At 60.5% G+C, this 112,961-nt stretch carries 104 protein-coding genes, 10 tRNA genes and 1 pseudogene (1 of these 115 running past the window's edge); 85 read left to right on the top strand and 30 right to left on the bottom strand.

From position 1 onward, the window contains the following. On the bottom strand, positions 1-209 hold the 5' portion of the coding sequence (locus K5E37_RS17385) for a BrnA antitoxin family protein (protein ID WP_085607883.1). 121 nt of this gene lie to the left of the window's left edge; only the first 209 of its 330 coding nucleotides appear in the window; the start codon lies at positions 207-209; its stop codon lies off the left edge, out of view. 3 nt (positions 210-212) lie between these two features. Then, positions 213-497, bottom strand: coding sequence for a BrnT family toxin (locus K5E37_RS17380; RefSeq protein WP_221534630.1), 285 nt, complete (start codon positions 495-497; stop codon positions 213-215). 255 nt (positions 498-752) lie between these two features. Here K5E37_RS17380 and K5E37_RS17375 point away from each other — a divergent pair, with 255 nt between their 5' ends. Continuing rightward, positions 753-2,273 carry a nucleobase:cation symporter-2 family protein gene (locus K5E37_RS17375; RefSeq protein WP_007956419.1) on the top strand — a complete coding sequence of 507 codons (1,521 nt, stop codon included), beginning with the start codon at positions 753-755 and terminating at the stop codon, positions 2,271-2,273. Positions 2,274-2,395: 122 nt separating this feature from the next. Here the strand turns inward: K5E37_RS17375 and K5E37_RS17370 are convergent. Beyond that, a tRNA-Asn gene (locus K5E37_RS17370) sits at positions 2,396-2,471 on the bottom strand. A 228-nt stretch (positions 2,472-2,699) separates the two neighbouring features. Here K5E37_RS17370 and K5E37_RS17365 point away from each other — a divergent pair. Continuing rightward, complete coding sequence (locus K5E37_RS17365) at positions 2,700-2,930, top strand: hypothetical protein (RefSeq protein ID WP_011333336.1); 231 nt, start codon at positions 2,700-2,702, stop codon at positions 2,928-2,930. Here the strand turns inward: K5E37_RS17365 and K5E37_RS17360 are convergent. Both K5E37_RS17360 and K5E37_RS17355 read right to left on the bottom strand, forming a co-directional pair. Continuing rightward, positions 2,927-3,127, bottom strand: a complete 201-nt coding sequence (locus tag K5E37_RS17360) for a hypothetical protein (RefSeq protein ID WP_007956421.1) — start codon at positions 3,125-3,127, stop codon at positions 2,927-2,929. The genes K5E37_RS17365 and K5E37_RS17360 overlap by 4 nt on opposite strands. Positions 3,128-3,239: 112 nt before the next feature. Next, on the bottom strand, positions 3,240-4,436 hold the full coding sequence (locus K5E37_RS17355; RefSeq protein WP_221534629.1) for an amino acid aminotransferase: 1,197 nt from the start codon (positions 4,434-4,436) through the stop codon (positions 3,240-3,242). A gap of 336 nt (positions 4,437-4,772) precedes the next feature. Here K5E37_RS17355 and uvrB point away from each other — a divergent pair, with 336 nt between their 5' ends. Further along, positions 4,773-6,788, top strand: coding sequence for an excinuclease ABC subunit UvrB (gene uvrB, locus K5E37_RS17350; protein ID WP_085607880.1), 2,016 nt, complete (start codon positions 4,773-4,775; stop codon positions 6,786-6,788). Between the two features lie 60 nt (positions 6,789-6,848). Here uvrB and K5E37_RS17345 read toward each other — a convergent pair whose 3' ends face one another. Together K5E37_RS17345 and K5E37_RS17340 are read right to left on the bottom strand one after the other, a co-directional pair. Further along, positions 6,849-8,339 carry an MDR family MFS transporter gene (locus tag K5E37_RS17345; RefSeq protein ID WP_221534645.1) on the bottom strand — a complete coding sequence of 497 codons (1,491 nt, stop codon included), beginning with the start codon at positions 8,337-8,339 and terminating at the stop codon, positions 6,849-6,851. A 49-nt stretch (positions 8,340-8,388) separates the two neighbouring features. Further along, entirely contained in the window at positions 8,389-9,438 is a 1,050-nt protein-coding gene (locus K5E37_RS17340) for an HlyD family secretion protein (RefSeq protein ID WP_085607876.1), read from the bottom strand. 230 nt (positions 9,439-9,668) lie between these two features. On the opposite strand from K5E37_RS17340, the gene gltX reads away from it, so the two are divergent. The 10 genes from gltX (at position 9,669) to K5E37_RS17290 (ending at position 15,521) form a co-directional block, all read left to right on the top strand. Next, on the top strand, positions 9,669-11,150 hold the full coding sequence (gene gltX / locus K5E37_RS17335; RefSeq protein WP_007956429.1) for a glutamate--tRNA ligase: 1,482 nt from the start codon (positions 9,669-9,671) through the stop codon (positions 11,148-11,150). Positions 11,151-11,352: 202 nt separating this feature from the next. Beyond that, positions 11,353-11,428, top strand: a tRNA-Ala gene (locus K5E37_RS17330). A gap of 79 nt (positions 11,429-11,507) precedes the next feature. Then, positions 11,508-11,583, top strand: a tRNA-Glu gene (locus tag K5E37_RS17325). A gap of 53 nt (positions 11,584-11,636) precedes the next feature. Continuing rightward, positions 11,637-11,712 (top strand) — tRNA-Ala (locus K5E37_RS17320). 78 nt (positions 11,713-11,790) lie between these two features. Then, positions 11,791-11,866, top strand: a tRNA-Glu gene (locus K5E37_RS17315). 183 nt (positions 11,867-12,049) lie between these two features. Next, positions 12,050-12,589: a TetR/AcrR family transcriptional regulator gene (locus K5E37_RS17310; protein ID WP_007956432.1), complete on the top strand. Its 540-nt coding sequence runs from the start codon at positions 12,050-12,052 to the stop codon at positions 12,587-12,589. Between the two features lie 30 nt (positions 12,590-12,619). Then, positions 12,620-13,453, top strand: coding sequence for an alpha/beta fold hydrolase (locus tag K5E37_RS17305; RefSeq protein ID WP_085607874.1), 834 nt, complete (start codon positions 12,620-12,622; stop codon positions 13,451-13,453). Between the two features lie 47 nt (positions 13,454-13,500). Beyond that, on the top strand, positions 13,501-13,962 hold the full coding sequence (locus K5E37_RS17300) for a thioesterase family protein (protein ID WP_011333342.1): 462 nt from the start codon (positions 13,501-13,503) through the stop codon (positions 13,960-13,962). A gap of 35 nt (positions 13,963-13,997) precedes the next feature. Further along, positions 13,998-14,957, top strand: coding sequence for a tRNA-dihydrouridine synthase (locus K5E37_RS17295; protein ID WP_221534627.1), 960 nt, complete (start codon positions 13,998-14,000; stop codon positions 14,955-14,957). Positions 14,958-15,077: 120 nt separating this feature from the next. Beyond that, on the top strand, positions 15,078-15,521 hold the full coding sequence (locus K5E37_RS17290) for an Hsp20 family protein (protein ID WP_221534625.1): 444 nt from the start codon (positions 15,078-15,080) through the stop codon (positions 15,519-15,521). A 46-nt stretch (positions 15,522-15,567) separates the two neighbouring features. Here K5E37_RS17290 and K5E37_RS17285 read toward each other — a convergent pair whose 3' ends face one another. Further along, entirely contained in the window at positions 15,568-18,846 is a 3,279-nt protein-coding gene (locus tag K5E37_RS17285; RefSeq protein ID WP_127797479.1) for a bifunctional diguanylate cyclase/phosphodiesterase, read from the bottom strand. Positions 18,847-18,914: 68 nt separating this feature from the next. Beyond that, positions 18,915-19,805 carry a LysR family transcriptional regulator gene (locus K5E37_RS17280; RefSeq protein WP_007956444.1) on the bottom strand — a complete coding sequence of 297 codons (891 nt, stop codon included), beginning with the start codon at positions 19,803-19,805 and terminating at the stop codon, positions 18,915-18,917. Positions 19,806-19,945: 140 nt separating this feature from the next. On the opposite strand from K5E37_RS17280, the gene leuC reads away from it, so the two are divergent. From leuC to K5E37_RS17165, 23 genes are all read left to right on the top strand, one after another. Next, positions 19,946-21,364 (top strand): 3-isopropylmalate dehydratase large subunit, encoded by a 1,419-nt coding sequence (leuC, locus tag K5E37_RS17275; RefSeq protein ID WP_007956445.1) that lies wholly within the window; start codon positions 19,946-19,948, stop codon positions 21,362-21,364. Positions 21,365-21,375: 11 nt separating this feature from the next. Then, positions 21,376-22,020, top strand: a complete 645-nt coding sequence (leuD, locus tag K5E37_RS17270; RefSeq protein WP_007956446.1) for a 3-isopropylmalate dehydratase small subunit — start codon at positions 21,376-21,378, stop codon at positions 22,018-22,020. A gap of 127 nt (positions 22,021-22,147) precedes the next feature. Beyond that, on the top strand, positions 22,148-22,912 hold the full coding sequence (locus tag K5E37_RS17265) for a class I SAM-dependent methyltransferase (RefSeq protein WP_221534623.1): 765 nt from the start codon (positions 22,148-22,150) through the stop codon (positions 22,910-22,912). 69 nt (positions 22,913-22,981) lie between these two features. Beyond that, positions 22,982-24,064, top strand: coding sequence for a 3-isopropylmalate dehydrogenase (gene leuB / locus K5E37_RS17260; RefSeq protein WP_085607868.1), 1,083 nt, complete (start codon positions 22,982-22,984; stop codon positions 24,062-24,064). Between the two features lie 66 nt (positions 24,065-24,130). Continuing rightward, positions 24,131-25,243 (top strand): aspartate-semialdehyde dehydrogenase, encoded by a 1,113-nt coding sequence (gene asd, locus K5E37_RS17255; protein WP_085607866.1) that lies wholly within the window; start codon positions 24,131-24,133, stop codon positions 25,241-25,243. 193 nt (positions 25,244-25,436) lie between these two features. Next, entirely contained in the window at positions 25,437-26,447 is a 1,011-nt protein-coding gene (locus K5E37_RS17250) for an aspartate-semialdehyde dehydrogenase (protein WP_221534621.1), read from the top strand. Positions 26,448-26,656: 209 nt separating this feature from the next. Further along, positions 26,657-29,317, top strand: a complete 2,661-nt coding sequence (locus K5E37_RS17245) for a FimV/HubP family polar landmark protein (protein WP_221534619.1) — start codon at positions 26,657-26,659, stop codon at positions 29,315-29,317. Positions 29,318-29,467: 150 nt separating this feature from the next. After that, entirely contained in the window at positions 29,468-30,292 is an 825-nt protein-coding gene (truA, locus tag K5E37_RS17240) for a tRNA pseudouridine(38-40) synthase TruA (protein ID WP_192564970.1), read from the top strand. 64 nt (positions 30,293-30,356) lie between these two features. Then, on the top strand, positions 30,357-30,971 hold the full coding sequence (locus tag K5E37_RS17235; RefSeq protein WP_221534617.1) for a phosphoribosylanthranilate isomerase: 615 nt from the start codon (positions 30,357-30,359) through the stop codon (positions 30,969-30,971). A gap of 192 nt (positions 30,972-31,163) precedes the next feature. Further along, positions 31,164-32,084 carry an acetyl-CoA carboxylase, carboxyltransferase subunit beta gene (gene accD, locus K5E37_RS17230; protein WP_007956457.1) on the top strand — a complete coding sequence of 307 codons (921 nt, stop codon included), beginning with the start codon at positions 31,164-31,166 and terminating at the stop codon, positions 32,082-32,084. Continuing rightward, positions 32,081-33,388 carry a bifunctional tetrahydrofolate synthase/dihydrofolate synthase gene (gene folC / locus K5E37_RS17225; protein ID WP_221534615.1) on the top strand — a complete coding sequence of 436 codons (1,308 nt, stop codon included), beginning with the start codon at positions 32,081-32,083 and terminating at the stop codon, positions 33,386-33,388. The genes accD and folC overlap by 4 nt, the downstream gene beginning before the upstream one ends. Further along, on the top strand, positions 33,372-34,040 hold the full coding sequence (locus K5E37_RS17220; protein WP_221534614.1) for an SPOR domain-containing protein: 669 nt from the start codon (positions 33,372-33,374) through the stop codon (positions 34,038-34,040). The genes folC and K5E37_RS17220 overlap by 17 nt, the downstream gene beginning before the upstream one ends. A 98-nt stretch (positions 34,041-34,138) precedes the next feature. Further along, a complete protein-coding gene (locus K5E37_RS17215) occupies positions 34,139-34,699 on the top strand; it encodes a CvpA family protein (protein WP_007956464.1) in 561 nt (186 codons plus the stop codon). Positions 34,700-34,740: 41 nt separating this feature from the next. Beyond that, on the top strand, positions 34,741-36,246 hold the full coding sequence (gene purF, locus K5E37_RS17210) for an amidophosphoribosyltransferase (RefSeq protein WP_007956466.1): 1,506 nt from the start codon (positions 34,741-34,743) through the stop codon (positions 36,244-36,246). 80 nt (positions 36,247-36,326) lie between these two features. Further along, complete coding sequence (locus K5E37_RS17205; protein ID WP_179692061.1) at positions 36,327-37,538, top strand: O-succinylhomoserine sulfhydrylase; 1,212 nt, start codon at positions 36,327-36,329, stop codon at positions 37,536-37,538. Continuing rightward, a complete protein-coding gene (locus tag K5E37_RS17200) occupies positions 37,535-38,311 on the top strand; it encodes an SDR family oxidoreductase (RefSeq protein ID WP_007956470.1) in 777 nt (258 codons plus the stop codon). Before K5E37_RS17205 ends, K5E37_RS17200 begins: the two co-directional genes overlap by 4 nt. A 90-nt stretch (positions 38,312-38,401) precedes the next feature. After that, positions 38,402-38,477: transfer RNA gene (locus K5E37_RS17195), tRNA-Val, on the top strand. Positions 38,478-38,532: 55 nt separating this feature from the next. After that, a tRNA-Asp gene (locus K5E37_RS17190) sits at positions 38,533-38,609 on the top strand. A 93-nt stretch (positions 38,610-38,702) separates the two neighbouring features. Beyond that, positions 38,703-38,779 (top strand) — tRNA-Asp (locus K5E37_RS17185). A 422-nt stretch (positions 38,780-39,201) separates the two neighbouring features. Next, positions 39,202-42,033 (top strand): xanthine dehydrogenase family protein molybdopterin-binding subunit, encoded by a 2,832-nt coding sequence (locus K5E37_RS17180; protein WP_221534612.1) that lies wholly within the window; start codon positions 39,202-39,204, stop codon positions 42,031-42,033. Further along, complete coding sequence (locus K5E37_RS17175) at positions 42,026-42,565, top strand: (2Fe-2S)-binding protein (protein WP_085607852.1); 540 nt, start codon at positions 42,026-42,028, stop codon at positions 42,563-42,565. The genes K5E37_RS17180 and K5E37_RS17175 overlap by 8 nt, the downstream gene beginning before the upstream one ends. A gap of 2 nt (positions 42,566-42,567) precedes the next feature. Then, complete coding sequence (locus tag K5E37_RS17170; protein WP_085607850.1) at positions 42,568-43,803, top strand: cytochrome c; 1,236 nt, start codon at positions 42,568-42,570, stop codon at positions 43,801-43,803. A 2-nt stretch (positions 43,804-43,805) separates the two neighbouring features. Then, a complete protein-coding gene (locus tag K5E37_RS17165; protein ID WP_221534610.1) occupies positions 43,806-44,777 on the top strand; it encodes an XdhC family protein in 972 nt (323 codons plus the stop codon). Positions 44,778-44,829: 52 nt separating this feature from the next. Here K5E37_RS17165 and K5E37_RS17160 read toward each other — a convergent pair whose 3' ends face one another. Continuing rightward, positions 44,830-46,113, bottom strand: a complete 1,284-nt coding sequence (locus K5E37_RS17160; protein ID WP_221534608.1) for an FAD-binding oxidoreductase — start codon at positions 46,111-46,113, stop codon at positions 44,830-44,832. Positions 46,114-46,297: 184 nt separating this feature from the next. On the opposite strand from K5E37_RS17160, the gene K5E37_RS17155 reads away from it, so the two are divergent. The 3 genes from K5E37_RS17155 to K5E37_RS17145 all read left to right on the top strand — a co-directional run bounded on the left by K5E37_RS17155 (position 46,298) and on the right by K5E37_RS17145 (position 47,776). Continuing rightward, a tRNA-Val gene (locus tag K5E37_RS17155) sits at positions 46,298-46,374 on the top strand. A gap of 143 nt (positions 46,375-46,517) precedes the next feature. Next, on the top strand, positions 46,518-46,979 hold the full coding sequence (locus K5E37_RS17150) for an N-acetyltransferase (protein ID WP_221534606.1): 462 nt from the start codon (positions 46,518-46,520) through the stop codon (positions 46,977-46,979). Between the two features lie 341 nt (positions 46,980-47,320). Next, the gene (locus tag K5E37_RS17145) at positions 47,321-47,776 is read left to right on the top strand and encodes a DUF2214 family protein (protein WP_085607842.1); all 456 of its coding nucleotides are present in this window, start codon (positions 47,321-47,323) and stop codon (positions 47,774-47,776) included. Between the two features lie 207 nt (positions 47,777-47,983). Here K5E37_RS17145 and csrA read toward each other — a convergent pair whose 3' ends face one another. After that, entirely contained in the window at positions 47,984-48,178 is a 195-nt protein-coding gene (gene csrA, locus K5E37_RS17140; protein ID WP_003179932.1) for a carbon storage regulator CsrA, read from the bottom strand. Positions 48,179-48,429: 251 nt separating this feature from the next. Here csrA and K5E37_RS17135 point away from each other — a divergent pair, with 251 nt between their 5' ends. Together K5E37_RS17135 and K5E37_RS17130 are read left to right on the top strand one after the other, a co-directional pair. Continuing rightward, on the top strand, positions 48,430-48,795 hold the full coding sequence (locus K5E37_RS17135; protein WP_007955999.1) for an SPOR domain-containing protein: 366 nt from the start codon (positions 48,430-48,432) through the stop codon (positions 48,793-48,795). A gap of 86 nt (positions 48,796-48,881) precedes the next feature. Next, positions 48,882-49,784, top strand: coding sequence for a siderophore-interacting protein (locus K5E37_RS17130; protein ID WP_221534604.1), 903 nt, complete (start codon positions 48,882-48,884; stop codon positions 49,782-49,784). Positions 49,785-49,838: 54 nt separating this feature from the next. Here K5E37_RS17130 and K5E37_RS17125 read toward each other — a convergent pair whose 3' ends face one another. The 3 genes from K5E37_RS17125 to K5E37_RS17115 all read right to left on the bottom strand — a co-directional run bounded on the left by K5E37_RS17125 (position 49,839) and on the right by K5E37_RS17115 (position 52,077). After that, a complete protein-coding gene (locus K5E37_RS17125) occupies positions 49,839-50,528 on the bottom strand; it encodes an endonuclease (protein WP_007956001.1) in 690 nt (229 codons plus the stop codon). A 4-nt stretch (positions 50,529-50,532) separates the two neighbouring features. Further along, positions 50,533-50,802 carry a DUF1654 domain-containing protein gene (locus K5E37_RS17120; protein ID WP_371857356.1) on the bottom strand — a complete coding sequence of 90 codons (270 nt, stop codon included), beginning with the start codon at positions 50,800-50,802 and terminating at the stop codon, positions 50,533-50,535. 186 nt (positions 50,803-50,988) lie between these two features. After that, positions 50,989-52,077: an asparaginase gene (locus K5E37_RS17115; protein WP_007956004.1), complete on the bottom strand. Its 1,089-nt coding sequence runs from the start codon at positions 52,075-52,077 to the stop codon at positions 50,989-50,991. Between the two features lie 349 nt (positions 52,078-52,426). Here K5E37_RS17115 and K5E37_RS17110 point away from each other — a divergent pair, with 349 nt between their 5' ends. From K5E37_RS17110 to K5E37_RS17075, 8 genes are all read left to right on the top strand, one after another. Next, positions 52,427-52,876 carry a hypothetical protein gene (locus tag K5E37_RS17110; protein WP_085607839.1) on the top strand — a complete coding sequence of 150 codons (450 nt, stop codon included), beginning with the start codon at positions 52,427-52,429 and terminating at the stop codon, positions 52,874-52,876. Between the two features lie 197 nt (positions 52,877-53,073). Beyond that, positions 53,074-54,030, top strand: coding sequence for a sugar ABC transporter substrate-binding protein (locus tag K5E37_RS17105; RefSeq protein ID WP_085607837.1), 957 nt, complete (start codon positions 53,074-53,076; stop codon positions 54,028-54,030). A 55-nt stretch (positions 54,031-54,085) separates the two neighbouring features. Then, complete coding sequence (locus K5E37_RS17100) at positions 54,086-55,639, top strand: sugar ABC transporter ATP-binding protein (protein ID WP_085607835.1); 1,554 nt, start codon at positions 54,086-54,088, stop codon at positions 55,637-55,639. After that, the gene (locus tag K5E37_RS17095) at positions 55,636-56,613 is read left to right on the top strand and encodes an ABC transporter permease (protein WP_007956013.1); all 978 of its coding nucleotides are present in this window, start codon (positions 55,636-55,638) and stop codon (positions 56,611-56,613) included. Before K5E37_RS17100 ends, K5E37_RS17095 begins: the two co-directional genes overlap by 4 nt. Before the next feature lie 3 nt (positions 56,614-56,616). Then, on the top strand, positions 56,617-57,636 hold the full coding sequence (locus K5E37_RS17090; protein WP_007956014.1) for a LacI family DNA-binding transcriptional regulator: 1,020 nt from the start codon (positions 56,617-56,619) through the stop codon (positions 57,634-57,636). A 23-nt stretch (positions 57,637-57,659) separates the two neighbouring features. Continuing rightward, a complete protein-coding gene (rbsK, locus tag K5E37_RS17085) occupies positions 57,660-58,577 on the top strand; it encodes a ribokinase (protein WP_221534602.1) in 918 nt (305 codons plus the stop codon). After that, positions 58,574-58,978 carry a D-ribose pyranase gene (gene rbsD / locus K5E37_RS17080; protein ID WP_007956017.1) on the top strand — a complete coding sequence of 135 codons (405 nt, stop codon included), beginning with the start codon at positions 58,574-58,576 and terminating at the stop codon, positions 58,976-58,978. Before rbsK ends, rbsD begins: the two co-directional genes overlap by 4 nt. Positions 58,979-59,022: 44 nt before the next feature. Beyond that, positions 59,023-60,051, top strand: a complete 1,029-nt coding sequence (locus K5E37_RS17075) for a nucleoside hydrolase (protein WP_085612793.1) — start codon at positions 59,023-59,025, stop codon at positions 60,049-60,051. 33 nt (positions 60,052-60,084) lie between these two features. On the opposite strand, the gene K5E37_RS17070 is transcribed toward K5E37_RS17075, so the two are convergent. Beyond that, the gene (locus K5E37_RS17070; protein WP_007956023.1) at positions 60,085-60,297 is read right to left on the bottom strand and encodes a hypothetical protein; all 213 of its coding nucleotides are present in this window, start codon (positions 60,295-60,297) and stop codon (positions 60,085-60,087) included. 130 nt (positions 60,298-60,427) lie between these two features. On the opposite strand from K5E37_RS17070, the gene K5E37_RS17065 reads away from it, so the two are divergent. Beyond that, positions 60,428-60,733, top strand: coding sequence for a hypothetical protein (locus K5E37_RS17065; RefSeq protein WP_007956024.1), 306 nt, complete (start codon positions 60,428-60,430; stop codon positions 60,731-60,733). A gap of 167 nt (positions 60,734-60,900) precedes the next feature. After that, positions 60,901-61,218 (top strand): I78 family peptidase inhibitor, encoded by a 318-nt coding sequence (locus tag K5E37_RS17060; RefSeq protein ID WP_007956025.1) that lies wholly within the window; start codon positions 60,901-60,903, stop codon positions 61,216-61,218. Positions 61,219-61,289: 71 nt separating this feature from the next. Here the strand turns inward: K5E37_RS17060 and K5E37_RS17055 are convergent, their stop codons facing one another. Then, the gene (locus tag K5E37_RS17055) at positions 61,290-61,502 is read right to left on the bottom strand and encodes a cold-shock protein (RefSeq protein ID WP_007956027.1); all 213 of its coding nucleotides are present in this window, start codon (positions 61,500-61,502) and stop codon (positions 61,290-61,292) included. A 290-nt stretch (positions 61,503-61,792) separates the two neighbouring features. Then, positions 61,793-62,095, bottom strand: a complete 303-nt coding sequence (locus tag K5E37_RS17050) for a hypothetical protein (RefSeq protein WP_085607829.1) — start codon at positions 62,093-62,095, stop codon at positions 61,793-61,795. A 372-nt stretch (positions 62,096-62,467) separates the two neighbouring features. Between K5E37_RS17050 and thrS the strand changes: the two genes are divergently transcribed. The 9 genes from thrS to K5E37_RS17005 all read left to right on the top strand — a co-directional run bounded on the left by thrS (position 62,468) and on the right by K5E37_RS17005 (position 69,923). Continuing rightward, positions 62,468-64,390: a threonine--tRNA ligase gene (gene thrS / locus K5E37_RS17045; RefSeq protein WP_007956031.1), complete on the top strand. Its 1,923-nt coding sequence runs from the start codon at positions 62,468-62,470 to the stop codon at positions 64,388-64,390. Continuing rightward, positions 64,390-64,941, top strand: coding sequence for a translation initiation factor IF-3 (gene infC / locus K5E37_RS17040; RefSeq protein ID WP_170929410.1), 552 nt, complete (start codon positions 64,390-64,392; stop codon positions 64,939-64,941). Before thrS ends, infC begins: the two co-directional genes overlap by 1 nt. A 60-nt stretch (positions 64,942-65,001) precedes the next feature. Further along, positions 65,002-65,196, top strand: coding sequence for a 50S ribosomal protein L35 (rpmI, locus tag K5E37_RS17035; protein WP_002553160.1), 195 nt, complete (start codon positions 65,002-65,004; stop codon positions 65,194-65,196). 30 nt (positions 65,197-65,226) lie between these two features. Then, a complete protein-coding gene (gene rplT, locus K5E37_RS17030; protein ID WP_007913489.1) occupies positions 65,227-65,583 on the top strand; it encodes a 50S ribosomal protein L20 in 357 nt (118 codons plus the stop codon). A 109-nt stretch (positions 65,584-65,692) separates the two neighbouring features. Beyond that, entirely contained in the window at positions 65,693-66,709 is a 1,017-nt protein-coding gene (gene pheS / locus K5E37_RS17025) for a phenylalanine--tRNA ligase subunit alpha (RefSeq protein WP_011333387.1), read from the top strand. 26 nt (positions 66,710-66,735) lie between these two features. Next, positions 66,736-69,114 carry a phenylalanine--tRNA ligase subunit beta gene (gene pheT / locus K5E37_RS17020; RefSeq protein ID WP_085607825.1) on the top strand — a complete coding sequence of 793 codons (2,379 nt, stop codon included), beginning with the start codon at positions 66,736-66,738 and terminating at the stop codon, positions 69,112-69,114. Positions 69,115-69,117: 3 nt separating this feature from the next. Then, positions 69,118-69,420 carry an integration host factor subunit alpha gene (gene ihfA / locus K5E37_RS17015; RefSeq protein WP_002553164.1) on the top strand — a complete coding sequence of 101 codons (303 nt, stop codon included), beginning with the start codon at positions 69,118-69,120 and terminating at the stop codon, positions 69,418-69,420. Further along, complete coding sequence (locus K5E37_RS17010) at positions 69,401-69,757, top strand: MerR family transcriptional regulator (protein ID WP_003179985.1); 357 nt, start codon at positions 69,401-69,403, stop codon at positions 69,755-69,757. Before ihfA ends, K5E37_RS17010 begins: the two co-directional genes overlap by 20 nt. An 89-nt stretch (positions 69,758-69,846) precedes the next feature. Next, a tRNA-Pro gene (locus K5E37_RS17005) sits at positions 69,847-69,923 on the top strand. Between the two features lie 144 nt (positions 69,924-70,067). Here K5E37_RS17005 and K5E37_RS17000 read toward each other — a convergent pair. After that, on the bottom strand, positions 70,068-71,189 hold the full coding sequence (locus tag K5E37_RS17000; RefSeq protein ID WP_221534600.1) for a Gfo/Idh/MocA family protein: 1,122 nt from the start codon (positions 71,187-71,189) through the stop codon (positions 70,068-70,070). Positions 71,190-71,308: 119 nt separating this feature from the next. Then, positions 71,309-72,229, bottom strand: a complete 921-nt coding sequence (locus K5E37_RS16995; protein ID WP_085607793.1) for a MurR/RpiR family transcriptional regulator — start codon at positions 72,227-72,229, stop codon at positions 71,309-71,311. 308 nt (positions 72,230-72,537) lie between these two features. Here K5E37_RS16995 and iolC point away from each other — a divergent pair, with 308 nt between their 5' ends. From iolC to K5E37_RS16940, 11 genes are all read left to right on the top strand, one after another. Next, positions 72,538-74,475, top strand: coding sequence for a bifunctional 5-dehydro-2-deoxygluconokinase/5-dehydro-2-deoxyphosphogluconate aldolase (iolC, locus tag K5E37_RS16990; protein WP_221534597.1), 1,938 nt, complete (start codon positions 72,538-72,540; stop codon positions 74,473-74,475). A 43-nt stretch (positions 74,476-74,518) separates the two neighbouring features. After that, a complete protein-coding gene (gene iolE / locus K5E37_RS16985) occupies positions 74,519-75,412 on the top strand; it encodes a myo-inosose-2 dehydratase (RefSeq protein ID WP_221534595.1) in 894 nt (297 codons plus the stop codon). After that, positions 75,409-76,218 carry a 5-deoxy-glucuronate isomerase gene (iolB, locus tag K5E37_RS16980; RefSeq protein WP_221534592.1) on the top strand — a complete coding sequence of 270 codons (810 nt, stop codon included), beginning with the start codon at positions 75,409-75,411 and terminating at the stop codon, positions 76,216-76,218. The genes iolE and iolB overlap by 4 nt, the downstream gene beginning before the upstream one ends. 30 nt (positions 76,219-76,248) lie before the next feature. Further along, positions 76,249-77,751, top strand: coding sequence for a CoA-acylating methylmalonate-semialdehyde dehydrogenase (locus K5E37_RS16975; RefSeq protein WP_221534590.1), 1,503 nt, complete (start codon positions 76,249-76,251; stop codon positions 77,749-77,751). Between the two features lie 25 nt (positions 77,752-77,776). Continuing rightward, positions 77,777-78,598, top strand: a complete 822-nt coding sequence (locus K5E37_RS16970) for a TIM barrel protein (RefSeq protein ID WP_221534588.1) — start codon at positions 77,777-77,779, stop codon at positions 78,596-78,598. A 45-nt stretch (positions 78,599-78,643) separates the two neighbouring features. Then, a complete protein-coding gene (gene iolD / locus K5E37_RS16965; RefSeq protein ID WP_221534586.1) occupies positions 78,644-80,575 on the top strand; it encodes a 3D-(3,5/4)-trihydroxycyclohexane-1,2-dione acylhydrolase (decyclizing) in 1,932 nt (643 codons plus the stop codon). Between the two features lie 35 nt (positions 80,576-80,610). After that, on the top strand, positions 80,611-81,636 hold the full coding sequence (locus tag K5E37_RS16960; RefSeq protein WP_085607781.1) for a Gfo/Idh/MocA family protein: 1,026 nt from the start codon (positions 80,611-80,613) through the stop codon (positions 81,634-81,636). A gap of 66 nt (positions 81,637-81,702) precedes the next feature. Continuing rightward, positions 81,703-82,752: a Gfo/Idh/MocA family protein gene (locus K5E37_RS16955; protein WP_221534585.1), complete on the top strand. Its 1,050-nt coding sequence runs from the start codon at positions 81,703-81,705 to the stop codon at positions 82,750-82,752. A 160-nt stretch (positions 82,753-82,912) separates the two neighbouring features. After that, entirely contained in the window at positions 82,913-83,839 is a 927-nt protein-coding gene (locus tag K5E37_RS16950) for a sugar ABC transporter substrate-binding protein (protein WP_085732515.1), read from the top strand. Positions 83,840-83,909: 70 nt separating this feature from the next. Next, entirely contained in the window at positions 83,910-85,475 is a 1,566-nt protein-coding gene (locus K5E37_RS16945; protein ID WP_221534584.1) for a sugar ABC transporter ATP-binding protein, read from the top strand. A 57-nt stretch (positions 85,476-85,532) separates the two neighbouring features. After that, entirely contained in the window at positions 85,533-86,555 is a 1,023-nt protein-coding gene (locus tag K5E37_RS16940) for an ABC transporter permease (protein WP_007956055.1), read from the top strand. 105 nt (positions 86,556-86,660) lie between these two features. Here the strand turns inward: K5E37_RS16940 and K5E37_RS16935 are convergent, their stop codons facing one another. Further along, the gene (locus tag K5E37_RS16935; RefSeq protein ID WP_085607776.1) at positions 86,661-86,918 is read right to left on the bottom strand and encodes a hypothetical protein; all 258 of its coding nucleotides are present in this window, start codon (positions 86,916-86,918) and stop codon (positions 86,661-86,663) included. A 225-nt stretch (positions 86,919-87,143) separates the two neighbouring features. On the opposite strand from K5E37_RS16935, the gene K5E37_RS16930 reads away from it, so the two are divergent. Further along, positions 87,144-87,473, top strand: coding sequence for a hypothetical protein (locus K5E37_RS16930; RefSeq protein WP_007956060.1), 330 nt, complete (start codon positions 87,144-87,146; stop codon positions 87,471-87,473). 57 nt (positions 87,474-87,530) lie between these two features. On the opposite strand, the gene K5E37_RS16925 is transcribed toward K5E37_RS16930, so the two are convergent. The 4 genes from K5E37_RS16925 to K5E37_RS16910 all read right to left on the bottom strand — a co-directional run bounded on the left by K5E37_RS16925 (position 87,531) and on the right by K5E37_RS16910 (position 91,444). Then, on the bottom strand, positions 87,531-87,944 hold the full coding sequence (locus tag K5E37_RS16925; protein WP_007956062.1) for a VOC family protein: 414 nt from the start codon (positions 87,942-87,944) through the stop codon (positions 87,531-87,533). 159 nt (positions 87,945-88,103) lie between these two features. Further along, positions 88,104-89,048 carry an alpha/beta hydrolase gene (locus K5E37_RS16920; protein WP_221534583.1) on the bottom strand — a complete coding sequence of 315 codons (945 nt, stop codon included), beginning with the start codon at positions 89,046-89,048 and terminating at the stop codon, positions 88,104-88,106. A 112-nt stretch (positions 89,049-89,160) separates the two neighbouring features. Further along, the gene (locus K5E37_RS16915; RefSeq protein ID WP_221534581.1) at positions 89,161-90,159 is read right to left on the bottom strand and encodes an NAD(P)H-quinone oxidoreductase; all 999 of its coding nucleotides are present in this window, start codon (positions 90,157-90,159) and stop codon (positions 89,161-89,163) included. A 64-nt stretch (positions 90,160-90,223) separates the two neighbouring features. Then, entirely contained in the window at positions 90,224-91,444 is a 1,221-nt protein-coding gene (locus K5E37_RS16910; protein WP_221534579.1) for a YbfB/YjiJ family MFS transporter, read from the bottom strand. A gap of 112 nt (positions 91,445-91,556) precedes the next feature. Here K5E37_RS16910 and K5E37_RS16905 point away from each other — a divergent pair, with 112 nt between their 5' ends. Next, positions 91,557-92,432: a LysR family transcriptional regulator gene (locus tag K5E37_RS16905; protein ID WP_221534577.1), complete on the top strand. Its 876-nt coding sequence runs from the start codon at positions 91,557-91,559 to the stop codon at positions 92,430-92,432. A gap of 327 nt (positions 92,433-92,759) precedes the next feature. After that, entirely contained in the window at positions 92,760-93,521 is a 762-nt protein-coding gene (locus K5E37_RS29455; protein ID WP_260404282.1) for a hypothetical protein, read from the top strand. Between the two features lie 50 nt (positions 93,522-93,571). Here K5E37_RS29455 and K5E37_RS16895 read toward each other — a convergent pair whose 3' ends face one another. Continuing rightward, positions 93,572-94,294, bottom strand: a complete 723-nt coding sequence (locus K5E37_RS16895; RefSeq protein WP_085607760.1) for a pirin family protein — start codon at positions 94,292-94,294, stop codon at positions 93,572-93,574. Positions 94,295-94,505: 211 nt separating this feature from the next. On the opposite strand from K5E37_RS16895, the gene K5E37_RS16890 reads away from it, so the two are divergent. Together K5E37_RS16890 and K5E37_RS16885 are read left to right on the top strand one after the other, a co-directional pair. Continuing rightward, positions 94,506-95,456 carry a GlxA family transcriptional regulator gene (locus tag K5E37_RS16890; RefSeq protein ID WP_085607758.1) on the top strand — a complete coding sequence of 317 codons (951 nt, stop codon included), beginning with the start codon at positions 94,506-94,508 and terminating at the stop codon, positions 95,454-95,456. 90 nt (positions 95,457-95,546) lie between these two features. Continuing rightward, positions 95,547-97,019 (top strand): winged helix-turn-helix domain-containing protein, encoded by a 1,473-nt coding sequence (locus K5E37_RS16885; RefSeq protein WP_085607756.1) that lies wholly within the window; start codon positions 95,547-95,549, stop codon positions 97,017-97,019. Here K5E37_RS16885 and K5E37_RS16880 read toward each other — a convergent pair. Beyond that, positions 96,981-99,767, bottom strand: coding sequence for a winged helix-turn-helix domain-containing protein (locus K5E37_RS16880; RefSeq protein WP_221534575.1), 2,787 nt, complete (start codon positions 99,765-99,767; stop codon positions 96,981-96,983). The two genes, K5E37_RS16885 and K5E37_RS16880, sit on opposite strands and share 39 nt — an antisense overlap. A 333-nt stretch (positions 99,768-100,100) precedes the next feature. Here K5E37_RS16880 and K5E37_RS16875 point away from each other — a divergent pair, with 333 nt between their 5' ends. Continuing rightward, a complete protein-coding gene (locus K5E37_RS16875) occupies positions 100,101-100,670 on the top strand; it encodes a flavodoxin family protein (RefSeq protein ID WP_221534573.1) in 570 nt (189 codons plus the stop codon). 7 nt (positions 100,671-100,677) lie between these two features. On the opposite strand, the gene K5E37_RS16870 is transcribed toward K5E37_RS16875, so the two are convergent. Beyond that, the gene (locus tag K5E37_RS16870; RefSeq protein ID WP_007956080.1) at positions 100,678-101,079 is read right to left on the bottom strand and encodes a helix-turn-helix domain-containing protein; all 402 of its coding nucleotides are present in this window, start codon (positions 101,077-101,079) and stop codon (positions 100,678-100,680) included. Positions 101,080-101,326: 247 nt separating this feature from the next. Between K5E37_RS16870 and K5E37_RS16865 the strand changes: the two genes are divergently transcribed. The 7 genes from K5E37_RS16865 (at position 101,327) to ycaC (ending at position 108,827) form a co-directional block, all read left to right on the top strand. Further along, complete coding sequence (locus K5E37_RS16865; protein ID WP_221534571.1) at positions 101,327-102,310, top strand: MBL fold metallo-hydrolase; 984 nt, start codon at positions 101,327-101,329, stop codon at positions 102,308-102,310. Between the two features lie 45 nt (positions 102,311-102,355). Then, positions 102,356-103,279: a LysR family transcriptional regulator gene (locus K5E37_RS16860; RefSeq protein ID WP_221534569.1), complete on the top strand. Its 924-nt coding sequence runs from the start codon at positions 102,356-102,358 to the stop codon at positions 103,277-103,279. Between the two features lie 115 nt (positions 103,280-103,394). After that, positions 103,395-105,125 carry a hypothetical protein gene (locus tag K5E37_RS16855; RefSeq protein ID WP_221534567.1) on the top strand — a complete coding sequence of 577 codons (1,731 nt, stop codon included), beginning with the start codon at positions 103,395-103,397 and terminating at the stop codon, positions 105,123-105,125. Positions 105,126-105,211: 86 nt separating this feature from the next. Beyond that, positions 105,212-105,628: a DoxX family protein gene (locus tag K5E37_RS16850; RefSeq protein ID WP_007956088.1), complete on the top strand. Its 417-nt coding sequence runs from the start codon at positions 105,212-105,214 to the stop codon at positions 105,626-105,628. Then, the gene (locus K5E37_RS16845) at positions 105,621-106,247 is read left to right on the top strand and encodes an antibiotic biosynthesis monooxygenase (protein ID WP_221534565.1); all 627 of its coding nucleotides are present in this window, start codon (positions 105,621-105,623) and stop codon (positions 106,245-106,247) included. The genes K5E37_RS16850 and K5E37_RS16845 overlap by 8 nt, the downstream gene beginning before the upstream one ends. Positions 106,248-106,292: 45 nt before the next feature. Further along, a complete protein-coding gene (locus K5E37_RS16840) occupies positions 106,293-108,131 on the top strand; it encodes an amidohydrolase (protein ID WP_221534563.1) in 1,839 nt (612 codons plus the stop codon). A 69-nt stretch (positions 108,132-108,200) separates the two neighbouring features. Next, positions 108,201-108,827: an isochorismate family cysteine hydrolase YcaC gene (gene ycaC / locus K5E37_RS16835; protein WP_064595127.1), complete on the top strand. Its 627-nt coding sequence runs from the start codon at positions 108,201-108,203 to the stop codon at positions 108,825-108,827. 56 nt (positions 108,828-108,883) lie between these two features. Here ycaC and K5E37_RS16830 read toward each other — a convergent pair whose 3' ends face one another. Together K5E37_RS16830 and K5E37_RS16825 are read right to left on the bottom strand one after the other, a co-directional pair. After that, positions 108,884-110,311, bottom strand: coding sequence for a mechanosensitive ion channel family protein (locus K5E37_RS16830; protein ID WP_221534561.1), 1,428 nt, complete (start codon positions 110,309-110,311; stop codon positions 108,884-108,886). A gap of 63 nt (positions 110,312-110,374) precedes the next feature. After that, on the bottom strand, positions 110,375-111,391 hold the full coding sequence (locus K5E37_RS16825) for an alpha/beta hydrolase (protein ID WP_221534559.1): 1,017 nt from the start codon (positions 111,389-111,391) through the stop codon (positions 110,375-110,377). A 162-nt stretch (positions 111,392-111,553) separates the two neighbouring features. On the opposite strand from K5E37_RS16825, the gene K5E37_RS16820 reads away from it, so the two are divergent. After that, the gene (locus K5E37_RS16820) at positions 111,554-112,453 is read left to right on the top strand and encodes a LysR family transcriptional regulator (protein ID WP_085607732.1); all 900 of its coding nucleotides are present in this window, start codon (positions 111,554-111,556) and stop codon (positions 112,451-112,453) included. Positions 112,454-112,580: 127 nt separating this feature from the next. Here the strand turns inward: K5E37_RS16820 and K5E37_RS29450 are convergent. Next, positions 112,581-112,961 (bottom strand): annotated as a pseudogene (locus tag K5E37_RS29450) (hypothetical protein); the annotation flags it as partial.

Below are 112,961 nucleotides of genomic sequence, written 5' to 3'. Positions count from 1 at the left end.
TCGAGTTCCTCGGTTGCACCACGGCTGTTAAGCAATGCGTGGCGCAGGGTGTTGTTGATTACCGTCTGATAGCCAAACCCTTCCTCTTCGGCGACCGTACGTGCCGCTTCGATGACCGCATCATCAAGCATGATGGTGATGCGCGTTTTACCCTTGTTGGACGCCAATGCGCCGCGTTTTCCCTGAGAAAAGTCGTATTCGTCTTTCATGGGTCAAACCTCCAGAAAATATTCGCGACGTTCACTCGGTGTAGCGATACGTGCGGAAATGATTCGAACCAAATTCGGCTCCCGATAGCTGTACACGACGACCAGCAAACGTCCCTTGCCGTCGTTGCCGAGAGTGATCCAGCGTTGTTCGTCATGGTCGTTATCCTCAATCGTCAATGCTCGCTCATCGTGGAAGACCGGTTCGGCCTCGGCGAGGCTGATCCCTCTGTGCTTGAGTTTGTTGGCAGCATTCTTGCTTTTGTCGAACTGAATCTTGAATGACTTCATTATGCATACTTTATATGTATAAAAAAGGGTGCGGCCGCGCCGTCGGTCGCCATGAACACTTCAGCCTAGGCGGATAAAACGTGGACTCGATTGGGGATGTGTTGCCGGATTTGTGGGGGATGAAAGCAGCGGGATAGAAGGTTGGGTGGCTAGCTAACCATTATGTGACTGATAAGTTGTATACAAGTCTATGGACATTTGTCGTGACTCTTGCATACAGTGTGCGCATAACAAAAACCAGGGAACTCCCCCACCATGAAAACGCCCCATGTTTCACACCAACGGCCCGAGGACGAGAATCTCGGGGTCGGCGCGAATATGGCTTACGGCCTGCAACACGTTCTGACCATGTATGGCGGTATCGTCGCGGTGCCACTGATCATCGGTCAGGCCGCCGGGCTTTCGCCGGCGGACATCGGTCTGTTGATTGCTGCTTCATTGTTTGCGGGGGGGCTGGCCACGTTGCTGCAAACCCTGGGTTTACCGTTTTTCGGCTGTCAGTTGCCGCTGGTACAGGGCGTGTCGTTCTCCGGCGTTGCTACGATGGTGGCGATTGTCAGCAGTGGCGGGGAGGGCGGCTTCCAGTCGGTGCTCGGCGCGGTGATTGCGGCGTCGCTGATCGGCTTGCTGATCACGCCGGTGTTCTCGCGAATCACCAAGTTCTTCCCGCCACTGGTCACCGGCATTGTGATCACCACCATCGGCCTGACGCTGATGCCGGTGGCCGCACGCTGGGCCATGGGCGGCAACAGCCACGCGCCTGACTTCGGCAGCATGCAGAACATCGGTCTGGCGGCGGTCACGCTGGTGCTGGTACTTCTGTTGAGCAAGGTCGGCAGTTCCACCATCTCGCGTCTGTCGATCCTGTTGGCCATGGTGATCGGCACGGTGTTGGCGGTGTTCCTCGGCATGGCAGATTTCTCCAATGTCACCCAGGGCCCGATGTTCGGCTTCCCGACGCCGTTCCATTTCGGCATGCCGACCTTCCACTTCGCTGCGATCCTGTCGATGTGCATCGTGGTCATGGTGACCCTGGTGGAAACCTCGGCGGACATTCTGGCGGTCGGTGAAATCATCGGCACCAAGGTCGACTCCAAGCGTCTGGGCAATGGCCTGCGGGCGGACATGCTGTCGAGCATGTTTGCGCCGATCTTCGGCTCGTTCACCCAAAGCGCTTTCGCCCAGAACGTCGGGCTGGTGGCGGTGACCGGGATCAAGAGCCGCTATGTGGTGGCGACCGGCGGTATCTTCCTGGTGATCCTCGGCCTGCTGCCGTTCATGGGTCGGGTCATCGCAGCCGTGCCGACCTCGGTACTTGGCGGCGCCGGTATCGTGCTGTTCGGCACAGTGGCAGCGAGTGGTATTCGTACGCTGTCCAAGGTCGACTACCGCAACAACGTCAACCTGATCATCGTCGCCACCTCGATCGGCTTCGGCATGATCCCGATTGCCGCGCCGAACTTCTACGATCACTTCCCGAGCTGGTTCGCGACCATTTTCCATTCGGGCATCAGTTCGTCGGCGATCATGGCGATCCTGCTGAACCTGGCGTTCAACCACTTTACGGCGGGTAACTCGGATCAGCAGTCGGTGTTTGCGGCGGCAGAAGAGCGGACCCTGCGTTATCGCGATCTGGCCGCGCTGCGTGAAGGCGACTACTTCAGCGACGGCAAGCTGCACGACTGCGACGGCAACGAAGTGCCGGTGATCGATCCGGATGCGGATCACGGTCACGGCGCACCGAAGGCACATGCCAAGAGCAGCGAGCACGTCTGAGCGCTGTAGTTGAATGAAAAGGGCCGATCAGTTGCGAAACTGATCGGCCCTTTTCTATGGCGCCGCTTTTTTCAGCGACCACAAAAAAGCCCCTGAATCTTTCGATTCAGGGGCTCTGTATTTGGCTCCACAACCTGGACTCGAACCAGGGACCCAGTGATTAACAGTCACTTGCTCTACCAACTGAGCTATTGCGGAATTGGTGCGTATGTTACTGATTTAAAAAGACTAGTCAAGCGCCAGTTGTAAATTTGTTGGAAAAGTCAGGACGGGCGGCGATCTATCGGCGATTGGCGGTTACCAGAACCGTAGCAGAGGTCTACCATGGCCGCCCGGAAGTGGTCACACGCGCTGCCGGCCATTCGCCGAAAAGGTACGCGCCATGAATAACCCCATCCTCACCCGTCGTCCTGTCGAGGTGTTCGCATGAGCACCGCACAAATCAGCCTGCCCAAAGGCGTCGGCCCACACGCTGAAAAACTTTTCGACGCGATCACTCAGGCCGCCACGGCTGAAGAGTTGAACCGCGCAGGCGGAAAGGCCGAGGGTTTTGTCCTCGGTCTGGAAAGCACCAAGGCCATCAAGAGCCAGATCGCCGAATCGCTCTACGTCGTTTATGACGATGCGGCGACTCAGCGTGCAGCGGAACTGGCTTAACCGCCGAACGTGAAGGTGCCGAGCATCAGTTTGGCGTACAGCATCGTTGCGCCCAGTTGCACCAGCCACAGCGCCAGCCCGCCGAGAAACACCCCGGCCGCGACTTGCAGCACCAGATTATTTCCGCGCTTGGCCGGGGCGCGGGGGATGAAGTCATCCAGATCGTCGCGGTCGGCGCGCAGGTCATCGTTTTTCATGTCGTCTCTCTGAAATATCGTTTGGGTGCAGTCTAGAGGGTGTAGCGGCTTTTCTTCAGACAAATAAAAAACGGGAAGCCCGAAGGCTTCCCGTTTTCAGTGCGGCGCCGGATCAGATTACCTGAACGATGGCGTCTGTCACGGCTTCGATGTTGCTCTGGTTCAGCGCAGCGACGCAGATGCGGCCGGTGTCCAGGGCGTAGATGCCGAACTCGTTGCGCAGGCGGTGAACCTGTTCGGTGGTCAGGCCTGAGTAGGAGAACATGCCGCGCTGACGGCCGACGAAGCTGAAGTCACGCTGCGGGGCTTTTTTCGCCAGCAGAGCAACCATCTGCTCGCGCATGCCACGAATGCGCAGGCGCATTTCAGCCAGTTCGTCTTCCCACTGGGCGCGCAGCTCCGGGCTGTTCAGCACGGCGGCGACGACGCTTGCACCGTGGGTCGGCGGGTTGGAGTAGTTGGTGCGGATCACGCGTTTGACTTGCGACAGGACGCGGGCGCTTTCTTCTTTCGATTCGCTGACGATCGACAGGGCGCCGACGCGCTCGCCGTACAGCGAGAACGACTTGGAGAACGAGCTCGACACGAAGAAGGTCAGGCCGGATTCAGCGAACAGGCGCACGGCAGCGGCGTCTTCGGCGATACCGTCACCGAAACCCTGGTAAGCCATGTCGAGGAACGGCACGTGACCTTTGGCCTTGACCGTTTCCAGCACGTTGTTCCAGTCCGCCGGGCTCAGGTCGACGCCGGTCGGGTTGTGGCAGCAGGCGTGCAGCACGATGATCGAGCCGTTCGGCAGGGCGTTCAGGTCTTCCAGCAGGCCGGCGCGGTTCACGTCGTGGGTGGCGGCGTCGTAGTAACGGTAGTTCTGCACCGGGAAACCGGCGGTTTCGAACAGCGCGCGGTGGTTTTCCCAGCTCGGGTCGCTGATCGCCACAACGGCATTGGGCAGCAGTTGCTTGAGGAAGTCGGCACCGATTTTCAGTGCGCCGGTCCCGCCGACGGCCTGAGTGGTGACTACGCGGCCAGCGGCCAGCAGTGGCGAATCGTTGCCGAACAGCAGTTTTTGCACGGCCTGGTCGTAGGCCGCGATGCCGTCGATTGGCAGGTAGCCGCGCGAGGCGTGCTGAGCGGCGCGAATGGTTTCGGCTTCGATGACGGCGCGCAGGAGTGGAATTCGCCCCTCTTCGTTGCAGTACACACCCACCCCGAGGTTGACCTTATTGGTCCGGGTATCGGCGTTGAATGCTTCGTTGAGGCCCAGGATTGGATCGCGGGGTGCCATTTCGACAGCGGAGAACAGGCTCATTTTTGCGGCAGCTCTAATGGAGAGTGGAGGGACGTGTGGCGCTCCAGCCGAATGCACTAGAGCGGTGCACAAACGGGGAGCTAGTATAGAGGCCATCATCGATCAATGGCGACAGGCGAATCGGCTTTTAAGGTAAGTTTTTCCGATTATTTCTCGACCGTTAGTCGAATGAACCTGTCCGAGACTTTACCGGATGTAGGACGTTTGCCTTGAAAGGCGAGGCAATCGGCTCCACATTCAGCACAATCTTCGTTTTTTCTTGCGCGACATTGGTCGTTTGCGGTCTTTCTCGTGGTGCTGCGGTTTACCCGCAGCGGCGCGATTCCAGAGGTGTTTATGTCTGAATTCCAGCTCGTCACCCGTTTCGACCCCGCCGGCGATCAACCCGAAGCCATTCGCCAGATGGTCGAAGGCATCGAAGCCGGTTTGTCGCACCAGACGCTGCTCGGGGTGACCGGGTCGGGCAAGACCTTCAGCATCGCCAACGTGATCGCCCAGGTGCAGCGTCCGACCCTGGTGCTGGCACCGAACAAGACCCTGGCCGCGCAGTTGTACGGCGAGTTCAAGTCGTTCTTCCCGAACAACGCTGTCGAGTACTTCGTTTCCTACTACGACTACTACCAGCCCGAAGCCTACGTGCCGTCGTCCGACACCTTCATCGAGAAGGATGCGTCGATCAACGACCACATCGAGCAGATGCGTCTGTCAGCGACCAAGGCATTGCTCGAGCGCAAGGACGCGATCATCGTCACCACGGTGTCGTGCATCTACGGTCTGGGCAGCCCGGAAACCTATCTGAAAATGGTCTTGCACGTTGATCGCGGCGACAAGCTCGACCAGCGTGCGCTGGTGCGGCGCCTGGCCGACCTGCAATACACCCGCAACGACATGGATTTCGCCCGTGCGACCTTCCGGGTGCGTGGCGATGTGATCGACATCTACCCGGCGGAATCCGACCTCGAAGCGATCCGTATCGAGCTGTTCGATGACGAAGTGGAGAGCATTTCCGCGTTCGACCCGCTGACCGGCGAAGTCATCCGCAAGCTGCCGCGCTTCACCTTCTACCCGAAGAGTCACTACGTGACGCCCCGGGAAACCTTGCTCGACGCCATCGAGGGGATCAAGGTCGAGTTGCAGGAGCGCCTCGAATACCTGCGCAACAACAACAAACTGGTCGAAGCCCAGCGTCTGGAGCAGCGCACCCGGTTCGACCTGGAGATGATCCTCGAGCTCGGCTACTGCAACGGCATCGAAAACTACTCGCGCTATCTGTCGGGCCGTCCGGCTGGCGCAGCGCCGCCGACGCTCTACGATTACCTGCCGGCCGACGCCTTGCTGGTGATCGATGAGTCTCACGTCAGCGTGCCGCAAGTCGGCGCGATGTATAAGGGCGACCGTTCGCGCAAGGAAACCCTCGTGGAATACGGCTTCCGCCTGCCGTCGGCGCTGGACAACCGGCCGATGCGCTTCGACGAGTGGGAAGGGGTGAGCCCACAGACGATTTTCGTCTCGGCCACGCCCGGCAACTACGAAGCCGAACACGCCGGGCGGGTGATCGAGCAGGTGGTGCGCCCGACCGGTCTGGTCGACCCGCAGGTTGAAGTGCGTCCGGCACTGACCCAGGTCGACGATCTATTGTCGGAAATCACCAAACGTGTGGCGGTGGAGGAGCGGGTGCTGGTCACCACGCTGACCAAGCGCATGGCCGAAGACTTGACCGATTACCTGGCCGATCACGGCGTGCGCGTGCGTTATCTGCACTCGGACATCGACACCGTCGAGCGGGTCGAGATCATCCGCGACCTGCGTTTGGGCACGTTCGATGTGCTGGTGGGGATCAACCTGCTGCGTGAAGGTCTGGACATGCCGGAAGTCTCGCTGGTGGCGATTCTCGACGCGGACAAGGAAGGCTTCCTGCGTTCCGAGCGTTCGCTGATCCAGACCATCGGCCGCGCGGCGCGTAACCTCAATGGCCGGGCGATTCTCTACGCGGATCGCATCACCGGGTCGATGGAGCGGGCGATTGGCGAAACCGAGCGCCGTCGAGACAAGCAGATCGCCTTCAACCTGGCCAACGGCATCACACCGAAGGGCGTGTTCAAGGACGTCGCCGACATCATGGAAGGCGCCACCGTGCCCGGTTCGCGCAGCAAGAAGCGCAAGGGCATGGCCAAGGCCGCCGAAGAGAACGCCAAGTACGAAGCCGAACTGCGCTCGCCGAGCGAGATCACCAAGCGCATCCGCCAACTGGAAGAGAAGATGTACCAGTTGGCCCGCGACCTGGAATTCGAAGCAGCAGCGCAGATGCGCGACGAAATCGCCAAGCTGCGTGAGCGGCTGTTGGCCGTTTAACAGATCGTTCCCACGCTCCGCGTGGGAATGCAGCCCTGGACGCTCTGCGTCCGCTCAAGGTTAATGCGCCTCGCCGGCCTTCAGTCCGGCAGGCAATTTCTTGGTCAGCAAAATCGCCAACATGCTGACCCCCAGCGCAATCCCGACAAAATGAAACGCATCGTTGTAGGCCATGATCAGCGCCTGCTGATGCACGATCTCGCTCAACTTGCCCAACGCCGCCGTGTCATTGCCGAACCGATCGGTCATCGACGCCAGGCGTTCGGCCACCTGCGGGTTGGTCGGCACCACAGCTTCGCGCAGGTAATCGAAGTAGGTTTTGGTGCGCGCATCCAGCAGCGTCGCGAGCAGGGCGATGCCGATGGCGCCGCCGAGGTTGCGCAAAATGTTGAACAGGCTCGACGCCGAGCCCGCGTCCTGCGGCAGGATGTACGCCGTGGCGATCAGCGAGATGGTCACCATGATCAGCGGCTGGCCCAGCGCCCGGATAATCTGGATCTGATTGAACTGCGGCCCGGCGAAATCAGGGTTGAGCACCCCGGATGAAAAACTCGCCAGCCCGAACAGGCCGAAACCGATCGTGCACAGCCATTTTGGCGAGACGAATTTCATCAGCTTCGGCACCAGCGGAATCAGGAACAGCTGCGGCACGCCCATCCACATGATCACTTCGCCGATCTGCAGGGCGTTGTAATTCTGGATCTGCGCCAGGTACAGCGGCAGCAGATAGATCGAACCGTACAGCCCGACGCCCATGCCGAGACTTGAAATACTCGACAGCCCGAAGTTGCGATTGCGCAGGATGCCGAGGTTGATCAGCGGATTGGGCTTGGAAATCTGCACGATCACGAAGGTGATCAGACTCAGCAGGGCGATGCTGCCCAGCGTCACGATCAGGCTCGATTCCAGCCAGTCCTTGCGATGGCCTTCCTCAAGAAAAACCTGCAGGCAACCGAGGCCGACGCCCAGCGTGAGAATGCCGGTGTAGTCAGTACTTTTCAGCAACTCCCAATGCGCTTCTTTCTTCTCCAGCCCGTACATCAGCCCGGCGATCATGATCAGCCCCGGCGGGATGTTGATATAGAAGATGTACTCCCAGCCCCAGTTTTCCGTGAGCCAGCCGCCGAGGGTCGGGCCGATGGACGGGGCAAAGGTGGCGGTCATGGCGAACATCGCCATGCCTTTGGCGCGGTGATGTTCGGGGAGTTTGATCAGGGTCAGGGTGAACGCCAGCGGGATCAGCGCACCGCCGGTAAAACCCTGCATGGCGCGAAACACGATCATGCTCTCCAGGCTCCAGGCCATCGAGCACAGCAGCGACGAAATCAGAAACCCCAGCGACACCCACACCGCGAGCCGCCGTGCCGACAGCAACTGCACCAGCCACGCGGTCAGCGGGATCATGATGATTTCCGCCACCAGATAAGAGGTGGAAATCCACGAGCCTTCTTCCAGGGTCGCCGACAGGGCGCCCTGAATATCCTTGAGCGACGAGTTGGTGATCTGGATGTCGAGCACCGCCATGAAGGCGCCGAGCATCACGCTCATCACCGCTATCCAGTCCCGCCGGGTCGGTTCGCCGACCGGGCGGATCAGTGAATCACCGGCCATTGTCCGGGGCGTCTTTGATATTCACGGTGGCGGTGACGGACATGCCCGGACGGATCTTGCCGTGCAGCGGGTTATCGGCCTTGAAGGTCAGCTTGACCGGAATCCGCTGCACGACCTTGGTGAAGTTGCCGGTGGCGTTGTCCGGCGGCAACAGGCTGAATTGCGCGCCGGAGGCGGCGAACAGGCTGTCGACCCGGGCTTCGATCGGCGTATCGCCATAGGCGTCGAAGAGCAGCTCGGCCTTCTGGCCCGGTTGCATGTGACCGATCTGGGTTTCCTTGAAGTTGGCCTGCACCCAGATGTCTTCGTCCGGAACGATCGACAAAAGATAGGCGCCGGCCTGTACCACTTGACCATTACGGGCGGCGCGCTGGCCGATCAAACCGCTGATCGGCGCGTGGATTTCGCTGCGGGTCAGGTTCAGTTCGGCCTGGGCGAGGTCGGCGCGGGCGTTGGCGATCTGCGCATCGAGGCGTTTGATTTCGGCGGTCAGCGCGTTGACCTGCTGGCGCTGACTCTGGGCATCGGCCTGGGCCTTGGCCACTTGCGAGCGGGCGATGTGGGCGTCGGCGGAGAGGGTAGTGACCCGTTCCTCGGAGACGTAGCCGGGTTTACGCAGGGTTTCTGCCCGCGACAAATCCACCTGCGAGCGGCCGAGCGTCGCCTGGGTAGTGGCGACCTGCGCGTCGCTGGCGGCGATCAGGCTGGCTTGCTGGGTCAGTTTGCTTTGGGCTTGCAGGCGTTCGGCTTCGCGAGTGGCGAGGGCGGCGTTGGCGCGATCGACGGCGAGGCGGAAGTCGTCGCCTTCGAGACGGATCAGCAACTGGCCTTTTTCCACGTGCTGGTTGTCCTGCACCAGGACTTCGTCGATGCGTGCGCTCAACTGGCTCGACACGCGGGTGATTTCACCCTGGACATAGGCGTTGTCGGTGCTTTCATAAAAGCGTCCCTTGAAAAACCAATGAGCAAAAAAGCCCCCGGCTATCAGCAGGACGAGCAGCAGGAAAATGAACAGGCGACGCTTGAGTTGGGCAGGCATGGGCAAACTGTAGTCGAGGAATTGTAAGGAAAGTTATCAGCAGGCGAATCTGGCATACAGCCGATGAACGGTAAATGCCGTCTGTTGATATTCGGCCATTCACCGCGGCCAACGGGCGTTACAGACGCAACCTTGGCTTAAATGCCCTGCCCGCTGGAGCGGGGCGGGTGTCGCCTGTTACCATTCGCCGCTTGATCGTTCTTTGCTTTTCATTCTTTTCGAGACATGCCATGACCACCGTCCGCACTCGCATCGCGCCATCGCCTACCGGGGATCCCCACGTAGGTACCGCTTACATCGCACTGTTCAACTACTGCTTTGCCAAGCAGCACGGCGGTGAGTTCATCCTGCGGATCGAAGACACCGATCAGTTGCGTTCGACCCGCGAGTCCGAACAGCAGATCTTCGACGCCCTGCGCTGGCTGGGCATCGACTGGAGCGAAGGCCCGGACGTCGGCGGCCCGCACGGCCCGTACCGTCAGAGCGAGCGCGGCGACATCTACCAGAAGTACTGCCAGCAACTGGTCGACATGGGCCACGCCTTCCCGTGCTTCTGCACCGCCGAAGAGCTGGACCAGATGCGCGCCGAGCAAATGGCCCGCGGCGAAACCCCGCGTTACGACGGCCGTGCACTGCTGCTGTCCAAGGAAGAAGTCGCCCGTCGACTGGCTGCCGGCGAGCCGCACGTGATCCGCATGAAAGTGCCGAGCGAAGGCGTCTGCGTGGTGCCGGACATGCTGCGTGGCGACGTCGAGATCCCGTGGGATCGCATGGACATGCAAGTGCTGATGAAGACCGACGGCCTGCCGACGTACTTCCTGGCCAACGTGGTCGACGATCACCTGATGGGCATCACCCACGTGCTGCGCGGCGAAGAATGGTTGCCGTCGGCGCCGAAACTGATCCTGCTTTATGAGTACTTCGGCTGGGAACAACCGGAGCTGTGCTACATGCCGCTGCTGCGTAACCCGGACAAGAGCAAGCTGTCCAAGCGCAAGAACCCGACTTCGGTGACGTTTTACGAGCGCATGGGTTTCATGCCTGAGGCGATGCTCAACTATCTGGGCCGGATGGGTTGGTCGATGCCGGACGAGCGCGAGAAGTTCTCGCTGCAGGAAATGGTCGACAACTTCGACCTCAAGCGCGTGTCGCTGGGCGGGCCGATTTTCGATATCGAGAAACTGTCGTGGCTCAACGGCCAGTGGCTGCGTGATTTGCCGGTGGAAGAGTTCGCCGCTCGCGTACAGAAGTGGGCGTTCAATTCCGAATACATGATGAAGATCGCGCCGCACGTTCAGGGCCGCGTTGAGACTTTCAGTCAGGTCGCACCGTTGGCCGGGTTCTTCTTCGCCGGTGGCGTGAATCCGGATGCCAAGCTGTTCGAATCGAAAAAGCTCTCGGGCGATCAGGTTCGTCAGTTGATGCAACTGATCCTGTGGAAGCTGGAAAGTCTGCGTCAGTGGGAGAAGGACAGCATCACCGCGACGATTCAGGCGGTGGTCGAATCCCTCGAGCTGAAGCTGCGTGATGCGATGCCGCTGATGTTTGCCGCGATCACCGGGCAGGCGAGTTCGGTGTCGGTGCTCGATGCGATGGAAATCCTCGGGCCGGACCTGACCCGTTTCCGTCTGCGCCAGGCGATTGACCTGCTGGGCGGCGTGTCGAAGAAAGAAAACAAAGAGTGGGAAAAGCTGTTGGGCGCCATCGCCTGATTGCGTTTGACTCTGCAGGACGCGCCGAAGGTCAGGATCTTTTGATCCTGTCCTTCGGTGTTTTCCCCCGAATTTACGGGGGGAGGGCGGTAAGTGATTGTAATGCCGACAAAAAATTTTGAATTTTTTCAAAAATAAGTTTGACAGCCTTTCGATACGCCCTTAAGATTCGCCCCGTCCTCAGCGATGACATCAACGATGAGGGGCTATAGCTCAGCTGGGAGAGCGCTTGCATGGCATGCAAGAGGTCGACGGTTCGATCCCGTCTAGCTCCACCAATTTACACTTCGAAGCCTGGCCACACTGGCTTCGAAGCGATCAACACTCAGCGTTGATCAGTTGTATAGAAGGGTTTGCGTCCCCTTCGTCTAGTGGCCTAGGACACCGCCCTTTCACGGCGGTAACAGGGGTTCGAGTCCCCTAGGGGACGCCAGTTTTACAGAAGCGATGTTGCAAGATGTCGCTCCGCCGAGAGGCGAAAAATCCGGGGCTATAGCTCAGCTGGGAGAGCGCCTGCATGGCATGCAGGAGGTCAGCGGTTCGATCCCGCTTAGCTCCACCAATTTACAGTTCAAGGTCTGGCCACACCGGCCTTGAATCGATCAGTACTCAGCACTGATCAGTTGTATAGAAGGTTTGTGTCCCCTTCGTCTAGTGGCCTAGGACACCGCCCTTTCACGGCGGTAACAGGGGTTCGAGTCCCCTAGGGGACGCCACGATTACCCGCTCTGCGGGATTTTATAAGGGTCATTCAATTATTGAATGGCCCTTTTGTTTGTCTGGCGTTTGGCCAAATCCTCTTTTTCCTTAACACTGTGCTTCAGACCAGCGGTCACGCGTGTGACTTGCGGAATATTATTATGAGAATAATATTGCTATCGTAATATTCGGAGGCGACGATGAACGACAAGAAAGCTCAAACCCGCGAACGCATTCTCAAGGCCGCCAGTGCTGCACTGATCCAGCGCGGTCCGGCTGAACCGAGCGTGGGCGAAGTGATGGGGGCGGCCGGCCTGACCGTCGGCGGCTTCTATGCCCACTTCGAAAGCAAGGACGCCATGATGCTTGAGGCGTTCAAGCAATTGCTCGGTCGCCGTCGCGACCTGATTGCCGACATGGACAGCGAGCTGACCGGTGAAGAGCGCCGCGCCCTGGTGGCTGCGTTCTATCTGTCGCGCAAGCATCGCGATTCCAGCGATTCGGCCTGCCCGATTCCGGCCTCCATCGGCGAGCTTGGGCGGTTGCCGGAAGAATTCCGCATAGCGCTGAACGAGCACCTGGAACTGATGATTGCGCAGTTGGCTTCAAGCCCTGAAGACATCGATAAAGCGTTGGCCGACGTGGCCCTGATGGTAGGTGGTCTGGCGCTCTCAAGGGCGTTGGGACCTGGTGATTTATCCGATCGATTGCTGCGCGCCGCCAAGTCGGCGGTGCGTTGACCTGAAGGCTACAAGCCCGGGGAGAGAGCGATGAGCACGTTGAAGTGGGTTCGCGGCGTTAATGGCACCTTGGGCTGGTTCGCACCGAAACTGGTGGCGAGCAAAATGCGGTTGGCGTTCATGACGCCGCGCGCGAATAAACCGAGGGACTGGGAATTGCCGCTGCTGGCGAAATCCGAACGCATCACCTTGCGCTTCGGTCTTTCGGCCCTGCGCTGGGGGCAAGGCCCGACTGTTTTGCTGATGCACGGCTGGGAAGGGCGGCCCACCCAGTTTGCCGCGTTGATCACCGCGCTGGTTGAAGCGGGTTACACCGTTGTCGCGCTTGATGGCCCGGCCCACGGTCGCTCTCCGGGGCGTGAAGCCAATGTGGTGCTGTTCGCCCGGGCGATGCTTGAAGCTGCTGCCGAATTGCCTCCGTTGCAGGCTGTCATCGGTCACTCCATGGGCGGCGCCAGCGCCATGCTGGCTGTGCAATTAGGATTGCGCACCGAAACCCTCGTGAGCATTGCCGCTCCGGCGCGGATTCTCGGGGTGTTGCGCGGGTTTGCCCGTTATGTCGGCATGCCGCCCAGAGCTCGCTCGGCGTTCATTCGGCAAGTCGAGCAGGACGTCGGGATGCGCGCCGCCACCCTTGATGTCGCGCACTATCAACTGGATATGCCAGGCCTGATCGTGCATGCCGAGGACGACACCTTCGTTTCGGTCAAGGAATCCCAACTGATCCACGAATCCTGGTTCGACAGTCGCCTGTTGCGTCTGGAAGCCGGCGGTCACCAGCGCGTACTGGCCGACCCTCGGGTGATTGATGGCGTGTTATCACTGCTGGCCGGGCGCAGCCTTCAGGCGCGGCAATCGGCGTAGTCATCCGTTACACTGCCCCGGTTGAATCATTTGACCGGGAGTAGGGCATGGGCTGGGATCGGGCAACGCCGTTTACCATTGATCTGCAAGTGGGCGCCGAGGACATCGACGGGCTGGGCCACGCGAACAACGCGGTCTACGTGACCTGGCTCGAGCGCTGCGCCTGGCGCCACTCGCAGCGCCTGGGTCTGGATCTGGTCGAGTATCGGCGTCTGGATCGGGCAATGGCCGTTGTGCGCCACGAAATCGATTACCTGGCCGCCGCCTACGAAGGCGACGAGCTGCAATTGGCGACGTGGATCGTTGATTGGGATCAGCGTCTGAAAATGACCCGTCACTTCCAGTTGATTCGCCCCAGCGACAACGCCACGCTGCTGCGCGCCCAGACCACCTTCGTCTGCATCGAACTGTCCACCGGCAGGCCCAAGCGCATGCCCGCCGAGTTCATCGAAGGCTACGGCCCGGCCATACAGACGGCGGACATGGGTTTAACCCGCGAAACCCAGTAAACTGCCGCACGTTTTTCCTTGAGTGTGTGTTTCCCATGCAAATTGCTCTGGCGCCGATGGAAGGGTTGGTCGACGACATCCTGCGCGATGTCCTGACCCGTGTCGGCGGTATTGACTGGTGCGTGACCGAGTTCATTCGGGTCAACGATCAGTTGCTGACCCCGGCCTATTTCCACAAGTTCGGCCCTGAACTGCTCAACGGTACGCGCACCGCTTCCGGCGTGCCACTGCGCGTGCAGTTGCTGGGTTCCGACCCGGTGTGCCTGGCGGAAAACGCTGCGCTGGCCTGCGAGCTCGGTTCTGAAGTCATCGACCTGAACTTCGGCTGCCCGGCCAAGACCGTCAACAAATCCCGTGGCGGCGCGGTGCTGCTCAAGGAGCCGGAGCTGCTCAATCAGATTGTCGAACACGTGCGTCGCGCCGTACCTGCACACATTCCGGTCACCGCCAAGATGCGCCTGGGTTTCGACAGCCCGGACGGCTCGCTGGTCTGCGCCACGGCGCTGGCCGAGGGCGGTGCCGAGCACATCGTGGTTCACGCCCGGACCAAGGTCGACGGCTACAAGCCGCCGGCGCATTGGGAGTGGATTCCGCGCGTGCAGGACGTGGTCAAGGTGCCGGTGTTCGCCAACGGCGATATCTGGAGCGTCGAAGACTGGCGCCGCTGCCGGGAAATCAGCGGCGTCGAAGACATCATGCTCGGTCGTGGTCTGGTGTCGCGTCCGGATCTGGCCCGTCAGATCGCCGCCGCTCGTGCCGGCGAGGAAGTCGTCGAGATGACCTGGGCCGAACTGATGCCGCTGATCCAGGACTTCTGGCTGCAAGCCAAAGCGCAGATGACGCCGCGCCAATCGCCGGGCCGCTTAAAGCAATGGCTGGCCATGTTGACCCGCAATTATCCCGAGGCTGTCGAGCTGTTTACCGTGCTGCGCCGGGAGACCGAGCCGGATCAGGTCTCGCGTTTGCTGGGTTTGCCGGTCGCCGAAGCCGCCTGAAAAAATCTTCAAACGATCTCTTGAAAACAAAACGCAGGTCCCTATCTAAGGGTTACGCGATGCCGAATTCGGGTCGCGGAGACAAAAAACCTTGCTGATTGTTTTCAGGAGATTTGAACCATGAGTACCGCATTTTCCCTCGCTCCACTGTTCCGTTCCTCGGTAGGTTTCGACCGTTTCAACGACCTGTTCGAAGCCGCCCTGCGCAACGAGCCAGGCAGCACCTATCCGCCTTACAACGTTGAAAAACACGGTGACGATCAATACCGCATCGTCGTGGCGGCGGCCGGTTTCCAGGAAGAAGACCTGGACCTGCAAGTCGAGAAAGGCGTGCTGACCATCAGTGGCGGCAAGCGTGATGCCAACGAAGGCGTCACTTTCCTGCACCAGGGCATCGCCCAGCGTGCATTCAAGTTGTCGTTCCGCCTGGCCGATCACATCGAGATCAAGGCCGCTGGCCTGAGCAACGGTCTGTTGAGCATCGACCTGTTGCGCGTGATCCCGGAAGAGGCGAAAGCCAAGCGCATCCCGATCAATGGGGCGCAGAAGCCGGCTCTGCAATAAGCCGACCGAGAAGAAGGGCGCCGAAAGGCGCCCTTTTTTGTGCCTGTCATTCCAGCAATCCCTTCAGCCCCTCCAGCGGCAACGGCCGACTGTGCAGATAACCCTGATACAAATGGCAGCCCAACCCTTGCAGGAAGGCCAGCTGTTCCGGGGTTTCCACGCCTTCGGCGATCACTTCCAGTTCCAGACTGCGGGCCATGGCGACGATGGCGCGGATGATTTCGGCGTCGTTGGGGTCGGTGGTGGCGTCGCGGATGAACGATTGATCGATCTTCAGCGTATCCACCGGCAATCGTTTCAGATAGGTCAGCGATGAATAGCCGGTGCCAAAATCGTCCATGGCAAAACTCACGCCGAGTTTTTTCAGGCGACGCATTTTGCTGATGGTGTCTTCCAGGTTCTGAATGACGATGCCTTCGGTGATCTCCAGTTTCAGCAAGGAGCAGGGCAGGCCGTGGCTGCTCATGCTGCGCTCGATGCGCTCGACGAAGTCGTTCTGGCGGAACTGCCGGGGGCTGATGTTGACGCACAGACTGAAGGCCAGGGGATCGATCAGCTTTTCGGCAATCAATTGCTTGAAGGCTTCGCACGCTTCATCGAGGATCCAGGTGCCGACCTCCAGAATCAGCCCGCTGTCCTCCAGGACCTTGATGAATTCGGTGGGCGATTGCGCGCCGAGTTCCGGGTGATTCCAGCGCACCAGGGCTTCGGCGCCGATGATGCGGTTGTCCTGGGCGTCGATCTGCGGTTGGTAATGCACGTCGAATTCGCCCCGGGACAGCGCCAGGCGCAGGTCGGTCTCCATACGCAGACGTTCGCTGGCCGCTTTCTGCATGGTGTTGTGATACATCTGCGTGGTGTTGCGCCCGGAATCCTTGGCGCGGTACAGCGCGATGTCGGCGCGTTTGAGCAGGTCGGTCGGGGTCGAGCCGTGATCGGGAATCAGCGCCACGCCGATGCTCGGTGTCACTTGCAGGCGCTGGCCGTCAAGGAACATCGGCTCCGACAGCAACTCGCGAATGGTGTCGGCCAACTCGCGTACTTGCGCGCTGACTTCGTTGCGCGTCCCCTCCAGACCGCTGAGCAACACCACGAACTCATCGCCACCGAGCCGCGCAACCGTGTCTTCCATGCGCACGCTGGCCTCAAGCCGTGCGGTGATGATTTTCAGCACCGTGTCGCCGACCGGGTGACCCAGCGAGTCGTTGATGTGCTTGAAGTGATCCAGATCGAGAAACAGCAGCGCACCGCGCAAATTGTGGCGCTTGAGCAGGGCGATCTGCTGGCTCAGGCGGTCCATCAACAGTGCGCGGTTGGGCAGGTTGGTCAGCGGGTCGTGATAGGCCAGGTGGCGGATCTGCGCTTCGGCGTTCTTCAGCAGGCTGACGTCCCGTGCGGTCAGCAACAGGCACGCGGTTTCGTTGAGGGTGATCGGCTCGACCGAGACTTCCACCGTCAGGATCTCGCCGCGCTTGTTGCGCCCGAGCATTTCCTGATGATGTACGCGGCCCTTGATCTGTAGCTCGGCGAGCAGTGCCGAACGCTGTTTTTCTTCGGCCCAGATGCCGACCTGATACACGGTTTTGCCCACCACTTCGTCGGCGCGATAGCCGGTGAGGCGGCAGAAACCGTCGTTGACCTCCAGATAGCGCCCGGTGTCGCGCTCGGTGATGGTGATCGCGTCGGGGCTGGAGTGAAACGCCTTGGCGAATTTCTCTTCGCTGGCCTTGAGCGCCGCTTCCGAGCGCTGTTGCTGGGTAATGTCGCGCAGCGTGGTGACAATGCACGGCTGGTTGCCGACGCTGATCTGGCGGCTGGAAATCACGCAGGTCAGCGACTGACCGTCCTTGTGCTGGACGATGATCGCGACATTGCTCAGGCCCTGTTCGCGGATCACCCGTTCGATGCGTTGCAGGCTTTTCGCCGAGGCGTCCCATAGACCGATTTCTTCGGCGGTATGGCCGATCACATCGCTGGCGCTCCAGCCGAAGGTCTGGGAAAAACTGGAGTTGATCTCGATGAATTCCCCGGTTTCCTGGCGCGTCACGCAGATCGGGTCGGGACTGACCTGGAACAGCGTGGCGAATTTCTCTTCCGAAGCCACCAGCCGTTGTTCGCGTTCGACCTGATCGGTGATGTCCAGAAGAGTACCGGCCATCCGCAGCGGCACGCCGTTGTCGTCACGATAGAGGCGGGCGCGGCTTTCCAGATAACGCGAGCTGCCGTCCGGCAGTTGCACGCGGTAAGTCAGCTGATAATTGCCGGCCGGGCCTTCGCGCAGGCTGCGATAGGCATCGCGCATGCTGTCGCGCTCTTCGCCGGGGACGCCCTCGAAAAATTCTTCGAACGATTCATGGAACGGTTTCGGCTCCAGGCCGTGTAATTGCGCAGCGCGGGCCGAGCCGTAGAGCATGCCGCTGGGAATGTGCCAGTCCCAGGTGCCGAGCTGCGCCGAATCCAGCGCCAGGTCGAGGCGTTCCTGGCTGTCTTTCAGGGCATGTTCGGCGGCTTTGCGCTCGGTGGTGTCGAGGAAGGTGCTGAGCAGGTACGGCTGGCCTTCGAGTTCGACCTTTTGCGCACTGAGGATGCCGTCGTGGATCTGGCCGTTGCTGGCGCGGAACTGCACCTCCATGCTGATCAGTTCGCCCTTGGCCTTGGTCTTCTTGACCAGCTCCGCCCGTTGCTCGGGATGCACCCACAGGCCCAGTTCCAGGGTGGTGCGACCGATGGCGCTCTGCACCGGCCAGCCGAACAGACTTTCGAAATACTGGTTGGCCTCGCTGATCAGGCCGTCTTCCTGACGGGTCAGCAGCACCATGTTCGGGCACAGGTGAAACAGCGTGGCGAAACGTTTTTCGGAGCTGCTGAGGGCCTGTTCCCGTTGCCGCTGGTGGGTGATTTCGCGGATCACCCCGATCATTCGGGGCCGGCCGTGTTTGTCCGGCAGCAGGCTGCCGTTGATTTCCAGCCAGTGCAGGCTGCCGTCGGGCCAGCGGATGCGGTGGTGCATCGCCTGTTCCAGCGGCGCGCCGGCAATCACCGCGTGAAAGGCGCGGATGGTTTTCGCCCGGTCTTCCGGCGGCAGCAGGTCGAGGTATTCCAGGTCTTCGGGCAGCGGTTGCCGCGGGTCGAAGCCGAACAAGGCCTGAGTGCCCCGCGACCAGCTGATCTGCCCGCGCTCGATGTCCCAATACCAGGCGCCGAGGCGGGCGCCGTTGAGCGCCGCGAGCAATTGCGGCGCGCTCTCCCAGCTCTGCTCGGAACGCCGTGGATCAATGGCCTGAATACGCGGCATCGGCGGAATACGGTCAACAGATTTCGGCATTGTCGAGAAGCCTTGAGCTGATGTGGGCGTTTGGCACAGGGACGGCAGCTCTATAGGAGTAGCACAAGTTAGCCGAGAGTCCCTGGCAGATCGATTTGAGCGTCCAGCAGGGCCATAAACGCCCGTGCAGCATTCGACAGCGTCCTTTCAGTGTGCAGGATATAGCCTAGCTGGCGACTGAGCTGTATGCCCGGTAAAGGTATGCGCGCCACCTGTTCATCGAGCATCGTGCGCGGCAAAACGCTCCAGGCCAGGCCGATCGACACCATCATCTTGATGGTTTCCAGGTAGTTGGTGCTCATGGCGATGTTCGGCGTCAGGCCCTGAGCCTCGAACAGCCGTTGGACAATATGGTGAGTAAAGGTGTTGCCGCCGGGGAAAACCGCCGGATGACCGGCAATGTCCGCCAATGTGACGGCGCCATTGCTGATCAATGAATGTTCCGGGGCGACTACGAAATCCAGCGGGTCATCCCAGACCGGCGTGGCCTTGACCAGCGTATGCGGCTCCGGCGCCAGGGTGATGACCGCCAGCTCAGCGCGGCCATGGAGAATTTCCTCGTAGGCCACTTCCGAATCGAGGAACTGAATATCCAGCGCCACCTGTGGGTAGCGGCGGGTGTATTCCCTCAATAAGGGCGGCAAGCGGTGCAGGCCGATGTGGTGACTGGTGGCCAGGGTCAGGCGGCCCGTGACTTCGCCGGTCAGGTTGGTCAGGGCGCGGCGCGTGTCGTCCAGCACGTTGAGAATCTGATAAGCCCTTGGCAGCAGGGCCCGACCGGCCTCGGTCAGGCCCACTTCACGACCGAGCCGGTCGAACAGCCGCACATTCAATTGCTGCTCCAGCCCGGCGATGCGTTTGCTGATCGCCGGTTGCGTCAGGTGCAGCCGTTCACCGGCGCCGGAGAAGCTTCCGGTCTCGGCAATTGCGATAAAAGCATTGAGGTTGGCAAGGTCCATGTTCGTATTCCAGTTGGTTATCCAAAGCATAAAAAATATGAATTTGAGTTATTTAATCTAACCCCATAGGATCGGCCTCACAAGCCAAAGGGTTATTGATAAGCCCAGGGCATAGAAACAAGCTGATGAGGAACCGTCTGATGGCCGGCAAAACGCTCTACGACAAGCTCTGGGATTCGCATTTGGTCAAGCAGCGCGACGATGGCTCGGCGCTGATCTATATCGATCGTCACATCATCCACGAAGTGACCTCGCCGCAAGCCTTCGAAGGCCTGCGTCTGGCCGGGCGCAAGCCGTGGCGCATCGATGCCAACATCGCCACCCCGGACCACAACGTACCGACCACCCCGGAGCGCAAGGGCGGCATCGAAGCCATTGCCGACCAGGTCTCGCGTTTGCAGGTTCAGACCCTCGACGACAACTGCGATGAATACGGCATCGTCGAATTCAAGATGAACGACGTGCGTCAGGGCATCGTTCACGTGATCAGCCCGGAGCAGGGCGCGACCTTGCCGGGCATGACCGTGGTCTGCGGCGACTCGCACACCTCGACCCACGGCGCGTTCGGCGCCTTGGCTCACGGGATCGGCACTTCCGAGGTCGAGCACGTGCTCGCCACCCAGTGCCTGGTCGCCAAGAAAATGAAGAACATGCTGGTGCGCGTCGAAGGCCAGTTGCCGTTCGGCGTGACCGCCAAGGACATCGTCCTCGCGGTGATCGGCAAGATCGGCACTGCCGGCGGTAACGGCCATGCCATTGAGTTCGCCGGCAGCGCGATTCGCGATTTGTCGATCGAAGGCCGCATGACCATCTGCAACATGTCCATCGAAGCCGGCGCCCGCGTGGGCCTGGTGGCGGCGGACCAGAAGACTGTGGATTACGTCAACGGTCGTCCGTTCGCTCCGAAAGGCGCCGAGTGGGATCTGGCGGTCGAGTCTTGGAAAGACCTAGTGTCCGACGCCGACGCGCATTTCGACACCGTGGTCGAGCTCGACGCCGCGCAGATCAAGCCGCAAGTCAGCTGGGGCACTTCGCCGGAAATGGTGCTGGCCGTTGATCAGAACGTGCCGGACCCGGCCAAGGAAATGGATCTGGTCAAGCGCGACTCGATCGTCCGTGCCTTGAAATACATGGGTTTGACCGCCAATCAGGCGATCACTGACATTCAGCTCGACCGCGTATTCATCGGTTCCTGCACCAACTCGCGGATCGAAGACTTGCGTGCTGCCGCTGTGATCGCCAAGGGCCGCAAGGTCGCTTCGACCATCAAGCAGGCCATCGTGGTGCCGGGCTCGGGTCTGGTGAAGGCGCAGGCTGAAGCCGAAGGTCTGGACAAGATCTTCCTCGAAGCCGGTTTCGAATGGCGCGAGCCGGGTTGCTCGATGTGTCTGGCGATGAACCCGGACCGTTTGGAGTCCGGCGAGCATTGCGCCTCGACCTCCAACCGTAACTTCGAAGGCCGTCAGGGCGCCGGTGGCCGTACCCACCTCGTCAGCCCGGCCATGGCCGCTGCGGCGGCGGTGAACGGTCGTTTCATCGACGTTCGTGAATTGATCTAAAGGAGCGCAGCATGAAAGCTTTTACCCAGCACACTGGTCTCGTCGCGCCTCTGGATCGTGCCAACGTCGACACTGACCAGATCATTCCGAAGCAGTTTCTGAAGTCGATCAAGCGCACCGGTTTCGGCCCGAACCTGTTCGACGAGTGGCGTTACCTCGATGTGGGTCAGCCGTATCAGGACAACTCCAAGCGTCCGCTGAACAAGGAATTCGTGCTCAACGCCGAGCGTTATCAGGGCGCCAGCGTGTTGCTGGCCCGCGAGAACTTCGGTTGCGGCTCCAGCCGTGAGCACGCGCCGTGGGCGCTGGAAGAATACGGTTTCCGCAGCATCATCGCGCCGAGCTATGCCGACATTTTCTTCAACAACAGCTTCAAGAACGGTTTGCTGCCGATCATCTTGAGCGATGCTGAAGTCGACGAACTGTTCAAGCAAGTCGAGGCCGCGCCGGGTTATCAGTTGCAGATCGATCTGCACGAGCAGACCGTGACCAGCCCGAACGGCAAGGTCTACCGCTTCGAGATCGACGCGTTCCGCAAGCATTGCCTGCTCAACGGTCTGGACGATATCGGCCTGACCTTGCAGGACGGCGATGCGATTGCCGCGTTCGAAGCCAAGCATCGCGCGAGCCAGCCGTGGTTGTTTCGCGACGCGTGAGATTGATGTAGTCAGGGCTGGCCCCTTCGCGAGCAAGCTCGCTCCCACATTTGAAATGCATTCCCTTGTGGGAGCGAGCTTGCTCGCGAAGGGGCAGTTCAAACAACACAGCTATCAGGATGTGACCATGACCAGCACCGCCCACAGTCAGGTTGTACAAAAGCAATTCGGTGAACAGGCCGCCGCCTACCTGAGCAGCGCCGTTCACGCTCAAGGCACTGAATTTGCGCTGCTGCAGGCTGAACTGGCGGGGCAGGGCGAGGCGCGGGTGCTGGATCTGGGTTGCGGCGCCGGGCACGTGAGTTTTCACGTTGCCCCGTTGGTGAAAGAAGTGGTGGCGTACGACCTGTCGCAGCAGATGCTCGACGTGGTCGCCGCCGCTGCGGTTGATCGCGGCTTGAGCAACGTGTCCACGGTCAACGGTGCCGCCGAGCGCCTGCCGTTTGCCGATGGCGAATTCGACTTCGTGTTCAGCCGCTATTCGGCGCACCATTGGAGCGATCTCGGCGTGGCCTTGCGCGAAGTGCGCCGGGTGCTGAAACCGGGCGGCGTGGCGGCGTTCATCGATGTGCTGTCGCCGGGCAGTCCGCTGTTCGACACCTATTTGCAGAGCGTCGAAGTGCTGCGCGACACCAGTCATGTACGCGATTATTCGGCCGGTGAGTGGTTGCGCCAGGTCAGCGAAGCCGGTCTGCATACCCGCAGCACCACGCGTCAGCGCCTGCGTCTGGACTACAACAGCTGGGTCGAGCGCATGCGCACACCCGAAGTGATGCGCGCCGCGATCCGCCAGTTGCAGCAATCGATGGGCAACGAAGTGCGCGAATATTTTGAGATTGAGGCCGATGGTTCGTTCAGTACAGATGTACTGGTGCTCTGGGCTGAAAGGTAATCCTGAAACAATAAGTATTTTTCCGGGCGCGCCAGTCGATGGCGCACCGACTGAAGACACGAGGAAAGCATGAGCAAGCAGATTCTGATTCTCCCAGGCGACGGTATTGGTCCGGAAATCATGGCCGAAGCGGTCAAGGTGCTGGAACTGGCCAACGACAAGTACAGCCTGGGCTTCGAGCTGAGCCATGACGTGATCGGTGGCGCCGCCATCGACAAGCACGGCGTGCCGCTGGCCGACGAAACCCTCGAGCGTGCCCGCGCAGCCGACGCTGTGCTGCTGGGCGCCGTGGGCGGCCCGAAATGGGACACCATCGAGCGTGACATCCGCCCTGAGCGCGGCCTGCTGAAAATCCGTGCGCAACTGGGCCTGTTCGGCAACCTGCGTCCGGCGATCCTGTACCCGCAACTGGCTGACGCTTCGAGCCTGAAGCCGGAAATCGTTGCCGGCCTGGACATCCTGATCGTCCGTGAGCTGACCGGCGGCATCTATTTCGGCGCGCCGCGTGGCACCCGTACCCTGGAAAACGGCGAGCGTCAGTCCTACGACACGCTGCCGTACAGCGAAAGCGAAATCCGCCGTATCGCCCGTGTCGGTTTCGACATGGCCCGCGTGCGTGGCAAGAAGCTGTGCTCGGTGGACAAGGCCAACGTACTGGCGTCCAGCCAACTGTGGCGTGAAGTGGTCGAGCAGGTCGCCAAGGATTACCCGGACGTCGAGCTGAGCCACATGTACGTCGACAACGCCGCCATGCAACTGGTGCGTGCGCCGAAGCAGTTCGACGTGATCGTCACCGACAACATGTTCGGCGACATCCTGTCCGACGAAGCGTCGATGCTCACCGGTTCCATCGGCATGCTGCCGTCGGCCTCGCTGGACGCCAACAACAAGGGCATGTACGAGCCTTGCCACGGTTCGGCGCCGGACATCGCCGGCAAAGGCATCGCCAACCCGCTGGCGACCATTCTGTCGGTGTCGATGATGCTGCGTTACAGCTTCAATCTGCACCAAGCGGCGGATGCCATCGAGAAAGCGGTCAGCGTGGTGCTGGATCAAGGTCTGCGCACCGGCGACATCTTTTCGACCGGTTGCACTAAAGTCGGTACGCAGGAAATGGGTGACGCAGTAGTCGCCGCGCTGCGGAATCTGTAATCTCTCGGGCCCGCTGCGAAATTCAATACAAAGCAGCGGCCCACTTTTCAAGAAGGTGTAGTTGCGATGAAACGTGTAGGTCTGATCGGTTGGCGCGGCATGGTCGGTTCCGTGCTCATGCAGCGGATGCTGGAAGAGCAGGATTTCGATCTTATCGAGCCGGTGTTTTTCACCACTTCCAATGTCGGTGGCCAAGGCCCGTCCGTGGGCAAGGACATTGCTCCGCTCAAGGACGCTTACAGCATTGAAGAGCTGAAGACCCTCGACGTGATCCTGACCTGCCAGGGCGGCGACTACACCAGCGAAGTGTTCCCGAAGCTGCGCGAAGCCGGCTGGCAGGGTTACTGGATCGACGCGGCCTCGAGCCTGCGGATGAACGACGACGCCGTCATCATCCTCGATCCGGTCAACCGCAAGGTCATCGACCAGCAGCTCGACGCGGGCACCAAGAACTACATCGGCGGCAACTGCACCGTCAGCCTGATGCTGATGGGCCTGGGCGGTCTGTTCGAGGCCGGTCTGGTGGAGTGGATGAGCGCCATGACCTATCAGGCGGCCTCCGGTGCCGGCGCGCAGAACATGCGTGAACTGATCAAGCAGATGGGTGCGACCCACGCCGCTGTCGCCGATCAACTGGCTGATCCTGCCAGCGCGATCCTCGACATCGACCGTCGTGTGGCCGACGCCATGCGCAGCGACGCGTACCCGACCGAAAACTTCGGCGTACCGCTGGCCGGCAGCCTGATCCCGTGGATCGACAAGGAGCTGCCGAACGGCCAGAGCCGTGAAGAGTGGAAGGCCCAGGCCGAGACCAACAAGATCCTCGGTCGCTTCAAGAGCCCGATCCCGGTCGACGGCATCTGCGTGCGCATCGGCGCCATGCGTTGCCACAGCCAGGCGCTGACCATCAAGCTGAACAAAGATGTGCCGATCGCCGACATCGAAGGGCTGATCAGCCAGCACAACCCTTGGGTCAAGCTGGTGCCTAACCAGCGCGAAATCAGCATGCAGGAGCTGAGCCCGACGAAAGTCACCGGCACCCTGAACGTACCGGTCGGTCGTCTGCGCAAGCTGAACATGGGTTCGCAGTTCGTCGGTGCTTTCACCGTCGGCGACCAACTGCTGTGGGGCGCGGCCGAACCGCTGCGCCGCATGCTGCGGATCCTGCTTGAGCGTTGATCGCTTGATGCAATGAAAGAACCCGCGCCTTGCAAGAGGCGCGGGTTTTTTTGTACCTGTTGATCGTTCCCACGCTCTGCGTGGGAATGCAGCCATGGACGCTCCGCGTCCGCTCTTCGTGGCGGGCGCGAATTGCCTGTGTGCGACTCACCCGGTAAAGTGCCGCTCCCCCCGTTTCGCCAGAGGTAGCAACATGACCCAGACCCTTGATATTGCCGTGATCGGCGCCACCGGTACTGTCGGCGAAACCCTCGTGCAGATTCTCGAAGAGCGCGATTTCCCGGTCGGCACGTTGCACCTGCTGGCCAGCAGCGAATCCGCGGGCAGCTCGGTGCTGTTTCGCAACAAGAACGTGCGCGTGCGCGAAGTCGACGAGTTCGATTTCAGCAAGGTCAAGCTTGCGTTCTTTGCCGCCGGCCCGGCCATCACTTTGAGTTACGCCGCCCGTGCGCATGCGGCAGGTTGCTCGCTGGTTGATTTGTCTGGCGCCTTGCCGGCGGATCAGGCGCCGCAAGTGGTGCCGGAAGCCAATGCCGATGTGCTGGCCGGTTTGAAAGTACCGTTCCAGGTCAGCAGCCCGAGCCCGTCGGCTACTACGTTGGCTGTGGTGCTGGCGCCGCTGCTCGATCTGATCGAGCTGCAATACGTGCATGTCACCGCCAATCTGGCGGTTTCTGCCCAAGGCCGCGAAGCCGTGACCGAGCTGGCGCGCCAGACCGCCGAACTGCTGAACATGCGTCCGCTGGAGCCGACTTTCTTCGACCGGCAGATGGCTTTCAACCTGCTGGCTCAGGTTGGTACGCCGGACACGCAGGGCCATACGCTGCTGGAAAAACGTCTGGTTCGCGAGCTGCGTCAGGTGCTGGCCAAGCCTTTATTAAAGATTTCCGCAACTTGCGTTCAAGCCCCGGTGTTTTTTGGCGATAGCTTTAGCGTGACCTTGCAGTCAGCGAGCGCGGTCGACCTGGAAAAGGTCAATGCTGCGCTTGAAGAGGCCGAGGGTATCGAGCTGGTCGAGGCCGGCGATTATCCAACCGCCGTCGGTGACGCGGTGGGGCAGGACGTGGTCTACGTCGGGCGCGTGCGTGCCGGTGTCGACGAACCGTCGGAACTTAATCTGTGGCTGACGTCAGATAACGTACGCAAAGGTGCGGCCCTCAACGCCGTGCAGGTCGCCGAGTTGTTGATAAAAGACCTGCTGTAAAAGATACTTGGCAACAATTTGTCGACTGATTCTAGGCGAGCGCTATGCTTGGCCGGAGCACTCGATGACGTGTCACCCTCCGGGACTTTCCGGGGCATCAAAGAAATGATCGCGCGCGGCATGCTGTCGTCGTCGCGCGCAATGCCTTACGGCAGCGACAATCAATATCTTCTCGCTGGCCGAGGAACGTTCAAACAAAGGAAGAGGCTATGGTTCAAGTTCGCAAACTGGTGTTAGCAATAGCGGCCGCCTCGGCGCTGTCCTCCGGTATGGCGCATGCCCTCGGGCTCGGGGAGCTGACCCTGAAGTCGACCCTGAACCAGCCGCTGGTGGCGGAAATCGAGCTGCTCGATGTCAAGGATCTGACCGCTGCCGAAGTGGTGCCGAACCTGGCCTCGCCCGAAGATTTCGCCAAGGCCGGCGTCGATCGCCAGGCCTTCCTCAATGATCTGACTTTCACCCCGGTGCTCAACGCCAGCGGCAAAAGCGTGCTGCGCGTAACGTCGAGCAAGCCGCTGTCGGAACCGATGGTGAAATTCCTCGTGCAGGTGATGTGGCCGAACGGCCGTCTGCTGCGTGATTACAGCGTGCTGCTGGATCCGTCGAAGTTCTCGCCGCAGACCGCTGACGCCGCCGCTCAACCAGCGCCAGCGCAAACCATCACCGCACCGACCACCGGCGCCACGCATTCGACCCACACCACCACGCCGCGCGACACCCTGTGGGAAATCGCCGCCAAGGCGCGCACTGGCGGTTCGGTGCAGCAGACCATGCTGGCGATCCAGGCTTTGAACCCGGACGCGTTCATCGGCGGCAACATCAACCGCCTGAAAACCGGTCAGGTGCTGCGTCTTCCGGATCAGGTGCAAAGCACCGCACTGCCGCAGTCCAAGGCGATTGCCGAAGTGGCGGCGCAGAACGAAGCCTGGCGTCAGGGCCGTCGTTATGTGGCCAAGCCGGGCACCGGTCAGCAGCAACTCGATGCGACCAATCGTGGTCGCGCCAATACCGCTGCTGCGCAAAACGCCAAGGACAACCTGAGCCTGGTGTCCGCCGAAAGCGCCAAGGCGCGTGGCAAGGGCCCGGCCGGCGATGCCAAGGCCCTGAGCAACAAGCTGGCGGTCACTCAGGAAAGTCTCGACACCACCCGTCGTGACAACGAAGAACTGAAAAGCCGCATGGCCGATCTGCAAAGTCAGCTGGACAAGCTGCAACGCCTGATCGAGCTGAAGAACAATCAACTGGCGAAAATGCAGGCCGAAGGTTCGGGCGCTGCTCCAGCCACCGCGACTGCGCCAGTAGTGCCGGCGATCACCGCGGAACTGGCGGCCACGCCGCCGGCTACTCCGGCAGAGGCGGCCCCGGCCGCGCCTGAGGCTGCTGCTCCGGCACCGGTCGAGCCGGTTGTCGAGCCTGTGGTTGAAACGACGCCCGCCGCCGATGACGAGAAAACCTTCAACGAACTGCTGACCAATCCGATCCTGCTGGGTCTGGTCGGTGGCGGCGCAGTGGTTCTGCTGCTCCTGCTGTTGCTGCTGGCCCGTCGCCGCAAGGCGCAACAGGAAGCCGAAAAACACCTGCGCATGGCCCGTGCGCTGGAGGAGCAATCCTTCTCCCAGGACCTCGATCTGCCGGAAAGCAGCTTCGAAGGTCTGGAAGTGCCAGCTGCCAGCGTCAAGCTGACTCCAGCTCCAGCTCCAGCTCCAGCTCCAGCTCCAGCTCCAGCTCCGGCGCCTGCCGCCGCTGCTGCTGTAGTTGCGCCAGTGGTGATGGCCGAGCCGATCGCCGCGCCGTTGGTGGCGCCGGCCGCCGAGCGTTCCGACGACGTGCTGGACAAGGCGCAGTCGCACATCGACGGCGGTCGCCTGAATCAAGCGGCCGCGCTGCTGGAGGAGGGCGTGAGTCTGGAGCCGCAGCGCAGCGATCTGCGTCTGAAATTGATGGAAGTTTACGGTCGCCAAGGTGATCGCGATGCCTTCGTCGGTCAGGAGCGTCAACTGGTTGCCAATGGCGACAACTTCGCCAAGGTCGAAGAGCTGAAAAGCCGCTTCCCGGCCATGGCGGTCGTCGCGGCCAGCGGTCTGGCGGCAGCGGCCATTGCCGCCGAGCTGGACGAGGATTACGTCAAGGAGCTGTTGCTTGACGAGCCTGAAGCGCCTGCTGCGGCTGATGACGAACTGGACAGCGCTTTCGACCTGAGCCTCGACGATCTCGACAACATCACGCCGGTTGAGCCTGTGGCGGCTGTCGAGCCGGAAGCGCCGGTCGAGCTGGACGCGTTCCCGACTGACGACGACCTGAGCTTCGAGTCGGTGCTGCAACAGCAGACCGACATCAAGGAAAACCTCGACGACCTGTCGGACTTCGACCTGGATCTGGACCTCGGCGCCGATCCGGCGCCTGCGCCGGTCGAGTTGGCAGACGATGACTTCCTGCTGGATCTGGACGAGGGCGTGAAGGATCTGCCGCTGGTCGAAACCCCAACCGTGGCCGACGTGCCGCAGGACGATCTGGAGCTGCCAGCCGATTTCGACCTGTCCCTGGCTGACGAAATGGACGCGGCGCCTGCCGAGCCGGATGCGTTCGCCGCTGAACTGGACGACGTCAACGCCGAGCTGGATCGTCTGTCGAGCAGCATCAACGAGCCAAGCTTCACCGAAGCTGATGCCGCGCTGGGTGATGATCTGGGTGAGGATGACTTCGACTTCCTGTCCGGGACCGACGAAGCCGCAACCAAGCTCGATCTGGCTCAGGCCTACATCGACATGGGCGACAACGACGGCGCGCGCGACATCCTCAATGAAGTCATCAGCGAGGGGAACGACAAGCAGAAGAGCGAAGCGAGCGAAATGCTTTCGCATCTGGCCTGAGTCGGCATTCAGCGGTAAACAAAACGGCAGCCCATGAGGCTGCCGTTTTTGTTTGGGTCTGGTTTCCCCGTCCCGCCGCCTTATAATGCCCGGCTTTGTAGATCAGCAGGCTGTACCGACTTGGCAAACATAGATAACCCGGCCGCCGAAATGGCACCCGAAGGCTTTTTCCGCGTCGCGCTGGGCGTTGAATACAAGGGCTCGCGCTACAGCGGCTGGCAGCGCCAGTCCACCGGTGTGCTCACCGTGCAGGAAACCCTGGAAAAAGCCCTGTCGAAGGTCGCCGACTCGCCGATCTCGCTGCAATGTGCCGGTCGCACCGATGCCGGTGTGCATGCCTGCGGGCAAGTGGTGCATTTCGATACCCAGGTCGACCGTTCGCTGAAAGCCTGGGTCATGGGCGCCAACATCAATCTACCCCACGACATCAGCGTCAGTTGGGCGAAGATCATGCCGGCGCATTTCCATGCGCGATTCAAGGCGATTGCCCGGCGCTATCGCTACGTGATCTACAACGATCAGATCCGCCCGGCGCATCTCAACGAAGAAATCACCTGGAATCACCGTCCGCTGGACGTCGAGCGCATGGCCGAAGCCGCGCAGTACCTGATCGGTACCCATGATTTCAGTGCCTTCCGTGCCGGCCAGTGCCAGGCCAAGTCGCCGATCAAGAAGATGCACCACCTGCGCGTGACCCGTCACGGCAAAATGATCGTTCTGGATATCCGCGCCAACGCGTTCCTGCACCACATGGTGCGCAACATTGCCGGGGTGCTGATGACCATCGGTGCCGGCGAGCGGCCGGTGGAGTGGATGAAAGAAGTGCTGGAGAGCCGCGAGCGGCGTTCCGGCGGGGTCACGGCGCATCCGTTCGGCCTGTATCTGGTGCAGGTCGAGTACCACGACGAGTTCCCGTTGCCCGAGCGTTTCATCGGGCCACATTTCCTTACGGGTTTCTCGGAACTTGACGGCTGACGCCCTCGAACGCATTTGTTACCATCCGGGACTTTCTCGGATTTGCCTTGGGGTTTTTATCGACATGTCGGCCGTTCGCAGCAAGATTTGCGGGATTACCCGCATAGAAGATGCGTTGGCAGCCGTCGAGGCCGGGGCCGATGCCATCGGTTTTGTGTTCTACGCTAAAAGTCCGCGGGCCGTGACCGTGCAGCAGGCGCGGGCGATCATCGCCGCATTGCCGCCGTTCGTGACCACGGTCGGGCTGTTCGTCAATGCCAGCCGCTGCGAGCTCGGGGAAGTCCTCGATGCCGTGCCGCTGGATCTGCTGCAGTTTCACGGCGACGAAACCGCCGCCGACTGCGAAGGCTGGCACCGGCCGTACATCAAGGCCTTGCGGGTCAAGGCCGGCGATGACATCGCCGCCGCTTGCAACGCCTACCCGAGCGCCAGCGGTGTGCTGCTCGACACTTATGTCGAAGGCGTGCCCGGCGGAACCGGCGAGGCGTTCGACTGGTCATTGATTCCGCAAGGCTTGAGCAAACCGTTGATTCTGGCCGGCGGCCTGACGCCGGAGAACGTCGCCGATGCGATCGCCCGGGTGCGGCCTTATGCCGTGGATGTCAGCGGCGGGGTAGAGGCGAGCAAGGGCATCAAGGATCACGCAAAGATTCGTGCATTCATCAACGCCGTACGCTGATGTGACGGCTGGCAGACTGCCGCCGTCCACAGCTCTGTAGAAAAGAGGCTGAGGGTCTTTTCGGGGTGTACGCAGGTCAGTTCCGCTGACCCGGCAGCCCGGCCGATCATCGCCACACATGAATTTAGCTGAAGGGCATACGCGGGGCCGCGAACCAGAGCGTTCGGGCCGCCGGTACTGGAGAAAGAAAGCATGAGCAACTGGTTGGTAGACAAGCTGATCCCTTCGATCATGCGTTCCGAGGTCAAGAAGAGCTCGGTCCCTGAAGGTCTGTGGCACAAATGCCCGTCCTGCGAGGCTGTGCTGTATCGTCCGGAGCTGGAAAAGACCCTGGACGTTTGCCCTAAGTGCAACCACCACATGCGCATCGGTGCACGTGCGCGCATCGACATCTTCCTGGACGCCGAAGGCCGTGCCGAACTGGGCGCCGACCTGGAGCCGGTTGACCGTCTGAAATTCCGCGACGGCAAGAAGTACAAGGACCGTCTGGTCGCTGCCCAGAAGCAGACCGGCGAGAAAGACGCACTGGTTTCCATGAGCGGCACCCTGCTGGGCATGCCTGTCGTGGTTTCGGCGTTCGAATTCAGCTTCATGGGCGGTTCCATGGGCGCCATCGTCGGTGAGCGCTTCGTACGCGCCGCCAACTACGCGCTGGAAAACCGTTGCCCGATGGTCTGCTTCTCCGCCTCCGGTGGCGCGCGGATGCAGGAAGCCCTGATCTCGCTGATGCAGATGGCCAAGACTTCGGCTGTGCTGGCGCGTCTGCGTGAAGAAGGCATTCCGTTCATCTCCGTGCTGACCGACCCGGTCTACGGCGGCGTTTCCGCCAGTCTGGCGATGCTGGGCGACGTGATCGTCGGCGAGCCTAAAGCCCTGATCGGCTTCGCCGGTCCGCGCGTGATCGAGCAGACCGTGCGTGAAAAACTGCCGGAAGGCTTCCAGCGCAGCGAGTTCCTGCTGGAGCACGGTGCAATCGACCTGATCATCGACCGTCGCGAACTGCGTCCGCGTCTGGGCAACCTGCTGGCGCAACTGACCGGCAAGCCGACCCCGACCTTCGTTGCCGCGCCGATCGAGCCGATCGTCGTTCCGCCGGTGCCTGCCAACGTATGACCGAGCGCACCCTTGGCGAGTGGCTCGCCTACCTTGAACAGTTGCATCCATCGGCCATCGACATGGGGCTGGAGCGTTCGCAACAGGTAGCGTCCCGCATGGGACTGGGCCAGCCGGCGCCTCGGGTGATTACGGTCACCGGCACCAACGGCAAGGGTTCGACCTGCGCTTTCGTGGCTTCATTGCTGCGGGCGCAGGGCCTGAGCGTCGGTGTCTACAATTCTCCGCACCTGCTGCGTTACAACGAGCGGGTGCAGCTCAATGGCGTCGAAGCCACTGACGCGCAGCTGTGCGAAGCCTTCGCGGCGGTCGAGGCGGGGCGCGGCGACACTTCCCTGACTTACTTCGAAATGGGCACCCTGGCGGCGTTCTGGCTGTTTCAACAGGCCGGGCTCGATGCGGTGGTGCTGGAAGTCGGTCTGGGAGGGCGTCTGGACACGGTCAACGTGGTCGATGCCGATATCGCGCTGGTCACCAGCATCGGTGTCGACCATGCGGATTACCTGGGCAATACCCGCGAATCCGTGGCCTTCGAGAAGGCCGGGATTTTCCGTCAGGGCAAACCTGCGCTGTGCGGCGATCTGAATCCTCCACAGCCCCTGCTGGACAAGGCGCGCGAGCTTGCTTGCCCGTTCTTCCTGCGCGGGCGTGATTTCGATCTGGGTATCACGGATCAATTCTGGCAGTGGCGCGGCACTAATGCTGACGGTCAGGTCGTCGAGTTGCGTGATTTGCCGCTGCTTGATCTGCCGATGGAGAACGCCGCGCTGGCGTTGCAGGCTTATCTGCTGCTCGGTTTGCCATGGGATGCCAAACAGATTGTTGCGGCGTTGCAGGCGACTTGCGTGGTCGGTCGCCTGGATCGTCGTTCGTTCGAATGGAACGGCAAGCGCTTGAACCTGCTGCTGGACGTTGGCCATAACCCGCATGCGGCGGAGTATCTGGCGCGGCGTCTGGCTGCGCGTCCACCGGTCGGCAAGCGTCTGGCGGTGTTCGGCCTGTTGGCGGACAAGGATCTGGACGGTGTCATCGGTGAATTGAATGCCAGCGTCCAGCATTGGGCGGTGGCGCCGCTGGATTCGCCGCGTGCGCGTCCGGTGGCTGAATTGAATGTTGCACTGCAGAACCTTGGCGCGTCGGTCACGTCTTATGACAGTGTGGCGGCTGCGCTGGAAGGGCAGTGTGCAGTGGCCACCAGCGACGACGAGATCTTGCTGTTCGGATCATTTTATTGTGTCGCCGAGGCCCTCGAATGGCTGTCTCGGCGCTCCACGGAGGAAGCGGCAAATGGCTTTGCTGGATAAAGCGTACAAACAGCGCATGGTCGGTGCCCTGGTGCTGGTGGCGCTGGCGGTGATTTTCCTGCCGATGCTGTTTTCCCGTCAGGATGAGCAGCGTCAGGTAACCGTCGATGCGCCGGCCGCACCGCAGGCGCCTGCCGTGGCGCAGATCCAGATGGAAACCGTGGCCGTGCCCGAGCCGCAGGTTCTGCCGCAAGAGCCAGTGCCGAGCGATGACGAAGTCGCCGAGCAGGCTGCGCCAGCGGCACCGATTGCTTCCGCCGCGCCAGCCCCGGCTCCGGCGCCTGTAGCCAAACCGGTTGCACCGACGCCTGCTCCAGCTCCCGTGGTCAAGCCAACCACGGCCCCGGCCCAGCCGATCGCTGCGCTGTCTGCCAAACCCGATACCACTCAAAGCCGCGTCGATGCCAATGGCCTGTCGGTGAGCTGGTCGGTGCAACTGGCCAGTCTGTCCAGCCGTGCCAGCGCTGAAAGCCTGCAGAAAACCTTGCGCAGTCAGGGTTACAACGCTTACATCCGTTCCGCCGATGGCAAGAACCGGGTGTTCGTCGGTCCGCTGATCGATCGCGCCGAAGCCGATCGTCTGCGCGATCTGTTGAGCCGCCAGCAGAACCTCAAGGGGTTTGTGGTGCGCTTCCAGCCCGAGCGTGGCTGAAATCTATCGCCCCGATTGAAATGCACTGACATTCGCAGCTTACCGACAGCCCTGCGCTCTGCTAAAATGCGCCGCCTTATCCGTCTGTAGGCTGCACTGTGCCATTTACCTGGGTTGACTGGGCGATCGTTGCAATCATCGCCATCTCCGCTTTGATCAGTTTGAGCCGCGGCTTCGTCAAAGAAGCATTGTCGCTGGTGACCTGGATCATCGCAGGAGCCGTTGCCTGGATGTTCGGTGGCTCACTGTCCGAATACCTCGCCGGATACATTCAAACACCGTCGGCTCGTGTGATCACGGGCTGTGCCATCATGTTTGTCGCCACACTGATCGTGGGCGCAATGATCAATTATCTTATCGGCGAGTTGGTTCGCGTCACCGGGTTGTCCGGGACCGATCGATTCCTCGGCATGGCCTTCGGCGCTGCGCGTGGCGTGTTGCTGGTGGTCGTGGCGGTCGGGCTGTTGAGCCTGGGGCCGGTACAGCAGGACGGGTGGTGGAAAGAATCACAGCTCGTGCCAAAGTTTCTATTGGTCGCAGACTGGTCCAAGAACCTGATTCTCGGGTGGAGCAGTCAGTGGCTTGCCAGCGGAATCAGCGTACCCGCTGATATTCCGTTCAAGGAGCAACTCTTGCCGTCGGCCAAAACGCCTCAGTGAGTGTTGTTCAGTTCAGATCCATTAAGTAGGGGTTGCGTCGCATGTGTGGCATCGTCGGTATCGTCGGTAAGTCGAACGTCAATCAGGCGCTGTATGACGCGCTAACCGTGCTCCAGCACCGCGGCCAGGACGCTGCCGGTATCGTGACCAGCCATGATGGCCGGTTGTTCTTGCGCAAGGACAATGGCCTGGTGCGTGACGTGTTTCAACAGCGTCACATGCAGCGCCTGGTCGGCCACATGGGTATCGGCCACGTCCGTTACCCGACTGCCGGCAGCTCGACCTCGGCCGAGGCTCAGCCGTTCTACGTCAACTCGCCTTACGGCATCACTCTGGCGCACAACGGTAACCTGACCAACGTTGAACAGTTGGCCAAAGAGATCTACGAATCCGATCTGCGTCACGTCAACACCAGTTCCGACTCGGAAGTGCTGCTGAACGTGTTCGCTCACGAGCTGGCCCAGCGCGGCAAGCTGCAACCGACCGAAGAAGACGTGTTTGCCGCCGTGACCGACGTGCATAACCGTTGCGTCGGTGGTTACGCGGTCGTGGCGATGGTGACCGGTTACGGCATCGTCGGTTTCCGTGACCCGCACGGCATCCGCCCGATCGTGTTCGGCCAGCGTCACACCGACGAAGGCGTCGAGTACATGATCGCTTCCGAAAGCGTTTCGCTTGACGTGCTCGGTTTCACCCTGATCCGCGACCTGGCGCCGGGCGAAGCGGTCTACATCACTGAAGACGGCAAGCTGCACACCCGTCAGTGCGCGACCAATCCGTCCCTGACCCCGTGCATTTTCGAACACGTCTACCTGGCGCGTCCGGACTCGATCATCGACGGCGTGTCGGTCTACAAGGCCCGTCTGCGCATGGGTGAGAAGCTGGCCGAGAAGATCCTGCGCGAGCGTCCTGAGCACGACATCGACGTGGTCATCCCGATTCCGGACACCAGCCGCACCGCAGCGCTGGAGCTGGCCAACCATCTGGGCGTGAAATTCCGCGAAGGCTTCGTCAAGAACCGTTACATCGGCCGTACCTTCATCATGCCCGGTCAGGCCGCGCGCAAGAAATCGGTACGCCAGAAGCTCAACGCCATCGAACTGGAATTCCGCGGCAAGAACGTGATGCTGGTGGATGACTCGATCGTTCGCGGCACCACCTGCAAGCAGATCATCCAGATGGCCCGCGAAGCTGGCGCGAAAAACGTCTACTTCTGCTCGGCGGCTCCGGCTGTTCGCTTCCCGAACGTGTACGGTATCGACATGCCGAGCGCTCATGAGCTGATCGCGCACAACCGTTCGACTCAGGATGTCGCTGACCTGATCGGCGCTGACTGGCTGATCTATCAGGACCTGCCTGACTTGATCGAAGCGGTCGGCGGCGGCAAGATCAAGATCGAAAACTTCGATTGCGCAGTGTTCGACGGCAAGTACGTCACCGGCGACGTCGACGAGGCTTACCTGAACAAGATCGAACAGGCACGCAACGATGCCTCGAAGGTCAAGACCCAGGCGGTCAGTGCGATCATCGATCTGTACAACAACTGAGTTTCAACCGGCCCTTAGGGGCCGGTTTTGTATCTGGCAAAAGACTTTTATTTATCGAGAACAGGGCAAGGAGTGACAGCATGAGTCAGGAATGGGATGCCGGTCGGCTGGACAGCGACCTCGAAGGCGTAGCGTTCGATACCCTGGCCGTACGTGCCGGTCAGCACCGTACGCCGGAAGGCGAGCACGGTGATCCGATGTTCTTCACTTCCAGCTACGTGTTCCGTACCGCCGCTGACGCCGCCGCACGGTTTGCCGGGGAAGTGCCGGGCAACGTTTACTCGCGTTACACCAACCCGACCGTTCGCTCGTTCGAAGAGCGAATTGCTGCGCTGGAAGGTGCCGAACAAGCCGTAGCCACGGCGACGGGCATGGCAGCGATCATGGCGGTGGTGATGAGCCTGTGCAGTGCCGGCGATCATGTGCTGGTGTCGCGCAGCGTGTTCGGCTCGACCATCAGCCTGTTCGAGAAGTACTTCAAGCGTTTCGGTGTGGAAGTCGATTACGTGCCGCTGGCCGATCTGTCCGCCTGGGACGCAGCGATCAAGTCCAACACCAAATTGCTGTTCGTCGAGTCGCCGTCCAATCCGTTGGCTGAGCTGGTGGATATCACCGCGCTGTCGGAAATCGCGCACGCCAAGGGTGCGATGCTGGTAGTCGACAATTGCTTCTGCACGCCTGCCTTGCAGCAGCCGCTGAAATTGGGCGCAGACATCGTCGTGCACTCTGCCACCAAGTTCATCGATGGCCAGGGCCGTTGCATGGGCGGCGTGGTTGCCGGTCGCAGCGAGCAGATGAAAGAAATCGTCGGTTTCCTGCGTACCGCCGGGCCGACCCTGAGCCCGTTCAACGCCTGGATCTTCCTCAAGGGTCTGGAAACCCTGAACCTGCGGATGAAGGCGCACTGCGCCAACGCCCAGCAACTGGCCGAATGGCTGGAGCAGCAGGACGGTATCGAGAAGGTGCATTACGCCGGCCTCAAGAGCCATCCGCAGCACGAACTGGCTCAGCGTCAGCAGAAAGGCTTTGGCGCCGTTGTGAGCTTTGAGGTGAAGGGCGGCAAAGAGGGCGCCTGGCGCTTCATCGATGCGACCCGTTTGATCTCGATCACCGCCAACCTGGGTGACAGCAAAACCACCATCACCCATCCGAGCACCACGTCCCACGGCCGTCTGGCGCCGCAGGAGCGTGAAGCGGCGGGGATTCGTGACAGCCTGATCCGCATTGCGGTCGGTCTGGAAGACGTCGCTGACCTGCAAGCCGACCTGTCGCGCGGTCTGGCGGCGTTGTGATCGAATTGTCTACGCCAAAGATTGGCACCCATGGCCGCGTTGCATTGGTCACGGGTGCCGCGCGCGGGATCGGTCTGGGTATCGCGGCATGGCTGATCAGCGAAGGCTGGCAGGTGGTGTTGACGGATCTGGACCGTGCGCGGGGTTCGAAAGTGGCGAAAGTGCTGGGCGAAAACGCCTGGTTCATCGCCATGGACGTTGCGGACGAAAGCCAGGTGGCGTTGGGTGTCGCTGAGGTGCTGGGACAGTTCGGTCGTCTGGATGCGTTGGTGTGCAATGCCGCCGTGGCCGATCCGCACAACATCACGCTGGAAAGCCTCGATCTGGCTTACTGGAATCGGGTGCTGGCGGTGAACCTTGGTGGGCCGATGTTGCTGGCCAAGCACTGCGCGCCGTATCTGCGTGCGCACAACGGGGCGATCGTCAATCTGGCCTCGACCCGTGCGGCGCAGTCGGAACCTGATACGGAAGCCTATGCGGCGAGCAAGGGTGGTTTGCTGGCGTTGACTCACGCGCTGGCGATCAGCTTGGGGCCGGAGATTCGCGTCAATGCGGTCAGTCCGGGCTGGATCGATGCGCGGGATCCATCCGCCCGGCGCGCGGAGCCGCTGACCGATACCGATCATGCCCAGCATCCTGCGGGCAGGGTAGGGACGGTCGAGGATGTGGCGGCGATGGTGGCGTGGTTGCTGTCGAAGAATGCAGGGTTTGTGACGGGGCAGGAATTCGTGGTCGATGGCGGCATGACCAAGAAGATGATTTATACGGAATGAAGCAATTTCGTCTTTTTTAGAAAAACTTCAATCCTGCTATTGACTTAGGTTCGCTACCTGCGTAAATTTCGCGGCCTCGGAGATGCAAACGGGTGATTAGCTCAGCTGGGAGAGCGTCTGCCTTACAAGCAGAATGTCGGCGGTTCGATCCCGTCATCACCCACCACTCCCGAGATACTTGCGTAAGCAAGAGCGTAGGCTGAAAGTGCCTGCACCGACGCGCAGCGGTAGTTCAGTCGGTTAGAATACCGGCCTGTCACGCCGGGGGTCGCGGGTTCGAGTCCCGTCCGCTGCGCCATATTTAACGAGTCAGACACTATCTGGTTCGCGATTGAAAAGCACCGAAGCTTTCAGTCAAACGAGTTACTTGAGCGTCAGCTCAAAGCGATACGCAGCGGTAGTTCAGTCGGTTAGAATACCGGCCTGTCACGCCGGGGGTCGCGGGTTCGAGTCCCGTCCGCTGCGCCATATCTGTTTCAAGGACCACTGAACGCCTTGAAACACCGAAAGCAACCTCTGGTTGATTCGGCATCGATAGCAAAGACCCTGGTCGAAAGACCGGGGTTTTTTGTGTCTGAAATTTGACCTTCCCCACATTCCTCCTCTGAAATCCAGCGATGATCGTCAGTCGTGGCTCGTTCGATGCCGCCCGGCAATCTCCCCTGCGTCCATGGGTCGCTGCGATGCGATGCCGCATTGATTTTTGATTCTTTGGTCAAATTTTTGTAACTGGTTGTTTGCTGCGAGCGCAGAAACCTTTAAAGTTAACCTTTCGGTCAGCTTTGCACTGTCATCATGCCCTTTGTTTAGCCAAAAAGGGCTTCTGCAAGACTCGAGATTCCCAGTAGATAACCAGAAGGGCGGATCCATAACCGCCCAGAGGATGATCCATGTCCAACCGTGAAATATCCCGGCGCTCGTTCCTTCAGGGCGGGCTGGTGGCGGGTGTGAGCGTTACGCTCACACCGCTCAGCAGTCAGGCGCTCGGTGCCTTGATGGAAAACAGCGTGACCGTGCCGTCCGAGCAGTGGCTCGGCAACAACGGCAAGGCGCGCCAGCGTAACGATGCCTTGTCCAAGGTCTGCGGCAGCAAGGTGTTTGCCCGCGACATCCGTTCCAAGGACATGCCGGGCTGGCCCCAGCAGCAAGGCCACGCCATGTTGCTGAAAACCATCAAGGCCGACCGCATCTACGACGGCTACGACCTGTCGTGGCTCGGCGCCGATCTGCAGCCTGATCGTATCGTTACCGCCGCCGACCTGGACAAGGACGGCATCGTGTTCCCTGAAGAGCACGCACCGGATCCTCTGCTGCCGGAAGGCAAAGTGCCGATGTTCATCGGCCACCCGGTCGCGATCCTGATCTGGAACGACTTCGAGCGTTTCCGTCAGGCCAAGAACAAACTCAAATTCAATGACAAAGCGATTCGTTACGGTGCGCAAGTTCCGTTCTACGAAGGCGATCCCTATGGCAGCTTCCGCTACGTGCGCGTCGGTGGCCCGACGTCGGCGGACGAAGACGAGTTCGCCAGCCTCAAGGATTCGATCCTGTTCCCGATGCTGAAGAACCGTCGCCCGGTGTGGAATTCCCAGCCGAACCTGCACGGCAACCTGACCGAACGCGGCCTGTTCTACGCCGACCGCATGAAAAAAGAGATCGACACCCCGCCGGACAACTGGCTGGTGTTCGACGAGCGCTACAAAACTCCGTCGATCGAACCTGCTGCGATGGAGCCGGACAACGGCAACGGCTGGTACGACCCGGCGACCAAGACCCTGCATTTCGTCGTCGCCACTCAGTGCCCGCTGGAAACCGCCACCGAGACCGCGAAGATGATCGGGCCGTCGCGTTTCGGCCTGGCGAACCTGAACATGCACCCGGGTTATACCGTCGGTTACGGTTCCAAGGACCACAATATTTTCGTCTACTACGCGGCCCTGGCGGCGTTGTACGGCGCAGGTGTGCCGATTCGCCTGGCCAACGACCGTTACGAGCAATTCCAGAGCGGCATCAAGCGCCACCCGTTCGACATCCGCTATCAGTTGGCGGTGGACAAGACCGATCACAGCTTCAAGATTTTCCGTGCCGAGATGAGCGTCGACGGTGGCGGTCGGATCAACTACAGCCCGTCGGTGGCCGCCGTTGGCGCTACTGCGGCGCAGTCGATCTACTACATGCCGCAGAACGACCTGCAGGTCACCGCGTACCATTCCCGCGCCGTTGAAGCGGGTTCGATGCGCGGCTACGGCACGCTGCAGAGCATGGCCTCCACCGAGATGATGGTCGACGAAATCGCCGATCGTCTTGGTGTCGATGCCATTGATCTGCGCCGCAAGAACGCGCTGCGCTCGGGGATGAAAAACACCCAGGGCGCGATCCCGGCCGGTGCGTTGCGCCTGCACGAGATTCTCGACAAGGCTTCGCTGCACGAAGTGTGGAAAAACCGCGACGCGATCAAGAAGCAGCGCGAAGCAGCAGACCCGGACAACTGGTATGGCGTGGGTTTCGCCATTTGCCAGAAAGACTTCGGCACCGGTTCCGAAGCGCCGATGGCCAGCATCGAGTTCACCGCTGACGGGCGCATCTCCCTGCGTCACATCGGCATCGAGATCGGCACCGGCATGTCCACCTCGCAAGCGTTGGTGGTGGCTGATTTCCTCGGCAGCGCGGCTCACGACGTGAAGACCGGCGAAACCGAGTGGGATGAGATGCAGCTGGTGACCGCCGGCAACCCTTACATCATGAGCCAGGCCGAGCAGGACAACTTCCTGCGTAACCCACGCTGGGTCGGCAAGCTGGCATCGGCCTCGTCCGCGACCAACTCCGCCTATTACTTCAGCCACGCCACCCGTGAAGCGGCGCGCGTGTTGTTCAACCACGGTCTGTGGCCGGCGGCGATGGAGATCTGGCGTCAGGGCCCATACGGCGGCCAAGCCAACCCTTACGTGGTGCGTCGCGAAGATGCGCATTGGGTCGACGGCAAACTGACCGCCAATGGCATGCAGCCACTGACCTTCGAAGAGCTCGCCAAGCGTGCTCACGAGCGCGGTCTGGTCACCGGCGCCACGGTCCACGGTTTCAACCGCTGGAGCTGGGCCGAAGCCGAATACAGCATCGACGGCGTGCGCGAGCGTCTGCCGCTCGACGGTCTGGCGGTGAAGTACGGTGACGGCGCCCCTAAGGCGAAGAAAGCGCAGATGACCAGCGCCGGTTTCCACCTGCTGGATCGGCAGAATATCGCCTATCCGGTAGTTCAGTTGAACAACGCCGCCGTGACTTACTACAGCCCGGTCGCAACGCTGGTCGAGTTGAAGGTCAACAAAGGTTCGGCAGAAGTCGAAGTGCTCAACCATCACTCGTGGCTGGAATGCGGCCGGGTGCTGGTCGAAGAACTGGTTCGTGGCCAGCTCGAAGGCGGGATCGCCATGGGCATCGGTCACGCCTTGATGGAAGAGATGCCGCTGTACGAAGGCGGGCCGGGGGAGGGTGACTGGAACTTCAACCGTTATCGCCTGCCGATGGCGCGGCATGTGGCGGTGTGGAAACAGACGTCGGAAATCCTGCCGCCGCTGTCCCCAAGCGACCCGTCCAAAGGCATCGCCGAAGTGGTGATGATCCCGGTGGTCGGTGCCATCGGTAACGCCGTGGCCCACGCCATCGGTAAACGTGTTCGCGATCTGCCAATCACTGCTGCGCGCATCAAGGAGGCCCTCAATGGCTAACCGTCCGCTTCAACTGACCCTCAACGGTCAATCCGTCGGTCCGGTGGACATCCCTGATGACCTGCCGATGATCGATTACCTGCACGAATACAAGAACCTCACGGGCTCGCGCCTGGGCTGCGGCCAAGGCATCTGCCACGCATGTGTGGTGATCGTCGACAACCCGGACGGCACCAGCGAAGAAGTGCGCACCTGCATCACTGGCGCGCATTACTTCGAGGGCAAGAATGTCCGCACCATCGAAGGCCACGCCAAGCGTGACGAGCAAGGCCAGGTCACCGAGCTGAACCCGATCCAGCAGCGTTTCGTCGACGAATTCGCCTTCCAGTGCAGCTACTGCGCGCCGGGCTTCGTCAACGCCGCGACCGTGCTGGTGGAAAAGCTGCAACGCCAGCCAATCGTCAAAAGCAAACTGGAGCAAGTCATCGAGGACAGCCTCGGCCATCACGTCTGCCGTTGTACCGGGTACGTGCGTTACTACAACGCCACCCGCAACGTGCTGACCGATCTCGGCCTGGTCAAGGAGGGCTAAGCATGAAGCAATTACTGACCCGCCTGACCCTGGCGGTCGGGCTGGCTGCGCCTGTGTTGGCGGTGCACGCGGATGATCAGGTCAAGCGCGGCGAATACCTCGCCCGCGCGGCTGACTGCATGGCGTGCCACACGGCACCAGGCGGCGCGCCGTTTGCCGGCGGCCTGCCGATCGTGTCGCCGTTCGGCACGATCTATGGCACCAACATCACTCCAAGCAAAGAGCACGGCATCGGTTTGTACAACGACGACGAGTTTTTCGCTGCGCTGACTGAAGGCAAGCGTCGTGACGGCGCGAACCTCTATCCGGCGATGCCGTACACCTCGTATCACTTGATGCCGCGTGCGGATTCGGATGCGATTCACGCGTATCTGAAAACCATCGAGCCAATCGAGCGTGCCGCGCCGGTGACGAGCCTGAGCTTTCCGTTCAACGTGCGTCCGGGCCTGATCGGCTGGAACATGATGTACGGCAAAGCCTTGAAGCTCGAATCTGCCGAAGGCAAAAGCGAGGCCTGGAAACGCGGCCAGTACATGGTCGAAGTGCTCGGCCATTGCGGCGAATGCCATACGCCACGCGGCCTGCCGGGCGCGATGCAGTTGGACAAACGCCTGACCGGCGGCATCCTCAACGGCTATCTGGCGCCGAGCCTGCTGGCGACGGATCTGGCGGCGCGCGGCTGGAATCATCAGGACCTGAGCACGTTCCTCAAGCACGGCATGAGCGCCCAGGGCACGATGTTCAACGAGATGTTCCCGGTGTTCCACAACAGCACCCAGGGCCTGAATGATCCGGATCTGGCGGCGATGGCGACTTTCCTGCTGGGCGACAAGCCTCCGGCGGCGAAAGAGCTGACCGAAGTGCCGGTGGAAAAACTCAGTGCCAGCGCTCAACGCGGCCGTCAGGAATACTTGAACGTCTGCGCCGGTTGTCACGCGGCCGGTGGCGAGGGTAAGCCGCACATTGCGGTGGCCATGCGTGGCAACACCACGCTGCGTCTGGAAGACCCGCGCAACCTGTTGCGAGTGATCGAGGATGGCATCGGCGAACAGAAATTCGCCGGGTTCGAACACATGCAGCCGATGCCGGGTTTTGCCGACAAGCTCAGTGCCGAACAACTGACCGATCTGCTGAACTACCTGCGTCAGGGTTGGGGTGGTCAGTCGGCCGAGCTGGCGGTCGGCGATGTGCAGAAGCTTCAGGCTGATGCCCCGTCCATCGAGCACAAGGCGCACTGATCATGCAGCATCTCGATCTGCAAGTGGTTCGGCGGGCATTGGAGTGGTCGACGGCGGGGCAGCGCATCTGGCTCTGCACCGTGCTGACCACCTACGGCTCGGCGCCGCGCGCGCCGGGTTCGCTGCTGGCGGTGAACGATGGCGGGCAGTGGATCGGGTCGCTGTCCGGTGGTTGCGTCGAGGAAGACTTTCTCGAGCGTGTCGCCGAAGGTGCGTTTCTCGATGCGATCAACGTGGTGCGTTATGGCGAAGGTGATGATCCGCGTTCGCGGGTCAGCCTGCCGTGCGGCGGCATTCTCGATGTGCTGGTAGAGAAATTTGACGCCGGCTGCGATGTGCAGGCGCACCTGCGTGAACTCGAATCGGCGTTGCTGGGGCAGCGCCGGTTGATTCGCGAGGTCGATCTGACCACCGGAGCGCGCAGCCTGTTTGCCGATCGCGAACAAGGTGCGCGGATCGAGCGTGAGATCGACCGGGTACGGATCCGCATCGGTGCCGCTCAGCGTTTGCTGTTGGCGGGATACTCCAGCGTGGCGCAGGCGTGTGCAGAGTTCGCGGTCGGTCTCGGCTTTGAAGTGATTCTCTGCGACCCGCGCGATGAGGTGCTGGAAGGCGTGGTGCTCAATGGCGTGGAGATCCGCGGGCAATTGCCGTCGGTGTTTATCGCCGACGGCGGTTGCCACCGTGATACGGCGGTGGTGGCGTTGACCCACGACCCGCGCATCGACGATCTGGCGATGATGGAAGCAGTGCGCACGGAAGCGTTCTACATTGGCGTAATGGGCTCGCAGCAGACGTCGCAGAAGCGCTTCGAGCGTTTGCGTCGGATTGGTGGTCTGGGGGAGAGCGAGCTGGCGCGGATTCATGCACCGATCGGCCTTAACCTGGGCAGCAAGACGCCGTCGGAAATCGCTTTGGCGGTGCTCGCGGATATCTTGCGGATTCGCAGCGGGATTGCGCGGGATCAGTTGTGATTGATGCTGGATGTAAAAAGGGCCGCTTTTCAGCGGCCCTTTTTTTCGCTCATCAGAAACCGAGCTTGTCGCGCAGTCCGTAGTACCACGCGCCGAGCGCGGCAAACGGTGTGCGCAGCAGTTGCCCGCCAGGGAACGGGTAGTGCGGCAGGTCGGCAAACGCATCGAAGCGCTCGGCTTGTCCGCGCAGTGCCTCGGCCAATACCTTGCCGGCCAGGTGCGTGTAGGTTACGCCGTGGCCGCTGCAGCCCTGGGAGTAATAGATGTTGTCGCCCAGGCGTCCGACCTGAGGCAGGCGCGACAGGGTCAGCAGGAAATTGCCGGTCCAGGCGTAGTCGATCTTCACGTCCTTGAGTTGCGGGAAGGCCTTGAGCATTTTCGGGCGGATGATCGCCTCAATGTTTGCCGGATCCCGCGCGCCATATACCACGCCGCCGCCGAAGATCAGACGCTTGTCGCCAGTGAGGCGGTAGTAGTCGAGCAGGTAATTGCAGTCTTCGACGCAGTAGTCCTGCGGCAGCAGGGATTTCGCCAGCTCATCGCCCAGTGGCTCGGTGGTGATGACCTGTGTGCCGCATGGCATCGATTTGGCCGCCAGTTCCGGCACCAGATTGCCGAGGTAGGCGTTGCCGGCGACGATGATGAATTTGGCTCGGACCTTGCCTTGCGGTGTGTGCACGACCGGATTGGCGCCGCGTTCGATGCGCACGGCCGGTGACTGTTCGTAGATGGTGCCGCCCAGGGATTCCACGGCGGCAGCTTCGCCCAGCGCCAGGTTAAGCGGGTGGATATGGCCGCCGCTCATGTCGAGCATGCCGCCGACGTATTGATCGCAGGCGACCACTTCGCGGATGCGGCGCTGATCGAGCAGTTCCAGTTGGGTATGGCCGAAGCGTTCCCACAGGCGCTTCTGCGATTCGAGGTGGCCCATTTGCTTGGCGGTGAGGGCGGCGAATACGCCACCGTCTTTCAGGTCGCACTGGATGTTGTACTTGCTGACGCGCTCACGAATGATCCGGCCGCCCTCGAACGCCATCTGCCCGAGCAGTTGCGCCTGTTTCGGGCCGACGCTGCGTTCGATCACGTCGATGTCACGGCTGTAGCTGTTGACGATCTGCCCGCCATTGCGCCCCGAAGCGCCGAAGCCGACCTTGGCGGCTTCCAGCACGGTCACGCGAAAACCGTTCTCCAGCAGGAACAGGGCCGAGGAAAGTCCCGTATAACCAGCGCCGATCACACAGACATCCCTCTCCACGTCATCCTGAAGGGCAGGGCGTGGTGGTACGGCGTTGGCCGACGCAGCGTAATAAGACTCTGGGTAAGGGGTGTTCGCCATCCTGCAGCCTCTGTTTAATATATTTTACGAGTGCAGCGATCCTACCCCAGTTGAAAAACCTCCGCCAGCCACCGGGAAATCTTCTTGCGTCGGGTCGAAATTAAATATTTTGCATATTCATAGGGTTAGGTGAAAAAAAGGTGTTGACACCCCTCCGGAATTCCGTAGAATGCCGCCTCACAGCAGGCACGTAGCTCAGTTGGTTAGAGCACCACCTTGACATGGTGGGGGTCGTTGGTTCGAGTCCAATCGCGCCTACCAAACAAAATCCGCTCTGCTGGGCGGTCTGGAAGGGCTCACCGAAAGGTGGGCCCTTTTTTTGTTGTCTGCGATTTCAGAACCTTTGCAAAATTTCGGTTTGGTCGACCGCAGCTACACTTCGGTACATTTGCAGGGGTGTATTCATGAGGCGCCAATTCAGGCGCGCCGGTCCAGGCGAAATCGAAAGCCTGTTGAAGATTGATCCAGTCGCTGAAAAAGATAGCTGCCGTCGCGAGTACATCACGAGGGCCGTCAGGGCAGAGGCGTGCTGGGTTGTCTGCGAGGCGGACGATCCTGGCGCTCCCCTCGGCTACGGATGCCTGGATCGAAGCTTTTTTGGAGAGTGGTTCATACCTCTCGTGGTCGTTTCCAGTGCGAACAGGCGTTCCGGCGTGGGGCGGCAGATCGTGAGCGGTCTGGAGCAGCATGCCGGTGCAGAAAAGATCTTCACGTCGACCAATACGTCCAACTCGCCGATGCGACAGATGCTGACCAATCTTGGATATCAGCACAGCGGCATGGTGGAGAATCTTGATCCGGGGGATCCTGAGCTCATTTTTGTAAAATTCTTGAGTCAGGCGCGTATTGATCGTGATGGATTTTGATCCATTCGTCGCCGACCGTCGCGGGCGACCTTTTAAATAGTGTGGATATTTAAGGGGTTACGGATTTTATTAACCATCCGGTTATCAAAAATACGTTGTTACATACTGGAAAAATCAGTAATATCTGCCCCGCGTTCACCACCACGGTTTATGCATTTTTAAATCCCAAGCTTCCATCAGCTGCTTGGGATTTTTTTTGCCCGCGATTTGCCTTTCCCGCACCTCTGCCCAGCCTCTCGTCTCGCCCGCTCCTGTTTTCCGGGAGGGGTGACAGGCAAGCCCACACTTTTTCGACTACTACTGTCAGGCTGATTTCAACTCTGCCGGACAGGAGTTCATCGATGCTGGTTCATTGGTTTCTTGCAGCGATTCATTTACTGGCGTTTGCCATAGGCTTCTGGGCGGTGTTGACGCGCGGAACGGCCTTCAGCCGCCTGGCGTCCGGCTCCGGTGAGGTCGGGCGCGTATTGCTTGCCGACAATCTTTGGGGGCTTTCGGCGCTGGTCTTGCTCATCACCGGCGGCATGCGCGCCTTCGGAGGCTATGAGAAGGGAACCGACTATTACCTGCATCAGCCACTGTTTCATCTGAAGATGACGCTGTTTGTGTTGATTCTGCTTCTGGAGCTCGTGCCGATGATCACCCTGATCAAGTGGCGCATGGCCAAGGCGCGTGGCGCTGCTCCTGATACAGGACGTGCGAAGGTATTCGCGCGGATCAGTCATGCCGAAGCGCTGCTGTTGATATTGATGGTCGTGGCGGCCACCGGGATGGCGCGTGGCGTTACATTCGGCTAAGCGGGCGAGATTCCCGGCCGCTATTCGGAAACGTCCGACAGCCAGCCCGTTGAATGACGGTTAGTATCGGTTGCGAGAAGGGTTGAGGCAGGAAGGGGCGTGGCACGCGCCGTCACCAGGGAGGTGGGGGAATGGCAATACGGCGCTTGAATCTTTAGCCAGTCATTGCGCGCAGGCAAACGAACTGGCTACTGACTGCGATAGGGCTCAGGGCGTTTGTGGCTTGTCCGGTGCGGTCAGGCCAGCCTGGATGCGCTGGTAGATTTCTTCACGATGCACTGCAACGTTCTTCGGAGCATTGATGCCGATTCGAACTTGCTGGCCGCTGACGCCGAGAATGGTGATCGTGATGTCATCACCAATGTTTATGCTTTCACCGACTTTGCGGGTGAGTATCAGCATGGTCTTCTCCTTGATTGCTTTGTAGGGCACCTGATTCAGACAGTGCAGAGGTCGGTGGTACGTATAGATTAGTGCGAAGTCTTACAGTTTGGGTGCCTCTTTCTGACGCGCAGCAGCGGCATTAATTCCCAGCGCGTAACTATACAGGGGCCGTCGGCATCAATCTCGTAGTTTTATGCCGCAATTTGCGGGGCTCGGAAAGTATTCTCGAATGTTAAGATCGCCGCTTTGAGAATTCAGAGGGGAGCGTTGTGCGCAAATTGGTCTGGGTAGTCGCGGCACTGGCATTGGCAGGATGTGGCGAAGGCAAGAGCGTGGATGCGCAAAAGCCGAAACCGGCGGTGGTAACGGCGCCTGCTGCGGTGGGCCCGCAGTGGGATCTGGAAGTGCGCGGTGAAACCCCTCAGGCCGTCAGCGACCTCAGCGGCTGGCTGATCGAGCATGGTTTTGTGGCCAGTGTCATCAAGGACGCCAGCGGCAAGACCCGGATCCTGCTCGGCCCTTTCAATTCGAAGGCTGACGCCGAGGCGCGTCAGGCGGATGTGAATGCGGCGCTGGTCAAGGCGAAGAAGCAGAACATCGAAACGCTGGTGATCGAGCGCACGGCGACACAATAAGGATCCATTCGGCGGAGCTGACTAAAGGGTGTCCCGCGTGATTCGTTTTTCAAGGAGTCACTGAAGATAGCCAGAAGGAGCTCCGCATGGCCTCCGCCAATCCTTACAAATTGTTCGACGTCGTTTTGCGTCACAAGCAGCAGTTGAGCCCGCATCTCATGCGGATCACGCTCTCAAGCCCCACGGTCACCGAGATGGCGACCTGGGCGCCGGATCAGCGAGTGAAGCTGTTTTTTCCTGCCGCAGACGGCTCACCCGCCAAGCTTTCTCAGGGCGAGGGGTGGTACGCCCGTTTCCGCTCGATGCTGATCGATCGTCGCCCGGCGATGCGCACCTACACCATCCGTCATTTGCGCGCAGAGTCAGGTGAAGTCGATATCGATTTTGTCCTGCATGGCGAAACCGGCCCCGCCTCCCGTTGGGCGTTGCGAGCGCAACCTGGCGAGTCGATGCAGATTCTGGCGCCCGACAGCCGATTCTCTGCACAAGAGGCAGGGGGATTTGAATGGAAACCTCCGCAAACGCTCAAGCAACTTCTTCTGGTCGCCGATGCCACAGCGTTGCCGGCCGCCATGGGAATTCTGGAAGAACTGGCGGCACTGGCTGAACCGCCGCAGGCTCAGGCGTTTTTTGAGGTCGACAGTCGTGAAGACATGTTGGCGGTTCCTGACTGGCCCGGGCTTTCGGTGCAATGGCTGATCCGCGATCACGCAGCTGCCGGCACGTTGATGGTGGAAGCCGTGCGGCAGGCGACGTTGCCTGTCGATGCATCGCCGGCGGGGCAGGCGGTCGAGCTGGCGGATGTCGACATTGAAGAAGAGATTCTGTGGGAGATCGCCGAAACGGCCAGCGAGGGATTCTATGGCTGGATCGCTGGAGAATCCACCGCTGTCATGAGTCTGCGCAAGTACTTGATAAAGGAGCGTGGCATCCCGCGCGAGTCGCTCAATCTGATGGGCTACTGGCGTTACAACAAGTCCGGCGGCTGAGCACAAAAAAGGCCTTGAGTTTGTCGCTCAAGGCCTTTTCTTTTGATCAGGATATCAACCGCAGGCTTTCAGGTTCACCGGGCCGACAAATTCGTTGCCGCGTCCCATCACGCACGCCACGCTCTGGTTACGCTGACGTTCCCAGTCTTGCACCGGATAAGTCTTGTCCCAGGCTTCGTACAGTTGCCGATCCTGCTTCGACAAGCGCAAGCCGTATTGTTTGCTCATGTAAAAGTAGGTGCGGGCGATCATGCCGCGGATCGAAGGGCGGGGCATGACCTTCTTCGCCTTGAAGTCGACTTGAGTCAGGCAGGAGCCGTACTGACCCTTTTCGACCGGCAGCCAGCCGTAGCTGAAATTGCTGCGGTCGCCATTCACCTCGCCGATGCTCGGCACCAGGTTGTGAAGGTCGGCTTCGGCTTTCTGATAACTCGGGTCGTAGCGGGTGCAATTCTTGCGACCGCCTTCCTGCCAGCATTGACGCTGATGGCCGAACTGCCACGCGGGAACGATGTGCTCCCATTCGATGCGGGACGCCCGCTTGGCGTTCTTGCGTGGGACATAGCCGCACGCGGCTAGATCGACCTTGTTGCCGGTGTATTTGCACCCGCAATAGAACTCGGTGGATTGTGGTGCGTACAGCTTCCAGGCGACCTTCTTGGCCTCGGTGAATGTACGCGGTGCGCCGGCGTGCGCACCCAGGGAAATGAAAAGCAACAGTACAGCAGCAAAACGCAGAATCATTGAATCAATCTTCCTTCGGCACAACCCAGAAAATCTGTACGCCGCCATCGTCGCGGTAGGCGAGGGTGACGTTGTCGTTCTCGTCGATCTCTTCCAGCAAGCGCTCCCAGTCATCCACCGGCTCGTCCGGAAGGCGGAAGATCAGTGCGGCTTTGGCTTTTTGTGCGGTGGGGGAGTTGATGATTTTTTGAACGCGCATGCCCATGCGTTCGTAAGCGTCAGGAGCATCAGGGGAAGTGGCCACGAGGTTATCCTTATTAAGCTGTACGTGCATACAGTATTTAACTGTAGGCATTTTCGCAACTGCTTAAAATTCAAGAAAATCCTCTGACAGCGGTTTTCCGGTTTTGATGTCACTCAGGTGAAATTTTTCTTTGGAGGAGGCGCAAGCTTCACCCTTCGTCAAGTTGACGAAGGGTGAAGTCAGTGCCCGATCAGGAAAAGATCAGGCGAGGTCAAATCAGTATTCCCAGAACATCCGTTGCAGCTCTTTGCTGTCGTTAGTCTTGGTCAACGCGACCATGGCCAGGATGCGGGCTTTCTGTGGGTTCAAGTCGTGAGCAACCACCCAGTCGTATTTGTCGTCAGGCTGTTCGGCGTTGCGCAGGACAAAACCACCGGCATTGACGTGAGACGAGCGAATGATCTGCACGCCGTCCTTGCGCAGCGCTTGCAGGGTCGGAACCACGCGGGAGGAAACAGAACCGTTGCCGGTACCGGCATGGATGATCGCCTTGGCGCCGGACTGGGCGAGGGCCTTGTAGGCCGTGTCGCTGACATTGCCGTAGGAATAGGCGATTTCTACATCAGGAAGGCTCTTGATGTTTTTGATGTCGAACTCCGAATCCATGGTGTGGCGCTTGGCTGGCAGGCGGAACCAGTAGGATTTGCCTTCTACCACCATGCCGAGCGGGCCCCAGGCGCTTTTGAAGGCTTCGGTCTTGATGTTGATCATCTTGCTGACATCGCGACCCGACTGGATTTCATCGTTCAGGGTGACCAGTACGCCTTTGCCGCGAGCTTCTTTGCTGCTGGCGACGGCCACGGCGTTGTACAGGTTCAGCATGCCGTCCGCCGACATGGCGGTGCCCGGGCGCATGGAGCCGACGACGATGATCGGCTTGTCGGTTTTTTCCACCAGGTTCAGGAAGTACGCGGTCTCTTCCAGGGTGTCGGTGCCGTGGGTAATGACGATGCCATCGACGTCTTTGCTGTCGGCCAGTTCGGAAACACGACGACCCAGTTGCAGGAGGTTTTCGTTGGTGATGCTTTCCGAGGCGATTTGCATGACCTGTTCGCCACGCACATTGGCCAGCGTGCTCAGCTCGGGAATGCCGGCGATCAATTGCTCGATGCCCACTTTCGCGGCCTGATAGGTCGCGCTGTTGGCAGCGCTGGCGCCCGCGCCAGCAATGGTGCCGCCGGTGGCCAAGACCACCACGTTGGCCAGTTTGGCCTGGGTTTCAGCTTCTTTTGCCTGGAGGGCGGTTGGCAGGAGCAGGAGGAGGGCCAAAGCGCCCGGAACGAAACTCTTCAAAGCAGATGTCATTATTTTTCTCTCTAGTAGTGAGACGGTGCTGATGCAGGTTCATCTAGATGCGCCCCGGGCCGATCTGAATGCCAGGGGTGCAGGGAGGGAGCAGGATCTGTACCAGTCGTACTGTGCTTGAGAGAAATGTTTAACCTTATGATTTAAATCAAGATTTATTCGAAGAGTGGCTGTGAGCTTCCCTCGCTCATCCGGGTTTCCGAACACGGGATGTTTTCTCGTTCGGCTCACCGAAAAGGACTACGCACCTCGTCCGTAAACTGAACTGGCCGCTTTCCAGATCTCTGCTAAAGAAAACGGCGCGCTGGCCGATGCGCCTTGATAGGGATCCAATTTTTCAGGAGTTCAAATGTCATTGACTATCGGTTTGCCAAATCCCGGCGCGGTCACTATCGGCGGAAAAACGGCCGCGACGATCAATGCCCTGAGCGAGGCGAACGAGCAAGCATCGGCCGAGGCGCTGGGTAAAGACGCGGGCGAAACCAAGGAAGTCAGAACCGGTGGCGGCCCCGTGCAGGAAGAGGCGCCGGCCGAGAGCAGTGGCAATCAAAGCATCACGATAAAAATACTGCTCAAGCGCATGAAGGAATTGCAGCAGCAATTGCAGGAGCAGCAGCAGCAATTGGCTGCCGCGCAGGCAGCGAGTTATCCGACCGAAGAAGCCAAGACGACTGTTGTGATGTCGATTCAGGGGCAGATCGCAGACACCAACGCAGCCCTCATGGAAGTGGCCGGCAACCTGGTTCGTGAGATGGCCAAGGGTTCTGGCAGCGGCGGTGTGATCAACACGACCGCGTAGGAAAAGGGGCGATGACGGTTATTCGCCCTACAAAAAAAGCAGATCTTCAGTCGTTGACAAATGTCGGCAGGATTCGCATAGTTCGGTCTACGCAAACGTTTGCGCGGCCTTCGCGATAGATTGAATTGTCGTGGGGTGCAGCGAGCTTACGCCAGCGCAAGCGTTGCTCACAATAATCATAAGATCGGAGTGAACCCATGAAGCTGCCATTCGCTGGACGTCTTCTTGCTGTCGCCATGCTGGCTGCCGCATCCGCCGCACTGCCTGTCTCTTCGGCTTTCGCCGAATCCCCTGAAAAACCCAAAGTCGCCCTGGTCATGAAATCCCTGGCCAACGAGTTCTTCCTGACCATGGAAGATGGCGCCAAGGCCTACCAGAAAGAACATTCCGCCGATTTCGACCTGATCTCCAACGGCATCAAGGACGAAACCGACACGGCGGGGCAGACGCGCATCGTCGAGCAGATGATTCTGGCGAAGGTCAACGCACTGGTCATCGCACCGTCTGATTCCAAGGCGATGGTGCCAGTGATCAAGAAGGCGGTCGATGCCGGTATCACCGTGATCAACATCGATAACCAACTCGATCCGGCTGTGATCAAAAGCAAGAACATCAGCGTTCCGTTCGTAGGCCCGGACAACCGCAAAGGCGCGCGTCTGGTGGGTGAGTACCTGGCCAAGCAACTGAAGGCCGGTGACGAAGTCGGCATCATTGAAGGTGTCTCCACGACGACCAACGCCCAGCAGCGTACCGCTGGCTTCAAGGATGCGATGGAGGCTGCACAGATCAAGGTTGTCTCCCTGCAGTCCGGTGACTGGGAAATCGACAAGGGCAACAAGGTGGCCGCTTCGATTCTCAGCGAATACCCGGACGTCAAGGCGCTGCTGGCCGGTAACGACAGCATGGCCGTGGGCGCCGTTTCCGCCGTGCGCGCTGCCGGCAAGGCCGGTCAGGTGAAGGTTGTCGGTTACGACAACATAAATGCCATCAAACCCATGCTGAAGGACGGCCGTGTTCTGGCGACTGCTGACCAGTTCGCCGCGAAGCAAGCGGTGTTTGGCATCGAGACCGCGCTGAAAATCATCAAGGGCGAGAAAGTCGACAGTGGTGCGAACGGTGTGATCGAAACGCCGGTCGAGCTGGTCACCAAGTAAGTCCACTGGCGACACAATGGCGCTCGTCCGTCCGGGCGAGCGCATGGAGATTTTTATGTCAGTTTCCGCTCCGAACGCTGTCCTCTCGGTCAGCGGTATCGGCAAGACCTATGCGCAACCGGTTCTGACCGGCATCGACCTGACGTTGATGCGCGGTGAAGTGCTGGCGCTGACCGGTGAGAACGGTGCCGGCAAAAGCACCCTGTCGAAGATCATCGGCGGGCTGGTCACACCCACCACCGGCCAGATGCAATTCCAGGGCAAGGAGTATCGCCCCGGCAGTCGCACGCAGGCTGAAGAGCTGGGTGTGCGCATGGTCATGCAAGAGCTCAATCTGCTGCCGACGCTGTCGGTGGCCGAGAACCTGTTCCTCGACAATCTGCCGAGCAACGGTGGCTGGATCAGCCGCAAGCAGCTGCGCAAGGCCGCGATCGAAGCCATGGCTCAAGTCGGCCTCGATGCCATCGATCCGGACACACTGGTCGGCGAGCTGGGTATCGGTCACCAGCAAATGGTCGAAATCGCCCGTAACCTGATCGGCGATTGCCACGTGCTGATCCTCGACGAACCGACCGCGATGCTGACCGCCCGTGAGGTCGAGATGCTCTTTGAGCAGATCACCCGGCTGCAGGCGCGTGGCGTCTCGATCATCTACATCTCCCATCGCCTCGAAGAACTGGCCCGGGTCGCTCAGCGCATTGCCGTGCTGCGTGACGGCAACCTGGTGTGCGTCGAGCCGATGGCCAATTACAACAGCGAGCAACTGGTCACCCTGATGGTCGGTCGCGAGCTGGGCGAGCATATCGATCTCGGGGCTCGTAATATCGGCGCGCCGGCCCTGACGGTCAAAGGCCTGACCCGCTCCGACAAGGTGCGCGACGTGTCCTTTGAGGTTCGCGCCGGTGAGATTTTTGGCATCTCGGGTCTGATCGGGGCAGGGCGCACCGAACTTTTGCGGCTGATCTTCGGCGCCGATGTCGCGGACAGCGGCACGGTGGCACTCGGTTCGCCGGCAAAAACGGTGAGCATCCGTTCGCCAGTCGACGCCGTGCGCAACGGCATCGCCTTGATCACCGAGGATCGCAAGGGCGAAGGCCTGCTGCTGAGCCAGTCGATCAGTGCCAACATTGCGTTGGGCAACATGCCGGAAATTTCCAGCGGCGGGTTCGTCAACAACGGCGATGAAACAAAGCTCGCGCAGCGCCAGATCGATGCCATGCGCATCCGCAGTTCCAGCCCGACGCAGTTGGTGTCCGAGCTGTCCGGCGGCAATCAGCAAAAGGTGGTGATCGGTCGCTGGCTCGAGCGCGACTGTTCGGTGTTGCTATTCGATGAGCCGACTCGTGGTATCGATGTCGGCGCCAAGTTCGATATTTATGCCTTGCTCGGCGAACTGACCCGTCAGGGCAAAGCGCTGGTTGTGGTGTCCAGCGATTTGCGCGAGCTGATGCTGATCTGCGACCGCATCGGCGTGTTGTCGGCGGGGCGCCTGATCGACACGTTCGAGCGCGACAGCTGGACCCAGGATGACTTGCTTGCCGCCGCGTTCGCCGGCTACCAGAAACGTGATGCGTTGCTCAACGAAGCAGCGCCTAGGGACCTCCCATGAAAACTGCATCTTCCGCCGGCAAATCCAGTGGCAATTTCTACGGCCTCGGCACTTACCTGGGCCTGGCCGGCGCGTTGCTGGCAATGATTGCGCTGTTCTCGGTCATGAGCAGCCATTTCCTGTCGTATAACACCTTCAGCACCCTGGCCAACCAGATTCCCGACCTGATGGTTCTGGCGGTGGGCATGACGTTTGTCCTGATCATCGGCGGGATCGACCTGTCGGTAGGCTCGGTACTGGCGCTCGCAGCATCCACTGTCAGCGTGGCAATCCTCGGCTGGGGCTGGAGCGTATTGCCGGCTGCTTTGTTGGGTATGGCCGTTGCCGCGTTGGCCGGCACGGTTACCGGCTCGATTACCGTGGCGTGGCGAATTCCGTCGTTCATCGTGTCTCTGGGTGTGCTGGAGATGGCCCGTGGTCTGGCCTATCAGATGACCGGTTCGCGTACCGCCTACATCGGTGATTCCTTCGCCTGGCTGTCGAACCCGATCGCCTTCGGTATTTCGCCGTCGTTCATCATTGCCTTGCTGGTCATCTTCATTGCCCAGGCCGTTTTGACCCGTACCGTGTTCGGTCGCTACCTGATCGGCATTGGCACCAACGAAGAAGCGGTGCGTCTGGCGGGGATCAATCCAAAGCCCTACAAGATCCTGGTGTTCAGCCTCATGGGTCTGCTTGCCGGCATCGCAGCGCTTTTCCAGATTTCCCGACTGGAAGCGGCCGATCCGAATGCGGGTTCCGGCCTTGAACTGCAAGTCATCGCTGCGGTGGTGATCGGCGGTACCAGCCTGATGGGGGGGCGTGGTTCGGTGATCAGTACCTTTTTCGGCGTGTTGATCATCTCCGTGCTGGCGGCCGGTCTGGCGCAGATTGGCGCGACCGAGCCGACCAAGCGCATCATCACCGGTGCGGTGATCGTGATCGCCGTGGTGCTCGACACCTATCGCAGTCAACGCGCAAGCCGACGGGGCTGATAAATGGCAACGATCAAGGATGTGGCGGCACTTGCAGGAATTTCCTACACGACCGTGTCCCATGTAGTAAACAAGACCCGACCGGTGAGTGAAGAGGTGCGGCTCAAGGTCGAGGCGGCAATCAAGAGCCTCGACTATGTGCCGAGCGCGGTGGCCCGTTCGCTGAAAGCGAAAACCACCGCCACCATTGGCTTGCTGGTGCCCAACAGCCTCAACCCGTACTTCGCCGAACTGGCGCGCGGGATCGAGGATTACTGCGAGCGTAACGGCTACTGCGTGATTCTCTGCAACTCCGACGACAACCCGGACAAGCAGCGCAGCTACCTGCGGGTCCTGCTGGAAAAGCGCATCGACGGCTTGATCGTCGCCTCGGCGGGTGGCGACAGCGGTCTGGCGCAAGGACTGGCGGGCGTAAAGACGCCGATGGTGATTGTCGACCGTGGACTCGAAGGCGTGGACGCCGACCTGGTGCGCATCGATCACGAATATGGCGCGTACCTCGCGACGCGGCATCTGCTTGAGCTTGGTCATCGCGACATCGCCACGATCGGTGGTCCGGCCAGCACCAGTGTTGCGCAAATGCGTCAGGCCGGTTTTGCTCGAGCGCTGAAAGAGGCGGGTGTTGAAGTGTCCCCGTCGCGCATGCTGGAAAGCGACTTCACCAGCACTGGTGGTTACAACGCTGCTTCCATCCTGCTTGAACGTAACCCTCCGAGCGCGATCTTCGCCGGTAACGACATGATTGGCATAGGTGTGTTGCGGGCCGCTGCGGAACGCAACGTGCGCGTGCCCGCCGAACTGTCGGTGATCGGCTTCGACGATATCCAGATGAGTCGTTACGTGTATCCAGCGCTGACGACTGTGGGCCAGTCGATCCTTCAGTTGGGTGAGATGGCGGCGGAAGTCTTGTTGCGAAGAATTGCTACGCCGGGTCTGGCGACGGATCAGCGGATCGTGACCCCGAGTATTGTCCTGCGCGAATCGACTGCACCGCTGTCCGGCGTGTTCACCGAATACCGCTGAAACGAATTGAAGAGTAGTGATGTATGTCCGCAAATGTAGTGGTAATAGGCAGCCTGAACATGGATCTGGTCACCCGGGCGCCGCGCTTGCCCCGGGGTGGTGAGACGCTGATCGGCCATTCCTTCGCAACCGTGTCCGGTGGCAAGGGTGCCAATCAGGCAGTAGCCGCTGCGCGACTGGGTGCACAGGTGTCGATGGTCGGCTGTGTCGGCAACGACGACTATGGCGTGCAATTGCGCGACGCGTTGCTGGCCGAGCAGATCGACTGTCAGGCGGTCAGCGTGGTGGAGGATTCTAGTGGCGTGGCGCTGATCGTGGTCGATGACAACAGTCAGAACGCGATTGTCATCGTGGCCGGTGCCAATGGTTCGATGACCCCGGCGGTCATCGACCGGTTCGATGCCGTGCTGCAAGCGGCCGACGTGATCATCTGCCAGCTGGAAATTCCCGATGCCACGGTAGGCCATGCGCTCAAGCGCGGACGTGAACTGGGCAAGACAGTCATCCTCAACCCGGCGCCGGCCAGTCGCCCGCTGCCGGCAGACTGGTTTGCCGCCATCGATTACCTGATACCCAACGAGAGCGAGGCCGCCGCCCTCAGCGGTTTGCCGGTGGACTCGCTGGCGACCGCTGAAAAAGCTGCGGCACACCTGATGTCACTGGGCGCCGGCAAGGTCATCATCACGCTGGGGGCTCAAGGCTCATTGTTCGCCAACGGCACGGGTTACCAGCATTTTCCTGCACCCAAAGTGAAGGCTGTCGATACCACTGCCGCCGGGGATACCTTTGTCGGCGGATTTGCGGCTGCACTGGCGGCCGGCAAAGCCGAGGACGAGGCCATTCGCTTCGGGCAGGTCGCTGCGGCCCTGTCGGTTACCCGGGCAGGTGCCCAGCCGTCCATTCCCACTACCTCCGACGTACAGGCATTCAAACCCGCATGAAAAAGACTCCTTTGCTCAATGTCGCCCTGTCGCGGCTGATTGCTTCCCTCGGCCACGGCGACATGGTCGTGATCGGCGATGCCGGCCTGCCGGTACCGCCGGGTGTCGAGTTGATCGACCTGGCGTTGACGCACGGCGTTCCGGATTTCGTCAGCACCCTGAAAGTCGTGCTCAGCGAGATGCAGGTGGAAAGCCACGCACTGGCCAAGGAGATTTTCGACAAGCAACCGACCGCGCTTTCCACGCTGGACGAGCTGAATGACGAAGGCTCACTGGGGCGGCGTGACCTGCTCAGTCACGAGCAATTCAAAGTACTCAGTCGACAGGCACGAGCGATTGTTCGTACGGGCGAATGCCAGCCGTACTGCAACATCGTGCTGGTGTCTGGAGTTACGTTCTAAACAGGGTTCGCCCCTTTTGATTTCATCTGCACAAGGAATGCGCCATGCACCGCTATGCTCAAAAAATGCATCAATTGATTCGGAGTCTGCTGCTTTTGTCCGTGATAACCGCGACCGGCGCCCAGGCGGCGGAAAAAATCGACCTGATCATCGACACCGATCCGGGCGCCGACGACGTGGTCGCCCTGTTGTTTGCCCTGGCCTCACCGGAAGAACTGAACATTCGCGCGTTGACCACCGTGGCCGGCAATGTGCGTCTGGACAAGACTTCGCGCAATGCGCGGTTGGCCCGTGAGTGGGCAGGGCGGGAAGAGATTCCGGTGTACGCCGGCGCGCCGAAACCGCTGATGCGCACGCCGATCTACGCCGAAAACATCCATGGCAAGGAAGGCCTGTCGGGTGTCACCGTGCACGAGCCGAAAAAAGGCCTGGCCGAAGGCAATGCGGTCAACTACCTGATCGACACCCTGAAAAAAGCCAAGCCGCACAGCATCACCATCGCGATGCTCGGCCCGCAGACCAATCTGGCTCTGGCGCTGATCCAGGAGCCGGAGATCGTTCAGGGGATCAAGGAAGTGGTGATCATGGGTGGCGCCCACTTCAATGGCGGCAACATTACGCCAGTGGCCGAATTCAACCTGTACGCCGATCCGCAAGCAGCGGAAGTGGTGCTCAAAAGTGGCGTGAAACTGACTTACCTGCCGCTGGACGTGACCCACAAGATCCTGACCAGCGATGCGCGCCTGAAGCAGATTGCGGCGCTGAACAACAATGCGAGCAAGATTGTCGGCGACATCCTCAACGAGTACATCAAAGGCGATATGGAGCACTACGGCATTCCGGGTGGCCCGGTGCATGACGCCACCGTCGTGGCTTATCTGCTCAAGCCTGAGCTGTTCACTGGCCGGTCGGTAAATGTGGTGGTCGACAGCCGCGAAGGCCCGACCTTCGGCCAGACCATTGTCGACTGGTATGACGGCCTCAAGGCGCCGAAGAACGCCTTCTGGGTGGAGAACGGCGATGCCCAGGGCTTCTTCGATCTGCTGACCGAACGTCTCAAACGTCTGAAGTAAGCCATATGCCCGCAGGTGCCAGCTTGCGGGCTTTTACTCCCTCTCGGTGTCCGATGTTCCTTTGAAGTCATCTGGATACTTCTCGAACAACTGGGCGATGAATGACTGCGCGCCTTGCGTTCCCAGCGTCTTCACCAGCAAGTCAATGCTGATCAATGCCAATTCCTCCGGACTGCCCGGACTGTAAGAACTGTGCCCTTGTGGCCAGGTGGCCTTGATGTCGGCGGTAATGCTTACGGTGGTCATGGCAAGGCTCGGTCGCGGGATCGGAGTTTTGAGTTAACCACTTTGCCGAGCGTTTGGCACTGCGACTTAGGCATGAGCGCAGGGCTATGCGACACTTGGTCGTTTCCGCAAAAAAAACAAGGATTGCGCTGTGCAGATCGATTTGAATAGTCCCGACGGCCTGACCCTTGATGCTGTCCGCCGGATGCTGGCGTCGGCCAGTGATGACGAACACACCCAACTGCGCGTGACCAAGGGCGGGATTGCCTATATCTCTTCGGGTGTCACTGGCGGTCAGGACATCGATGGCCTGCTGTTTCGTCTGGAGACCTGGGCAAAAGGCTCGGGATACGTGGGAAATGTCGCAGCCAGCGACGAAGTCTGGGTCATGCAGATTTTTAATGCGCTCAAGGACAACTGGCCGAATCCGCCTTACGACTACATTGATGTCTACTGAGCGTCATTAATATTCAGTGACGTTTTACGGGGTGATGCTTCAGGTGTTGCTCAGGCACACTCGGCGTTTTTCCGATCGTGGGGCAGGGTGATAGCACTCACCGTGAAACCAAACGCCGTATTGGCGGTCGCACGATCTCTGCTCAAAATTGAAATAAGGAGGCTTCAATGCCTTGGAAGTTCGCGTCACTGGGTGCACTGATGGCCGTTGCTCTGTTGGCTGGTTGCTCTACGACCTCCAGCGAGTCGCAGAAGGAACCCGTGGCGACTGAGGCCGGACATGGTCGTTGTGAAGCATCGGCAGCGGAGTTCGCTCTCGGCAAGAAAGCTTCGCCGGAGCTGTTGGAGCAGGCACGCAAGAAAGCCGGTGCGCAGAACGCCCGCTTCCTCAAGCCTAATGACATGATTACTTTGGAGTACCGTTCCGATCGCCTTAACCTGAATACCGATCAGAACCTGGTGATCACCCGCGTCAACTGCGGCTGAGCCTTCGGGCTTTTGTTTCACCCATAAAAAACCCCGTCACATGGACGGGGTTTTTTTAGTGCGCCGGGAAATTACTCTGGGCGAACTTGTGCAGCTTGCATACCCTTTTGGCCTTTCTCAGCCACGAAGGAAACGGTCTGGCCTTCTTTCAGGCTTTTGAAACCGTCAGTTTCGATAGCTTTGAAGTGTACGAACAGGTCGTCACCGCCACCTTGAGGAGTGATGAAGCCGAAGCCTTTTTCATCGTTGAACCATTTAACGGTGCCGGTTTGGCGATTAGACATGGTGTATCTCCAAGAAACATATATTTTCAGTAGTACTGTGCTGCTCAGGCCAACTGGGCACACCGGGGTATCATAGTCGAAATGTTCGCTTTGGTAGCCCCCCGGACGTGCTGTTTGCCAATCAGTCGTGTTTTCTTTACTGCCTGTTTCGGCTGGAGGCCCCGGTTTATAAGGCCTCGAGCGAAAAATAAAGACAACAAAAAAACCTGTAAAACCTGCATAAATCGTACGAAAAGGCCTGATTCAGATGCTTTTCAGCAGTGCTGGGGGCAGTGAAAAGGCCTGTTTCATCATTTTTTCGCCGGGGTATTGGCCTTGCATTTGGCAATTTGCCCCAAGGCTTTCTGTTGCAGTTCAGGCGTGGCCTTGTTGTCCATCAATGCCTGAATGTCGCTGGCCGGGTAGGACTTGATGGCATCGGCACCGCACGCGCAGTGGGATTTTGCGGCAGCGGCACCGATTTGCGGAGTGGCCGCCTGGGTGCACTGAGCCATGTATTTCTCACGCTCGCCCTTTGGCCAGTCAGCGTGGGCGCTCAGCGGCAGCAGCAAAACGAGGGGGACGACTGCAGCAAGCAGGGTATTAAGACGCATGCGAGGATGCTCCTTGTGGGTCAATGTCTTGTTATCTGAGGGCTCAAAGGCCGATCAAGTTCAGCACTCTGGCATAAAACAGACGATTTGCCTCTCGGTAAAAACCAGAGTGCATCGGTGACCGTTCATCTGTGCTAGCATGCCTGGCTCGGGCGTTCGCAGGCTCCGGATGACCTTCAGTCCCGGTAGCGGCAGTGCACGAATTTTCTGATTTGAATCCCAGTCACTCTGGTTCGGTTTTCCGGTTGGCCGCAAGGCTCCTGCCGCTGTAAGGCAGGCGTTCGTCATTGAATGGCCTGGATCGGATCTTGTACTGGCTCATCCCAACCCACGTGACCTTTGGTAGGGGTCACCACTAGGAGAGGAGGCGCCATGCCAACTATTACTCTTCCCGACGGCAGTCAACGTTCATTCGATCACCCGGTTTCCGTAGCCGAGGTCGCCGCATCCATTGGTGCAGGTCTGGCCAAGGCCACCGTGGCCGGCAAGGTCAACGGCAAGCTGGTCGACGCCTGCGACATCATCGACAGCGACGCGACGCTGCAAATCATCACGCCAAAGGATGAAGAGGGGCTGGAGATCATTCGCCACTCTTGCGCCCACCTGGTCGGCCATGCGGTCAAACAGTTGTATCCGACTGCAAAAATGGTCATCGGGCCGGTTATCGACGAAGGCTTCTATTACGACATCGCCTTCGAGCGTCCTTTTACTCCGGACGACATGGCGGCCATCGAACAGCGCATGCAACAGCTGATCGATACAGAATATGACGTCATCAAGAAAGTCACTCCGCGTGCCGAAGTGATCGAAGTGTTCAAGGCCCGTGGCGAAGACTACAAGCTGCGTCTGGTCGAAGACATGCCGAACGAGCAGGCCATGGGCCTGTACTATCACGAAGAATACGTCGACATGTGCCGCGGTCCGCACGTGCCGAACACCCGCTTCCTGAAATCTTTCAAGCTGACCAAGCTGTCCGGTGCCTACTGGCGCGGTGATGCCAAGAACGAGCAATTGCAGCGCGTTTACGGCACCGCGTGGGCGGACAAGAAGCAACTGGCTGCTTACATCCAGCGTATCGAAGAAGCTGAAAAGCGCGATCACCGTAAGATCGGCAAGCGCCTGGGCCTGTTTCACACTCAGGAAGAAGCGCCGGGCATGGTGTTCTGGCACCCGAATGGCTGGACGCTGTACCAGGTACTCGAGCAGTACATGCGCAAGGTGCAGCGCGACAACGGCTATCTCGAGATCAAGACGCCGCAAGTCGTTGACCGCAGCCTGTGGGAGAAATCCGGGCACTGGGCCAACTACGCCGACAACATGTTCACCACTGAGTCGGAAAGCCGCGACTACGCCATCAAGCCGATGAACTGCCCTTGCCACGTGCAAGTGTTCAACCAGGGCCTGAAGAGCTACCGTGAGCTGCCGATGCGTCTGGCTGAGTTCGGTGCCTGCCACCGTAACGAGCCGTCGGGTGCGCTGCACGGCATCATGCGTGTGCGTGCGTTCACTCAGGACGACGCCCACATCTTCTGCACCGAAGAGCAGATGCAGGCTGAATCCGCGGCGTTCATCAAGCTGACCATGGATGTTTACCGCGACTTCGGCTTTACCGATGTCGAGATGAAGCTGTCCACTCGTCCGGAAAAGCGCGTCGGTTCCGACGAGCTGTGGGATCGCGCCGAAGCAGCCCTGGCTGCAGCCCTTGATAGCGCTGGCCTGCCGTACGATCTGCAGCCGGGTGAGGGTGCGTTCTACGGTCCGAAGATTGAATTCTCGCTGAAAGATTGCCTCGGCCGCGTGTGGCAGTGTGGTACCTTGCAGCTCGATTTCAACCTGCCTGTGCGTCTGGGGGCCGAATACGTCTCCGAAGACAACAGCCGCAAGCATCCGGTGATGTTGCACCGTGCGATACTCGGTTCGTTCGAGCGTTTCGTCGGGATTCTGATCGAGCACTACGAAGGTGCATTCCCTGCGTGGCTGGCGCCAACCCAGGCAGTGATCATGAATATCACTGATAAACAGGCAGATTTCGTCGCTCAGGTCGAAAAAACTCTCAACGAAAGCGGGTTTCGTGCCAAGTCCGACTTGAGAAATGAAAAGATCGGCTTTAAAATCCGCGAGCATACTTTGCTCAAGGTTCCATATCTCTTGGTTATTGGGGATAAGGAAGTCGAGATGCAGACTGTCGCTGTGCGTACTCGTGAAGGTGCTGACCTGGGCTCGATGCCCGTCGCCCAGTTCGCTGAGTTTCTCGCGCAAGCGGTTTCCCGGCGTGGTCGCCCAGATTCGGAGTAATTATTATTAAGCGTGAAATGAGACAAGATAAACGAGCTGCACCGAAAGCCCCGATCAACGAGAATATCTCGGCACGCGAGGTTCGGTTAATTGGCGCTGATGGCGAGCAGATTGGCATCGTCTCGATTGATGAAGCGCTTCGTATTGCTGAAGAAGCAAAGCTTGATCTGGTAGAAATCTCTGCAGACGCAGTCCCACCGGTTTGCCGGGTGATGGACTACGGCAAATCGATCTTCGAAAAGAAGAAGCAGATTGCTGCGGCGAAGAAAAACCAGAAGCAGATTCAGGTAAAAGAAATCAAGTTTCGTCCAGGGACGGAGGAAGGGGATTACCAGGTAAAACTGCGCAACCTGGTACGTTTCCTGAGTGACGGGGACAGGGCCAAGGTATCCTTGCGATTCCGCGGCCGTGAGATGGCCCACCAGGAGTTGGGGATGGAACTCCTCAAGCGGGTTGAAGCTGACCTGCTCGAGTACGGTTCGGTCGAACAGCATCCTAAGATGGAAGGACGCCAGCTGATCATGGTCATCGCCCCGAAAAAGAAGAAGTAATCAACAGGGCACGGCAGGCCTTCTGATTATGTTTATCAACTGAATGCGGAGTATCCGAACATGCCAAAGATGAAAACCAAAAGTGGTGCTGCTAAGCGGTTTCTGAAAACTGCTAACGGTATCAAGCACAAGCACGCTTTCAAGAGCCACATCCTGACCAAAATGTCGACCAAGCGTAAGCGTCAACTGCGCGGTAGCAGCTTGCTGCATCCGTCTGACGTGGCAAAAGTCGAGCGCATGCTGCGCCTTCGTTAATTTTTGGATCAAGAATAGAGGAAGTAACTCATGGCTCGTGTAAAGCGTGGCGTCATTGCCCGTAAACGTCACAAAAAAATTCTGAAACTTGCTAAAGGCTACTACGGCGCACGCTCCCGCGTATTCCGTGTTGCCAAGCAAGCGGTAATCAAGGCAGGCCAATACGCCTACCGTGACCGTCGTCAGAAAAAACGTCAGTTCCGCGCTCTGTGGATCGCTCGTATCAACGCTGGTGCTCGTGTTAACGGTCTGTCCTACAGCCGTTTCATCGCTGGCCTGAAAAAAGCGTCCATCGAGATCGACCGTAAGGTTCTGGCTGATCTGGCAGTGAACGAAAAAGCGGTGTTTGCTGCGATTGTCGAGAAAGCTAAAGCCACCTTGGCTTAAGTACCCCCGACAATCACCCGGCCCCACCTCCGTGGGGCCAGGTGGTAAACGTCTTAAATAGGGGAAGAGCCTTCAAGCTCTTCCCCTATTTTGTATCTGGAGTCTGTACATGGAAAACCTGGATGCGCTGGTCTCTCAAGCACTAGAGGCTGTGCAAAGCGCTGAAGATATCAATGCCCTGGAGCAAATCCGGGTTCAATACCTTGGCAAAAAGGGTGAATTGACTCAGGTGATGAAGACCCTGGGGAATTTGCCGGCAGAAGAGCGTCCGCAGGTCGGCGCCCTGATCAACGTTGCCAAGGAACGTGTTACAGGCGTTCTCAATGCGCGCATGGCTCTGTTTGAGGAAGCCGAACTGGCTGCCAAACTGTCTGCCGAATCCATTGACGTGACCCTGCCGGGCCGTGGTCAGACCTCCGGTGGTCTGCATCCGGTAACCCGGACTCTGGAACGTATCGAACAGTTCTTCACTCATATCGGCTACGGCATTGCCGAAGGCCCTGAGGTCGAAGACGACTATCACAACTTCGAGGCGCTCAACATCCCAGGCCACCACCCGGCCCGGTCGATGCATGACACCTTCTATTTCAACGCCAACATGTTGCTGCGCACCCATACCTCGCCGGTACAGGTCCGCACCATGGAATCGAAAAAGCCGCCGATCCGCATCGTCTGCCCAGGCCGTGTGTACCGCAGCGACTCCGATATCACCCATTCGCCGATGTTCCACCAGGTCGAAGGCCTGCTGGTCGATCGCGATATCAACTTCGCCGACCTCAAAGGCACGATCGAAGAGTTCCTGCGGGTGTTCTTCGAAAAAGAACTGGCCGTGCGTTTCCGTCCTTCGTACTTCCCGTTCACCGAGCCTTCCGCCGAAGTCGACATGGAATGCGTCATGTGCAGCGGTAAAGGCTGCCGTGTCTGCAAACAGACTGGCTGGCTGGAAGTGATGGGCTGCGGCATGGTTCATCCGAACGTGCTGCGCATGTCCGGGATCGATCCGGAAGAGTTCTCGGGCTTTGCCTTCGGCATGGGCGTTGAGCGTCTGGCCATGCTGCGTTACGGCGTGAACGACTTGCGTCTGTTCTTCGACAACGACTTGCGGTTCCTCGCGCAATTTCGCTAGTCGTAACGAATTCTTAGGAGAGCAGGATGAAATTCAGTGAACAATGGCTGCGTGGCTGGGTCAGCCCGCAGGTAGATCGCGACGCGCTGGTTGCACGTCTGTCGATGGCCGGTCTTGAGGTCGATAGCGTTACGCCGGCCGCCGGTGTTTTCAGTGGCGTGGTCGTGGGCGAGGTGCTGAGCACCGAGCAGCACCCCGATGCCGACAAATTGCGCGTATGCCAGGTCAGCAACGGCGCGGAAACTTTCCAGGTCGTGTGCGGTGCGCCAAACGTGCGTCCGGGCCTGAAGATTCCGTTCGCGATGATCGGTGCCGAGCTGCCGGGCGACTTCAAGATCAAGAAGGCCAAGCTGCGCGGCGTCGAGTCCAACGGCATGCTGTGCTCGCAATCCGAGCTGCAGGTCGGTGAAGGCAATGACGGTCTGATGGAGCTGCCGGCCGATGCGCCGGTAGGTGAAGATTTCCGTGTTTATCTGGACCTGGAAGACGCCAGCATCGAAGTCGATCTGACTCCGAACCGCGGCGACTGCCTGTCCCTGGCCGGTCTGGCCCGTGAAGTCGGCGCGCTGTACGACGCTCCGGTCACTCGCCCGGTAGTGATGACCGTTCCGGCTGTGCACGATGAAGTGCGCTCGGTAGAAGTCCTGGCACCTGCTGCCTGCCCGCGTTACCTGGGCCGTGTCATCCGTAACGTTGACCTGTCCAGGCCGACGCCGCTGTGGATGGTTGAGCGTCTGCGTCGCGCCGAAGTCCGCAGCATCGACGCCGCCGTCGACATCACTAACTACGTGATGCTCGAGCTGGGCCAGCCGCTGCACGCCTTCGATCTCGCCGAAATCAATGGCGGCATCCGTGTGCGCATGGCGGAAGAGGGCGAGAAGCTCGTACTGCTCGACGGTCAGGAAGTCAGCCTGCGCAGCGATACGCTGGTGATCGCCGACCACACTCGCGCTTTGGCCATTGCCGGCGTGATGGGTGGCGAGCACAGCGGTGTTTCCGCGACCACTCGCGACGTATTCCTTGAAAGTGCGTTCTTCGACCAGATCGCTGTCGCGGGCAAGGCTCGTTCCTACGGTCTGCACACCGACGCTTCGCACCGCTACGAGCGTGGCGTGGACTGGCAACTGGCTCGTGAAGCCATGGAGCGCGCCACTGGCCTGCTGCTGGAAATCACCGGCGGCGAAGCCGGCCCGATCATCGAGACCGTCAGCGAGCAGCACCTGCCGTCGATCGCGCCGATCACCCTGCGTGCTCAGCGCATCACCCAGATGCTGGGTATGGAAATGGATTCGGCCGAAGTCGAGCGTCTGCTCAACGCTTTGGGTCTGAAGGTTTCCGCCGACGGAGCAGGGCAGTGGCGCGTAGAAGTGCCGAGCCATCGCTTCGATATCAGCCTGGAAGTCGATCTGATCGAAGAGCTGGCACGTCTGTATGGTTACAACCGCCTGCCGGTTCGTTACCCGCAAGCTCGTCTGGCGCCACAGGCCAAGGCCGAAGCGCGCAGCGATCTGCCGGAGCTGCGTCGTCTGCTGGTTGCTCGCGGTTATCAGGAAGCGATCACTTACAGCTTCATCGATCCGAAGCAATTCGAGCTGTTCAACCCGGGCGTCGAACCGCTGCTGTTGGCGAACCCGATCTCCAATGACATGGCCGCCATGCGTTCGTCGCTGTGGCCGGGTCTGGTCAAGGCGTTGCAGCACAACCTCAATCGTCAGCAGGATCGTGTTCGTCTGTTCGAGAGTGGTCTGCGCTTCGTCGGTCAGCTGGAAGGTCTGAAGCAAGAGCCGATGATCGCCGGTGTGGTATGCGGCAGCCGTCTGCCGGAAGGCTGGGCGCAAGGTCGCGATACCGTCGACTTCTTCGACGTCAAGGCTGACGTAGAAGCAGTGCTGGGCTTTGCCGGTGCGCTGGATCAGTTCACTTTTGCACCGGGCAAACACCCTGCGCTGCATCCAGGCCAGACCGCACGCATCGAGCGGGAAGGGCGTGAAGTCGGCTTTATCGGCGCGATTCACCCTGAGCTGTCGAAATCCCTGGGTCTCGACCGTCCGGTATTCGTCTTCGAGCTGGTTCTGGCTGAAGTCGCTCTGGGTAAAATGCCGAAATTCCACGAGTTGTCGCGCTTTCCTGAAGTGCGTCGTGACCTGGCACTGATTGCGCACAAAGACGTTGCAGCCTCGGCTGTACTGGACGTAATCCGTGAAAATGCAGGCGAATGGCTGACAGACCTCAGGCTATTTGACGTGTATCAGGGTAAAGGCATTGATCCTGATAGAAAAAGCCTCGCAGTCGGCTTGACCTGGCAGCATCCATCGCGCACTCTTAATGACGATGAGGTGAATTCGACGACGCAAAATATCCTCACCTCGCTCGAACAAAGGTTGAACGCCACGTTAAGGAAGTGACGTATGGGGGCTTTGACGAAAGCTGAGATGGCGGAACGTCTGTATGAAGAGCTGGGCCTGAACAAGCGGGAAGCCAAGGAATTGGTTGAACTGTTTTTCGAGGAAATCAGGCACGCTCTTGAAGACAACGAGCAGGTCAAATTGTCGGGTTTCGGCAATTTCGACCTTCGGGACAAACGCCAGCGGCCTGGCCGCAACCCGAAAACGGGGGAAGAAATCCCGATCACGGCTCGCCGTGTGGTCACCTTTCGTCCAGGGCAGAAGTTGAAGGCCCGAGTTGAGGCTTATGCTGGAACCAAGTCATAACGACGAACTACCCGTCATCCCGGGCAAACGCTACTTCACCATCGGTGAAGTCAGCGAGCTGTGTGCGGTAAAACCACACGTGCTGCGCTACTGGGAGCAGGAGTTTCCTCAACTCAACCCCGTCAAACGCCGCGGAAACCGCCGGTATTATCAGCGCCAGGACGTGCTGATGATCCGGCAGATCCGCGCGCTCCTTTACGATCAGGGGTTCACCATCGGCGGCGCGCGCCTGCGCCTGTCCGGCGATGAAGCCAAAGACGACACCACCCAATACAAGCAAATGATCCGCCAGATGATCGCCGAGCTCGAAGATGTTCTGGTGGTTCTCAAGAAATAATTTCCTGCTTTTAAATACTTTCAGTTTTCAAAAGCTTGCGATATATTCTTGAGCGTTCTTCGAGATGGAGAACGAGTTTCAAACCTAGTCGGGGCGTAGCGCAGTCCGGTAGCGCACTAGCATGGGGTGCTAGGGGTCGAGTGTTCGAATCACTCCGTCCCGACCATATAATTCAATGACTTAGCCCAACTTTAGCGAGTTGGGCTTTTTCATGCGCAGGGACTTTTGCAGGGGATCCCAGTTTCCTCTTCAGTAAATTCAGACACTCAAGCCGATCATCCCCGATCGGCTTTTTTGTGCCCACACAAAACTAGCCAGTGATCTCACGGACAGACACCCAGCGCCGCTCCTCAGCCGCGACCCGAATCGCCGTCGCCAGCCTCTCAACTTCAAATGCCTCTTCAAAATCAGTCCCGGTCTGCCCGTTCCCGGCCAACGCCATGATCAGCTCATGCGCTTCCAGCGTTTTCAGCTCGTTGTAACCCAGCTGATGTCCCGGCGCCGGGCTGAATGCTGCGTAGCCGGGCAAGTCCGGTCCTGCGAGTAAACGCTGGAAACCACCCTGGCCGGCGCGACACAGGCGTAGCTCGTTCAAACGCTCCTGATCGAACGCCAGGGTGCCTCGGGTGCCGCTGATTTCGAAGCTCAGATGATTCTTGTAGCCATGCTTGAGCCAACTGCTGCTGAAGGTGCCGCATGCGCCGCTGGCGAAGCGCAACAGCGCATGGGCCTGATCGTCGACCGCAATGCGGCGTTGTTCCTGGCTGCCGGTTGTGGCCGGGCGTTGGCCATGGACGGTCTGGGAGTCGGCACACACCGCTTCGACATCACCCATTAGATAGCGCGCCATGGCGAGCAGGTGACTGCCCAGATCTGCCAGGGCTCCACCGGCATGTTCGGGTTCGCAGCGCCACGACCAGGGGGAGGCTGGATCCGCCATGAAATCTTCGCTGAATTCACCTTGAAAGCTGATGATCTCGCCGAGTTCGCCACTCAGGATCAGCTCGCGTGCCAGGCCGATGAGCGGGTTGTGTTGGTAGTTGTAGCCGACCCGGGTGACGACGCCGGCATGCTTCGCCGCCACGTGCATGGCATGAGCTTGTTCAAGATTCACCGCCAATGGCTTTTCGCAGTAAACCGGTTTGCCGGCAGCAAGAGCGGCCATGGCCATCGGGTAGTGCAGGTGATTGGGTGTGGTGATGGCGATGAGGTTGACCTTGGGGTCATCGATCAATCGCTGCCAGTCGCCATGGGCCTGCTCAAAACCCCAGGCGGTGGCGCAGGCTTGTGCGCGTGCGGGATCGGCGTCAGCCAGGGCGGCCAGGCGAAGGGTGAAGGGCAGTTCGAATGCCCCGCCGACATTGCGAAAGGCCAGGGCGTGGGCGCGCCCCATGAAGCCCGTGCCGATAAGGCCGATTCCGAGTTCACGCATGACAGGATCCTTTGAGTTCTTGTTTTCAGAGATCCTGTTTATAGAATAAATATTCCCTGCGTTCAAATAATGGAATAAATATTTTGAATTGCGCGTTTGCGGGGATGACGGTGTTCCGGTCAGTCCTCGAACCCGACTTGCTCGTGAATCTCGTCCACCTTCAACTCCAGTCGATAGGCCACGGCGATAAACAGCGCCTGGCACAGGCACAAGGTCGCACTCAGAGAACGGAACGCAAACGAACTGCCTTCGTTGACCAGTAGCAGGGTGTTGGCGCGTTTGGCCAAGGGCGAGAGATTGCTGTCAGTGATGATCAGGGTTTTCGCCTGATGGTGTTGGGCGATGCGCAGGCAGTGCTGGGTTTCCTTGCCATACGGCGTGAAGCTGATGGCGATCACCAGGTCATTGGCACGCACGCTGCGCATCTGCTCGCGATAGCTGCCGCCGAGGCCCGAGACCAGGTGGATGCGCTTGTTGGTATGTTGCAGGTTGTAGACCAGATAATCAGCCACCGCGAACGAGCGGCGCACGCCGACCACGTAGATATTGTCGGCATTGACCACCAGATCCACGGCTTTTTCGAAGGCCTGGTCATCCAGTTCCTGGCCCAGGCGTTCGATGCCCGACAGGGTGGCGTCGATGCACTCGCGGGCCAGGTCGCCGCCGCTGGCTTTCTGCGACTTGTTGGCGATCATGCTGCGAATGCGCTGCTGGTAGTTCTGTACCGGCGTGGCTTTGTGGGTATACGCCTCGCGGAACAGCGCCTGCATTTCACTGAATCCGCTGAAACCGAAACGCTGGGAAAACCGCACGATGGCCGACGGATGCACTTCGCACTCGCGGGCGATGTCGCTGATGCGGTCGACCATGATCCGGTCGCTTTGCTGGCTCATGTAACTGGCGATGCGTTTGAGCTGGCGCGGCAGGCTTTCGTATTCAGTGGTGATGAGCTGCAGCAGACGCTCGGCATTGATCGGGGGGCTGGCAAGATCGCTCTCGGGCGTGCTCTCGGCGGTAGCCGGCTGATCGGTGCGGGACATAAATAATCCTTCTGGCTTGTTCTTATAGGAACGGTTACGTCTCGTCCCCTGACAATAGTTTGGCTGTGCGCAGTCTACAGGCTCGGCCCCGACAAAATCTTGGGCTTGCGCCAGCGCGATGCCTGCTGAAACGATGCACTGCCTCTGGAGCGCCTGCACTGAAGTTTATTGGAAAAAATATTCCACATGAAAAATAATTGGAATATTTATTGATTGTTCGATCCGGCTCGTTTTAGTCTGCATCCACCAAGAGTGTCCGGCGCGGTCACCGCGTTGGGTACAGGCTGATAAAAATAACAGGAGCCAGCATGGGCCAGACTCGTTTTGCCAGTGGACGTCAATTGGATCTGATTTGCCTCGGACGCCTCGGCGTCGACCTCTATGCGCAGCAAGTCGGGGCACGGCTGGAGGATGTGAGCAGCTTCGCCAAATACCTCGGCGGCTCCTCCGCCAACATCGCGTTCGGCACCGCCCGGCTGGGGCTCAGGTCGGCGATGCTGAGCCGGACCGGCGACGATCACATGGGGCGTTTCCTGATCGAGTCGCTGGCCCGTGAAGGCTGTGATGTCAGCGGCATCAAGGTCGATCCGGAGCGTCTGACCGCCATGGTGCTGCTCGGTCTCAAGGATCGGGAAACCTTTCCCCTGGTTTTCTACCGTGAAAATTGCGCCGACATGGCGTTGCGGGCCGAAGACATCAGCGAAGCCTTTATCGCCTCCAGCAAAGCCTTGCTGATCACCGGCACCCATTTCTCCACCGACGGCGTCTACAAGGCGAGCACCCAGGCGCTGGACTACGCCGAAAAGCACAACGTCAAACGGGTGCTGGACATCGACTACCGTCCGGTCCTGTGGGGGCTCGCCGGCAAGGCGGACGGCGAAACCCGTTTCGTTGCCGATCAGAACGTCACCCAACATGTGCAACAAATCCTCCCGCGCTTCGACCTTGTGGTCGGGACGGAGGAAGAGTTTCTGATGGCCGGCGGTTCAGAGGATTTGCTCACCGCGCTGCGCAATGTCCGACGATTGAGCGCGGCAACCCTGGTGGTCAAGCTCGGCCCGCAAGGTTGCACAGTGATCCACGGGGAGATTCCACAACGTCTTGAAGACGGCGCGATTTATCCCGGCGTGCGAGTCGAAGTGCTGAACGTGCTGGGCGCCGGCGATGCGTTCATGTCGGGTTTCCTCAGCGGTTGGCTGGAGGACGCAAGCGACGAGCGTTGCTGCCAGTTGGCCAATGCCTGCGGTGGACTGGTGGTGTCGCGTCATGCCTGCGCGCCGGCGATGCCGACCCGTGCCGAACTGGATTACCTGTTCAGCAGCCCGGTGCCGATTACCCGTCCGGATCAGGACGTCACCCTGCAACGCCTGCATCAGGTCAGTGTGCCGCGCAAACAGTGGAAGCAATTGTTCATCTTTGCCTTCGACCATCGCGGGCAATTGGTGGAACTGGCCCAGAAGGGCGGACGCGACCTCGGCGCCATCGGCGAACTCAAGCAACTGTTCATCAAGGCCGTGGAGCGGGTCGAAAGCGATTTGCGCGAGCAGGGCATCGAAGCCGATGTCGGGCTGCTGGCGGATCAGCGTTTCGGCCAGGACTCGCTGAACGCCGCGACCGGCCGTGGCTGGTGGGTGGCGCGGCCGGTCGAGGTGCAGGGTTCGCGGCCGCTGGCCTTCGAACACGGGCGCTCGATCGGCAGCAACCTGATCGCCTGGCCGCAAGAACAAATCATCAAATGCCTGGTGCAATTCCACCCGGACGACGAACCGATGCTGCGGCTGGAGCAGGAAGCGCAGATCAAGGCGCTGTATCAGGCGTCACAAGTCAGCGGTCACGAACTGCTGCTGGAAATCATCCCGCCCAAGGATCACCCCTCACCGCATCCCGACGTGTTGTATCGCGCGCTCAAACGCCTCTACAACCTGGGCATCTATCCGGCGTGGTGGAAGATCGAAGCGCAAAGCGCCGAGGAATGGCAACAGCTCGACGAACTGATCCAGGCACGCGATCCCTATTGCCGAGGCGTGGTGCTTCTGGGCCTGAATGCCCCGGCGTCAGCGTTGGCCGAAGGCTTTCAACAGGCCAGTCAGAGCCAGACCTGCCGCGGGTTCGCCGTGGGCCGGACGATTTTCCAGGAGCCGAGCCGCGCCTGGCTGGCCGGGGAAATCGACGACGAGACGCTGATCCGCCAGGTACAGAGCACCTTTGTCGAACTGATCGATGCCTGGCGTACGGCCCGGGCCTGAGCCGCGGTTGAACATTCTAGAAATAACAATAAAAGGTGCAGCCATGCCCGCTATCCGAATTGGCATCAACCCGATTTCCTGGAGCAACGACGACCTGCCGTCCCTCGGCGGTGAAACACCGCTGAGCACCGCCCTCAGCGAAGGCAAGGCCATCGGTTATGAAGGCTTCGAACTCAACGGCAAGTTTCCCAAGGACGCCAAAGGCGTTGGCGACGTGCTGCGTCCGTATGACCTGGCGCTGGTGTCCGGCTGGTATTCCAGTCGCCTGGCGCGGCGTTCGGTGGCCGAGGAAATCGACGCGATTGCCAGCCATGTCGAGCTGCTGGCGAAGAACGGCGCGAACGTGCTGGTTTACGGTGAAGTGGCCGACTCCATTCAGGGCCAGCGAATTCCGCTGGTCGAGCGCCCGCGTTTTCACACCGAGCAGGCGTGGCAGCAATACGCCGACAAGCTGACCGAACTGGCGCGCTTCACTCTGTCCCAAGGCGTGCGTTTGGCGTATCACCACCATATGGGCGCCTACGTCGAATCGCCGTCGGACATCGACACCCTGATGGCGTTGACCGGTAATGAAGTCGGGCTGTTGTTCGATTCGGGCCATTGCTACATGGGCGGCGGCGAGCCCTTGCAGGTGCTGCACAAACACCTGTCGCGCATCTGCCACGTGCATTTCAAGGACGTGCGCAAACCGGTGGTGCAACTGGCGCGCAACAACCTGTGGAGCTTCCCCGACTGCATCATCAACGGCACCTTCACCGTGCCAGGGGATGGTGACATCGACTTCGCCGAGTTGCTGGACGTGCTGCTGGCGGCCGACTACCACGGCTGGCTGGTGGTCGAGGCCGAGCAGGATCCAGCAGTGGCGCCGAGTTATGTCTACGCGAAAAAAGGCTTCGACACCTTGCGTGCGTTGCTCGACGAGAGGACTGCGCGATGAGCCTGCTGGTCAAAAGCAATGCCCGTGGCCGGACCATGGTCGAGCTGGCTGAAGGTGAACTGCAATACGTGGGTTTCGCCGCCTACCGATTGAGCCTGGGTGAAACCTTGCCAGTCGCAGCGGGTGACAAAGAGTTGTGCCTGGTGCTGCTCAGCGGTCGGGTCGGCATCCACGGCGAAGCGCCGGGGCAGGGGGCATTCAACTGGGACAACCTCGGTGATCGCCAGTCGGTGTTCGAAGACAAATCCCCGTTCGCCGCGTACCTGCCACCCGGCAGTCAGGCGCAGGTGGTGGCATTGAGTGATGCGCAAGTAGCGGTTTGCGCCGCGCCCGGTACGACCACCACAAATCTCGACCCGCGCCTGATCAGGCCTGAAACCATGAAGCGCAGCGTGCGCGGCAAGGGCGCCAACACCCGTTATGTCTGCGACATCCTGCCGGACAGCGAGCCGGCCCATTCGCTGCTGGTGGTGGAAGTCCGTACGCCGTCGGGGCACTCGTCGAGCTATCCGCCGCACAAACACGACACCGACGACCTGCCGCACCAGAGCTTTCTCGAAGAAACCTACTACCACCAGATCAACCCGCCCCAGGGCTTCGTGTTCCAGCGGGTCTACACCGACGACCGCAGCATCGATCAGGCCATGGCCGTGGAAAACAGCGACCTCGTCGTCGTGCCCAAGGGCTATCACCCGGTCAGCGTGCCGTATGGCTACGAGTCCTACTACCTGAACGTGATGGCCGGGCCGAAACGCGTCTGGCAGTTCCATAACGATCCGCAGCACAGCTGGCTGCTGGATCTCTGAATTCCAACTTTCGCACGGAGAACAAGAACAATGAGCGACGCCCCGGTCATAGGCCATTACATCGATGGTCAGGTGCAGGACAGCGGTAGCGAACGATTCAGCGATGTCTTCAATCCGGCCACCGGCGGCGTTCAGGCGCGGGTCGGGTTGGCCAGCCAGGAGACCGTGGACGCTGCCGTCGCTTCGGCGCTGAAGGCATTTCCCGCCTGGTCCGAGCAATCGTCCCTGCGCCGTTCGCGGGTGATGTTCAAGTTCAAGGAATTGCTCGATCGTCATCACGACGAACTGGCTGAAATCATCAGCCGCGAACACGGCAAGGTGTTTTCCGACGCCAGAGGCGAAGTCACCCGAGGCATCGAAATTGTCGAATTCGCCTGCGGTGCGCCGAACCTGTTGAAGACCGAGTTCAGCGACAACATCGGCGGCGGCATCGACAACTGGAACCTGCGTCAGCCACTCGGCGTCTGCGCCGGGGTCACGCCGTTCAACTTCCCGGTGATGGTGCCGCTGTGGATGATTCCGCTGGCGCTGGTCACCGGCAACTGCTTCATCCTCAAACCGTCCGAGCGCGATCCGTCCGCCAGTTTGCTGATGGCTCGGCTGTTGACCGAAGCCGGTTTGCCGGACGGCGTGTTCAACGTGGTTCAGGGCGACAAGACGGCGGTCGACGCCTTGCTGCAGCACCCGGACATCGAGGCTATTTCGTTTGTCGGTTCGACGCCGATTGCCGAGTACATCCACCAGCAGGCCACCGCGCGCGGCAAGCGGGTGCAGGCGCTGGGCGGCGCGAAGAATCACATGATCGTCATGCCCGACGCAGACCTGGATCAGGCGGCGGATGCCTTGATCGGCGCGGCTTACGGTTCGGCCGGTGAGCGCTGCATGGCGATTTCGATTGCGGTCGCGGTCGGTGAAGTCGGCGATCAGTTGATCGCCAAACTGTTGCCGCGCATCGATCAGTTGAAAGTCGGCAACGGTCTGCAAGGCGACAGCGACATGGGGCCGCTGGTCACCGCCGAACACAAGGCCAGGGTGGAAGGCTTTATCGATCAGGGCGTGGCACAGGGCGCGCAGCTGATTGTCGACGGCCGCCACTTCAAGGTGCCGGGGGCCGAGGCGGGCTTTTTCGTCGGCGCGACGCTGTTCGATCACGTCACCACCGACATGAGCATCTATCAGCAGGAAATCTTCGGCCCGGTGCTGGGCATCGTGCGCGTGCCGGATTTCGCCAGTGCCGTGGCGTTGATCAACGCTCATGAATTCGGCAACGGCGTGTCGTGCTTCACCAGCGATGGCGGGATCGCCCGCGCCTTCGCCCGCAGCATCAAAGTCGGGATGGTCGGCATCAACGTGCCGATTCCGGTGCCCATGGCCTGGCATTCGTTCGGAGGCTGGAAGCGCTCGCTGTTCGGCGATCACCACGCCTACGGGGAAGAAGGCATTCGTTTCTACAGTCGCTACAAAAGCGTGATGCAGCGCTGGCCCGACAGCATTGCCAAGGGCCCGGAATTCAGCATGCCGACGGCCAAATAAATTATTTGCGCGGAGAACAACAAGAATGAGTACTCCACTGCGTTTTGCCCTGAACCGAATGGTCGCTCCACGTTTGTCCCTGCCGGCGTTCATCGAGTTGGCGGTGACTCTCAAGGCCGATGCCATCGAGATCCGCAACGACCTCAAAGGCATCGAGATCGAGGACGGCACCGCGCCCGAATACGTGCGTGAGTTGTGCACGGGCCACGGCATCAGCGTGCTGTCGATCAACGCGTTGTATCCGTTTGACGTATGGAATGACGAGCGCCGCGCGCAGGCCTTGAAGCTGGCGGCCTATGCCCGCGATTGTGGTGCGCGGGGGCTGGTGATGTGCCCGTTGAACGATCGCGCCGATCCGCGCAGCGTCGCCGAACGTGCGGCGGGCCTGCGCACCGCGTTGAGCGAGCTGGCGCCGATCCTGCGCGATCACGGCCTGCTGGGTTTCATCGAGCCGCTGGGTTTCAAAGCCTGCTCGCTGCGCCGCAAACGCACGGCGGTGGAGGCGATCAAGTCAGTCGGCGGGCTGGATGTGTTCCGTCTGGTGCACGACACCTTTCATCACCATTTGGCCGGTGAGCAGGAGTTTTTCCCTGAGCTGACCGGGCTGGTGCACATCTCCGGTGTCGAGGAGACCGAGGCGCCGCTGGCAGCCCTTGGCGATGGCCACCGGGTGCTGGTGGGCGCGGACGACATTCTCGGCAACGCGGCGCAAATCAACAGCCTGCTCGCTGGCGGCTACAGCGGCTATCTGTCGTTTGAACCGTTTGCCGATAGCGTCCATGGCCTGGCGGATATTCAGACGGCGATCGGCGCGAGTATGGACCACCTGAGCAAATCCCTGAGTTGACAGTGCCCCTCGCAGGGATCGGATCTGAATTTGAAAGGTGCGGTTATGACCACAACAAGACTGACCATGGCCCAGGCCCTGGTGAAATTCCTCGATAACCAGTACATCGAGGTCGATGGCGTTCAGAGCAAGTTCGTCGCCGGAATCTTTACCATTTTCGGCCACGGCAACGTGCTGGGCCTGGGGCAGGCACTGGAGCAGGACAGCGGTGACCTGATCGTCCATCAGGGCCGCAACGAACAAGGCATGGCCCATGCGGCAATCGGTTTCGCCAAGCAGCATCTGCGGCGCAAGATCTACGCCTGCACCTCGTCCGTGGGGCCGGGCGCGGCGAACATGCTGACCGCTGCCGCCACCGCGACCGCCAACCGGATTCCCTTGCTGCTGTTGCCGGGTGATGTCTATGCCTGCCGTCAACCGGACCCGGTGTTGCAACAGATCGAGCAGTTCCACGACCTGAGCATCAGCACCAACGATGCGTTCAAGGCCGTGAGCAAATACTGGGATCGCATCAACCGTCCCGAACAATTGATGACCGCAGCGATCCACGCCATGCGCGTGCTCACCGACCCCGCCGAAACCGGCGCCGTGACCCTGGCCTTGCCGCAGGACGTGCAGGCCGAGGCCTACGATTATCCCGATTACTTCCTGCAAAAACGCGTGCATCGCATCGAGCGTCGTCCGGCCACTGAAGCGATGCTCGGCGATGCCGTGGCACTGTTCAAAGGCAAGCGCAAACCGCTGATCATCTGTGGTGGCGGCGTCAAATACTCGGGCGCCAATGCGGCGTTGCAGGCGTTTGCCGAGCGCTTCGATATTCCCTTCGCCGAAACCCAGGCCGGCAAAAGCGCGCTGGTGTCCAGCCATCCGCTGAACGTCGGCGGCATTGGCGAAACCGGTTGCCTGGCGGCGAACCTGCTGGCCAAGGACGCAGATCTGATCATCGGTGTCGGCACTCGTTACAGCGATTTCACCACCGCGTCGAAATCCTTGTTCCAGCACCCTGACGTGCAATTTCTCAACCTCAACATCAGCCCGTGCGATGCCCTGAAACTCGACGGCGTGCAACTGCTGGCGGATGCCCGGACAGGTTTGTCGGCGCTGGCCGAAGCGCTGGGCGACTACCGTTCCGGCTGGGGCGATCAACCTCGTCAGGCCAAGGCGCAACTGGATGAGGAAGTGGATCGCCTGTATCAGGTCGACTACCAGGCACGGGATTTCATCCCGGAAATCAACGACCACCTCGATCCGGCGGTGTTGCGCGAATTCATCGAGCTGACCGGTTCCTGCCTGACCCAAAGTCGCGTGCTCGGCGTGCTCAATGAAACCCTCGCCGATGATGCGGTGATCGTCGCCGCTGCCGGCAGCCTGCCCGGCGATTTGCAGCGCAGCTGGCGCAGCAAGGGGGTGAACACCTATCACGTCGAGTACGGCTATTCGTGCATGGGCTATGAGGTGAACGCCGCGCTGGGCGTGAAGCTCGCCGAGCCCGAGCGCGAGGTCTATGCGCTGGTGGGCGACGGCTCCTACATGATGCTGCACTCGGAACTCGCCACTTCGATCCAGGAGCGGCGCAAGATCAACGTGGTGCTGTTCGACAACATGACCTTCGGTTGCATCAACAACCTGCAGATGGGCAACGGCATGGACAGCTTTGCCACCGAGTTTCGTTTCCGCAACCCGCAAACCGGCAAGCTCGACGGTGCTTTCGTGCCGGTGGATTTCGCCATGAGCGCGGCGGCCTACGGCTGCAAGACCTACAAGGTGAACACCGTTGAAGGGCTGCAGGCGGCGCTGGCGGATGCGCGCTTGCAGACGGTCTCGACCCTGATCGACATCAAGGTTCTGCCCAAGACCATGATTCACGGTTACCTGTCGTGGTGGCGGGTCGGCGTGGCGCAAGTCTCCACCAGCGCCCGCACCGACGCGGTGGCCAAAACCCTGAACGAACGACTGGCCAAGGCCCGTCATTACTGATTGCCCTGAATCGAACAACCACAAGGAATCCTTTCATGTCATTGCTTTCCCAAGCGTTGCGGCTAGGCGTCATCGGCACCGGGGCCATCGGCCAGGACCACATCCGTCGTTGCAGCCAGACCTTGCTCAACAGTCAGGTCGTGGCGGTCACCGACATCAATCTGCAGCAGGCGGCCAAGGTCGTCGCTGACCTGAAACTGACCGCCGAGGTCTATCCCGACGGCCACGCGCTGATCCAGGCGCCGGACGTCGACGCGATCCTCGTCACTTCCTGGGGCCCGAGCCACGAAGAGTTCGTGCTGGCCGCGATTGCGGCGGGCAAACCGGTGTTCTGCGAGAAGCCGCTGGCCGTCACCGCCGAAGGCTGCCGCAAAATTGTCGAGGCCGAAGTGGCCCACGGCAAACGGCTGGTGCAGGTCGGTTTCATGCGTCCGTACGATGAAGGTTATCGCGCGTTGAAGTCGGTGATCGACAGCGGCCAGATCGGCGAACCATTGATGCTGCATTGCGCGCACCGCAACCCGAGCGTGGGTGAAAACTACAAGACCGACATGGCGATCACCGACACGCTGATCCATGAGCTGGACGTGCTGCGCTGGTTGCTCGACGACGATTACGTCTCGGTGCAGGTGGTGTTCCCGCGCAAGAGCAGCAAAGCCCTCGCGCACCTGAAGGATCCGCAGATCGTGCTGTTGGAAACCGCCAAGGGCACGCGCATCGACGTGGAGGTTTTCGTCAATTGCCAGTACGGCTACGACATCCAGTGCGAAGTGGTGGGGGAGACCGGCATCGCCAAACTGCCGGAGCCGTCCCAGGTTCAATTGCGCAGTGGGGCCAAGCTGTCCAACGCGATTTTGATGGACTGGAAGGATCGCTTTATCGCGGCCTATGACGTCGAGTTGCAGGCGTTCATCGATGGCGTGCGGGCAGGGCAGGTCGGTGGGCCTTCGGCGTGGGATGGCTTCGCCGCTGCTGTTGCGGCCGATGCGTGCATCGAAGCGCAGAACAGCGGAGCGATCGTCAACGTTGCACTGCCTGATCGCCCGAGGTTCTACGGTTAACGCTGCTCCCACAACCACCGCGTTTTCCCGAGACGCGGTGACATAACAATAAGAAGGAGTTCAGACATGCGCATCGGACTTGTCGGTTACGGCCATGGCGGCCGGTTTTTTCATGCTCCGCTGATCAGCAGCCTGCCGGCGGCGACGTTCGTCGGCGTGGTCACCCGTTCAGCGGAGCGCCGACAGTTGCTGGCGGCGGAGCATCCGGGTGTGCCGGCCTTCGACAGCATCGGCCAGTTGGTGGAAGCCGGGATCGATGTGCTGGTGGTATCGACGCCCCTCAAAGGACGGCCGGCACTGGTGCTCGACGGCATCGAACACGGCGTGGCGGTGGTCAGCGACAAGCCGTTCGCCGCCGACTGGCAGCAGGCGCAAACCCTGATCACCATGGCCGAGCGCCAGAATGTACCGCTCAGCGTCTATCAAAACCGGCGCTGGGATTCGGACTTTCTAACCGTGCGCAAACTCATCGAATCCGGCGCGCTGGGCCAGGTCAGCCGGTTCGAGTCGCGGATCGAGCGTTACTCGCCGTCGTCGGTTCACAACGGCAGCGGCGGTGGTTTCCTGCGCGATCTTGGCAGTCATCTGGTCGATCAGGCGCTGTTGCTGTTCGGCCCGGTGACACGGGTCTACGCCGAACTGGACTACCTGGAAAAAGACCAGACCTTCGATCACGGCTTCTTCATGTCCCTGACCCACGCCAGCGGCGTGACCTCGCACCTGGGCGGCAGTTGCCTGCAGAACAGCCCCGGCCCGCGCTTTCGGGTGAGCGGTACGCTGGGTTGTTACAGCGTCGAGGGGCTGGACGGGCAAGAGGCCCAGGCACTGGCCGGGCTTTCGCCGAAAACCGAAGGCGAGCGCTGGGGCGTCGAGGAGCACCGCCGTTGGGGCTGGTTCGAGCACGGAGAGGAACGCGAACGGGTTCCGTCTGAGCGCGGCTGCTGGAGTCAGTTCTATTTGCAGCTACAAATCGCGTTGCAAAACGGTGGCCCACTGCCCGTTGACGCCCGTGATGCACTGGCGACAACCCGCGTGCTAGACGCTGCGCGCCTGAGTTTCAAGCGTCATCAGGTGGTGGAACTGAGCGAGTTTGCAAGCCATGGAATAAAATCATAATAAAATTCTAAAACAGGTTGATATGGAAAATATTTTCCAATAAAGTCGATTCCAGATTCACTGTCTCGGGATACGTTTCAACGCTTCGACTGCTTGTCCGCTTACTGAAATCGTCATGCCTCATCCATAAAACCAACAAGAATGTGGAGAAAGACTTTTCATGAAGACCAAGACCCGCTTTGCCTCACTGGCCTTGTCCCTGATGTTCGCCAGCGGCGCTGTGCTGGCTGATATGAAGATCGGCGTCAGCATGTCCCAGTTCGATGACACCTGGCTGACCTACCTGCGTGAATCCATGGACAAGAAAGCCAAGTCCTATCCCGACGGCGTCAAGCTGCAGTTCGAAGACGCCCGCAGCGACGTGGTCAAGCAACTGAGCCAGGTCGAAAGCTTCATCAGCCAGAAGGTCGACGCCATCGTGGTCAATCCGGTGGATACCGCCGCCACCAAAAAGATCACCGAAGCCGCAGTGAAGGCCGGCATTCCGCTGGTCTACGTCAACCGCCGCCCCGATGACCTGAACCTGCCCAAAGGCGTGGTAACCGTTGCTTCCAACGACCTGGAAGCCGGCGAGATGCAGATGCAGTACCTCGCCGACAAAATGGGCGGCAAGGGCGACATCGTGATTCTGCTGGGCGATCTGGCGAACAACTCCACCACCAACCGCACCAAGGGCGTCAAAGAGGTGCTGGCCAAATACCCGGACATCAAGGTCGAGCAGGAGCAGAGCGGCGTCTGGCTGCGGGACAAGGGCATGACGCTGGTCAATGACTGGCTGACCCAGGGCCGCAAGTTCGACGCGGTCGTCTCCAACAACGACGAAATGGCCATCGGTGCCGCCATGGCCCTGCAACAGGCCGGCGTCGCCAAAGGCAGCGTGTTGATCGCGGGTGTCGACGGCACGCCGGACGGCTTGAACGCTGTGAAGAAGGGCTCGCTGGCCGCTTCCGTGTTCCAGGACGCCAAGGGTCAGGCCGACGGTTCCATCGATACCGCGGTGAGAATGGCGAAGAACGAGCCGGTCGAGCCGGCGGTCTGGGTGCCGTTCCGCCTGATCACGCCGCAAAACGTTGACCAGTTCAAATAGTCCGTCCGTTCAATAACAACAATAAGCCCGCAAGGTGGCGACCGCGACCTTGCTGATGGAGTACCTGATCATGTTCGCTTCAGCGACTGCTTCGAGCACCCCTGTGACGGGGAGCCCGCCCACTGCACTACCTGTCGAAGAGCCGTACCTGCTGGAGATCCTCAACGTCAGCAAGGGTTTCCCCGGTGTGGTGGCGTTGTCCGATGTGCAACTGCGGGTACGCCCCGGTTCCGTGCTGGCGCTCATGGGCGAGAATGGCGCGGGCAAATCTACCCTGATGAAAATCATCGCCGGCATTTACCAGCCAGACGCCGGCGAGCTGCGCCTGCGGGGCAAGCCGGTGGTGTTCGAAACGCCGCTAGCAGCGCTTCAGGCCGGGATCGCGATGATCCACCAGGAACTCAACCTGATGCCGCACATGAGCATCGCCGAAAACATCTGGATCGGCCGCGAGCAGCTCAACGGCTTTCACATGATCGACCACCGGGAAATGCACCGCTGCACGGCGAAACTGCTGGAGCGCCTGCGGATCAACCTTGACCCCGAAGAACTGGTCGGCAACCTGAGTATCGCCGAGCGGCAGATGGTCGAGATCGCCAAAGCCGTGTCTTACGACTCCGACATCCTGATCATGGACGAACCGACGTCGGCCATCACCGACAAGGAAGTCGCCCATCTGTTCTCGATCATTGCCGACCTGAAAAACCAGGGCAAAGGCATCATCTACATCACCCACAAAATGAACGAAGTGTTCGCGATCGCCGATGAAGTGGCGGTGTTTCGCGACGGGGCCTACATCGGCCTGCAGCGGGCCGATTCCATGGACAGCGACAGCCTGATTTCGATGATGGTCGGTCGCGAGTTGAGCCAGTTGTTTCCGGTGCGGGAAAAGCCGATCGGCGATCTGTTGCTGTCGGTGCGCGACCTCAAGCTCGATGGCATTTTCAAGGGTGTGTCCTTCGACCTGCACGCCGGGGAAATCCTGGGCATCGCCGGGTTGATGGGCTCGGGCCGGACCAATGTGGCTGAGGCGATCTTCGGCATCACGCCCAGCGACGGTGGCGAGATCCGCCTCGATGGCGAGGTGGTGCGCATCAGTGATCCGCACATGGCGATCGAGAAGGGCTTCGCGCTGTTGACCGAGGATCGCAAGCTCAGTGGTCTGTTCCCGTGTCTCTCGGTGCTGGAGAACATGGAAATGGCCGTCCTGCCGTATTACGCCGGCCACGGGTTCATCCAGCAAAAGGCCTTGCGCGCCTTGTGCGAGGACATGTGCAAGAAGCTGCGGGTTAAAACCCCGTCGCTGGAGCAGTGCATCGACACCCTGTCGGGTGGCAATCAGCAGAAGGCCTTGCTGGCCCGCTGGCTGATGACCAACCCGCGCATCCTGATTCTCGACGAGCCGACCCGCGGCATTGATGTCGGCGCCAAGGCCGAGATTTACCGGCTCATCGCCTACCTCGCCAGCGAGGGCATGGCGGTGATCATGATTTCTTCGGAGCTGCCGGAAGTGCTCGGCATGAGCGACCGTGTGATGGTCATGCACGAGGGCGACCTGATGGGCACCCTCGACCGCAGCGAGGCGACTCAGGAGCGGGTGATGCAACTGGCTTCGGGCCTGTCCTCGGTTCATTAATGGATACCGCTGGTGGCCGAGGCCGCCGTCGATGATGCGATAGAAAGGTGAGTGGTTATGAACGCGATACTGGAAAACAAACCGGCCACGGCACCGGTCAAGAGTCGCCGGCGCTTTCCGACGGAGCTGAGTATTTTCCTGGTGCTGATCGGCATTGGCCTGGTATTCGAACTGTTCGGCTGGATCGTGCGCGATCAGAGCTTTCTGATGAACTCCCAGCGGCTGGTGTTGATGATCCTGCAAGTGTCGATCATCGGCCTGCTGGCGATTGGCGTGACCCAGGTGATCATCACCACCGGTATCGACCTGTCGTCGGGCTCGGTACTCGCGTTGTCGGCGATGATCGCGGCCAGTCTGGCGCAGACCTCGGATTTCGCCCGGGCGGTGTTCCCGTCACTGACCGATTTGCCGGTCTGGATTCCGGTGATTGCCGGGCTCGGTGTCGGGCTGCTGGCGGGGGCGATCAACGGCAGCATCATCGCCATCACCGGGATTCCGCCGTTCATTGCCACGCTGGGCATGATGGTTTCGGCCCGAGGCCTGGCGCGTTACTACACCGAAGGCCAGCCGGTGAGCATGCTGTCGGATTCCTACACGGCGATCGGCCACGGCGCGATGCCGGTGATCATTTTTCTGGTGGTGGCGGTGATCTTCCACATCGCGCTGCGCTACACCAAATACGGCAAATACACCTACGCCATCGGCGGCAACATGCAGGCGGCGCGCACCTCAGGCATCAACGTCAAACGCCATCTGGTCATCGTCTACAGCATCGCCGGGTTGCTGGCGGGGCTGGCCGGCGTGGTGGCTTCGGCTCGCGCCGCCACCGGACAGGCCGGGATGGGCATGTCCTATGAGCTGGATGCGATTGCCGCCGCAGTTATCGGTGGTACCAGTCTGGCGGGCGGGGTGGGGCGCATCACCGGCACGGTAATCGGCGCACTGATCCTGGGGGTGATGGCCAGCGGGTTCACGTTTGTCGGGGTCGATGCTTACATCCAGGACATCATCAAGGGACTGATCATCGTGGTCGCGGTGGTGATCGACCAATACCGCAACAAGCGCAAGCTCAAACGCTGAAGTCCATCATCCCGGCCTTGGAAAAGGGATGCGCGTAAAACAGTCAAGCCGATCGGAAGATCGGCTTTTTTGTGTCTGCGAAAACTGCAGAGGCGGCAAAGTCGTTCAGGGTTTCTTTTCTTCCATCCCATTCTTTGATTCGCTGGATGTTTGCGCATCCTTCTCTGTCTCATGGGTCTCTGCACCGGAGTTCGACCCCGAGGCTTCCTCACCCTTTTTGTCGGCCTTGTCTTCCTTGGATTCGGTGCCTCCCTGATTGACTCCAGGAATGCCGGTTGGCGGGACGCTGCTTCCCGCCATTGCAAGCGGTGCGGTGGCAGACAAAAGACTTCCAAGCATGAGGGCTGCAATGGTTCTGTTCATCGTCGGGGCTTCCGCGTCGGGTGGATTTACCTTGGAAAATCAGAGGCGAAACAAAGTGCCGAGCGGCTGACGGGCGGGAGAGGTGGGAGACGGGTGGCTGTGTAGCCGCGCATCTGTGTGGAGAGCCTCCGGTCGAGCATGGCTGCAACAGGCGGCAAATTGCTGGCCCCCGAATGTTTCAAGTCCCGGCAAACTCGCCTTTTTTCAAAAGGTTAGGTGGGCTATATGCGGACGATTGTCATCACCGTAGCAACGCTTTCCCTCGCTCTGTTCGCGTTGGAGGCCCAGGCCAGGGAACTGAGCAAGAGCCATCGTTTTGCGTGTACCTGGGGTTCGGATATTGCCGCCGGTGCGCAACAATCGAAGCTTTCGGGCATTTCTCTTTATGGTGCGCGAAAGCGCTTGCAGGCGCGCAAGTTCCAGCAACCGTGGATGCGCATGACCGCCATGGGCATCACTGAGCAGACCTACGACAGCGCGTCGCGGCTGAAGCCGGCGGCCGTCAAGCAGACCTACTACGAACAGTGCGTTCGGCACGAGCTGGCCCAGCGTTGAATGAAAAAGCCCGACCTGAAGAGGTCGGTCTTTTTCATGTCCGGTGCAATGAGAGCGTCACTTGTCACTTTCGCAATTGACCATCCACGACACGCCAAAACGATCCACCAGCATGCCGAAGCGCGCGGCCCAGAAGGTGGCTTCCAGCGGCATGTCGACACGACCGTCCTTGGCCAGGGCGTTAAACACCCGCTCGGCCTCGGCGATGCTGTCGACATTCAGGGAAATCGAGCAACCGCTCATGCCTTGGGTCGGGCGGTCGGGGGTGGTGTCCGACGCCATGAGCATCTGATCGCCGACTTTCAGGCAGGTGTGGATGATCAGGTTGTGATGCTCTTTGGGGACATGTTCGGCGGCTGGGGTTTCGCCGAAGGTCATCATCGCTTCGAGTTTGCCTTGCAGGCATTGCTCGTAAAACGTGAAGGCCGCGCGGCAGTCGCCGTTGAAGATCAGGTACGGGTTGATTTTCATGAGGGTGCTCCCGAATAGGCAGTTAGACGCGGCGCGGCCGGGTGTGCCGAAGCAGCGTCATGGATTGACTCCATCCAGCAAAGCGTTAGAACGCCGGATTGCCAGCCGATGCTGCAAGAATTTCCTTTCGGGGTGACCGATGGTCTGCGGGGAGGGGCGTCAGGAGTCGCGCGGGTTCCTCTGTACCGCGGCGCCCGCCACTCGGGCGGCAGGTCGGGTCTGCATCAGCGCATCAATCGCTTTGCGATAGTTCTGTCCGCCCAGCGCCATGCTGTTGTTGTGCGTTGCGCCGGGCACCAGCAACAGGCGTTTCGGTTGTCGGGCGGCGGCGAACAGTTGCTCGCTGAAGCGTGACGGCACGAATGCGTCGGCCAGGCCGTGCACCACCAGCAGCGGCATGTGGATCTCGGCGATCTTGTCGATGGAATCGAATTTCTGCGACAGCAACCAACGGACGGGAAGAGAGGTGTTGGCCACGGCAGCCGCGACATCCGCCAATGAGGTGAAAGTGGATTCGATGACCAGCCCACGCACCGGCAGTGGGGTGTGATGGCTGGCAGCATCGCGGCCGAGTTCGGCAGCCAGATCGATGGCAACCGCGCCCCCCAGCGAATGCCCGTAGATTAGGCGTTTGTTCCGGTCCGGTTGCAACAGCTGGAAGCGTTCCCAGGCCACCCGCGCATCTTCGTACACCGTGCTTTCCGACGGCAGGTCGCCATGACTCTGGCCGAAGCCGCGATAGTCGATGGCCAGTACCGAATAACCTGCTGCGCGCAATTGCTCGATACGAAACAGTTGCCCGGTGAGGTTCCAGCGTACGCCGTGCAGATAAAGGATGGCCGGAGCATCGGCGCGCTCCGCCGGCCACCACCAGGCGTGAATGTTTTGCCCGGCCTTGAAGCTCTTCGGTTGCAGGTCGAGTTCCTGCACGCTGCCGGGCAATCCGTGATACCAGCCGGCGGTGCCCGGTTCGATGCGAAACAGCAGCTTGCGTTCGGTGTGTTCCAGCACGGCACAACTCGCCGGCACGCCGATGATCAGGGCGACCATGCAGGCGAACGCCAGACGGCGGCGTCGAAGTCGGGTCATGAAGGCAAGGAACATTAAACGTTTCACCACGGCGCGGACAAAGAACGCTTTTTACCAGATGCCTTGACCCGTGCGTGACATTTTCGACCACCGCACGCCTGCAACGATTACAAAATACTGCAGCGACTCAGTCGATCTTCAGCACAATCTTGCCGATGTGGTCGCCCGCTTCCATGTGCGCATGGGCCTTGGCTGCGTCGGCGAGCGGGTAGACCTTTTCGATGATCGGCAGGCAGCGTCCGGCGGCGAGCACCGGCCAGACGTGTTCGCGCAATTGATCGGCGATGGCGGCCTTTTCCGCCGCGGTACGGGCGCGAAGCAGGGAACCGGTAACCACCGCACGCTTGCCGAGGATCGCCAGCAGATCGATGTCATTGGCCCGCGCGCCACCGAGGAACCCGAGCATTACCAACCGCCCATCCATCCCCAAGGCGCTGATGTTCCCGTTGAGGTACGAGCCGCCCATGATGTCGAGGATCACATTGACGCCCTGGCCGGCGGTTTTTTCAGCGATGACAGCCACGAAATCCTGTTCCCGGTAGTTGATCGCTTCGCCGCCCAGTTTGCGGATCGCTGCGCATTTGTCGGCGCTACCGGCGGTGGCGAAGGCTTCGATGCCAAACTCGCGGCATAGCATCAACGCGGTGGTGCCGATGCCGCTGGTGCCGCCGTGAATCAAGGCGCGCTGACCTCGGCTGGCGCCGCCGAGACCGAACAGGTTGGCCCACACCGTGAAAAAAGTTTCGGGAATGGCCGCTGCCTGAATCCAGTCCAGCCCATCGGGGATCGGCAGGGCCTGGCCGGCCGGGACCGTGCAGTATTCGGCGTAACCTCCGCCATTGGTCAGTGCGCAGACCCGGTCACCGACCGCGAATGTGCTGACACCGCTGCCAATTGCCACGACCTCGCCGGCCACTTCAAGGCCCGGAATCGGGTTCATGCCGGGCTTCATCGGGTATTTGCCGGCGCGTTGCAGAGCGTCGGGGCGATTGATGCCGGCGGCGCGCACGCGGATCAGTATTTCGCCCTCTGCGGCGGCCGGCAGCGGAACGCGTCGGGATTGCAGAACCTCGGGCCCGCCCGGTTCGGTGATTTCGATTCGGGTCATTTCGGTAGGCAACGTCATTTTCGATTCCTCTTGAAACAAGTGATCAGTAGATGGGAGCACAGGCAGGGCGCAATGATTCCCGTCATTGGGCGCAGCAGCGTTGTTCGACGGAGGAGGGCAGCAGTTTTATGGCGTGCTCAAGTATCAGCGCGATCACGATGGCACCGCCGGCAATCACAAAGAGCAGCACATGCTGTCCGCCCGTGGCGTTGAACAGCGCCGAATAGGCGAAGCCGGCCAGCGCCTGAAACGTGGCGAACGACACCGTGGCCCGGCTCCACGCCACCTGTTGGCGATGATGATCCGGCACCAGCTCATGCACCCGTGCCAACGCCAGCGGGACAATGCCCGGCGGAAACGAACCGAGGATCACTGCCAGCAGTGCCAGCGCCAGGACCGAATGCGAAATGGCCAGCAAGCCAAGGGTGATCGCCTGCACCACCAGCACCAGACGAATGCCGGTCCGCGCGCCGAGATGATCGGCGAGGAAGCCATAACTCACCGGGCCGACGATGGCGCCCAGACCGTACATGATCCAGACCAGCGCGCCGACGTGCGCCCCGGCGCCCAGGCCACGGGCGACGTAATCCACCAGGAAAACCATGGCCGGCACCAGCCCGGCGGCCATGAACGCGTACTGGGCAAACAGCAGATAAACAGCAGGCGGTGTCGGCTCGACCGGATCCAGCTGAGCCGTTGCGGTGGTTGCATGGGGCAGCTCCGAAGGCCAGCCGAACCAGCTCAAAGCCGTCAGTGCCAGCGACAAAACTCCCAATCCCAGCCACGTCGCTTGCAGGCCCAGATTCAGCAGCAGCGGGACGATCGTGCCGGAGCCAGCGATGCCAAGACCGATGCCGAGGAAAATCGCCCCGCTGGCCAGGCCTTTGCGCGCGGCCGGTACATGCGGCAGCACCGTCGCGGCCACCAGCACCATGATCGCGCCGCCCGCGATGCCGGACAGCAGGCGCCAACCGAAATACCAGCTCACCGACACCGGGTACGCACAGGCGAAAAACGCCACGGTTACCGCCAGCATCATCAGTCGCAAGGCATTTCTCTGGGTGAGCCGACGTGCCAGCGGTCGGCCGAGGAGGGCGCCGATCAGGTAACCGACCAGGTTGGCCGCGCCGAGATAGACCACATCATGGGCGGAAAACCACTGCGCCTGAATCAGCGAAGGGATGAGCGGCGTGTAGGCGAAACGCGCCAGACCGATGCTGACCAGGCTGGCGCAGAGTCCGGCGAAGATCGCCAGCCAGACACTCGTGTCCGGACGTTCGGGCGAAGCAGTTGAAGTGCGCATGACGGCAATCCTGTGGAAAGGTTTATGGCGTCCAGCATATCGGCTATTGTTGCTGCGTTAATGCAGCAAGTTTGCGTTGTAGTGATGCGTTTATGCATCAATGGAGAACGGTATGAATTGGGATGACGCACGGGTGTTTCTTGCGGTTTGTCGCGAGTCGACGTTACGCGGCGCCGCGCGCGTGCTGGGCGTGGATCAGGCGACAGTCGGGCGACGCATCACCTCACTGGAAAAGTCGCTGGGCGCGACCTTGTTCCTGCGCACCTCCGAGGGCTATGCACTGACGGCCGTCGGCGAAGCGGCGCTCAAGTCGGTGGAAAAAATGGAGCATTCGGCGCTGGAGCTGGAGCGGCGAATCCAGGGCCTGGACGACCGTCTGACCGGCAGTGTGCGGGTCAGCACCACCGATTCGCTGGCCATCGATTTCCTGATCCCGGCCATCGCGCAGTTGCACGAACGGCATCCGGACGTGCGCGTGCAACTGGACGCCTCCACGCAGATCCTCAGCCTGGCCAAACGCGAAGCTGACATCGCCGTACGCAATACCCGCCCGGACAACCCGGACCTGATCGCCCGGCGCATCGCGCGTTGGCCCGTGGGGCTGTTTGCCTCGCAGGACTATGTCGACAGGCATGGTGTGCCGGCGCCGGGCAGTGCGTTTGAGGGCCATGATCTGGTGGTGTACCAGCCATATCTGCAAGGCAACAAGGACCTGACCCTGGTGACCGAGCCCGTGACTCGCGGGCGGATCGTCGCCGGTCTGAGCTCCAGTCTGCTGGTCCGACGCTCGATTGCCGCCGGTCTGGGTGTAGGAGAAATTCCGGTCTACATGGGCGAGCGCGATGGTCTGCTCAGACTGTGGCCGGAGCGTACGCGGCCGTTGCCTTATGAAGTGTGGCTTGTGACCCACGCGGATCTGCGCCATACCGCGCGGGTCAGGGCGGTGATCGAGCAGATTGTCGAAGCGTTTGCGCTGGAGAATGAGTAGTCCTTGATGCCGTGTAGGACGGCTACATCAGCTGACGATCTTGCCTACAACAGCGCCAGAATCCGCTGGCTTGTGAGTTTTTTGGCCGGGCCCTATCGTTTCTCACACCCGGAGTGAACAGGTGAAATGCTCCGAGGTGATCAATCCAGGGAAGTATTGATAAACGTCAGAGGTGCGGAATTGATTGCAAGGGAAGTCAGCCAATTTCAAGCAAGCGACATGGCCGGGCAAACGGATAGAACTGAGTCTATGACCTACATAACGCGAGACGAATTCAGCGCCAGGATCGAGGTCATCGAGACAAGAATCGATGCACGGATCGAATCCATGTCCGCCAAGATCGATGGCTTTCTGACCCAGCAGGCCGAGCGGGACAAGGTGCGGTTGGAGCAGGAGCAATCGCAGGAAGCTGCTCGATTGGAGCTGGAAGCAACTCGGCTGGAGCGAGAGCGCTCTCAGGAAGAGGCTCGGCTGGAGCGAGAGCGCTCTCAGGAAGAGGTTCGACTGGAGCGAGAGCGCTCTCAGGAAGAGGCTCGACTGGAGCGAGAGCGGTCTCAGGAAGCCGCTCGGCTGGAGCGAGAGCGCTCTCAGGAAAAGGTTCGACTGGAACAGGAGAAGGCTCGGAAAGAGGCTCGGCTGGAGCGAGAGAGGGCTCAGGAAGAAGTCCGCCTGACTCGGGAGCGGTATCTGGAGAACCTTCGCCAGGAGCAAGAAAGGATTCGGTTGGGAAGGGAAAAGGCCAATGAAAAAGCCTGGCTGGAGCGAGAGAAGATTGAGCGAAGAATTCGTCTGGCACAGGAAAAGGTTCATCAGGAGCGCGACAAGCGTTATGCGTTGATGACGGCTCGTATGGATCGATCCCTGGAGCGTATAGACGAAGCAATGAGAATGGTCTCGACGAACAAGGCGAACTACTGGGCCGCGACCACCGTACATTTTCTGGGGATGGTTGCCATTCTCGTCGGCTCCTACTACGCGAACCAGTCAAACGTGCTTGTCACGATACAGACCACCCTGGCCATGATTCAATCGGTGAAAGAGGCTGGAAACCCTGCGCCGGCAGTGCTGATGACCTTGCATGCTGAATGAAAAACGGCCTTCAACGAAGGCCGTTTTTTCGAGCGATGAAAACCACGGGCTTATGGCATTTCCGGCAATTCCTGCGGGCGCAGGTCAAACACCAGGACCTCGGCATCATGGCCATTGCTCAGGGTCAGTGCCTGTTCTTCACGAACCCGCACGCCGTCGCCTTCCTTCAACTGCACGCCGTTCAGTTCAACGCTGCCGCGAGCAACGTGCACGTAGGCATAGCGGTTGGCAGGCAGCTTGAGGGTGGCGCTTTCCTCACCATCGAACAGTCCGGCATACACTCGTGCATCCTGGCGTACTTTCAGCGAGCCGTGGCTACCTTCGGGCGAAATGATCAGTTGCAGGCGACCGCGTTTTTTCTGTTCGCTGAAGTGCTCTTGCTGGTAACGCGGTTTCGCGCCGCTGACGTCCGGCACGATCCAGATCTGCAGGAAGTGCACAGGCTTGGTCGCCGAATGGTTGAACTCACTGTGGGCCACGCCACTACCAGCGCTCATCAGTTGCACGTCGCCGGGGCGGATCACCGAACCGGTGCCGAGGGTGTCCTTGTGTTCCAGGGCGCCTTCGAGCACATAGGAGAAAATCTCCATGTCACGGTGCGGGTGCTGGCCGAAGCCCTTGCCGGCGGCAACGCGGTCATCGTTGATCACCAGCAGGTCGGAAAAACCCTGTTCACGCGGGTCACGGTAGCTGGCGAAGGAAAAGGTGTGGAACGACTTCAACCAGCCATGATTGGCCAGACCACGGTCGGAAGCTTTACGAAGGGTCAGCATGATGAAATCTCCTTTCAGGACGTTGATTCGTCCGAGTGAGGAGAAGGTTACTGGTTACCCTGCGATGCAATAAGTAGATGAAAATTGAAATACTGTCCGTTTTTAGTTGACAGTTGTGAGCACTGGATCACGCATTCTTTTCCAACGGTTCCACCGTATCTGGCCATAATGCGCAGACTTATGATTCCACATAGATTTTGGTGATACCCCCATGAAGACCGTGGCAATGGTGCTGTTTCCGGAATTTCTGCTGCTCGACATGGCCGGGCCGCTGGAGGTCTTTTCGGTTGCCAACCGCTACCTGAAACCGCAAGCCCACTATCACCTGACCACCCTGGGCACCGAGCGCGGGCCATTGCGTGCGTCCAATGGCGTCCTCGTGCACACCGATCGGCATATCGACGAAGCCGATGAGCGCTACGACTTGCTGCTGGTGCCGGGCGGCCCTGGCGCCTACAACGAAAAACACCCGCCGTTGCTCGCCTGGCTGCAAGGCGCGGTCACGCGTGCCGGGCAATACGGCTCGATCTGTACCGGCGCCTTCGTGCTGGGTCACGCCGGCTTGCTCGACGGCTATCGTGTGACCACTCACTGGAATTACACCGAGCGCCTGATCAAGGGTTTTCCGAAGGCAAACGTCGCCACCGACCAGATTTTTGTCGAGGATCGCAACCTGATCACCTCCGGAGGCGTCACGGCCGGCATCGATATGGCGTTGGCGGTGGTCGCCCGCGATCATGGCAAAAAGGTTGCCCAGGACGTGGCCAAGGTGTTGCTGGTGGTGATGAAACGTCAGGGCGGGCAAGCGCAGTTCAGCCCGTTGATGGCGGCAGTGGCGCCCCAGGAAACCCCGATCACCCGGGTGCAGAATCATGTGCTGGAGCATCTGGAGGAAGCCTTCACCGTCGAGCGCATGGCAGGTCTTGCGAACATGAGTGCACGGCACTTCGCCCGGGTGTTCGCTCGCGAGGTCAACATGACGCCCATGGAATTCCTGCAAAGTGCGCGTATCGATTGCGCGCGAAATCTGCTGGAAACCAGCGATCTGCCGCTGAAAACCGTCGCCTACAAAAGCGGTTTCGGCAGCGTGCGGCACATGCGTTTTCTGTTCGGCGAAAAGCTCGGGCTGACCCCGACGCAATATCGCGAACAGTTCAGCTAGAGCGGTTCTGTCCGTTACGGGCATCCGGATGTCCGTGCTGGACCCCGCGTGGTGGTTGTATCGTCATCGAGGCCTGCGAAGATAACGGACATGAACAGCCTCAACGAATTGAACTCGGCGTCGGTCCTGCGTTTCGGACCGTACGCGTTCCATTTGCGTCAACGGCTGATCCTCGAAGGGGATCGGCAATTGCGCATGGGCGGTCGTGCGCTGGACATTCTGCAAGTGCTGGTCGAGCGCGCCGGGCGGGTGGTCAGCAAAGAGCAACTGATTTCGCTGGTGTGGCCGACGTCGGTGGTCGAGGAGATCAACCTGCGGGTGCACATCGCCGCGCTGCGCCGGGCCCTTGGCGACGGCGAAAAAGGCCAGCGCTACATCGTCAATGTGCCGCAGCGCGGGTACAGCTTCGTGGCCCCGGTGCAGGGCGACAGCGCTGCTCACGTGGTGTTCGAAAACCTGCAAGCGCCCCAACACAATTTGCCCGCGCGGCTGACGCCGGTCACCGGGCGCGACTCACTGGTCGGTGGTCTGGTGCGGCAACTGCCGCTGTCCCGGCTCCTGACGGTGACCGGGCCTGCCGGTGTCGGCAAAAGCACCGTGGCACTGCGCGCAGCAGAACTGCTGCTGCAACATTTCCGTGACGGCGTGTGGCAGGTGGATCTGTCGCTTATCGACGGAGACACTCCGCTCCTCAATCACCTGCTGAAAACCCTCGATATCGATTTCCCCACCTTGGCAGCGCGCCACGCCTTGCTGGTGCTGGACAACTGCGAGCATCTGCACGAAGCCTGCCGGAACCTGCTGCAAACACTCCTCGACGCCGCGCCCCGTCTTTCGATCCTGGCCACCAGCCGCGAACCGTTGCGTCTCGGTCTGGAAGTCCTCCAGCCGCTGCCGCCCCTGACCCTTCCCAAAGCCTCGGCCCTCAACAGTGTCGCCGAGGTCATGGGCTATTCGGCGGTGCAGCTGTTTGTCAGTCGCGCCCGTGCGCGTCAACACGGCTTCAGTCTGCGTGAGCAGGATCTGGAAACGGTGCGCGATATCTGTCGGCGGCTCGACGGTCTGCCATTGGCGATCGAACTGGCGGCGGCGCAGATCGATGCGCTGGCGCTGGTCGGCCTTCAGACCCAGCTGGACCAAGGCCTGCAAGTCCTGAGTCACGGTCGCCGCACTGCCGTGACACGCCACCAGTCGATGAAGGCTGCGCTGGACTGGAGCTATCAGCGCTTGAGCGAGCAGGAACAACGCGTGCTGCAACGCTTGTCGGTGTTCAAGATGGCATTCACCCTCGACGCCGCCATCGGTGTGATCAGTTGCGCGCAACTACCACCCTCGACACTGGTGGCAGTGGTTGAACAGTTGGCGGCCAGGTCATTGCTGACAACGGACCGATCCAGCGGAACACTGCGCTATCGAATGCTCAACACCACACGCCGCTATGCCCGCGAACAGCTGGAGCAGGGCGGCGAACTGAGTGATGTCGAGCGTCGGCACGCGCGTTACCTGGGTCGCACCCGGCCAGCCTCAAGCGGCCGATTGACCGCGCAGTTCGTCGAGCAGTAACCGCACCTTGCGCAAGTCCGGGGTGGCATAGCCTTCGGTGAAGCGCTGGTAGATCGGTGTCAGCAATTCGAGTGCCTCACGGTAGCGCGACTGACGCTGCCACAACTGCGCCAGCGACGTCGCGCTGCGCAGTTCCCAGGTCAGGGCGCCTTGTGTCCGCGCAATTTCAAGCGATTGCTGCAAAGCGCTTTCGACCGTGTGATGACAGGGCGATTCAGCCGCCAGCAATCGCTCGGCCCGAGCCCGCAAGATCTCCGCCGTGCTCCAGCCGGCCGCACCACTTTCCGCTCGTTCGAGCAAAGCATCATCGACGAAACCCGGATCCAGCGTGACCATGATTTCCCTGACCAGACCGCTGTCGGCGGGCGGGATGGCGGGGGCCTTGTCGGCGTCGATCACCTGCGCGTAGTGCCGCGCCCACGTGTAGAACAGCAGCACCGAATGCTTCTGCGCCTGTTCGAGCAGCAGTTGCAGCAGCGCGCGGGCGTTCTGTACGTCGCCGTTGTAATGGGCGATCAGGCACGAGGCGAGTGCCAACGTGTAGCAGATCGAGGTGCCGTGGTTGATCTGCACCGCGATGTCCAGTGCCTGCCGCGCCGTGCGCCAGGCCTGCTCGGGAAAACCTTGCAGCCACAGCACTCGGGCGAGAACGGTCAGCGAGGCGACGCTCTGATCGTATTGCACGCCGAAACCGTGAGTGAAGCGGTTGAGGTGGCCGCTGTGGGCCATGCGCTGAATGACCTGCTCGGCGTGGATTCGCGCCTGATGCTGATCGCCGGCGTAATGCAGCGCGAGCACCCGCAAGCGATGGGTACTCAGGGACAGCTGCGCATCGCCGTGCACGCCGAGGCTTTCGAATTGCTCGCTCTGCTCCAGCGCCATCTGGTAATGCCCGCAACTGAGATTGACCGCCATGTGCCCCGACACGGCGCGCAATTGCCCGGCCTTGTCGTCGTGCCTTTGCGCCAAGAGACGGGCACTGGCAAAGGCTTCGATGGTTTCCGGGGTGCCGCCCCAGGTGTGATAGCAGGCGCTGCCGAGCGCCAGTTTCAAGGCGATTTCCAGTCGCGGGCAGGGCTCGTCGGATGACGCCAGCAACGCGAGTGCCCGGCGCACATGCACGCCGTACTCTTTCAGCAAGGACAGCTCCTGCCACAACGGCGCCGACGTCGCCGTCAGGCGCACGCCGAGCGCGCGCGAGCCTTCGTCGTTCAGCGTCCAGTCCAGCGCCGCGCGCAGGTCTTCAAGACCACGGGCGTAACGCTCGATCCAGACTTCGGTCGCCGTGTTCTCCCAATCGGCCTGAGCCTGATGCATCAGCGCCAGGCTGCGTTCGGCATGGCGTTCGCGGGTTTCGCCGAGTTCGTCAGCCTGATCGAGTTTTTCCAATGCATAGCGACGAGTCGTGTCGAGCAGGCGATAGAACACCTCTTCATCACCGACCTCGACATTGAGCAGCGACTTGGCGACCAGTTGCGTGATCGAGGCGAACACTTCGTTCGACTCGATGTGCTGACCGACGATAACCGCCGCCGCCGATTCCAGCGTGAATGCGCCACGAAACACGCCCAGTCGGCGCAGGCCGGTCTGTTCGCAGGCGTTGAGCAGGTTGAAACTCCAGTCGAGCGTAGCGCGCAGAGTTTCATGCCGGCCGAGGCGAGTCTGATTGCCCGCCGGCAAACGCCCCTGAAGTTGGCTCAGCAAACCGTCCAGACCAAGGCCCGCCACCTGCGCGGCGGCCAGCTCCAGTGCCAGCGGGATGCCGTCCAGCCGTCGACAGATGTCGATGATCAAGGGCAGATCAGCGTTGCCCGGCTCAAAGTGTTCGTGGGCCGCCATCGCCCGTTCGACGAACAGTTGCAGCGCGGAGAATCCCATCGCCTGATCGCGGTCGAGCACTGCAATCGGTGGTGGACAATCAAGAGACTCCAGCCGCTGCACATACTCGCCCTCGGCGCGCAGGCTTTCGCGGCTGGTGGCCAGAATGTGCACCTGCGGCGCGCCACGCAGAATGCTTTCGCTGAGCAGCGCGACGGCGTCGATCAAGTGCTCGCAGTTATCGATCACCAGCAGCATCTGCCGCTCGCGCAGGCTGTTGATCAGGCAGGCCATCGGTTCACTATCGTGCAGCGAAAGGTCCAGCAGGGCGGCGAGGTGCGAGCAGATCGAGCCCGGATCGTTGAGCGGTGCCAGATCCAGCAGACGAATCCCGTCGCGATAACGACCGATCAGTTGCTCGGCGACGCGCAGGGCCACGGTGGTCTTGCCGATGCCGCCGGGGCCGACCAGGGTGATGCTGCGCTGGCGCGGCAGTTGTGTCATCAGGCTGTCGACCACCGACTGGCGACCGATCATCCGCGTGCGACGCAATGGAAGGTTATGCCGGCCGATAGTGGCGGCGGTGGGGCGTTGCTCAATCGATTGCAGCACGACCGGCGCGACGAAACTGTAGCCGCGCTGCGCCACCGTGACGATGTAGCGCTGCCCGGCCTGACCGTCGCCGAGGGCCTTGCGCAGCGCGGCCATGTGTACCCGCAGATTGATGTCTTCCACCACGCTGTCCGGCCAGACTCCGGCGATCAGTTGCTGCTTGCTCACCACCTCGCCGGCGTGGGCCAGCAGGATCAGCAGAATGTCCATGGCGCGGCGGCCCAGGCGCAAAGGCTGGTCGCCTTCAAGCACCAGCCGCTGGCCGGGGTGGATCCGATAGGGGCCGAAACCGATGGCCTGATTCGGGGAAAGACTCAACCGCTCACTCCTTCGACGTTTTTTATGATCCTGGTCCGCCTCGGTGAAGAATCCGTGACGGGCAGGGCGGGGAGCGACTCGAGGGTCACGCAAGCCGTCTAATCCGCAGTATCCGGGCATATTCCTCAGGATTTGTCGCCAGTGCAACGTGCGCGCAATGCACGCGCCCCGGCATCGCTCGGCATCCAGTGCCGTCACCACTGTATTTAAAGGCCGGAACCTGTGCCGGTTCACCCGACAGCCGGGAAAAATTAACAACGATTAACTCGTCCGCGCCCGCGTCAGAGCCAAAACTCCGGGGCAATGGAATGCATACGTCCGGAGGACGCTGCGATGAGCAAGGTAGTGGTGGTCTATCACAGTGGCTACGGGCACACCCGCGTCATTGCGCAGGCAGTGGCCCAAGGTGTGGAACGCCATTTGGGCAGCACTTGCCTGCTGCTGGCGGTGGAAGACGTGGAAGCCCACTGGGATGACCTGCACCGCGCCGACGCCATCATCTTTGGCGCGCCGACCTACATGGGCAGCGCCTCGGCGGCGTTCAAGCAATTCATGGAGGCCACGGCCTCGTTCTACCTCGCCCGGCCGTGGCGCGACAAACTCGCGGCGGGCTTCACCAATTCCGGCAGCCTGTGCGGCGACAAGCTCAATACCCTGGTGCAGATGGCGGTGTTCGCGGCCCAGCATTCGATGATCTGGGTCGGGCTTGATCTGTTGCCGGCGCGTGCGTGCGAAGGTGTGTTCGACGGCCAGTTGAATCGCCTCGGCAGCTCCCTCGGTGCGATGTCCCAATCCAGTGTCGAACAACCGCCCGAGCAGGCACCTCCTGTGGAAGACCAACAAACCGCCGCGCACCTGGGCGAGCGGGTGGCGCGACTGGCTCAGCGGATGGTTCGCGGATGAAACCGTCTCAGCGGTTTTTCATGACCTGACAACGCCACGCAAACGGATTGATCCCTTCGCTGCGGGTGAAGATGTGGCAGAAGTGCGCCTGATCGCAGAAGCCGCATTCCAGGCTGATCTGCGTAAGGCTGTGGTTGGTGTGCTGGATCAACAGCTTCGCCCGGGCGATGCGCTGGGTGCGGATCCAGTCTTGCGGCGAATACCCGGTGCTGCACTTGAACGCCCGGGAAAAGTGACTGCGTGAGAGTGAGCAGGCGCTGGCCAGTTCGGTGACTTCAAGGCTGTCGCCGAGGCGTTCGAGGATCAGCTGTTTCACCAGCCGCTCGCGCTGCGGGCTGAGGCCACCGGTGCTGGTCTTGCGGGGTTCGCTGGCAGGGGCGCGGGCGACGGTTTGCTGTAAGTGAGCCATGGCCAAGGTCCGTGTCGGTGGGGAACGCACGGTCAGCGCTTTCCCTCAGGTCAATAAAACAACGCTGCGCAGAGGGATTCATTGTTTGGCGAGGGGCGAAGGCTGACGAGTTAAACGTTGTTAATTCCACTGTCAGCTTCAACTCAGCACACCGCTGCAAGTCCCCATGACGGGAACCGGGCAGGATGGCGACGATGGGGAGCGGGCCATAAGGGCCGCAGAATCGGGCTCGTTCGAGGGGATGAATATGAAAGGTTTGTTCAACGGCGCAATCGGCGTGGCGTTGGTCGGGGTGATGTCCACCGCCATGGCGCAGGCGCCGCAGGTCGGCACGCAGGCGCCAGGCTATTTTCGACTGACGTTGGGCGATTACGAAGTGACGGCGCTGTTCGACGGCTACAACGATTTGTCGCCGAAGCTGCTGCAGGGCATGAGCCAGAGCCAGATTCGCGCCTTGCTGGCCCGCCGCTCGATTGAAACGCCGGGCGTGCAGACTGCGTTCAATGCGTTCCTGGTCAACACCGGCAAACAATTGATTCTGGTGGATACCGGCGCGGGCCAGTGCATCGGCGCCACTGCCGGCCAGCTCTCGGCGAACATGCGGGCGGCGGGCTACAAGCCGGAACAGGTCGATGCGATTCTGCTGACTCACCTGCACCTGGATCACGTCTGTGGACTGGTCGACGGCCAGCAACAACCGATCTTCGCCAATGCGACGGTTTACGCCGCCAAGGCAGAAGCCGATTACTGGCTCGACCCGAAGGCCCTCGCCAAGGCACCAGCCGGCGCGCGGGAGTTCTTCAAGATCGCTCAGGACTCTACCGCGCCATACGTCTCCGCCGGGCGCTTCAAGACATTCGCGGCGGGCCAGTCGCCGTTGCCGGGCTTGGTCGAAGCCACGCTGGAAGCCGGGCACACGCCGGGCAGTACCACTTACCGTTTTACTTCACAGAATCAGAGCATCGTGTTTATGGGGGATCTGGTGCACAACCTCGCGGTGCAGTTCGATCATCCTGAGGTAGCGATCAGCTTCGACGTCAACAGCCAGCAAGCGATCAAGAGTCGTAACGCGGTGTTCAGTGCAGCGGCGGCCAGCAAGACCTGGGTCACGGCTGCGCACTTGCCGTTCCCGGGCATCGGCCATATCACCGCGGTCGACAAACACTTCCAGTGGGTGCCGGTCGAATACGGTCCCTACAAACGCGCGGCCAAAGTGCCGCTCATCGAGTAAAGTGCCCACCTTTCACGTCAGGCTCAAACAAGGAAAACGTGCCCCATGAACCGAAACGATCTGCGCCGCGTCGACATGAACCTGCTGGTGATTTTCGAAGCACTGATGTTCGAAAAGAACCTGACCCGCGTCGCCGAAAAACTGTTCATGGGCCAACCGGCGGTGAGCGCGGCGCTGGGCCGCTTGCGCGATCTGTTCGACGACCCGCTGTTGCTGCGCAACGGTCGCGGCATGGAACCGACGGCGCGGGCGCTGGCGATTCTGCGGGAACTGCAACCGGCGATGGACGTGATTTCCGGTGCGGTCAGCCGGGCCAAGGAATTCGATCCGGCGACCAGTTGCGACGTGTTCCGCATCGGCCTGTCGGATGACGCCGAGTTCGGCCTGTTCCCGCCGCTATTGCGCCAGTTGCAGGAAGAGGCGCCGGGGATCGTGGTCGTGGTGCGCCGCGCCAACTACCTGCTGATGCCGACGTTGCTGGCCTCCGGGGAAATCTCCGTCGGCGTGAGTTACACCACCGATCTGCCGGCCAACGCCAAACGCAAGAAACTGCGCGACATTCCCTGCAAGGTCCTGCGCGGTGACAGCCGCCCGGGTCCGCTGACCCTCGACGAGTACTGTGAGCGGCCTCATGCGATGGTGTCGTTCTCGGGGGATCTGAGCGGCAACATCGACGTGGACCTGGCCAAGGTCGGTCGCAGCCGCCGGGTGGTGCTTGGCGTGCCGCAATTCAGTGGTTTGCGCGCGCTGCTGGCGGGCACCGAGATGATCGCGACTGTGCCGGATTACGCGGCGTGTGCGTTGGTCGATGGCTGTGCGTTGCGAGCTGAGGATCCGCCGTTTCCGATTGATGCGGCGCAACTGTCGATGGCCTGGAGCGGGGTGCATGACAACGATCCGGCGGAGAAATGGCTGCGTTCGCGGATCAGTCAGTTCATGTCGGTGACGCTGGATATTCCGGTGGTTTAAGCGTGCCGTTCGTCTGAATCAACCCGCAACCTGTTAGTTCTGACAGTGGTGCGTGCTTGTCTTCCCGTGTTTGATGGGCCAATGCCGAAGCGGCCAGTTATCAAGGGAAGTGAATATGGACACGCCGATTCCTGCGCTCACCCGTGACGATCTGCCACCACTGGCAATTGAAGAAAGTTCGAAGGGTTTCCTGGTGCCAGCGGCCGCCCGGTACAACCTGACGGTAACAATCGACTTCCCTTGGTTGCCAGGGGACTTTATTACGATCAAGGTGGCTGGAACTCCAGGTTCCGGTTCCTATACGTCGCCGCGAATCCCGATCGGCGGATTCAAACGCCCTTTTACGACCCACATTGACACCACATTGGTGGCTTTCAATCTCGGGCTGACTGTCATCGCCTTTTACACGCTTTACCGTGGCACTGAACCGTCTGTGGAATCACAACCTTTGCCGCTTTACATACCGCTCATCAACCAACTTGATCTGCCCCTGCCGGTGATTAAAGAGGCAAGCGACGAAGGTGAGGGCCGTGACCTGGATGTGAGCGAACTGACTGAGGTTACATTGCGTATCCGGTCATGGCTGCTGAGCAGGCGCGAGCAGTTCTTCTGGCTCCTGCTCACAGGTGTGAAGCCCGACGGCGATGTCTGGGAGGCCTGGTATTGGCAAGCGCCGGAGAACGTCGTCGGTAATGGATTCAGTCTCGGATATTACGAACAAAAGGTCCCTGCTGCACCGCTGCAAGGTCTGAAAAATGGCAGCGTGCTGACGTTGAGTTTTTGGGCCGGGCTGCAAAACAGTCCGGATCAATCCGATGCCCAGGCATTTGCCCATCGAAACTACATCGTACGGACTGCACCTGTGAGGGCGCCGAGGATAATGTCGGTGACGGGGCCGCAGGGGCTGATTGCCGACGGCGGGGAAACTCCGTCCAGCCGTGTCACCGTCGATGGTGTTGGCACTGACGGTGCCGAGGTTGTGCTGTTTGATGGGCAAACACGCCTGGACTCGGTTTTGGTTAACGCCGGCACCTGGCAGTTTTCAGTCACGGCATTGACTGACGGCGAACACGTCTTCAGGGCCGAATATGTTGACGGCGGAGCGTCCAACACCTGGACGATAAAGGTTGTTTTCAGCCAAGAACTGAGGATCAAGGAGGCCCCGGACAACGTCACCTTGAACCCGGCGGATGCTGAGGTGAGCCTGACCGCCGTTTTGAATGTTCCCGACGACGCCGACTTCGTCAGTGCCACTTGGGCTGCCGAACCCGATACGCCGTCTGCCGGTTCTCGCACTACGGCTTTGGTCCCCGTAAGTGCGATGCTCATGGAAATGCCGTTGCCGGTCGCACTGGTGGCTTACAGCATGAATAAAACTGCAGCTATCTCGTTCACACATGTACGAGGTACGTCGGCACCGGTTACTTCGACACCCTGGCCGCTGAAGGTTTTGCCCATACCTGAGGCGTTGCGGATTCCGCCTGTGATCGCCGAAGCGAAAGGCACTGAACTCGACCTGAAAGATGTCGTTGCCGGCGCGACTGTGCAATTTCTCACCTGGCTGGGTATTGCCACCGGGCAACGGCTTGAATTGAAGCTGACCGGTTTTAATGCCAGCGGCACCGAGCACAACCTCTCCATCTGGACAGACTCGCGCAATGCGGTACATCGGGCATGGGTGACGGCAGGCCGCTACAGCACGCTCATCCGCTCCGACTACATGCTTGCGCTCGGACCCGGCAGCACCTTGTCTGTGTTGTTCGCCGTGTACATGGATCAAGTGCCGGGTTCGGTAGCGCGCATCGATTTCAACGCGCGGGAATACACAATCAAAGACACCCGTTGACCTGAGGACAAAAGAGCACACCTGTTCAATTTTGCCCTACCCGTTCGTTGCACTATTTGCGGCAATGATCGATCAAGGGTAGGGCCATGCAACTTTCTCAGCGCAATGACCAGGCGCAAAACCTCGGCCTGCTGTTCCTGCGAGTGACCGGCGGGTTGTTTCTGCTGTTTGTCCACGGCTTGCCCAAGCTGCTGGACTTCACCGCGCAGCTGCAACTGATCGAAGACCCGTTTCACCTCGGGGCCCACCTCACTTTGATTCTGGCGATCTTCGCCGAAGTCCTCTGCCCGCTACTGATCGTCGCCGGAGTGCTGGCGCGTCTGGCGTGCTTGCCTATTCTGTTTGTGCTGCTGGTGGCGCTGCTGCTTGTGCATCCGCAATGGAGTGTGGCCGAAGGGCAGTTCGGCTGGTTGCTGTTGATCCTCTTCACCACTGTTTTGATCGCCGGGCCGGGACGGCTGGCGCTCAATGTTCGTTTGCCCGGAGTACTCCGTTATGCCTGATGCCCAGACCCTGAAAAAACCGGGACCCGAAGAAACCGTGACGCTGATCGTCAAGCACCGGGTCAAGGCCGGTTTTGAAGCGCCGTACGAAGCCTGGCTGCGCAATATCGTCAGCGTGGCGGGGCGCGAAGAAGGGCATCTGGGTGTGGACGTGATGCGCAGCCAGCAGGGCGGGCTCGCGCTGTTCACCTGCGTGCTGCGTTATTGCTCGACCGACGCGATGCAGCGCTGGCTCGATTCGCCGCAGCGTCAGAAGCTGATCGATGAAGCGGCGCCGATGCTCGCCGACGGCGACCAGACCGAAGTCAACGCAGCCAACGAATTCTGGTTCACCCCGACGGCCGAGGCCGGTTCGCCGCCACCGCGCTGGAAGCAGGCGGTGGTGACGCTGCTGGTGATCCTGCCGCACACCTTGCTGGTGCCGCTGATCTGGGGGCCGTTGCTGCAACTCAACGCCTTTCTCTCCAACTACGTGGTCGCCACGTTCCTGATCACCCTGACCATCGTGGTGTCGGTGGTTTACGTGTTCATGCCGCCCGTGACCCGTCTGTTCGCGCCGTGGCTGGAAGCCGGTCAGTCACACAAACACCTCGAATCCAATGCCAATCCGCCGCGCTGAAGCGGCGGGTCCGGGCTCCGTTTCACTTATCTCGAAGGAACTGCGATGAACGCCGATCTGATTCTGTTCAATGGCCAATTTCATACGGTAGACCGCGAAAAACCCCTCGCCAGCGCCGTGGCAATCAAGGACGGGCGCTTCGTCGCCGTCGGTAACGATGCCGAGGCGATGGCGCTCAAGGGCGCCGGCACTCAATTGGTCGACCTCAAGGGCCGCTGCGTGATTCCCGGGCTCAACGACTCGCACTTGCACCTGATCCGTGGTGGCTTGAACTACAACCTCGAACTGCGCTGGGAAGGCGTGCCGTCGCTGGCCGATGCGCTGCGCATGCTCAAGGATCAGGCCGACCGCACACCGACCCCGCAATGGGTGCGCGTGGTCGGTGGCTGGAACGAATTCCAGTTCGCCGAAAAACGCATGCCGACCCTCGAAGAAATCAACCAGGCCGCGCCGGACACCCCGGTATTCATCCTGCACCTGTACGACCGTGCGTTGCTCAACCGCGCCGCGCTGCGCGTGGCCGGCTACACCCGCGACACGCCGAACCCGCCGGGTGGCGAGATCGTGCGCGATGCCAACGGCAACCCGACCGGCATGCTGGTGGCGCGGCCGAACGCGATGATTCTGTACTCGACACTGGCCAAGGGGCCGAAGCTGCCGCTGGAATATCAGGTCAACTCGACCCGCCAGTTCATGCGCGAACTCAACCGCCTCGGCCTGACCAGCGCCATCGATGCCGGCGGCGGTTTCCAGAACTACCCGGACGATTATCAGGTGATCGAACAACTGGCCAAAGACGACCAGTTGACCGTGCGCATCGCCTACAACCTGTTCACCCAGAAGCCGAAAGAAGAACTGACCGATTTCCAGAACTGGACCGGCAGCGTCAAGTTGCATCAGGGCGATGACTTCCTGCGTCACAACGGCGCCGGCGAAATGCTGGTGTTCTCGGCGGCGGACTTCGAAGACTTCCTCGAACCGCGCCCGGACCTGCCGCAGACCATGGAACAGGAGCTGGAGCCGGTGGTGCGCCACCTGGTCGAGCAGCGCTGGCCGTTCCGTCTGCACGCCACCTATAACGAATCGATCAGCCGCATGCTGGATGTGTTCGAGAAGGTCAACCGCGACATTCCGTTCAACGGTTTGCCGTGGTTCTTCGACCACGCCGAAACCATCACCCCGCAGAACATCGAGCGGGTGAAAGCGCTGGGCGGTGGCATCGCGATTCAGGATCGCATGGCGTTCCAGGGCGAATACTTCGTCGATCGCTACGGCAAGCAAGCTGCCGAAGCCACGCCACCGATCAAACGCATGCTCGCCGAAGGCGTGCCGGTCGGCGCGGGCACCGATGCCACGCGGGTGTCCAGCTACAACCCGTGGACTTCGCTGTACTGGATGGTCAGCGGTCGCACCGTCGGCGGTCTGGCGCTGTACGAAGAAGGTTTGCCGCGTACCACCGCGCTGGAACTGTTCACCCACGGCAGCGCCTGGTTCTCGTCCGAGCAGGGCAAGAAGGGCCAGATCAAAGTCGGGCAATTGGCGGATCTGGCAGCGCTGAGCGCGGACTTCTTCCATGTCGAGGAAGAAGCGATCAAGTGGATCGAGTCGGTGCTGACCGTGGTCGGCGGCAAGATCGTTTACGCCGCCGGTGACTTCGAAAAACTCGGGCCGGCCAGCGTGCCGGTGCTGCCGGACTGGTCGCCAGTGGTGAAAGTCCCGGGCCACTGGCGCCCGAATTCGCCCTTGCAGGCCCAGGTTCACCAGTGCAGCGGCCCGTGCGCGGTGCATACCCACAGCCATGAAAAAGCGCGGATGTCGAATGCGCCGGTCAGCGATTTCGCCGGTTTCTGGGGCGCGTTCGGTTGCTCCTGCTTCGCGTTCTGATGCTTTTGAAAAAGCGCCGCTCTGTGTGAGCGGCGCTCCCCGCAACAACCATCCATCGAGGAGTTTCACATGAGCAACGTTCCTTACAGCCGCCTGAACAAAGACGATGCCGTTGTACTGTTGGTCGACCACCAGACCGGTCTGATCTCGCTGGTACAGGATTTCTCGCCGAACGAATTCAAGAACAACGTGCTGGCGCTGGGCGACATCGCCAAGTTCTTCAACCTGCCAACTATCCTCACCACCAGCTTCGATTCCGGCCCGAACGGCCCGATCGTGCCTGAGCTGAAAGAGCAATTTCCGGACGCACCGTTCATTGCCCGTCCAGGCCAGATCAACGCCTGGGACAACGAAGACTTCGTCAAGGCCATCAAGGCCACCGGCCGCAAGCAACTGATCATCGCCGGTGTGGTGACTGACGTGTGTGTGGCGTTCCCGACCCTGTCGGCCATCGCTGAAGGTTTTGAAGTGTTCGTGGTGACTGACGCTTCCGGCACTTTCAACACCACCGTGCAACAAGCGGCGTGGGCGCGTATGTCGGCTGCCGGCGCGCACTTGCTGAACTGGTTTGCTGTGGCTTGTGAGCTGCAGGGTGACTGGCGCAACGATATGGAAGGGTTGGCGAATCTGCTGTCGCAGCGTCTGCCTAACTATCGCAACCTGATCAACAGCTACACCAAGTTCACTGCCCAGTGATTGGTTGAAAAAATGCCCGCTGAAGAGCGGGCATTTTTTTGCCTGTCACAAAGGGCTCAGCGCTTTTGCAACCACCCCAGAAAACCACCCTTGCGAACCGGCACAGGCTTGGCCATCAACGCCAACCGACTGTTCTGCTGACGCACCGCCTGCAACTTGTTCAACGCCCGACCCACTTCACTGCGCTGCTCCATACAAGCGCGAGTCAGGTTCTTGTCGAGGCGATAAATGATCGAAGAGGTGAGTGCTGTGAACGTCGCCTGCGAAGGCGTATCCGCGAGGATGCTCTGCTCACCCATGACCTCACTCGGCCCCATGCGCCCGGCCTCGGTGAAGCCGTTGCCGTCCGGCACGCTGGCGCTGACCACGCCGGTGGCGATCACGAACAGGCTGTCCGGGACTTCCTCCAGATCGAGCACCACTTGCCCGGCGCTGTACTGCTGCGCGACCATCGATTCGGCGAGGCGATCGCGTTCTTCATGGCTCAGCGAGCGGAAGATTTTCACTTCGTCAAGCAACGCGCGAGCGCGGGTCGAAGGTTCGATCACACCGTCCGGATGCCGCGAGATACCGGCGGCTTCGAGGTGGCGGTGGGCGAGGTCGAACAGTTGATTGCGCACGTCGCTTTTCTTGCCCAGCTCGGCGATGAAACCGCTGGCCACGTATTCCGACATCTCTTCGCCGGCCTCTTTCAACACCGCTTTCGGCGCAGGCGTCAGCAACAGACTGCTGCTGCCTTGCAGCGTGCGGTCGAGGGCGTCGAGTACCCGGCGCGGGCGGATGTGGTTCGGCACCTTGATGCTGATCGACACGCCGTGCAGGTTGTTCGGGCGGCTGAGGTTGACGATCTTGGCCTTGGCCGCCACCGAATTCGGCACCACGGCCAAGGTGCCGGTGCTGGTCAGCAGGTGCGTGGCGCGCCAGTTGATGTCGAGCACCTTGCCTTCGACGCCGTCGATGACCACCAGATCATCCACCTGATACGGCTTGGTGGTGTTGAGCACGATGCCGGAAAACACGTCGGCCAAGGTGCTTTGCAGCGCGAGGCCGATGACGATCGCCACCACGCCGGAAGTCGCGAGCAGGCCTTTGACCGGCAGATCCAGCACATAACCGGCGGCTGCAACAATCGCCGCCAGAAACACCAGCGCCCCGATCACGTCCTGCAACAGCCGGCCGCTGTGGCCGATGCGGCGCATCAGGATCAGCCCGATGACTTCGGTCAGCACCCGCGCGGCGTACAGCCACCAGAGAATCCCCAGTGCCGTCGCCCCGAGTTGCGCCACCGGATCATCGGCAAACAACGGCGCCTGCAACGGGCTGACACCGGCGTTGATGACCAGTGCGTTGAAGGCCAGAAACAGCACCAGTCGCACAGCGACCCGTTGCGCGCGATGCTTGAACGGCGCGAGATGCCAGAGCAGGGTATCGAGCACCAGCAGCAGGGCGCTCCAGGACAGCAGGTGGGCAGAAAAAAGGCTCATGAGGTGAACTCCGGCGGGCACAAAAGAAAACGCCACACCCGAAGGTGTGGCGAGGGGTTGCACTCAGTTCAGATGGGTCTTGAGTTCTGCTGCGGCCTGGCGCACGGCGGCTTTCACCTCGGAGATTCCATTCAGCGGGTTGAGCAGGCCGAAGTCGTGAATCATCCCGTTGTAGCGCACCGAGGTCACCGGTACACCGGCCGCGTCGAGGTGGCGGGCGTAGCCTTCGCCTTCGTCACGCAGCACGTCGAACTCGGCGGTCTGCACCAGCGCGGCGGGCAGGCCCTTGAGCTGTTCGGCGCTGGCGTTGAGCGGCGAGGCATGGATCTGCGCACGCTCGGCCGGGTTGGTGGTGTAGTTGTCCCAGAACCACTGCATCATGCCTTTGGTCAGGAAATGGCCCTCGGCAAATTGCTGGTACGAGCCGTTATCGAACCCGGCGTTGGTCACCGGCCACATCAGCAACTGGAAGCGCAGGGCCGGGGTTTTCTGTTCCTTGGCCATCAACGCCACGACCGCCGCCATGTTGCCACCGACGCTGTTGCCGGCCACCGCCAGACGTTTGCCGTCGACTCCGATGTCCTTGCCGTGCTCGGCCACCCATTTGGTTGCCGCGTAAGCCTGATTGATCGCGGTCGGGTACTGCGCTTCCGGCGACGGCGTGTAATCGACGTACACCGCGACCGCGCCAGAACCCACCACCAGATCACGAATCAGGCGTTGGTGCGTCGGGAAGTCGCCCAGCACCCAGCCGCCACCGTGGAAGAACATGAACACCGGCAGCTCACCCTTGACCTTGGCCGGACGCACCACTTTCAGGTTGATCGTCTGGCCATCGACCTTGATTGCCTTGTCGCTGACTTCAACGCCGGACAGGTCAACCTTCACCGAAGCCTGGGCGCCGGTCAGCACTGCACGGGCGTCTTTCGGGCTCAGTTGCTCAAGTGGTTTGCCACCGCCGGCGGCGAGGGCGTCGAGGAAGGCCTGAGTGTTGTGTTCGACGCTAGTGCTTTCGGCGGCGAAGGCGTTGCCGATGGACAGGGCGAGGAGGGACGCGGCGAGGGTTTTCTTGATGTTCATGTGCAAATCCTTTTTAAGTCGTTTGAGTTTTTGTATGCCTTGGGATCGGGCTGCTGTGGCGCTGGGCTTCAGGCCTCAGCAACACCGTGAGCACAGATTAATGAGGTGCCGGAAAGTGAAAAAGCGGCTATAAAGCGTTTAACTGTCAACCAGAGAGTGACAATGAACCCGTTCGAAGACATGCGTATTTTTTGCCAGGTGATGGACTCCGGCAGCTTCACGGCGGCGGCCGATCAGTTGGGCCTGTCCAAGCAGTTCGTCAGCCGTCGCCTGATGCAATTGGAGGAGCGCCTCGGCGTGCGATTGCTCAACCGTTCAACCCGGCGCCTGGACGTTACGCCGCTGGGCCAGAGTTATTACGAATCGGCGCTGCGCTTGCTCGGCGAAGTGGAATCGGTGGAGCAGGGCATTGCCGGGCAGACCGCCGAGCCGCGCGGGGCGATTCGCGTGAGTGCGCCGCTGTCGTTTGCGCTGGCGCATCTGGGCTGCTTGCTGCCGCCGTTTCTGCAGCGTTATCGCGAGGTCACGGTGGAGGTGGACCTGAGCGACCGGCCAGTGGATCTGCTGGGCGAGGGTTACGACCTGGCGCTGCGCATCGGTGTGCTGGAGGACTCGACCCTGATCGCCCGACGGATTGCGTCAATCGAGCGGGTGTATTGCGCCAGTCCGGCGTATCTGGCCGAACGCGGTACGCCGGTCAAACCGGAAGACTTGCTCGGCCACGACTGCCTGCCTTACGGCCATGGGCGTTCGGTGCAGTGGCGGTTCAACGCGGGGCAGGGCAAGCCGCTGCTGGTGAATGTCACCGGGCGGATGCGCGTCAACAACGGTGAGTTGCTGCGGGATGCGGCGGTAGCGGGAATGGGGATTACCTATCTGCCGACGTTCATCGTTGGCGCGGCGCTGAAGGATGGGCGGCTGGTGCCGGTGCTGGATGAGTTTCGGCCGGAACCGCTGACGCTGTCGGCGGTGTACCCGCAGCATCGTCAGGCGTCGCGGCCGGTGCAGGCGTTGATCGAGTTTTTGCGGGAGCGGCTGGATAAGGCACAAGCGATTTTGTAGTCACTGAAAAACATTGTGGGAGCTAGCCTGCTAGCGATTGCGGTGGGGCAGTCAATGAAGAAGGTGACTGGCATATCGCAATCGCTAGCAGGCTAGCTCCCACAGGGGAAATGTATTTCAGGCTGAATCAGTTGGCGCGCTTGTCATCGCCAGGCTCGCCACCGACATGTACGCCGCGATCATCACCCGGTTCGCCCGCGGCATGCAGGCCTCGGTCATCACCGATCTCACCGGCACGATGTACGCCATGGTCATCACCGATTTCACCGGCGCGATGCACACCGTGGTCATCACCGATCTCTCCGGACCGATGCACACCATGGTCGTCGCCAGGCTCCGAATGCGTGCCGCTGCGGCCCGATGACGCCGTGTTGCCGGAATGGCCCGAGCCGTGGTCACTGCCGCTGTGGCCACTGTTGCCACCGCCGCCACTGCCACTGTTGCCGCCACTGCCGCTGCCGCCGTGACCACCACCATTGCCACCGCTGCCGCCGCCACCTCCTCCATT

The organism is Pseudomonas sp. RIT778 (assembly GCF_019718735.1).
Taxonomy (GTDB): Bacteria; Pseudomonadota; Gammaproteobacteria; order Pseudomonadales; family Pseudomonadaceae; genus Aquipseudomonas; species Aquipseudomonas aphyarum.
This window is presented reverse-complemented; position numbering and strand designations above follow the sequence as displayed.

Bases quoted from the DNA above. Each gene is read 5' to 3' on its own strand.
- K5E37_RS17380 (WP_221534630.1), bottom strand. From the start codon at position 497: ATGAAGTCATTCAAGATTCAGTTCGACAAAAGCAAGAATGCTGCCAAC.
- K5E37_RS17375 (WP_007956419.1), top strand. From the start codon at position 753: ATGAAAACGCCCCATGTTTCACACCAACGGCCCGAGGACGAGAATCTC.
- K5E37_RS17365 (WP_011333336.1), top strand. From the start codon at position 2,700: ATGAGCACCGCACAAATCAGCCTGCCCAAAGGCGTCGGCCCACACGCT.
- K5E37_RS17360 (WP_007956421.1), bottom strand. From the start codon at position 3,127: ATGAAAAACGATGACCTGCGCGCCGACCGCGACGATCTGGATGACTTC.
- K5E37_RS17355 (WP_221534629.1), bottom strand. From the start codon at position 4,436: ATGAGCCTGTTCTCCGCTGTCGAAATGGCACCCCGCGATCCAATCCTG.
- uvrB (WP_085607880.1), top strand. From the start codon at position 4,773: ATGTCTGAATTCCAGCTCGTCACCCGTTTCGACCCCGCCGGCGATCAA.
- K5E37_RS17340 (WP_085607876.1), bottom strand. From the start codon at position 9,438: ATGCCTGCCCAACTCAAGCGTCGCCTGTTCATTTTCCTGCTGCTCGTC.
- gltX (WP_007956429.1), top strand. From the start codon at position 9,669: ATGACCACCGTCCGCACTCGCATCGCGCCATCGCCTACCGGGGATCCC.
- K5E37_RS17310 (WP_007956432.1), top strand. From the start codon at position 12,050: ATGAACGACAAGAAAGCTCAAACCCGCGAACGCATTCTCAAGGCCGCC.
- K5E37_RS17305 (WP_085607874.1), top strand. From the start codon at position 12,620: ATGAGCACGTTGAAGTGGGTTCGCGGCGTTAATGGCACCTTGGGCTGG.
- K5E37_RS17300 (WP_011333342.1), top strand. From the start codon at position 13,501: ATGGGCTGGGATCGGGCAACGCCGTTTACCATTGATCTGCAAGTGGGC.
- K5E37_RS17295 (WP_221534627.1), top strand. From the start codon at position 13,998: ATGCAAATTGCTCTGGCGCCGATGGAAGGGTTGGTCGACGACATCCTG.
- K5E37_RS17290 (WP_221534625.1), top strand. From the start codon at position 15,078: ATGAGTACCGCATTTTCCCTCGCTCCACTGTTCCGTTCCTCGGTAGGT.
- K5E37_RS17285 (WP_127797479.1), bottom strand. From the start codon at position 18,846: ATGCCGAAATCTGTTGACCGTATTCCGCCGATGCCGCGTATTCAGGCC.
- K5E37_RS17280 (WP_007956444.1), bottom strand. From the start codon at position 19,805: ATGGACCTTGCCAACCTCAATGCTTTTATCGCAATTGCCGAGACCGGA.
- leuC (WP_007956445.1), top strand. From the start codon at position 19,946: ATGGCCGGCAAAACGCTCTACGACAAGCTCTGGGATTCGCATTTGGTC.
- leuD (WP_007956446.1), top strand. From the start codon at position 21,376: ATGAAAGCTTTTACCCAGCACACTGGTCTCGTCGCGCCTCTGGATCGT.
- K5E37_RS17265 (WP_221534623.1), top strand. From the start codon at position 22,148: ATGACCAGCACCGCCCACAGTCAGGTTGTACAAAAGCAATTCGGTGAA.
- leuB (WP_085607868.1), top strand. From the start codon at position 22,982: ATGAGCAAGCAGATTCTGATTCTCCCAGGCGACGGTATTGGTCCGGAA.
- asd (WP_085607866.1), top strand. From the start codon at position 24,131: ATGAAACGTGTAGGTCTGATCGGTTGGCGCGGCATGGTCGGTTCCGTG.
- K5E37_RS17250 (WP_221534621.1), top strand. From the start codon at position 25,437: ATGACCCAGACCCTTGATATTGCCGTGATCGGCGCCACCGGTACTGTC.
- K5E37_RS17245 (WP_221534619.1), top strand. From the start codon at position 26,657: ATGGTTCAAGTTCGCAAACTGGTGTTAGCAATAGCGGCCGCCTCGGCG.
- truA (WP_192564970.1), top strand. From the start codon at position 29,468: ATGGCACCCGAAGGCTTTTTCCGCGTCGCGCTGGGCGTTGAATACAAG.
- K5E37_RS17235 (WP_221534617.1), top strand. From the start codon at position 30,357: ATGTCGGCCGTTCGCAGCAAGATTTGCGGGATTACCCGCATAGAAGAT.
- accD (WP_007956457.1), top strand. From the start codon at position 31,164: ATGAGCAACTGGTTGGTAGACAAGCTGATCCCTTCGATCATGCGTTCC.
- folC (WP_221534615.1), top strand. From the start codon at position 32,081: ATGACCGAGCGCACCCTTGGCGAGTGGCTCGCCTACCTTGAACAGTTG.
- K5E37_RS17220 (WP_221534614.1), top strand. From the start codon at position 33,372: ATGGCTTTGCTGGATAAAGCGTACAAACAGCGCATGGTCGGTGCCCTG.
- purF (WP_007956466.1), top strand. From the start codon at position 34,741: ATGTGTGGCATCGTCGGTATCGTCGGTAAGTCGAACGTCAATCAGGCG.
- K5E37_RS17205 (WP_179692061.1), top strand. From the start codon at position 36,327: ATGAGTCAGGAATGGGATGCCGGTCGGCTGGACAGCGACCTCGAAGGC.
- K5E37_RS17180 (WP_221534612.1), top strand. From the start codon at position 39,202: ATGTCCAACCGTGAAATATCCCGGCGCTCGTTCCTTCAGGGCGGGCTG.
- K5E37_RS17175 (WP_085607852.1), top strand. From the start codon at position 42,026: ATGGCTAACCGTCCGCTTCAACTGACCCTCAACGGTCAATCCGTCGGT.
- K5E37_RS17170 (WP_085607850.1), top strand. From the start codon at position 42,568: ATGAAGCAATTACTGACCCGCCTGACCCTGGCGGTCGGGCTGGCTGCG.
- K5E37_RS17165 (WP_221534610.1), top strand. From the start codon at position 43,806: ATGCAGCATCTCGATCTGCAAGTGGTTCGGCGGGCATTGGAGTGGTCG.
- K5E37_RS17160 (WP_221534608.1), bottom strand. From the start codon at position 46,113: ATGGCGAACACCCCTTACCCAGAGTCTTATTACGCTGCGTCGGCCAAC.
- K5E37_RS17150 (WP_221534606.1), top strand. From the start codon at position 46,518: ATGAGGCGCCAATTCAGGCGCGCCGGTCCAGGCGAAATCGAAAGCCTG.
- K5E37_RS17145 (WP_085607842.1), top strand. From the start codon at position 47,321: ATGCTGGTTCATTGGTTTCTTGCAGCGATTCATTTACTGGCGTTTGCC.
- csrA (WP_003179932.1), bottom strand. From the start codon at position 48,178: ATGCTGATACTCACCCGCAAAGTCGGTGAAAGCATAAACATTGGTGAT.
- K5E37_RS17130 (WP_221534604.1), top strand. From the start codon at position 48,882: ATGGCCTCCGCCAATCCTTACAAATTGTTCGACGTCGTTTTGCGTCAC.
- K5E37_RS17125 (WP_007956001.1), bottom strand. From the start codon at position 50,528: ATGATTCTGCGTTTTGCTGCTGTACTGTTGCTTTTCATTTCCCTGGGT.
- K5E37_RS17120 (WP_371857356.1), bottom strand. From the start codon at position 50,802: ATGCACGTACAGCTTAATAAGGATAACCTCGTGGCCACTTCCCCTGAT.
- K5E37_RS17115 (WP_007956004.1), bottom strand. From the start codon at position 52,077: ATGACATCTGCTTTGAAGAGTTTCGTTCCGGGCGCTTTGGCCCTCCTC.
- K5E37_RS17110 (WP_085607839.1), top strand. From the start codon at position 52,427: ATGTCATTGACTATCGGTTTGCCAAATCCCGGCGCGGTCACTATCGGC.
- K5E37_RS17105 (WP_085607837.1), top strand. From the start codon at position 53,074: ATGAAGCTGCCATTCGCTGGACGTCTTCTTGCTGTCGCCATGCTGGCT.
- K5E37_RS17100 (WP_085607835.1), top strand. From the start codon at position 54,086: ATGTCAGTTTCCGCTCCGAACGCTGTCCTCTCGGTCAGCGGTATCGGC.
- K5E37_RS17095 (WP_007956013.1), top strand. From the start codon at position 55,636: ATGAAAACTGCATCTTCCGCCGGCAAATCCAGTGGCAATTTCTACGGC.
- K5E37_RS17090 (WP_007956014.1), top strand. From the start codon at position 56,617: ATGGCAACGATCAAGGATGTGGCGGCACTTGCAGGAATTTCCTACACG.
- rbsK (WP_221534602.1), top strand. From the start codon at position 57,660: ATGTCCGCAAATGTAGTGGTAATAGGCAGCCTGAACATGGATCTGGTC.
- rbsD (WP_007956017.1), top strand. From the start codon at position 58,574: ATGAAAAAGACTCCTTTGCTCAATGTCGCCCTGTCGCGGCTGATTGCT.
- K5E37_RS17075 (WP_085612793.1), top strand. From the start codon at position 59,023: ATGCACCGCTATGCTCAAAAAATGCATCAATTGATTCGGAGTCTGCTG.
- K5E37_RS17070 (WP_007956023.1), bottom strand. From the start codon at position 60,297: ATGACCACCGTAAGCATTACCGCCGACATCAAGGCCACCTGGCCACAA.
- K5E37_RS17060 (WP_007956025.1), top strand. From the start codon at position 60,901: ATGCCTTGGAAGTTCGCGTCACTGGGTGCACTGATGGCCGTTGCTCTG.
- K5E37_RS17055 (WP_007956027.1), bottom strand. From the start codon at position 61,502: ATGTCTAATCGCCAAACCGGCACCGTTAAATGGTTCAACGATGAAAAA.
- K5E37_RS17050 (WP_085607829.1), bottom strand. From the start codon at position 62,095: ATGCGTCTTAATACCCTGCTTGCTGCAGTCGTCCCCCTCGTTTTGCTG.
- thrS (WP_007956031.1), top strand. From the start codon at position 62,468: ATGCCAACTATTACTCTTCCCGACGGCAGTCAACGTTCATTCGATCAC.
- rpmI (WP_002553160.1), top strand. From the start codon at position 65,002: ATGCCAAAGATGAAAACCAAAAGTGGTGCTGCTAAGCGGTTTCTGAAA.
- rplT (WP_007913489.1), top strand. From the start codon at position 65,227: ATGGCTCGTGTAAAGCGTGGCGTCATTGCCCGTAAACGTCACAAAAAA.
- pheS (WP_011333387.1), top strand. From the start codon at position 65,693: ATGGAAAACCTGGATGCGCTGGTCTCTCAAGCACTAGAGGCTGTGCAA.
- pheT (WP_085607825.1), top strand. From the start codon at position 66,736: ATGAAATTCAGTGAACAATGGCTGCGTGGCTGGGTCAGCCCGCAGGTA.
- ihfA (WP_002553164.1), top strand. From the start codon at position 69,118: ATGGGGGCTTTGACGAAAGCTGAGATGGCGGAACGTCTGTATGAAGAG.
- K5E37_RS17010 (WP_003179985.1), top strand. From the start codon at position 69,401: ATGCTGGAACCAAGTCATAACGACGAACTACCCGTCATCCCGGGCAAA.
- K5E37_RS17000 (WP_221534600.1), bottom strand. From the start codon at position 71,189: ATGCGTGAACTCGGAATCGGCCTTATCGGCACGGGCTTCATGGGGCGC.
- K5E37_RS16995 (WP_085607793.1), bottom strand. From the start codon at position 72,229: ATGTCCCGCACCGATCAGCCGGCTACCGCCGAGAGCACGCCCGAGAGC.
- iolC (WP_221534597.1), top strand. From the start codon at position 72,538: ATGGGCCAGACTCGTTTTGCCAGTGGACGTCAATTGGATCTGATTTGC.
- iolE (WP_221534595.1), top strand. From the start codon at position 74,519: ATGCCCGCTATCCGAATTGGCATCAACCCGATTTCCTGGAGCAACGAC.
- iolB (WP_221534592.1), top strand. From the start codon at position 75,409: ATGAGCCTGCTGGTCAAAAGCAATGCCCGTGGCCGGACCATGGTCGAG.
- K5E37_RS16975 (WP_221534590.1), top strand. From the start codon at position 76,249: ATGAGCGACGCCCCGGTCATAGGCCATTACATCGATGGTCAGGTGCAG.
- K5E37_RS16970 (WP_221534588.1), top strand. From the start codon at position 77,777: ATGAGTACTCCACTGCGTTTTGCCCTGAACCGAATGGTCGCTCCACGT.
- iolD (WP_221534586.1), top strand. From the start codon at position 78,644: ATGACCACAACAAGACTGACCATGGCCCAGGCCCTGGTGAAATTCCTC.
- K5E37_RS16960 (WP_085607781.1), top strand. From the start codon at position 80,611: ATGTCATTGCTTTCCCAAGCGTTGCGGCTAGGCGTCATCGGCACCGGG.
- K5E37_RS16955 (WP_221534585.1), top strand. From the start codon at position 81,703: ATGCGCATCGGACTTGTCGGTTACGGCCATGGCGGCCGGTTTTTTCAT.
- K5E37_RS16950 (WP_085732515.1), top strand. From the start codon at position 82,913: ATGAAGACCAAGACCCGCTTTGCCTCACTGGCCTTGTCCCTGATGTTC.
- K5E37_RS16945 (WP_221534584.1), top strand. From the start codon at position 83,910: ATGTTCGCTTCAGCGACTGCTTCGAGCACCCCTGTGACGGGGAGCCCG.
- K5E37_RS16940 (WP_007956055.1), top strand. From the start codon at position 85,533: ATGAACGCGATACTGGAAAACAAACCGGCCACGGCACCGGTCAAGAGT.
- K5E37_RS16935 (WP_085607776.1), bottom strand. From the start codon at position 86,918: ATGAACAGAACCATTGCAGCCCTCATGCTTGGAAGTCTTTTGTCTGCC.
- K5E37_RS16930 (WP_007956060.1), top strand. From the start codon at position 87,144: ATGCGGACGATTGTCATCACCGTAGCAACGCTTTCCCTCGCTCTGTTC.
- K5E37_RS16925 (WP_007956062.1), bottom strand. From the start codon at position 87,944: ATGAAAATCAACCCGTACCTGATCTTCAACGGCGACTGCCGCGCGGCC.
- K5E37_RS16920 (WP_221534583.1), bottom strand. From the start codon at position 89,048: ATGTTCCTTGCCTTCATGACCCGACTTCGACGCCGCCGTCTGGCGTTC.
- K5E37_RS16915 (WP_221534581.1), bottom strand. From the start codon at position 90,159: ATGACGTTGCCTACCGAAATGACCCGAATCGAAATCACCGAACCGGGC.
- K5E37_RS16910 (WP_221534579.1), bottom strand. From the start codon at position 91,444: ATGCGCACTTCAACTGCTTCGCCCGAACGTCCGGACACGAGTGTCTGG.
- K5E37_RS16905 (WP_221534577.1), top strand. From the start codon at position 91,557: ATGAATTGGGATGACGCACGGGTGTTTCTTGCGGTTTGTCGCGAGTCG.
- K5E37_RS29455 (WP_260404282.1), top strand. From the start codon at position 92,760: ATGTCCGCCAAGATCGATGGCTTTCTGACCCAGCAGGCCGAGCGGGAC.
- K5E37_RS16895 (WP_085607760.1), bottom strand. From the start codon at position 94,294: ATGCTGACCCTTCGTAAAGCTTCCGACCGTGGTCTGGCCAATCATGGC.
- K5E37_RS16890 (WP_085607758.1), top strand. From the start codon at position 94,506: ATGAAGACCGTGGCAATGGTGCTGTTTCCGGAATTTCTGCTGCTCGAC.
- K5E37_RS16885 (WP_085607756.1), top strand. From the start codon at position 95,547: ATGAACAGCCTCAACGAATTGAACTCGGCGTCGGTCCTGCGTTTCGGA.
- K5E37_RS16875 (WP_221534573.1), top strand. From the start codon at position 100,101: ATGAGCAAGGTAGTGGTGGTCTATCACAGTGGCTACGGGCACACCCGC.
- K5E37_RS16870 (WP_007956080.1), bottom strand. From the start codon at position 101,079: ATGGCTCACTTACAGCAAACCGTCGCCCGCGCCCCTGCCAGCGAACCC.
- K5E37_RS16865 (WP_221534571.1), top strand. From the start codon at position 101,327: ATGAAAGGTTTGTTCAACGGCGCAATCGGCGTGGCGTTGGTCGGGGTG.
- K5E37_RS16860 (WP_221534569.1), top strand. From the start codon at position 102,356: ATGAACCGAAACGATCTGCGCCGCGTCGACATGAACCTGCTGGTGATT.
- K5E37_RS16855 (WP_221534567.1), top strand. From the start codon at position 103,395: ATGGACACGCCGATTCCTGCGCTCACCCGTGACGATCTGCCACCACTG.
- K5E37_RS16850 (WP_007956088.1), top strand. From the start codon at position 105,212: ATGCAACTTTCTCAGCGCAATGACCAGGCGCAAAACCTCGGCCTGCTG.
- K5E37_RS16845 (WP_221534565.1), top strand. From the start codon at position 105,621: ATGCCTGATGCCCAGACCCTGAAAAAACCGGGACCCGAAGAAACCGTG.
- K5E37_RS16840 (WP_221534563.1), top strand. From the start codon at position 106,293: ATGAACGCCGATCTGATTCTGTTCAATGGCCAATTTCATACGGTAGAC.
- ycaC (WP_064595127.1), top strand. From the start codon at position 108,201: ATGAGCAACGTTCCTTACAGCCGCCTGAACAAAGACGATGCCGTTGTA.
- K5E37_RS16830 (WP_221534561.1), bottom strand. From the start codon at position 110,311: ATGAGCCTTTTTTCTGCCCACCTGCTGTCCTGGAGCGCCCTGCTGCTG.
- K5E37_RS16825 (WP_221534559.1), bottom strand. From the start codon at position 111,391: ATGAACATCAAGAAAACCCTCGCCGCGTCCCTCCTCGCCCTGTCCATC.
- K5E37_RS16820 (WP_085607732.1), top strand. From the start codon at position 111,554: ATGAACCCGTTCGAAGACATGCGTATTTTTTGCCAGGTGATGGACTCC.